We start from the raw sequence: 115,343 nt of genomic DNA, 5'->3' as shown, positions 1-115,343 counted from the left end.
AGGTGTCGCGACTGATCCGCTCCAATTCGTCCACAATCAACTGATGGCGGCTTTCTTCCTGACGGCGGCCCATACGGCCAAAGCGGATGTGAGACAGGTTTTTAACCCATTCAAAATAGCTCACTGTAACGCCGCCCGCGTTGGCATACATATCAGGGATGATCACCGTGCCTTTTTCGCGCAGGATCTCATCCGCGCCTGCGGTGATAGGACCGTTCGCCGCCTCGATGATCAGTGGCGCTTTGATGTCATGGGCGTTGCGCAGATTAATAACCGCCTCAAGTGCTGCGGGGATCAGGATGTCGCACTCTGCTTCCAGCATGCCGGCACCATCTTCGACAAACGTGCCGCCCGCAAATCCTTTGGGCGATCCCTCGGCGGTGATGTGTGCCTTCAGCGCGTCGATGTCGATACCGTTATCGTTCCAGATGGCACCGTTATACTCAATCACACCTACAATCGGAGCACCGTCTTCTTCGCTCAGGAATTTGGCCGCGTGATAGCCCACGTTGCCCAAACCCTGCACGACGATGCGCTTGCCATCCAACGTGCCGCTCATTCCTGCCTTTTTGACACCCTCGCTGTCGCGGAAGAACGCCCTCAGAGCGTATTGTACGCCGCGGCCTGTCGCTTCTGTACGGCCCTGAATACCACCTGCATTGATCGGCTTACCGGTCACACAGGCCGCGCCATTGATGTCAGTTGTGTGCATGCGTTTGTATTGGTCTGCAATCCACGCCATTTCACGCTCGCCCGTACCCATATCAGGGGCGGGCACGTTTTGTGCCGGATTGATCAGATCGCGTTTGATCAGCTCATAGGCAAAACGACGGGTGATCATCTCCAGCTCATGTACCTCATACTCACGAGGATCAATGCACAGCCCGCCTTTGGAGCCGCCAAAAGGCGCTTCGACCAGCGCGCATTTAAACGTCATCAACGCCGCCAGCGCTTCGACCTCATCCTGATTAACGCCCAGAGAGTAACGAATACCGCCTTTAACCGGTTCCATATGTTCAGAGTGAACCGAGCGGTAGCCGGTGAAAGTCTTGATATCGCCCCGCAAGCGCACACCGAAACGCACGGTGTAGGTTGCGTTACACACCCTGATTTTCTCAACAAGCCCCGGCTTGAGGTCCATGAGATCAACCGCGCGGTTGAACATCAAATTTACACTTTCGCGAAAGCTCGGCTCGTTTAGGGATGGGTTCATGACAGAGTGCCTTGTGATAGGAAACAATTACTGACGTGGCTAGGCAGACAAGAGAATCTTGTACGCCCCGATAGCATAGGTATCGCAATTATAAATGCCACTTTTTTAATCGCCTGAAACGCATCGAATTGCGTGCCCCTTTAGAGCAAGAGCGTGAAATAGCTCCGTAAAGTCGATGCGTTAACGAAGTGGAAGAGCGCCAGCTTAACATCAGGTACAGACAAAACGATATGCCGCCTTGGTTAACAAAAACCCACCGATTATCCAGACATAAGAGCCACTGACACTGCCGCGGGCCTTCTTTTAAGATTTCTATTGCGACTCACGTTAACTATTCTGTCATCGGTCACGTAACTAAAATTCAATAGATACCACTTTAACACCCCTACTGTTTACCGACACGAAACACTCTGAAGAATGTGTCATGATTATATCCTAAATACCTTTAAAATATGACTATAATTCATAGTTTCGCCCCAATTCGGACACGTTCACACGCGATAACAACCCTTGAATAACCACAAGTCCCATCATGTCGATTGGGACAGGTATGAGAGGTGAAGATGATGTCAAAACTGTTTTCGACAACAGCCGTCCCGGCATTAGCGGGACGGATTAAATATCCAAACCTGCGCCGGTTCGCGCAAGAAGAAGACGGTGCTGTAACCATCTTCGCAATTGCAATGATCATGATTATGGCGCTGATTGCAGGTATCTCGTTCGACTTGCAACGCAATGAAATGCGCCGCGTCCAGATTCAGAACACCGCTGACCGCGCCGTTTTGGCCGCAGCGGATTTGGGTCAGACACAGGACCCCAAAGACGTGGTAAAAGACTACTTCGCAAAAGCGGGTATCCCTGAGGCTATCAACAAGATCACAGTGGCAACCAACAATGTTGAAGAAGACGGTTTTCTTAACTTCCGAAGCGTCACTGTAGACTCAATAGGCTCCATGCCGACCAACTTCATGCCATTGCTTGGCATCGACGAGTTACCTTTGCGCAGCATCGCAACTGCAGAAGAAAGTGTAACCAGCGTCGAAGTCTCCATGGTTCTCGATATTTCGGGTTCAATGCGTTCGAACAACAAAATCGGCAACTTACGCACTGCGGCCAAAGATTTTGTTGATCTTGTGGTTAACACGGCCACCCAAGACCGCGTTTCAATTTCTTTGATCCCTTACGCCACAACTGTGACGGCGGGTCGCGATGTCTTTGATGCTATGGCCATAAACCGGAACAACCCTTACGGTACATGCGTCGACTTCCTCGATAGCGAGTATGATACCACCGCCATTGATCCAGACGAAGCGCATGAACAAACCCAATTTTTCTACTGGGGTGTTTCGTCATCCAACAGCAAGACTTATCCAAACTGCAACGATGACCCGAGAACCGAAATCTTGGCATTTAGCCAGAACGCAACCGAGCTTAAAGACAAAATCGATAATTTGCCTGCAAACGGTAACACCGCGATCTATCTGGGTATGAAATGGGCTGCTGGACTACTTGATCCCGCATTCCAGCCCGCGAATGAAAGACTCGCCTCATCTGGCGCCATTGATACTGTCTTTTCATCGCGCCCTGCTCCAATGGATGATGTCGACACCCTCAAAACCGTTATCTTGATGACCGACGGCGTAAACACCGCGACCAAACAAATTCCACCAGAAATGTATGCGAACATCTCGCAGGCCGAGCATTGGAAAAACAACAACTTGGATTGGTGGCTACGGCAGAATGTTTCTTATAACGAAGCCTACGGAACTCCGTATCAAAAGTATTGGACCAGCAAAGGCAACACCTTGCTGAACAGCATATGTACTGCAGCAAAAGACAACGGTATCATCATCTGGTCTATCGGTTTCGAAGTGAGCGACTACAGTGCATCCATCATGCAAAACTGTGCTTCCTCTCCCAGCCACTTCTTCCGGGTTGATGGTCTGGAAATTGCGGATGCTTTCAAATCCATTGCACGTCAAATCAACCAACTGAGGCTCACACAATGAATATGCGTATGAAAAACTACCTGCGCCGTTTCCGCAAAGAGGAAAGAGGCTCAGTCTTTGTGATCGAATTTGTAATCTTGGTTCCTGCCCTTTTCATCCCGTTCTTCTTCGGATTTGAGATGAGCATGCATTCCATTCGCCAGATGCAGCTTGATCGCGCCCTTGAAATCACCACCCGCGAAGTTCGTTTATTCACGGGGGCAGAGTACACGCACGACACAATTGTGAAAACGATCTGCGCAAACTCTGGTGGTTTAAACGATTGCGAACAAAACCTGCGTCTCGAAATGGTACAAAAGGACCCGCGCGCTTACACACCACTTGAAACAAGAGCCGACTGTATCAACTCTTCCGAAGAGGTTGCACCAGTACGTGGATGGACCTTGGGCGAAGAGCATGAACTGATGTTCATGCGTGCTTGCTACAGATACGTCCCACTTTGGAACAAAATGGGACTTGGTAAAGAGCTGGACAAAGATGGTGACGGCTACGGTGAAATGGTCTCAATCAGTGCATTCTCTCAGGAGCCAGAATAATGTTTTTTAGCAAACTCAAATCAACCCTCAAGAATGGGTTTCTCAAAGATGAAAAAGGCGCTGTGGCCATCGAAGCGATGATCATGATCCCGGCAATCCTACTGGTACTGGCGTCCATCTTCACCCTGTATGACGCGTTTCGTCAACACACGATGCACCAGAAGGCCGCGTATACAATCGGCGATATGGTCTCTCGCGAGACAATGTCGATTGACAACGACTACATTGATGGCGCGCAAGGTGTGTTTAAAACGCTGACCCGTAGCTCTCAGGAGAGTTCAGTGCGGATTTCAATCTTGTACTATGATGAAGCCACAAAAACATTCAAGCTGGACTGGTCCAAGTCCCGTGGCGACCATCAAGCTCTGACCGACAGTGATGTGACTAACTGGTCTGACAGACTGCCGGTTCTGGTGGATCAAGAACGTATCATTGTCGTCGAAACCTACGCCGATTATGTGCCCCCCTTCAACACAGGTCTGGGTACGCGAGAAATCTCGAACTTCATCTTTACGCGCCCCCGCTATGCGCCACAGGTGACGTGGACAGACAGCTGATCCACCCTAGCAAATCAACAAAACCCCCGAATGGCAAAACCATTCGGGGGTTTTCGTTTGTGCCCTCGGAATTTTGTATTATTGGTGCGACAAGCGATCCCGCTCCGCGACCATCTCGCCAATAATCTCGGCCATACGCTTGGTTTGACTGGCAGGTGTCATGCCACCCACTCCGATGCGCCGCCCCACACGCCACCAAAGACCCGGACGCCAATCTTTCCCAGAGGGCCGTTTGGAACGCACCAAAAACCCGTTTGACGGTTTAAATGCAAACAAGCCGCTGTCCATCTTTTCAATATCCGCAAGGGTAACGATTACAGTGCCATCACTATCGCGCAGCACTGTTCTGGTTAATTCAATCCGCGTACCAGAAGCCCGCCGCATTTTATCCACCATCCATAGTGATCCCGCGCCGAGCAGCACCAGCAACAACCCCCACCCGAATGCAGGGGATTGGAAACTGCCGATGTAGATCAACATCAGACCCAGCATCCCCAAAAGCCCCATCCCCAAATACCGTCGCGGGGCAGCGACGCCCAAGGTAAAAAGAACTTCATCAGGGTTTGTGTCCGGGTTGGTCGCAGGTGCATCAGCGAATGTGGTCATAATTGGCACTCCTTTAGCCGACCCCTAGTTGCAGAAATCCACCCCGACAAGCCTTGGCGCATTTACGCACATCAGGCCTGCGCTCGCTCGCCTTGTTTCGCTGCAAATCCGACCCTAAATTTCAGGCAACAACGTGGAAAGGAATATCGCCATGTCTATCAGACCCACATTAGAAACCCGCGCCGCCAAACTCACCATGGAAGGCGCAGGCGTCAAACTCCACCGCGCTTTCGGGTTCCAAGACCCAAGCGAGCTTGACCCGTTTTTGCTGTTCGATGATTTCCGCAATGAACGCCCCATCGATTTTGAAAAAGGGTTCCCGTGGCACCCGCACCGTGGGATCGAAACCATCACCTATGTGCTTGAAGGCGCGGTTGAGCACTCAGACAGCCTTGGCAACAAGGGCACTTTGGGAGCGGGCGATGTCCAATGGATGACCGCAGGACGGGGAATCATGCATCAGGAAATGCCTCAGGGGAATGCCAGCGGCCAGATGCACGGCTTTCAACTTTGGGGGAACCTGCCTTCAGCGCAGAAAATGACCGCGCCGCGTTATCAGGACATCACTTCTGACGCGATCCCTGAGGTGATCGACGATGACGGCACCCGCGTGCGTGTCATCACCGGAGAATTTTGGGGGAAACGCGGCCCAGTGGATGGCATCGCAGCTGATCCGCAATATCTGGGTGTGACCGTGCCCGCAGGTGTACGTAAAACCTTCAAGATCGATACTTATCGCCGTGCTTTTGCGTATATCTTTCAAGGGGCTGGTGCCTTTGTGGATGCCAGCCATCCTTCTGGAGTTTTGCTGGAAAAAGAGGTCGCAGGCGAAGAGTTAAACATTCGTGACATGTCAGGCGACCGCACGCTGGTACGGTTTGGGTCGGGGGATGAGGTGACAGTTCAGGCTGGGCCAGAAGGACTGCGATTTTTGCTGATCTCGGGCGCACCCATTGATGAACCCGTCGCATGGCACGGACCAATTGTGATGAACACCCGTGAAGAACTACGGCAAGCTGTGAAAGAGCTCAACAACGGGACGTTTATCAAACCCGCCCATTAACCCTCAGGTCACCGCGCGGCGCACCATGTCGCGATACTGCGCGGTGACTTCCTCCAACGACAATCGCCCGCCGGCCCGAAACCACGTATTCACCCCTGTCAGCATGGCGATAATGGCCAGCGTAGCGATTTTGGTATCGCCCACCTTAAACACACCCGCCGCCACCCCATCGCGCAAAATCTGCTCTAGCCCGTCTTCATAGACACGGCGCAGCGCCTCAACACGGGCAAAATTGTCCTCGGTGAGGTTACGCAACTCCATATAAGCAATGAACACGGCATCAGGTCGCGCGTGATGAAAGCGGATGTGGAACCCGACAAACCCATCCAACCGCGCATCAGCAGGTTGCGTCGGATCATCCGCCACCGTCGCCAACAATTCGGTCATGTGGCTTTCCATCAGATCGAACAGAAGCGATTGCTTATCAGGGGTGTAATTATACAGCGCGCCCGCCTGCACACCGACTTCGGCAGCAATCGCGCGCATGGAAACGGCGGCATAGCCCCCCTGCGCAAACAGCCTGAGCGCGGCCTCCCGAACCCGTGGGCCGGTGATGTCTGAATGTGATCCTGCGGTACGTGCCATGGCATCACCTTATCTGAACGCACGTTCAAAAAGTAAACCCTTTCTGCGGCATCAGTAGCAATACACTTGCAAGACGGCCCTGTAGTGGTGCAAACCTTGCATCATGAAACGCGTACACCCTTTTCTTGCCCTTTTGGCGACACTCTCCCTTGTGGGAGCCTGCGCAGAGTTTCCCGCGTTGGAACGCACCATCACCCCCGAACTCACTGCGGCAGACTATCCGGCATTGGTGCCGCTAGGTCCGGTTCTGGCCTCTGCTCAATCTGTCGGTACAGAGCCGGTGCAAGCAACGGCCACAATTGACGGACGGGTTTCCGCGCTCAAAGCACGGGCCGCCCGCTTGCGCGGATCGGTTCTCAGCGGGCGCGAACGTCAGCGCTTGGAAAAAGGGTTGCAATAAGCCCCCCGTCTTACGTTGCACGATGGCTGCGTTAGGGCTACATCGGCCCCAAGTTCAGTTAATGTAAGGATTCAGCGCCATGTCAAAACCTCTTCGTCTCGGAATTGCAGGTTTGGGAACGGTCGGTGTGGGTGTGCTGCACATCCTGCGCAAACAAGCCGCGATGTTGGAGGCCCGCACAGGCCGCCCCGTGGTCATCACAGCCGTTTCAGCGCGCAGCAAAGCCAAAGATCGCGGCGTCAACTTATCCTCCTATGCATGGGAAGATGATCCCGTAGCATTGGCCAAACGCGATGATGTGGATGTGTTCGTAGAATTGATGGGCGGCGAAGACGGCCCCGCCAAAGACGCAACCGAAGCCGCGTTGGCCTTGGGCAAAGACGTTGTGACTGCCAACAAAGCAATGCTGGCCATGCACGGTCAAGCCCTTGCCGAAGCCGCCGAAGCGCGGGGCTGTGTGATCAAATACGAGGCCGCTGTTGCTGGCGGCATTCCCGTCATCAAAGCGTTGGGAGAAGGCCTTGCCGGAAATGAGATCACCCGCGTAATGGGGGTGATGAACGGCTCGTGCAACTATATCCTGACCCGCATGGAAGACGCGGGCCTGCCCTACGCAGATGTTTTTGCCGAAGCCGACGGGCTGGGTTATCTTGAGGCCGATCCACAGTTGGACGTAGGCGGCATCGACGCGGCGCATAAACTGGCGATCCTGTCGTCGCTGGCCTTTGGCACCAAAGTCAACTTCGCAGGAATTGAGTTGGAAGGGATTGAGCGCGTCTCAATCGAAGACATTCGCGCCGCAGCCGACATGGGCTATAAAATCAAACTTCTGGGCGTCGCGCAGATGACGGGCCGCGGGCTGGAACAGCGCATGCAGCCTTGTCTGGTGCCTGACACATCCCCGCTGGGTCAATTGCAAGGCGGCACAAATATGCTGGTCCTTGAAGGCGACGCTGTCGGGCAGATTGTGCTGCGCGGTGCGGGTGCCGGCGCCGGCCCGACAGCCAGCGCAGTTCTGTCAGATATTTGCGACATCGCGCGCGGCTTCCGCATGCCTGTCTTTGGCCAGCCTGCCAACACGCTAGAGGCAGCCACCCCTGCCCTCAGCCAACGCCCTGCGCCGTATTATCTGCGCATGGCCCTCACCGATAAACCCGGGGCTTTGGCCAAAGTCGCCGCCGTGCTGGGCGAGGCAGGTGTCTCCATTGACCGGATGCGCCAATACGGCCACGTCAGCGGCAGCGCCCCCGTGCTCATCGTGACCCATAAAACCACCCGCGCCGACATTGACCACGCGCTTGCGGCCTTTGGGGCCACATCCGTTGTGGTAGATGACCCCGTGGCCCTGCGAATCGAGGAAGTTTGACAGACCAAACCACAACACCCGCCCCTGCCTTTTTAGGCGTCGAAACCTCACTTACAGGACGGCGCTGGGTAGGGCCGGGTATTGAAGCTGTCCGCGCATCAGAAGCGTTGAGCCAGCAGACAAATTTGCCAATGGCCGTTTGTCAGGTTCTGGCGCGGCGCGGGGTTGAAGCCTCCGAGGCAGCAATATTCCTTGCCCCTGCCCTACGCGACCTACTGCCAGACCCGCGCAGCCTGCGCGACATGGAAACCGCCGCAACGCGTTTCCTTCTGGCCGTAAAATCCCGTCAACGTATCGCCGTCTTTGCAGACTATGACGTCGATGGCGGCAGTTCAGCCGCTCTGCTACTTGTATGGCTGCGCCAAATGGGCCGCGATGCCACTCTTTATATCCCCGACCGCATCGACGAAGGTTATGGCCCCAACAATGAGGCCATGGCCGAACTGGCCGCCAACCATGATCTGATCATCTGTGTCGATTGTGGCACGCTGTCCCATGACCCCATCGCCGCCGCCAAAGGCGCGGATGTGATTGTGTTGGATCACCACTTAGGCGGTGAAACCTTGCCTGATTGTCTGGCTGTCGTGAATCCCAACCGCCAAGACGAAGACGGCGCGCTGGCGCATCTGTGTGCGGCGGCAGTGGTGTTCTTGATGCTGGTAGAAGCAGGACGACAGTTGCGCGAAGATCAGGTCAAAGGGCCTGACCTGATGGCGATGCTTGATCTGGTGGCGCTGGCAACGGTGGCCGATGTGGCCCCGCTGATCGGTGTGAACCGTGCGTTTGTCCGCCAAGGCCTAAAAGTCATGGCGCGGCGCGCGCGCGTGGGCATTTCTGCCCTCTCCGATATCGCACGTATGGATACCGCTCCTGCGGCCTATCACCTTGGCTTTATGCTGGGACCGCGCATCAACGCGGGCGGGCGTGTGGGCAAAGCAGATTTGGGCGCACGCCTTCTGGCCACCGATGATCCCCATGAGGCCGCCGCGCTGTCCGAGCGTTTGGACGCCCTGAATACGGAACGCCGCGAGGTCGAAAACGCTGTACGTGCTGCCGCATTGGCGCAGGCCGAAGACCGCGGCACCGATGGCGCATTGGTCTGGGCAGCGGGAAAAGGCTGGCATCCGGGTGTGGTGGGCATTGTCGCCGCCCGCCTAAAAGAAGCAACTGGCCGTCCCGCTGTGGTAATCGGGCTGGATGATGGCATCGGCAAAGGCTCGGGCCGCTCGGTCACGGGCATTGATCTGGGCGCCTGCATCCAAAAGCTCAGCACGCAGGGCGTATTGATCAAAGGCGGCGGCCATAAAATGGCGGCTGGTCTGACAGTGCAAGAAGACAAGCTGGAAGAGGCGATGGCACAGCTTACCGCGCTTTTGGAGAAACAAGGCGCGCATTTGCTGGGGCCGTCTGATTTGCGACTCGACGGGATGCTCATGCCCGGCGCGGCCAGTGTCGAATTGACCGAAGCCGTCGAATCAGCTGGACCGTTTGGGGCGGGCGCCTCTGCTCCAAGGTATGTTTTTGCCGATATGCGAATCTTTTCAGCCCGCCGAGTCGGCGAAACCCACATCAAAGTCAGTTTCGGCGACGGACACAGTCCCCGATTGGACGCGATTTGCTTTGGTGCGTTCGATTCTGCGCTGGGTCCAGCGCTGGAAGCACACGGCGGCGCGCATTTTCATCTGGCGGGCAGACTAGACATCAATACATGGCGGGGGCGCCAAACCGTACAATTACGGCTCGAAGACGCAGCTCGGGCCTAAAAATCAAAAAAAAATGCATTTTGGAATGAATTTATTCTTGCGCCCCCTCAATGGATTGCCTAAAGACGCCCTACAAAGTGTGGCCCGTTCGTCTATCGGTTAGGACGTCAGGTTTTCAACCTGAAAAGAGGGGTTCGACTCCCCTACGGGCTGCCACATTCCCCCAATAAAATATCAATAAAACTCCCCCTGTGGGCACCCATATCCATTTTGGCTTAACCACAAACAGTAAACAGATTGTTTCGAATTTTCCCCCTCAAATGTGTCTAAAATCTGTTATGCATACGTCAAGGATTTGCGCAATGTGTTCGAGATAAGGCACAAGGCGTAGAATCAAAAACTCTATACGACGCGGTTCAGGAACTTTTGCGCCCCTGCATCACACCAAACGACACGCGGAAAGACAGACCACTGCCTGCCCGAAAGATACGATCGGTGCCTTGAATGGATCAAAGCATCTACTTGAACGACGACATGACCCTGGGGGGTTAAGACTATGAAGAAATTTGAAACCGATCAGCCGGGCTACGGCATGGCAACGCTGACACATCCAGGTTGCAATCTGAATGCACATCTAGCGGTGATGCGTGCGGCTACTGCTGTCTTTGACACCAGCACGGAAACGCCCGTAAAAAGCTCGATTTATCGCGCCGGTGGCAAGCGTTTACTTGAAACACTGCTCGTCCTGCTCAGCTTGCCCTTTTTTGTGCCAATCATGGTGCTCTGTGTGATTGCTCTGTGGTTTGAAGGCGGCAACCCGTTTTACCGTCAGGACCGTCTGGGGAAAAACGGCAAGCACTTTTCGATATTGAAGTTGCGTACAATGGTGCGTGATGCAGATGCGGTATTAGAAGACTATCTGGCAAGCGACCCAGAAATGCGTCGCGAATGGGATGAAAAGCAAAAGCTGATCAATGACCCCCGCGTGACACGTGTGGGTGCCCTGCTTCGCTCAACGTCGCTGGATGAACTGCCACAGCTTTGGAATGTTTTATGGGGCGAAATGAGCCTGATCGGCCCACGCCCAATGATGCCCGACCAACTCCAGATGTATGGCGATCCAGCGCATTACTTTGCGCTGCGCCCCGGCATCACAGGCCTGTGGCAAGTCTCGGCACGCAATGAAAACGGATTTTCATTCCGCAACGAAGTTGACGCCACGTATAACAAAGCGATGTCAGTAACTGGTGATATTGCCATCATTTACAAAACTGTCGGCGTTATGTTGCGCCGCACCGGCTGCTAAGGCTCCAAGCCTGCTATTATTATAACTCGACATGCGCTATATTGGGCGCATGTTCAAAACCCGAAAGCCTCCCCTCATGAAGGATACCTTCACATCCGCGACTGCCGAACCTGAGGCAGCACCTGATGACCGCATGGTGCCTTCGCAGGGTAGCTTCACACGCCCGCGCCGTTTTAAAACGGCAACAAGGCCCCCTAATGTCGAGGCAGAGCTCATCGTGGAGCACAGCACAAAAAACGTACCTGCTCCACTTGTGAATGAGCCGTCAGCGCCTGTCGCACCTCCACGCGACCTGTGGGGACTGCTGCATGAACAAGAACCGGGCAAAGACCAGCATATTCTGGAAGGCAGTCAGGCTGCCGAAGATTTCCGCGCAACTGACGTGTCACGGGCCTTTGATTTGCTCCGGACACGCCTGCGCCAAACCGTAAAACAGAACGGTTGGATTAACATCGGGATTGCTTCCCCGACCAAAGGCTGCGGCAGCACATTTACTGCCGCAAATCTGGCAGCCAGCCTGTCACGGGTGCCCTCTTCACGTACCGTGTTGATGGATTTCAACATGCGCGCACCCGGTATGGCCAAAGTGTTGGATATGGACCCCTCCCAATCCGGTAACTTGCGTGACTTTCTGGCTGGAGATGTCGCAATCAGCGATTACATCCAGCGCGTTAGCGACACACTTGCAATTGGCCTCGCGGATACTGCGCTGGAAGATGCAGCCGAAATCCTGCAAGATCCAGCGACAGCCGTCAGCCTCGCAGAAATGCGTGCTGCTTTGAATCCCGATATTGTTCTCTTTGACCTGCCGCCTTTGTTGACCTTTGACGATACCGCCGCCTTCCTACCACAGCTAGACGGTGTTTTACTTGTATCTGACGGCACCCAGACTATGGCAAAGCATCTGGCAGAATGTGAACGCGTACTTGGCAATCAGGTCCCCCTTTTGGGCGTCATCCTCAACCGCGCCCGCGCCTCCAGCATCGAGCGTTTCTAGCTTACAAGTTCCGTGCCTTTTTTTTTGCACAGCATAAATAGGCGTCATATAATGGCCCGAATTTAGCGGTACTGCGTAGAAAAACATGTCACTGACGGTAGGGTACGCCCAGCGTTTAGAGACAATAAATCAGTTCGAGCGAGGCGAAAATGGGCCCAATTTACACGTGGCAGGATTTCCTGGACATGACACGGCGCAGGCTGGTTGTCATATCACTTGTGATCATTCTCGGCAGCATTTCGGGCCTGTATTGGGCGATGAGCTATGTGCACCTGTATCAATCCTCCGAAGTCATTCAGGTCGAGCAGCCTAAAATCAACGATGAATTAGCCCGCTCAACCGTTGAGGGATCATCCGCACGGCGGCTACAGCTGATCCAGCAACAACTTATGGCGCGCGGAAGCCTCGAACTCATCATCGAAAAATATGGCATCTACAGCAATCTTGCAGCACTCAAGCCAAGCGAAAAAGTCCAACTTTTGCGCAATGCCGTGTCCATCAACGGCGTAGCAGCGGCGCGCGAGGGCTTTGCAGATGACGGAACAATCTCTGTTCTGACGATCACTGCCAAAATGGAAGAAGCCCAACTGGCCCGCGACGTCGCCCATGAGTTTGCCCAGCAGACACGCGCCTTGATGACGGCCCAACGCCGCGAACAAACCTCGCAAACATTGGAGTTTTTCCAACGTCAGGAAGTAGTTGTCCTTGAAAGCATCGCCTCACTTGAGGCCGAGCTTGAAACCTTCAGGCAGGAAAACGACCTATCCATCGAGGGTGGTGTCGAATTTCGCATGTCCGAAGTGGCTCAGTTGAACGAATCCATTTTGGACATCGACCGCGAAATCATCACCGCACAATTGGCACGTTCCCAGATTGACCGCTCCGCACGTGCGTCAACCGTTCAGCGCGAAGAACGTGAACTGGATGCACAGATGCAGACTCTGACACAGCAGCGAAGCCTATTGGACGCCCGCCGTACCGCGCTCACTGAAACCATCCAAGGTTCGCCCGAAATCCAGCGGACACTGACAAATTTTGACCGCCGTATGGAACAGCTGCGCGGACAATTGGAAACCATCGCTGCGCGCCGCAACGAAGCACAAGTGTCATTCAACCTCGAAGTTGGTGCACAGGGTGAACGTCTGACCACCATCGAAGAAGCACAAGTCCCAGATTACCCTATCACGATGAGCAAGAAAAAGCGCGCGATCATAGCCGCGATGGGTTCTACCATTTTCGCCTTTATCATCGCGTGGCTACTGGAACTACGCCGCCCCATCATCCGCTCAGCCCGTCAGATGAAGCGTGAGACAGGGGTAATGCCAGTGGTATCTATCCCCGAACTTGCCCCGAAATACCAAAGTTCTAAGTGGCGTGGATCACGTCAAAAGCGCCGCGACTCTGGCAAAGCAGGCCGTGCCGCACGTCTGGCACGGCATTCCTGATCACCCCAGCAGGCTCAGCGCGGCAACCGCATCGCGGTTGATCCAAAGCGCCAAGGCCCCCAAGCTGCCTGCGGCAAGCGCGCAGATCACGTCATGGCGCATGTCCCACGCATCATGTTTACGCGCCAGCCAGATCATCACCGGATGGGTCAGCGTATGCGCCACCCCCATGCCGATGATCGCGCCGATCAAGCCAAAGCTGGTCACACCCACAATCAAAAACGTGATCTGAAACACGGCGCGGCTGGCGGAGACCACAAAGAAGCGGCGTGAATCGCCGGCGGCCAAGGCCGCTTGATCATAACTCATCCCGATAACCTGCGGGATTTGTGCCACCGCCAATAGCGTCACAATCCCCCCTGCCAAAGCGTAACGCGCATCGTAAAGAAACCCGACCAACCATGGCCCAACGAAAGCCATGATCAATAACAGCGTCAGCACCACCCCACTGATGGTGCCCCGCAGCTTGGCAATCTTGCGCACCTCATGTTTGGCATCGCGGTACACAGGGATCATCACCCGCCCTGTTACCGCCGTCCCCAATTGCATCGCAAAACTGGCAAGGAAAAACGCGATATTATAGATACCAAGACTGTCGAGGCTCAGGAATTTGCCCAATACGGCACGGTCACCTTGGCTGGCGAAAAACCAAAATGCTGTGCTCAGAAAAATCCATTTTCCAAAAGTAACCAATTCACGCACCGCAGCAGGTTCCCACCGGAAGCGGTTGGCGGGTCCCGGCAAAAAGGCCCATGTCAGCGCCAGTTTTGCCAAAGGCCCCACAACGCCACCGATCACCAATGCCACAACAGATTGCAGCCACCACGCCAACCCGACCATCACAATCAACCCGATCAGTTGCGATGTCAGATCCAGCAGCGTCAAACGGCCCATCATCAAATGACGATGTGCCGTCTCAATACGCGTGGGGTTAAATCCTGTGATCAACAGCGCCAGCGCCGCGATGGGCAAATACCGCGTCAATTCGGGTGCATCATAAAACTGCGCAAAAGGCCAAGCCAATGCGGTCGCGGTGACCCAAAGGCCAATACCGCGGAGAACTTGGATACTCCACGCTGTGTTCAAAAATTCAGGGTCATCGCCGCGTTTACTCTGGGCGATAGAGGGCGCGATGCCTACATCGGAAAACAGCATCAATCCCACCGTCACCAGCGAGATCAGGGCCATCAGACCAAAAGCTTCGGGGAACAAAAGCCGCGTCAGGATCAGGTTTGACGCCAACCGCAGCCCTTGTGAGCCGCCATATCCCAGTAAAATCCACGATGTGCTGCGAAAGACCCGCGCCATAAGGCGCCCGCCGCGTAATTCCTGTAAAAGACCACCCATTTGCCGCATTCATCTCCGGTTTCACTGTTACCCATTGCTAACGCCCCCGCGCCCCTTGCGCCAGTACCAAGCGGCGGCGTAAAATGACACCGACCTTTGAAGGACACGACCTTGCATATCGCCTATATCCTCAACAGCTATCCGCAACCCAGCCACAGTTTTATCCGCCGCGAAATCCGCGCGTTGGAGGCCCAAGGCCACAAGGTCACGCGGCTGGCGATGCGGGCGGGGGATGCGCCTTTGGTGGACAACCAAGATTTGGAAGAGGCCGCTGCCACGCAATATGTCCTGCGTGCGGGTGCCATGGCCTTACTGGGGGCAACCGCGCTGAACTTCTCGCTGGCGCCCAAACGTTTCGCGCGTGCTCTGGCGCTGGCATGGCGCTGTGGGAAACGCTCAGAAGTGGGCGTTCTCAAACATCTGATTTACCTCGCTGAGGCCGCTTATGCCGCCAAGGTTTGCGAAGCTGCCAAAGCCACCCATGCGCATGCTCACTTTGGCACAAATGCCGCCGCAGTCGCCATGCTATGCCATGCGCTTGGCGGTCCTGAATACAGTTTTACCGTTCACGGCCCCGAAGAGTATGACGCCCCCCGCGCCCTTTCACTGGGCGACAAAATCGCGCAGTCAAAATTCACCGTCGCCATCACCAGCTATGGCCGCAGCCAACTCAGCCGTTGGGCAGGCCCCGCCCATTGGGACAAAATCAAGGTGGTGCATTGCGGCGTCGATACCAGCCATTTCCCTGACCCAACGCCATTGCCAACGGGCGGCCCCCGCTTTGTCGCAATTGGGCGGTTTGTCGAGCAGAAAGGCCAGTTGCTGGCCTTGGATGCCATGACCCAACTGGTAACAACACAGCCCAACGCCCACCTGACCCTGATCGGCGACGGCGAAATGCGTCCCGAGATTGAGGCGAGGATCAAAAATTTGGGCCTGTCCGATCACATCACCCTCACAGGTTGGGTCGATGAAGCACGAATTCTGGCTGAGTTACAAAACGCCCATGCCCTGCTAATGCCCAGCTTTGCCGAAGGTCTACCCATGGTGATCATGGAGGCGATGGCGGCGGGCCGTTTGGTGATTGCCACCTATATCGCGGGCATTCCCGAACTGGTTCAGCCCGGCAAAACAGGCTGGCTTGTCCCTGCTGGTGATGCCGCTGCATTAGCAGATGCCATGGCGGATATGGCCCAGACAACTCCTGAGACACTGGCGCAGATGGCCCAAGCCGGACGCGCTCGCGTGTTAGAGCGCCATGACGTAGAGACCGAGGCCGCCAAATTGGCCGCGTTTATCGCGGGTTAACGCCCCCGCGCCCAGCGTTCTTGTTTTCGGTGGGGCAAACGCACCGCCAAAGCAACTGCACCAAACGCCGCGAAACCCAGCGGATCGCGCAGCGCACGCCGCCAGATTGGGGGCGCATCCGCAGGTATTGGATCATGATTGGCCCAAAGCGCTGGGAATAATTCTTGCACCTCAGCCACGCCGATATCCTGACGGCGGCGCACACGGATCAGCGGCCCTGCCCCTTCGATCATCGGCCAAGTGTAGGTCGCTGGCACACGGTGACGTTCTTGTGGGGTAAAACTCAGCCGGACAAAGGTATCATCCGAGATGATATCAGGAAAATCCCCCCAACGGGTGCGGGCCGCTGCGTTGACAGCGAAAACCCCAAACCCCGGCACGCCATGGGTGACAAAAGGCAGACTGGCCCAGAAACGTGCATAGATGCGTGTAAACGCACTGCCCGACGCCTGTACAATCGGCCCGCCACTGGCATAACGCGGTGTCGAATCATCCAGCACCGCCGCCAGTTGCGCAATTAACGATTGCGAAACGACGACATCCGCATCCACATAAATTCGGGCGCCATGTCGCGCCGCTGCATCACCTGCATTCAGCGCGCCCATCTTGCTGCCCTGCGTCAGGTCAAGCACGGTCAGCGCCCACCCTTTGGCCATGAACCCGTCGGTATATTTGCGCGACACGCCAACCGTGTCATCGCTACAGCCGTTGGCCATCACGATTACTTCTACAGCAGCGCCCGTTGGGTCACTGGCCAGCAATGCCGCCAGACAGGGTTCGATGTAGCCCACTTCATTGTGGGCAGGGATCAGGATGCTACATGCAACGCTCATCTGCCCGCCACCAGTGCATCCCAACGCGGATTGCTGTCATCCAGATGCCGCAACGCGCCCCAACTGCCCCATTTCGTCGGGACATAGACATCGGCATAGGCGTTGAACAACTTGCCCCCTGCGGCCTTCCACCCTTCCAACAACGCGGTATAGAGCCTGCCCATTTCGGGCGTATAGTTGAAATATTGAAAGAAATCCGTCAGCCGCGCATCATCTACCTGTGCGCCGATCCCGACAATATGGCTACCGCCTTCATACATGATCATCTCCAAACCCGCCTTGTTCGCCACCTGCGCATGATAAGGCCACACCCGCGTTTGCAGATCGCTGACCGTGTCTACATTCTGCCCGCTCACCGATCCATCTGTCAGTTCTTGTGCGGCCAATGTAGTCGCATAGTCATATTGCGTGGCATTGATCGCCTCGGCCAGTGCTGCGCCCGTAAGGCCTTGCGCTGTTGCGGTCTCGGTTGCGCGTTTCAGACTTTCATCCAGCCAAGCCGTCACCGCTTCGCCGCGTGCTTCCAAACCCAAAATACCGCCGAAATAACCCGATACGGCATAGGCATCAAATGCCTCCGATGGCTTTGGCGTCCCTTCGGCGACAACCAAAGGCGCGTTGAGGATGTTGTCCTCCAGCCCCAACCAGCCCGTCTGGGTCGAGATCACATTGACCAATTGCGCAGGTGTGTTTTTAAATTCGGCCGACCATATGCGTGCCACTTCGGCAGCGCGCATCGCATAAAATTGCGTGCCCACCTCTGCCTTGTCCCAGCGCGCTTGCGCTTGGGCATCTGCCCAGCGGCTTTGAGCAAATTGGAAATTCCAAACCTCGTTTGAATACTCCACATAGACTTTCAGCGCGGGATCCAGACCATTGCGAACGGCCTTTGCGAACGCCTGCACATAGGCATCATCCGCCAGATGTGGAATATTGATCCAGATATTTTTACCCAGACTATTGGCCAATGCCAGCATCACTTCCAACGGCACCCCGTCATGGGCCCAACTGGCATCAAGGCTAAGAGGCCGATCCGCCCAAAGCGATTGAGTTGAATTATTTGTCTCCATCCAATCCATCATCCGCAATGTGTCAAACGGGGCCAACCGCGCGGTCCAATCAGGGTTGAACACCGCGCCGCTTTCCCACAACGCCAAACGCTCTTCACGTACCACGGTGATGTTGCGGACCGGATTTGATTTATTTGTGCGCTGAATCCGAATTTCGACACTGCCCGGACCAGGGCTATAATCAAACTGCACTTCACCGCGCCCATAGCGGATGTTGGTGGCACGGCCCGCGACCTCAACCACCCCCGCGCCCTCAAAGCGCAACATGTAACGCCCCTCAAGAGACGCCGCTGCGGCTTCGGGCAGGTCTGTCAGGATCATCGTTCCGACAGACCCAGCCGTACGCGGAAGGCTAAGCACCCAGCCTTGCGGATCAATATGGCCTGCTTTGACCATTTCTTCATATTCGATGCCGCCAAATTGACCATTAAGATGCCCCAACCAAGGACGCGCTGTTTTCATCAGATCAAGGAAAGGCTGCTGGGCGGACCAATCGGTCACAGGCGCAAGCCCCACCGCAATCGGGTCTGCGGCAACGGCGGGTGCAGCGTTTTGCACAACGGGCGCGAGTTCGGGCTTTGTCGGTGTTGGCGGATCGGCGGGTTCTGCAAGCTGTTGCGCTGGCTCCGCAACTTCTGCTTCTGCTTCTGCTTCTGCTTTAGAATTCACCTCATCAGCGGATACATCAACCGGGGCCGCCGCAAGACGAACCGGAGCGGCAACAACCTCACCCGCCTGATACCCCTCAACGGCTTCACGGGCCACACTCTGCAAAACTGCGGCTGTTTCTGCGTCCAGACCTTCAAACACCTTACCATAACGATCCTTCACTCGGAAGGGCAATCCCTGTGGGCTGGCCCCGGTCAGAACAGCGTATTGCACCATTGAAACGAAATAATGCCCTACCGTATTCAGGTGGATATCATCATCAAACACCGCGTTGATTGTGTTGATCCCCGGCACCTCGCCAGCGGCAATCGCATCATCCAAACGTGCCAAAGCCTGCCCCGCAGGAATAAGCTGAACACGGTTTTCCGCATCTGGCACGCCCCCGCGCAACATTGCCACGATGTTTTCCCAATCAGACAGATCTTCTTGCAGGCGCACGCGCCATGGTAAATCTGCCTTTTCGTCGAACTCAACCGCCTCACCTGTACCGCTTTTGAGGCTGTGCCACGTCTCTTGCACAAACACCCGCGCATCAGGCATGCCGCTTAATGCCAACCCTGCAAAAGCCTGCGCATAGAGATCGGTTTCGCTCCATTTCAGGTGATTGGCTAGGGGAATTGCCTCGGTCAGGATCAAATCCGTGGTTGTGCCTTGCGGCAACACCATACGCGCATCAATGCCCTCGGCTGTGTCAGAATTCTCCCAATTGTATTTGAGCGGCGCACCATTGATGATCTGCGCGCGCACCTCGACAGATTCGCTGGTGGCGTCCAATGCGGCATCCAGCATGTCCGGCCCCGTTGTGCCGAATAAACTATGCCCAACCATAACGACTGAAAAAACTATGCTGACCAGATCACTCATGCCGCTACTCCGCTAAAGCTTGTGCTTCGGACTACGTCCCAGACAATCTGCTGCATCAATTCGCCCGATTGCGCATCTGGCGCAACCGCCGCTGTGCCATCCGCGCGGTAAAGCGCCAATGGCAAGCCTACAGGACTGCGCTGATAAAGCGTAGCGTAATGCGTTAGCGCAATCAAATAAGCTCCCAGATCGCTCAGGTGGATGGTATCCACAGCACCTTCCGGTGTCCGCGCCATCAAGGCATCGCGCCCTGCCACATTGCCCACACCACCCCGTGCATCAACCGCGCGTACAAAAGCAGCCAATGCTTGCCCCCCTGGGATGACATGTATTGGCACGCCTGTTTGCACCACTGCTGGCATTAAAACACGCTGCACCCACAGTGTATCGTAATCGTCATCTATCCGTGCCAACCACCCTGCAGGATCATCCGTGTTGTGCCATGTTTCATACAAGTACACCCGTACATCTGGCCGTGCATTCCGTGCAAATTGCGCCCATTTCGCAAGATATTTGGCACTATCATGATAGCGAATAGCATCTTTCAGCTCGACCATCTCGGTCAATACCAGCGCATCAAAATCGCCGCTTTGCAGCGCCTCACGGGCGGGGGCGAATTTGGGGTGATCGTTTTCGGTCTCAAACCCGTTCACAGGTACGTCGGGTTCCCAATGGGCAAGCAACGGCGTCCCCCAACCCAGCTGGCTGGCATAATCATGCCCCGCAGGTGCCAATTGGGCCAGCATCGCAGGCATATCCCGCCCAACCAATGAATGACCCAAATGAAAGACGTTCAACGGCGTTTCAGGGGCAACTACAGGCATATCCAGTACTGCCCGCGCCCGAGCCGCATCACGTCTGCGAACCCCGGCGCCCAGCGCCAAGAAACCACCTGCACCAACCAGTGCCGCAGATGCAAGCCGCACCATGCCCCGCCGAGACATCATCCGCTCAACCCCTTTTAACCGTTAACCAAATCCGCCATGGCAGATTGCCTTACAACCACTCCGGTGACAAGCAACCCCGCCGCATGCGCGTAAGAACCGGCAAGAACCGCCCCTTTTACAAATGGTCCCTGCGTAGACTGGAAACAAGCGCTGAAACGGCTGGTATTCCGATCAATTGTAAGCTCTAGCACCTCAAACCCGAAAAGCGCACCAGTTAGCGGATATTGCGCCTTATAAGCTGCTTCTTTTGCGGAAAAAATCAGTTTCGCCATCACGCCCCGCTCTGCGGCAGGTTGCGTACCAAGCCAGATTTGCTCGGCTTTGGTGCAGACTTCGGCGACCAACAGAGGGTCCAGCGGGGTTGCATCCTCCAGATCGACGCCAATGCCCGCCCATGTGCTGCGCGGTCCCACGGCGGCCACACAGGCCGAAGATGTGTGCGAAATGCTCCCCGTTAATCCTTCGGGCCAGATCGGCGCGCGGTCTGCTCCGATAGGAACAGGCCGTGGCGGCAACGAGAGCGATACCATCGCCGCCCGCGCAGCAGCACGGCCCGCGTGAAACTCCGCCAGACGTTTTGGTACAGCCCCCTTCAGGTTGACCGCTTCTTCGGGATCAGCCGCAACAGGCATCTGTCGCGGATCACGCGCCGCAACAGCCAATCCCAAAGGGAGGACCGACTGCGTCAGCGCGGTCACCAGCGCAGGATCGATGTTCACGAGTCAGCCTTGGCCCGCCCTGCCCGCATGGCCCGACGTTTGGAAATGGTTTCAGCTTTGGCTGGGGCCGCTTCGGCAGGTACTTCTGCAACAGCTACCTTGCCCTTATCCAGATGCGCCGCCAGCCCCTCAAGTGTTGGAAAACGGAAGATGTCGGTGATGCCCAATTTATCTACCCCCAATGCCGCTTTGATGTCGCGGTGCGCCTGAACGGCCAACAAAGAATGCCCCCCCAAGCTAAAGAAGTTATCAGAGGGCCTGATATTTGCCACGCCAAGGATCGCCGTCCAGACCTGTGCAATCGCGGCCTGTGTGCCGCCTTGCACGGGGGCGTCTAGCGCTGCTGATGGGGCAACTTTGGCCGTTGGTGCAGGCAGTGCTTTACGATCAATTTTCTTGTTTGGCGTCAGCGGCATGCGCGCCACTTCGACAATCCGCGCTGGCACCATAATATCGGGCAAGGTCGCAGATAGCGCACGGCGCAACGCGTCTTCGTTGATGTTTGATCCGGTGACATAACCCACCAGTTGCGCGCCGCCTCTGGCTTCACGGGCAACCACAACCGCCTGCGTGATACCCGCCTGCGCGGCCAAGGCGCTCTCGATCTCGCCCAGCTCAATCCGGTGACCGCGGATTTTCACCTGATCATCCGCACGTCCCATAAAGCCCAGACTGCCATCGCAGCGCCACATGGCCAGATCGCCTGTGCGGTACATTTTGCCACTGCCAAACGGGTTATCCACAAACCGCTCTGCTGTCATCTCGGGGCGGTCATGATAGCCTAAAGTGACCCCATCCCCAGCGATATACAGCTCACCCGCGACCCCGACAGGGCGCGGCGTCAGCGTCTCATCCAAGACATAGGTTTGGGTATTCGCGATCGGCGTGCCGATGGCTGCTGTGGTCTCGGGCTGCGTGACCATCTGGGTTGTAGACCAGATCGTTGTTTCGGTTGGCCCATACATGTTTTGCACTCGCCCGCCGCAGGCTTGGATCAGCTCTGCTGCCAGCGCCCCTGGCAAGGCTTCGCCACCTACCATCAATTCGCGCAAACCAGACAAGGCAAAACGTGTCTCGTCGTTCATCACCATCATCTGCGCCATCGACGGTGTACATTGCATGTGGCTGACTTTGTGCCGCATCAACTGCGCCGCCAGCGAAAAATCATCCTCTGCCAGAGCTGCGCCTGCATTGGCACGTGATAGCACCTCAGCCAAAGGTATCAGGCTGTCCATCACCGCATCCACATCGATGCCATAGTCGATCAAACAGGCGATTTCATTGACGCCAATGCGTTTCAATTCTTCGGTACGCGCTACGGCATCGTCAACCGTGCCGAACAAACCGCTATCGTTGAAGTAACGTTGAAAGGCGAACTCAAGGATCGCTTCCATTTCCTCATCGTCCAACCCGTCAAGGTTGACCTCAAAGGGGTTGGTTGCCCCTTCGGGACGTTTGAACGCAGGGAAGGCCCATGCATATTGCTTGATCAGCCCCGCCGCCGAACGCAGATACTCTTTCATCGGTTCGCGTGCGACGTCTTCGGCATGGACGCGGCTGTCGGACAGATAAGTGTGCAGCATCAATGTGACTTTGAAATCAGCCGGATCATGCCCTGCCTCACGCAAAGCAGCATGATAGAGTTTAATCTTCTCGCCGACTTCTTCCACCGATTGCCCCAGCAAATGCGTCAAGACGTTAGCCCCGATTGCGCCTGCTTCTTTCCACGTTGCAGGATTGCCCGCCGTGGTCACCCAAACGGGTAGCTCTTTTGACACGGGGCGCGGTTGGGTCACCACCGCAAAGGGCGTGCCGTCTTTGGTGGGGAATTCCACCGCATCGCCCCGCCACAAAGCCCGCAATTGGTCAATGGTGGTGAACATTGCGGGTTTGTTGTTTGGCGGTGTATTTTCAGGACGCAAAACAAAATCATCCGGCTGCCAGCCCGACGCGATGGCAAGCCCCACACGCCCGTTTGTCAGGTTGTCGATCACGGCCCATTCCTCGGCGATGCGCGCAGGATGGTGCAGCGGTGCGACACAAGAGCCCGCCCGTACAGCAAGGTTATTCGTGACCGCAGCCACTGCCGCCCCCGTTACCGAGGGGTTCGGATAAGGTCCGCCAAAGGCGTGGAAATGCCGTTCGGGCGTCCAGACCGCATTGAACCCATGGGTATCGGCAAATTTGGCGCCTTCCAGCAACAGGCGGTATTTTTCAGGGCCAACACCGCCGTCATTGCCCCAATAATACAGGCTAAAGTCGATCTTGGCATCCGACACAGCAATCGGGCCTTTGGACAATTCGGTGCGACTGTCATCGCCTGCCAGCACCAGTTTGAAACCACGTGACAGCGTCCAGAACAGCTCTAGCACGGAAATGTCAAACGACAGGCTGGTAACAGCCAGCCATGCATCACCGTCTTTATGGCTGATCCGATCATCCATACCCGCAAAGAAATTCGCCACATTCCCGTGGCTGACCATGACCCCTTTGGGTGTGCCTGTGGAGCCAGAAGTATAGATCAGATACGCCAGCGTGCTGCCATCCGCGCCCGCGTCAGGATTGGTATCAAGCTGCGCCGCCAATTGGGTATCGATGTCCAGCACCACGAGCGCCGCATCCCCTTTGGGCAGGCTCTCCGCCAACGCCGATTGGGTCACGATCACGGGCGCGCCACTGTCTGCGATGTAATGTTTAATCCGGTCAGCAGGATAAGCGGGATCAAGCGGCACATAAGCCCCGCCTGCCTTCAGGATACCCAGCGCCCCGATGAGCAAATCTGGCCCCCGCGATGTGGAGAGCCCCACAGGCGTTCCCTTGGTCACGCCTTGCGCCACAAGACGGTGCGCCAGCCTGTTTGCAGCCGCATTCAGCGCGGCATAGCTGAGGGTTTGATCCTCAAACACCAGAGCGGTTGCATCAGGTGTCCGCGCAACCTGCGCTTCAAAATCAACATGCACTGGATCAGCCGTGTAAGCGACTTTGGTGGCATTCCAACCATTCAAAAGCTGCGCACGCTCTGATTCAGCCAAGCCAGTGCCGCCCGCCAGAGAATGTGCCAGACGCGCTGCAAGGATATCCATTGCCACGTCGGACAACAGCCCCGTATCCCCATGCAACGTGATCTGACACTCAGCGATTACATATGTCAGTGCGCTGCCTGCAACTGGCGCATCAGCCAACATAGTCGCAGGTGTCTGCGCTGTGATCGCGGGATCGCGGTGCGGCAGATCAGCGGCGAAACCGGCTGTATTGGCGATGCGCGCCAATTGCGCAGCCAGCGGTTCATCGCTGTTCAATGGCACCCACGGCGCGGCAAACCGCACATCAGCAGGCGTTACTGCATGGCCGATATCACCGGCAGGAACACCTGCCCCTGAAACAGCTGCGGCCAGAATGGCCTGCACGGCGGCTTCACGGTCTGTACCTTGCGGCAAGGATACGTGGCGCTGTGTCCACTCCCCTTTGGCTTCACCACTGGTCAGTGGCAGGGGCAATGTTTCCATCCGCGCCAAACGGCCACGCCAATAGGCTTCATCCGCCAGCACCCGTTTTTGAGCCTCGCCCAACGCTGCATCTGACGCGTCCAGAACCGTGCCGATTGCAGGCACCGCGTCACCTGTCGGGCTAGCAAGCCCCGTCAAACGCACAGCACCATCCGTTGTGGCCACCACCAGCGCATCACCAGCAGCCTCCAGAACAGTGCCGCATTCACCTGAACCTGTTGCAAGCGTTGCGCCCGAAACGGTGAATACAGCCCCGCCAGCCGCGACTTTAGCCAGTCCCAGCGGGTTCCAATACCCGCCGAAATCCAGCCCCCGCAGCAGCGCCATAATTTGTGTGGTGGTTTGGGTAAAATCTATCAGGCCCATCACCGTGGGCCGTTGGTCACGGGCAAAATAGCTGCGCTGGCTCAGGTCTTGCGCCGTCCGCTCGGGCGTGCCGCTTTCCAGTTGCGCCATCACGCGGGCAAAGCTTTCCACCCCTGCGGCATAGCATTTTGAATTGAGGCTGAACGCGGTCTCATCTCCCCCGATATCAATCAACTCTTGCGCCAACAGATCGCCTTCGTCTACGCCGCCTTCGATCATGTGCCAGCTCACGCCATGCTGCGTTTCGCCGTTGATGATCGCCCATGCAGGCGTGTTCAGACCCGCGTAGCGCGGCAATGGACCATCGTGAAAGTTCACGGCCCCCTTGGCAGGCAAGGCCAGTACCGGTTCTGGGATGATGCGCAGGTTTGCAATGCTCAACAGCCAGTCAAAGGCAGGTAAATCCACACGGGCCAGATCGGAGGGCCGCGCATAAACAGCCACGCCTTGGCCGTCAGCCCACGCGCGCACATCCGCGTCAGTGGAGACCACAGCCACAACGCGGTGACCGCCGGAAACGATCAAATCCGCGCAGGCGATTGTCAGCGACTCATCGCCAAGAATGACACAGGAAAAAGCAGAGGGATTAAAGGAAGCGGTCATGTGCGGTCCTCCGAGGACTGTCGATAAGGCGTCGTGGCATGGGTAAGCAGATCCCGCAGGAACCAGCTGGGGTCTTGCGGTTTTCGGCCTGCAATTGCGGTACGCAAACGGTGCAAAATGCCACCGGCCAGATGGGCAAAAAGGGCAGCCACAGCATAGGCTCGCCCGTGGTTTTTGATGAAATAGTGACGGCGTGAATCGTACCAATAGGACGGCATGCGGCGTTTAACCTTCATACCCGTCGAGACAGAGCCGATGTGCACAACACGGCTGTCTGGCACATACCAACAAGACCAGCCGGCCCGCGCAGCACGCAAACATAAATCGGTTTCTTCAAAGTACAGAAAGAACACTTCGTCGAATGTCCCGATCTCTTTCAGCATCTCGGCGCGCAACATCATGCTGGCCCCCGCACTCCAATCCACCTGTTGGGTGGTTTCGGGTTGGGGAATTGGCACAGGTGCTTCTGGCAGCATCCGCTCAATAAATCCCAACCGCGCCGCGCCGACAAATTCGCCCGCGATGGTGGGAAAGCGGAAAGCCGTGGTGTGGGTCAGATTATCTTCCCCGCGAATATGAGAGCAAGCGATGCCCGCCTTCGGATGTGCCTCAAGATGGGTCAGCAGCGCGGCGGTGCACCCTGCATCGGGAAAAGCATCGGAGTTCAGGATATAATAATAGTCAGGCGCCTGACCGTCGCTCATCACCATACGCAGGCCGATGTTATTGCCTGCGCCAAAGCCGCCATTCACAGGCGAGGCCACAACCCGCACCAAGCCGCCCTCTCCCCAACCACGCGCTGCAACTTCGCGTGAGATGACCTCATAAGAACCATCACCAGAGGCGTTATCGACAATCACCAATTCACCGCCCAAGGCGTGCAGATCGGCCAAAGCCGCCTCTGCCGCACGCAGGGTCATTTCAGCCGTACGAAAGTTAAGCAATATACATAAAACAGCAGGTCTAGACATGGGGTTACTCCGCTGCCGTGGCTTGGCGAGGCGCATCATCCGCCAAGGCTTCATTGATAATTTCGCGCAACTCGGCGGCCATCACAACCACGTTGGGCGACAGGACCATGCTGTCATGATCCCCCGGCACTTCAATCACTTGCACATGCGGTGCGTATTGCGTCCATTCGTTGTCCGCAAAAACATATTCCCGCGCACTGCTTACCCAATTGCCACCGCTGACCTTATAGGCAAGGTCCAATGCGGGCCGCAGCAGGGTCATCGGGCCGTCCCACCGAGGCGTTTGATACTGTGCAACCGCTCCCAAGAACGCCGCTTCGATCTTGGTGTTATTGAACTGTGTCGCCTGTGTTTGGTCCGTTTGCGTCTGGCGTTTGGACTTTTCCCAAGCGATGCGGTTTTGCGCCCATTCCAACAAATAACCCGGCCCTTTTGCCTTTAGCTCGGCCAGTTTAATCAAGGCTTTGTCAGGCTTGCTCAGGCTGGGGCGCACAGGCAGGGGTGAATCCAATAGCGCCAGCACGGCCACATCTTCGCCTACGGCACGCAATTGACGCGCCATCTCATAGGCGGTGATCCCACCCCCCGAGAACCCCGAGAGCAGATACGGCCCTTTGGCTTGCACCTGACGAAGCTCAGCAATGTAATCAGTTGCCGCCTGCTCAATCGTGTCATGGGGCGCGCTGTCGCCGATCAGACCACGTGCTTGTAGACCATAAACCGTGCGTTCATCCGCAAATTGCATCGCCAAATGGCGCAGGTTCAACACGTTGCCGAACATGCCCGCTACCACAAACAGCGGGGCCGCTTTGCTGGGCTTCACCCCGTTTAGGGGAACCAGATGGACAAAACGAGGCTTGGCGGTTTCGGCTTCGGGCGCATCGCCCTGAGGAGCCTCCCCCGTTTGCTCAGTGATCCGCGCCGCGATATCCGCGATTGTTGGTGCTTCGAACAGGACCGAGATCGGGAATTCCACCCCGAACTCACGTTTCACAGCAGCAAACAGGCGTACCGCAATCAAGGAATGTCCGCCCAGATCAAAGAAACTATCATCCGCCCCTACGGGCGACACCCCCAGCAGCGTGGACCACATGCCTGCCAGCGCAACCTGCACACGGCCTTCAGGCGCAACAAACCCTTCCAGATCAGTCCGCTCAAAGCTCTGCCCTGTTGGCATCTCACGCGGCGGCGTGTCTGCCTGTGCGATCAACCCCTTGAGCGGCAAAGACGAGACATAGACCTGCGGCACATCCAACGCCAATGCACGCGCCAGTGCCTGAGGCCCCTCAGCGGCAGTGATCCCCTGTGCCACAAGATACGCCAGACGCTCCTCTGCTTCGGATTGTTGGCGCTCTTGCGGCTGTGCCTCATCGTCAAACGCGACCTCTGAGGCTGTCAGCGCGGCGGATTGCGCAGCAAACCCCCCTTTGAGGCGCGTCATGGCAAAGTCACGGACCTGCACCAGTACCACGCCTTCGGAGTCACACAGCGTCACATCAAAACGCACGTCATCGGCACCCGAGGCACGCAGTTGAACCCAGCTGTAGATCTCGCTCGGGAGCGGCGCATAAATGCTGATCTCACCGTAAGACATCGGCACCCAAAGGTCCGTACCGTCATAGCCCGTTGCCAGATCAATCGCCCAGCCGGTTGCCAAATCCATCAAACCGGGGTGCAGTATCTGCCCCGCGTCCAGCGGTGTTTCCAGCAGCAAACGTGCCAAACCTTCGCCCTCGCCCAGTTGACGTGCCCGAAGCACCTGCCATTGTGGGCCAAAGCGTAAATGCGCTTCTTGGCGGGTGGGCATATGCGCACCGTTTGCCTCCTCAACCGCGCCCAGACGCGATGAAATTTGCTCAAGATCGATTGCTTTAACGGCAGTGGGAGCGGTGACCACATGCGCCTCAGCGTGCATCTGCCAACCTGCGCGATCACCCAACAGACAATCACTGCGCAAGGCAGCGGAGAAACCGCCTGCCTCAGGGGTCAGGCTGATCCGCATCTTGCGCGACTGGCCTTCTGGCGCATCAAAGGCACGCAAGAAATACAGATCACGTAGGGAAAATGGCATCTCCACGCCCGCCCCTTGCGCGGCTTGGGCCAGCCCCTCAACCATACCAGTGCCGGGCATCACCGCTGTTCCATCTGCCATACGGTGTTGATCCAGCACCCAATCGCTGGCCGCATCCAATGTGGCGGCAAAACGGCTTTCCCCTTCCAGCACTTCGACGCTGTCCAACATCGGCACGGTCAATGTACGCGGCGGCAATGTCTCAATTGGAGCACCGCCGACGGCTTCAGCCGCCATGCCCACATCCGCCCACACGCCCCAATTCACGGCGACAACGCGGGTCTTGCCGCCCGCACGCGCCTGAGCAAAGGCGTTGAGGTAATCATTGGCAGCCACATAATCCACCTGCCCCGCCGCACGTGTTGCGGTAGAGGTCGAGGAAAACAGCACCATCAGATCAACACTGCCATCGGGCAGCAATTGGTCCAGTACCCGCAGTCCTTGGACCTTGGGTGCCAGCACCGCATCCACCTGTGCCTGAGTTTTACCCAGCAAAGGCGCATCATCCAACGTGCCAGCAGCGTGAAACACGCCATCAATTGGTCCGCGTGCGCGTAAACCCTCAATCACTTTGCGCATCTGCGCCACGTTGATCACGTCAGCCGTGGCAACTTCAACAGTCCCACCCAACGCCTCAAGCCGCAGCACCGCACGGATACGGCGGGCAAGGGCATCGCCTGCATGGGTGGTTTGCAAAACACGTGGCCACGCTTCACGCGCAGGCAGCACTGCACGGCTGAGCAACACAGCACGGGCATCATGGGTAGACAGAAGATCAGCTGCAATCGTCTGGCCAATACCGCCAAAACCGCCAGTGATCAGATAGGTGCCGCCGCGTTTAATCGCAGGCGTTTGCGCCTGTGCCAATCGTTGCGAACGGATGCCGCGCAGATACCGCCGCCCCTCCCGCAACGCGATGACCGCGTTAGCAGGGGTCGCCAGAAGTTCTTCCATAATAACATCGGTCATGTCTGACGCGGCCTCAGGTGTGGCGCGTGCAAACAGGCGCTTTGGCGCTGCGGGTTTTGCCATACTCAGGTCAACAGAGGCCACTGTCAGGGCTGCGATCTCGTGGGGCATCACACCTGCGGGGCCGCTGATCATCGCCTTCTCGGGATAAAGCAATGCCTCGGATGCAACACGCGCAGCACCATTAGTGAAAACCGTCACATGGGTTTCAGGCGCATCAGCACGCTCGGCCAAGGACTGGCCAAGCCACAGGAGGCTGTAAAACCCCTGTTCTAGCATACGGTCATAAAAACTGCTGCCCGGGCGGTGGTCTTCGGCATCGGTCACGCCCCAGAAATGCGCAATGCGCGTGGGGGTTTGGCCAGCCTCGGTAAGGGCTGCCATCAGCGCATCATAGCCTTCGCGCCCTTGCTCAGGCGCAAGCGAGTAACGCCCCTGCCCCAGATCGGCAAAACTGTCTGACGATTCGACAACTGACACAGCGGCGCCGGAGGCCCGCAAGCGATCAATTACAGGGGCTGCAACACCGCCCTGATCTGCAAAAATCAGCCACGCCTCATCCGCTGCACCCGCAAGCGCTGCGTTCAAATCTGCATCTACATCCGCGTATTGCGCACGCCAACTGGGAACAGAGCCCCAATCGGCCAGATCATCCAGCCTTGCCAATGCGGGGGCGGTAACAGTGGCCGCCTGCGTACCAGCAGCAATGAAATACGGGCTACGCTGGAACTGATAGGTCGGCAACACCACGCGATTGCGCCGTGCTTCACCCCAAATTTGATCCCAGTCTGCCTCTACACCGCAGGCCCAAAGCCGCCCGATGATGCCCATGAAATACATGTCATCCGCAATCGCCTGATCGGGGTGGCGCAAGGAGCTGAGCACTTGGGCAGGTTTCACATCAGCACACATCTGCGCCAGAGAAGACAGCGCCTTACCCGGCCCAACCTCAAGAAACACACGTCCTTCGGTTGCCGCAAGCGTTTCAATACAATCCGCAAAATTCACCGTATTGCGCAACTGGCCGACCCAGTAATCGGGATCAGTAGCTTGCGCCGTCGTAATCGCCACGCCCGTACGGTTGGACATGAAGGGCAGTGTCGGCGCCCGAAGATCAAGCCCCGCAAGGAAACCGCGATACTCCGCCAAGATCGGCTCTAGCATGCGACTATGGGCGGCGATGTCGATGGCGATGCGTTGGCTTTCAACCTCGTCTTGGGCAAGCCGTTCGGCCAAGGCCTTGAGCGCCCCATCAGGGCCAGAAATGGCCGTCAACTCAGGGCCATTTACCGACGCAATATCAAGGTCATCCTGCAAATAGGGTTTCACCGCCTCCAGCGACAACGGCACGCTGAGCATCCCGCCCGCAGGCACGGTATCAAACAGACGTCCGCGCAGCAGCACCAGATCAATCAGGTTCTCAAAGCTCATCACGCCCGCAAGGCAGGCGGCAACGTTTTCGCCCATAGAGTGCCCGACCAGTGCCGCAGGCTTCACGCCCCAACTGATCCAAAGCTGCGCAAGCGCATATTCGACGATAGCAATCAGCGGCAGTTGCACAGACGGCTTTTTCAACGTCTCTGCGGCGGCAGCGGCATCTGCATCAGGCAACCACAGGGCGCGGATGTCATAGTCTAGCTGCGGGGCGAGGTGGTCCAAACCACGGTCCATGGCTTCGGCAAAAGCGGGCTCTGTCTCATAGAGATCACGTGCCATATCAGGGTATTGCGCCCCGCCACCCGGGAACATGAAGACAACTTCGGGTGCATCACCAAGGCGTTCATGGGTAAAGACACGGCGGGTATCGCCTGCATCCAGCAAATCAGCGGCCTCAACAGCGGTTTCTGCCACAACCACACGGCGGCGTTCAAACCCGCGCCGCCCGTTTTTAAGGGTATGGGCAACATCGGCCAAATCTTGTTCCGGATTTGCACGCAGATGCGCACAAAGCGCGGCGGTATTTGCATCCAAGGCGGCTTTGGAGCGGCCAGAAATGCACAGCACATGAAACGGGAAATCGCTCTCTTCCGAGGGCGCACGCTGGGGCGCGTCGGACAAAATAGCATGGGCATTTGTGCCACCAACGCCCAACGCGTTAATCGCTGCATAACGCGGTGTCGCACGGCGGGGCCAAGGGGTAAGAGCGGCGTTGACCGAAAACGGGCTGCCCTCAAAACCAATGGCCGGATTGGGGGCCTCATAGCCCAAAGAAGGCGGCATCGCACCATGGTGCAACGCCAGTGTGGCCTTGACCAAGCCTGCCACACCTGCAGCCGTATCCAGATGGCCGATGTTGGTTTTCACAGAACCGATGCGCGCATAATCCACTTTGTCAGTGTGTTCGCGGTAGGCTTCGGTCAAAGCGGCGATTTCAATCGGGTCACCCAAATATGTACCCGTACCGTGACATTCGATCAGTTCAATCTGATCCGCAGGCACGCCAGAGGCGTCCAGCGCCAGACCGATCGCAGCCGCCTGCCCGTCCACTGAGGGGGCCAGATAGCCCGCTTTGGCCGCCCCGTCATTGTTGATGGCCGACCCTTTGATAACGGCCCAAATATGATCTCCGTCCGCCTGCGCATCCGACAAGCGTTTCAGCGCGACACAGCCTGCCCCCGAACCAAACACAGTTCCCTGTGCACGGTGGTCAAACGCGTGACACTCACCATCAGGCGATAAGATTTCGTTTTCCTTAAACACATAGCCACGGCCCTGAGGCAGCTCGATTGTCACACCACCTGCCAAGGCCATGTCTACCTCACCTGCACGCAAGGCAGCAGCGGCATAGTGGATTGCCACCAGCGACGTAGAGCAAGCAGTTTGCAAGTTGATCGACGGCCCTTTCAGATCAAACACATGGCTGACGCGGGTCGATAGGAAGTCTTTGTCATTGCCCGTATGGCGCAGCAAAAACATCCCCACATCATCTACCAGATCGGGGTTAGAACAGATGTTGAAATAGAAATAGCTGCCCATGCCGCAGCCCGCATAAACGCCAATTGGGCCGTTCACGGTTTCGGGCACATGGCCTGCCTGCTCCATCGCTTCCCATGCGACCTCAAGAAACTTGCGGTGCTGCGGGTCAAGGATGGCGGCGTCTTTGGGCGAGAAACCGAAAAACTCGGCATCGAATGTCTCAAACCCTTTTAGATCAGCAGCGGCGCGTACGTAATTCCGGCGTGCGATATTTTCAGCCGTTTCGCCTGCGGCCAACAGCTCTTCCTCGCTCAGCCTGCGGATCGAGGACACACCATCGCGCAAATTTTCCCAATAAGCGCCCACAGTCTGAGCACCAGGCACGTTCACGGCCATACCGACAATAGCGATATCCATATCCGCCGACGTGTTGTTCTGGCTGTGCTTAGTCATAAAATCTCACCTTTTGGGCCGCTTATGACGGGGAACCGTCCCCAAGCAATCTTCTTAAAAAACGGACCATATTTTAAGGGCTAACAAAGTACCCAAGGGGCTTAATACGTGCTGAAAGTGTTTATTTCGTGACGAAAAGGAGGCTTTATGCCACTCTGATAAAGGCTCTAGCACATTCAATCACCTCAAAAAAAGGCCATTGAAGCCCAAGCTGCAACAATCAAAGCAATGCTCAGGTAATTTTGGCAGAATTAGGGCAGTAAAGTCAAAAGAGACAACTAGAGTAGTTTACTCGAAATATCCTTGCGTCCAGCTCCCATCACGGGCTTGTTTTGCAGCGCATAACGTGGCTCTTTTTTACGCCATGGGTCCAGTCGCTCAACATAGCCCAAGATTGCGCCCGCCGTGAGCCACGTAAACGGCGTTAATGTTGCGTTCAGCAGCATATCCATCAATGTGGTTCCCAAAATCAACGCAACAGCACCTATATATGGCGAAATCTCTGCATTACGGTTGCGCAGCGCATAGCGTCCCAGCAGCAGCAGCGGTAAAGCCAGCAACCCGAACTCCGCAATGTACCCAAGCCAGCCAAAACTGCCAAATACAATGATCCAGCGGCCATCAGGAATGGTCAAAATCTCTCCGTCTTCGGGGTCACGTACAAGGCTCCTGCCCCAACCGCTCCAACCGAATGCCGCTTTTTCATCGGCCCGCTCCAACAACTGGGTTTCATTATCAAAACGGTATTCAAGCGATTGCGCACGCGCCGGATTATATTCAGCGATCTTGGCGACAATGGCTTGCGTCGGGATTGCCCCAACATTGCGTAGCATCGGATAGGTCACAGCAATCAAAGCGAAAACCATAGAAATCATAATCAGCCAGCGACGCGGTGCAAAATAGATCATCGGCACCAATAACATGCCATACGCAATTGATGCCGCGCTTTTACATGCAAACAAAAAGAGCATCAGATACAGCGTCCACAAGATGGCTTTCCAGCGCCCTAGCCTTGGGGTTTCGCGTGCGAGCGCTGCAGCAGACATGACCGCCGTACAGACAAACAAAGCCAGCCAAAGCCCGTGAGGCATGAACACGATGGGCCGATAGCCCCCCGCACGCATGGTCTGTTCAAAACTATGTTGGAAAAACCCATATACCCAGACGTTCATTTGCGGCGAAAATCTGATTTCTATAAACGAGGGAATTGAATAAAATATCGCCGCCCCCATCAAACCCGTCAGAATTGCCCGCAGGCCGTCTTCTGTGTTCAAAAACTGCCGCGCCACAAGGAAGGGAACAACCGTCAACGCCTGCCCTATCAACACCGATCCAATGTCACGCACTGATTGCCCTGGCAGCGCATCCACCAGAAACAAAATAGGGTCCGCACCGCGCAATACTTCGAATAGGATCGGTTCTGGGTTGGTTAGAACAGTAGGAATTGCGCCAAACACCAACAAAACGACCAGAACACGCGCTACGCGATTCTCGGGTAACAAACGCACTTGGTAAGCGGCACTGAAAACAAGGATCGCCAATACGCTAATGTTCGGGATTGAGACCTTGTCCATTGCAGGCACCAAAGGCAGGTTAAATTCTGCCAGCGGAGGTAACAGCAAATAGCCCCCAAGGATTGACCAAACGATAGCCCGCTCAACTGTCTGGGTGCGAAATAGCACAAGACAAACCGCAGGCCATACCAGCAACATAAGATATGCGATTGCGTTTGGCATTGTGCTCCTTCGTGCGACTTTGCGGTACAGGGGCGCACGGTATTGCAGTCATGCGCCATTAAGGCCTGCAAATACACACTAGGCAGGCTCGTGTCATCTGGCTAGTTTAGGGGGCTGGCGTTACTTTCGCAAAGCAATATTAAACTAACAGATTGTAATGGAACATTAATTTGCCCACACCTCCTTTGAATGCATCCCTTCTATTGTGGCAACCCTGCACAGGTGCGCAATGAAATTCGGGCAAGGTCGTTATGTCGTTGAAGTTAATGTCCCTGACCGCGCCGCATTGTTTCGCAGCATTCGAAAAAAATTCTCGGATGGCGAGGGATTCGCGCTGGCCACGCTGAATCTTGATCATCTCACCAAACTTCCCGTCGATCCCACCTTTGTCGCCGCTTATCAGGCGCAAGATTTGGTTGTGGCGGACGGGCGTCCTGTTGTCTGGCTTTCACAATTGGCAAAACAGCCTGTGGAGTTAATGCCAGGTTCGGATCTGGTGATCCCGCTGACTGAACTGGCTGCTGAAATGCAGATGCCGATTGCGTTGATGGGCAGCTCTGATGAGGCACTTGCTGGTGCAAAAGCGGCTCTCGAAGCCCGCGTTCCCCAGATCAATATCGCTCTTACACATGCCCCCGCCTACGGCTTTGATCCCACAGGCGATGAAGCCAACAAGATATGTGACCTGCTTAACAACTCTGGTGCGCAGCTATGCTTCATTGCCCTCGGCGCGCCTAAACAAGAATTATTCGCCGCATTTGCACGTACTCGTTCACCCCAAGTCGGGTTTGCCTCTATTGGTGCGGGGCTTGACTTTCTCTCTGGTCATCAAGTGCGTGCGCCCAAGATAATGCGCATGCTGGCATTGGAGTGGTTCTGGCGAGCAATGCAAAGCCCCCGTCGGATGATTCCACGCTATGCTAAGTGCTTTGCGATCTTGCCACGGCTCATCCTTGACGCGTGGCGCCAACGGTAATTATTTATATTCAATAAGGCGTTTTTTTCCGCCTGTAAGGCGTCGCCAATAGTACTCCAGCACACCACGTGCTTCGGCAAACTTACCCAAGACACTAAAGAACGCCCAAGCCAGCCCCCCGCGCCGCGCCAACCGCATGACTTGCAGCGGATAGATCAAGCCAGCCAACACCCCCAGAGGCCCAGCGACAAGCGCAAGCACTGCGATCAATAGCGGCAAGGCCAAGCCCCAGATCAGAGCACGGCGTGTTTCAGAAACCCAGTGCCGTTCGGGCGCGGCACCATGCAGCGCAGCCCCTTCAGCAAAGGCATGCCCTGCCCGTTTACTCCGCCGCCACCATTGCCCTAATCGCATGATCTGCGCATCATGGGCCGTCATTTCCGCGTCCAAACGCCAGATACGCCAACCTGCCTGCCGCAAACGTACGCATAGTTCTGGTTCCTCGCCGGCGATCAGATCCTCGCGGTAGCCGCCAACTGGCTGCACCGCATCAACCCGCATTAACGCATCTCCACCGCAGGATTTTGCCTCTCCAATGGGGGTATCCCATTCCCCATCAATAAGGCCGTTGTAAACAGACGCCTCAGGATACATTTCCCGACGCCTTCCACAAACCACGGCCACATCAGGATGCGATGCCAAGAAATCCTGCGCCTGTGCCAACCAGTCAGGTTGAACGACGCAATCGCCATCTAACAGCTGCACTAGCTTTGTGCCCTCCGGCAAAGCCGCCAGCCCCGCATTACGCGCGCGCGCTGCGGTAAACGGGAGAGACATATCAAGGCTTACCACTTGGGCCCCTCTCGCCTGTGCCGCTGCGATCGAACCGTCGGTTGATCCGCTATCCACGTAGACCAGCCGCGTCATTCCCTCCAGCGCATCCAGGCAAGCAATCAGCCGTGCGCCTTCGTTCCGTCCAATAACAATTGCTGCGATGCTCATTCCGCGCTCGCCGCCAAAAACGCGCGGTAGTCATCAGATGCAACTAAGAACCCATCTTCAAACAACGGGTCAATTCCGCCCCACCCCATCGCATCTTCCGAATAAAGCGACAAATCTGCTGCCGCCCCTAACACGTTCAAACGCGCTTGATCCTCTCCATGTGCCAAGTCACCACTGCTGGCACTTGCAGCGTCACGTGCGGCTACATTACCTGCAAATTTATAATGCCTGATTAACGCTGTGAAATCAGAAACCACCACATTTTGCGACAAATGCGGATGCGGGGCCGGCACCACCATCGGCCCATTGAAAATCAACGGGTGTTTTGTCAGACAACAAGCCTCACCGAAAACCTTACCACGCACGCCGCCAAACTTGAATTTCAAGTCTTCCGAGCGCACCACATTATCGCGCAGCAATGCGCTAAAGCCGATTTTATCAGAGTGGTAATCGAAGCAATCTACCAAACTGATATCATAATATGAAAACGCATCCAACGCTTGCCCGAACGTAAAATCCTTTACGGCCGCCAATGGCGCATGCGGAAACATCTCTAGCATTTGCGCCATGAGCGCGGTATCCCCACGCGCCTCCAGATAGCGGATCAAGGCAGGTAGCCCGCCTGTTTCGCGTCCCTCAAAATCAAACTGCTCGTCCATATCGACATATAGGCACCAGCGGTTTTGCCCATAGGTCTGTGCAGGATATCTGCGCATCAGATCTTCATATTTGGCCAATGGCAATACAGCACGATCAATTACACAGCCTTCTTGCGTGCGAATGCGCGCGATGGTGTCGTCAGTCGATCCATTATCGATAAAGGCAAAATGCCTGATACCTAGCTTGCGATAATAGTCGAAAAACTCATCAAGATAATAGGCACCGTCACGCACCAAAACAATTGCCAAAACAGCATCTTGCGGCACAATAAACCCTTCGCCGTGCACATGTTCGACGGCACGATCAAAACAGCGGCGTCTGGCGGCCTGCGAAAGCCGGTTTCGAATACGGCGAAATATGGACTGGCGTTCTCTCATAACATTGTCTTACGCCAACATATCTCTACGGTCTACAGTTGGTCACGAACATGGTGCCCGTTCTAATACGCCCATACATTTACGTATCGCTGCCTCACACAATAAGATAAAAAAGCCTTACCAACACAGGAAATGCTGGACGGTTCGGAGCTATGTGTCCTTATCTTTGCTCAAATGGGGACCCATGGCTATTTTCGCCACGCATTTCATGACTATAGAATGTCTGGCGTGATCGCCCTTTCGACTTTGAAGCATAAAGCGCGATATCCGCATTCTCCATCACCGTCTCACGTGTAAGGCCATCGCTGCCTTGTATCCAAACCGTTCCTATACTTGCTGATATTTGGCAAACACTGCCATTAAATTGGACCGGCATCTTGATCCTATCAATGATGCGACGACCGACTTGTGCTAAAACGTCAATATCTGCGACTTCAGGCAAGATCACTGTGAATTCATCGCCCCCCACACGTGCAACAGTGTCAGTCGCGCGTGTCTCTTCAACCATGGCGGCCGCGGCGACCTTTAAAACATAGTCACCCGCCGCATGACCCAGTGTATCGTTTACCGTTTTAAAGTGATCCAAATCTATATGCATCACCCCAAAACCAATATGTGCGCCCAATAGCTGCTCAATGAGCTGATCCAGCGCCCGACGGTTGCGTAAGCCAGTGAGCATATCTGTGCGAGCCGCCTCTTCGGCCATTTGCTTTGCCCCTTGTAGGCGTAGATTGAGCTTGCGGGACGCTTCCATTGCCGCTGTTTTCGCCTCGACGAGATACAGCATTTCAATAGCAAGATCGGTCACCGCAAAATCCGTATTCGTTAATGTGTAATCCCGCACGCCCTCCATGATCGAAATGCCAAAAGAAAGGTTCACGATCGAGGTTCCATCCCCGCATGAGACCAGCACTCCCTTCAACCGCGCCGGTGGCTTCCCCTTCATTTCTAAATGCAATTTTGTATTACACACTTCCCGAAGCCGTTTCAGATTAGAAATTTCACGTGGCCGCTTTACCTGAAAAACATCTAAAAATAACTGACCAACCAATGGCATGTCCGGCCGCAGCTTTTTCGTTGTTGGGCCGACATGGGCAATCCTCCCCTGTGCATCCAGCGTCAGATGCATCGGGCACAACACATCCATCACGTCACACTGGATCGGCATTCTCATGTCACCTCCGCTGCTAGGTCAAAGGAACGCCCCTGCGCGAAATCACTCTGGATCAATTGGATGTGCACGATCTGTTTGCCATCTGCACCGCTCTCATGCTCAAGCAGTGCCAAAACGCCATAATCATCCGACATCACACGTAATACGCCCATCATCAGGTGGCCGAAGCCTGCAATCGAACTGTAGCAAATCAAGCTATAGGAGCCGCAGGCATGGCCGTGCAGCTCAATCGCAGGAAGGTGAAGCTCTGCCACGGCCATACGCGCGCGATCAGGAAGGTCATCCAGAGAATACAGAAAATCCTCAAAGTTAACGCCCCCAAACCGCAGCAGACGACGCACGGATTCGGTATTCGGGTGAGAGACCAGATATGTGCCAATATCTTCCATCACCTCTACACGTGACCGACGCAAAGACAGCGCCATTGCATCCAACACCGCAGGCGTTATGGCATCATCATATGTTAACATCGGTTCAAACACAGGAGGTGACAAGCCCACCTGCGCGGCCACCTCTAGCCACGCCAAATTGCCAAAGTAATCACACATATATCGTTGAAAACTGTGGTTGATGAGCCCGTGCATAACTGCCTCTTTTTACTGCTGAGCTATTTAATGCAGCACGCGCATTAATATGAGGCTAACAACCGGAAAAACCTCCTAGCGGTTGCAACAGTAGTGGCAGGTTTAGCTTCAAGATGCCTTCTGGACACCCAGCCATGCAGGGATTTCGCCAATATCACGCAAAACGACATCTGCAAAAGGAGCCAGCTCTTCGGTGCCAGCCGGACCTGTGAGTACTCCGATAGTACGCATGCCCGCCGCACGACCAGCGTGTAGATCATGGGTACTGTCCCCCACCATCACAATCTCTGAGGGATGCAGGTTCACGGCCTGTGCAAATGCCAATAGCTGACCCGGTGCAGGTTTGCCCCCGTACCCACTGTCATAGCCCGCGATAAAATCGAATAAATCCACCACCCCAGCCGCCGATAAGTGGGACAGTGCAGGCCCCTCGCTGTCATTGGTCGCCACACCCAGCGCCAGACCTTGCGACCTGAAACCTTCAAGAAGCGGCCTGAGCGGTACAGCCGGTTGTTGCGGAGCATGTGCCGCTTCGTCATTTATCATATTTAATAGCGCATCGCGTGAAAGTCTCGAAACATGCGGTGCCAATACATCTGCCACCTCCCCCGCGGTCCCCGCGATTACCAGACTGTCCTGCGCGAATTTACACGCCGTGAGATCAAATCCAATCAATGCACCAAGCATATGCGCCCGCGCAGGGTCGCCTTCTGTAAGACGCAGTAAAAGCGCCTTGGCCCAAGCCTCCCAAGTCGCTGCAAAATCAAACAAGGTGCCATCTTTATCAAAGCATATGCCTTTGACCGTTACAGTGCCGTTAATCAGGTCCAATGTATGTCTCCTCCACCCGGCAAACTCATTCGCGCTTCTGCGAGCCTCTCGTAGGCCAAACCATTCGCATCACAGCACGCAATCACCCATGCATCGTCCATCATAATAAACTCCAGCACAGAGCCCAAAAACTCGGGATCATGCGCAGCTTTTCGCATGTCTTCTTCCGAAGCGCCTGTTGCGCCTAGAAAGATGGGTAGCAATTCCTCGTTCCCCACAAGCCACCCAAAGGCTTGCAGAGAAATCGTCTCGGCTGCATTCCGCGCAAGGGTCATCCGACGGCTCCATTTGACTGAAAATCTCAACGCTTTGTTAATGAATTCGACGGAAAACAACAGCACAACTTCATGATTGGTAGGTAAGGATCTAAAATGCAGGGAAAAATCCTCATCATTGATGGCATATCGACCAACAGAATTGTGTTAAAAGTCAAACTGATAGCAGCATTCTATCAAGTCATTATGGCCAGCAGCATCGCCGAAGCTTTGCAAACGATCCAAAACGGAATGCCGGACCTGATTATCAGCGCCGTCAACCTCCCTGACGGGACCGCTGCCCAACTGTGCAAAAGGCTACGCAGCACGCCGCAAACATCCAGCTTGCCGGTACTGACCATTGCTTCCAGCCCTGATCAGCAGATCCGCCTTGAAACACTGCGCTCGGGTGCCTTTGACGTGATGAACAAGCCGATCAACGAGACATTTTTACTAAGCCGTGTACGTAATACAATTCGTGCCCATAACGAATTATCGGATTGGGACACTCCCGACGCCCCCAATTGTGCTTTAGGCCTCGCTGAAGCGCCTGCCAAATTTGTTAGACCAGGTAAGGTATGTCTTGTTGGCGCAGACACAGCGCCGCTTCAAAGGTGGTTGCGCGAATTGCTGCCGCATTGGCGTGCACAATACACCGTCACTCAATTAACACATACCTTGGCGCAGGTTCATGTCCGCGGTCCAAATGCCACGGTCCCAGACGCAGTTGTTCTGGAACTCCCCCAGACAAAAGCAAGCGCTGCCAGTTGCCTACGTCTCATTTCTGCACTGAGGGCCAGCCCCAGCACCCGTGACATCGCCTTGATCATCATCCAAAAAACGCCGGACCCACTTTACGCAGCAGAAGCCTTGGATATGGGGGCAGATGATGTGATGTCCGCTGGCTTTGACGCGCCCGAACTTGCCCTGCGGCTAGAGTTTTTGTTACGTCGCAAACAGCAGTTAGCCAAGGTAATGCAGAATGTGCGCTCTGGCCTGCGCGAGGTCCTGCACGATCCGTTGACAGGTCTTTACAACCGTCGCCATGCGATGCCCTTCATCGCGCAAGAAATAGAACGGAGTGCCACAAGCAGCGCCCCATTAGCCCTGATTTTAGCGGATATGGACCATTTCAAGCAGGTCAACGATCTGTTTGGTCACACATCAGGGGATGCTGTCCTAGTGGAAACCGCACGGCGCCTTGAGAGAGTTCTGCGGAGCACTGATGTCCTCGCCCGCATCGGCGGAGAGGAGTTTGTGATTGCAATGCCAGCAACTGATACCTCTACCGCACGCATTGTCGCGCATCGCGTATGCGATGCGATCAGCAACGCGCCCTTCCAAATACCCGGTTCACAAGACCCGATAAACATCACCATCAGTGTTGGCCTCGCCATGGCAGGACAGTCGGTCCGTCCCGAGGCGCGGGAGTTGGAAACAGTCGAATCCCTGCTCACCCGCGCGGATAATGCACTATACGCTGCCAAAGTTCAGGGCAGGAACCGCGTCAATCTCAACCTGCAAGAACCACACCATTTGGTCTAACGGCCTCGATAAATGTCAAATATCGCCGCGCACCCATGACCTTTTATGCTTAGAAGAGAGCGTCGTTGGTCCTTCTTCTGTATATCAACCGCATCCACAATGGTGGCCAAAACGGTAAAAATACCTTTAAACCTCATGCTACCCTCTGTTTTCTCTGTGCTTCAGGCCATGCGCTATCTGCCGATGATTTCAACACGCAGGTCGTATGAAATTCCGCTGAAGAACTACGCATAATTTCGAAATGAGACAAATCGCCACCTTTTACTTCATCCTAACTTTGGCCATGCTAAGGGTCACACCACGTTGCAGGATACCCAGATGTCGGACACAGCCAGCCTAACAAGCGCCGCTACGAATAGTTCTAACAATCACGAAGAACGGTCACGCAAGCTTGCCATGCTACGTGGATGGCGGCGGTGTTGCCCCAATTGTGGGGCAGGCCCATTGTTGCATGGCTATCTAAAGGTGAATGACCACTGCACAGTTTGCGAACAGGAGTTTCACCACCACCGCGCTGATGATGGGCCTGCATATTTGACGATTCTGGTTGTGGGTCACCTGATGGCCCCCCTGCTGCACATCGTGTTTGTACAATTCCGGCCCGAACCAATTACACTGTTCACGATCTTTGCAGTTGGCACGGTAGGATTGTCGCTTTACCTTCTCCCTAGATTGAAGGGAGCAATGATCGGCTTCCAATGGGCCAAAGGAATGGGCGGCTTTGCACGCAGCACATAACCGGCCCCTGAAAGCATGAGGCCTTATGACGATTGATAAAACGGCGATCCGCAACGCAGCCACGGTTATTGTGATCCGCGACCGCATGACAACCCCTTCCATTTTGATGGGGCAGCGCGGCGCAAAAGCGGCATTCATGCCGAATAAATTTGTCTTCCCCGGTGGCGCAGTGGATATTGGTGATGCCGATATCCCCCTTGCATCTGCCCTTACGCCCCAATGCGCGGCGCGTATCGGCGAAGATATTGATCCCGCGCTGGCGCACGCCATCCCCGTCGCCGCCGTGCGCGAGTTGTGGGAAGAAACCGGTTTGATCCTTGGCCAAAAAGGCGAATGGCAGGGCGATGTCCCCCCTGATTGGGAAACCTTTGCAGCCACAGGACACCTGCCCCACGCAGAGCCTTTGCAATTTGTGTTCCGCGCTCTGACCCCTCCGGGCCGCCCCCGCCGCTTTGACGCGCGGTTCTTTTTGGTGGATGTGGATGACATCGCCAGCGACCCCGATAATTTCGATGCCGCCTGTGACGAGCTTTCGCATCTGCAATGGGTGCCCCTGACAAAAGCACGCAGCTTTGACATGCCTTTCATCACCGAAGTTGTCTTGGCCGAAGTCGAAGCACGCGCACGTGATCTCAACGCGCCTGAATCGGTGCCCTATTTTAAAAACAACGATGAAGAGAGCCTGTTTTTGCGCCTGAAAGGCAAGACGCCAACCTATACAGGCGGGGATTAAATCGCGAGGATCAACAGCAGGATCGACGCCACAAGCACGGCCATGCCCGCAGCCTCTCGGGCGCTGATCTTTTCTTTGAAGAACAGCGTCGAGGCGATGACACTTAGGATCAGCTCGACCTGCCCCAAGGCTTTGACATAAGCTGCGTTTTGCAGCGTAAAGGCAATGAACCAACACAGCGATCCGCCCATGGACGTCAGCCCGATCCAGATCGCCACGCGGCGCGCCTGCCAAACGCGGGCCATTTCGCCGCTTTCGCGAAAATACAACCAAACCGCCATGATCAGCGTTTGCATCGTCACCACCGCCATCAGCGTCACCCCTGCCCGCAACAAGGGATCATCCGTGGCCAGCGTCAGGGATGCGCCACGATAGCTGACCGCTGAAAACGCAAACAAAATACCCGACGCAATGCCCAGACCTGCCGCGCGGTTGCGCAGATCCGACAGGTGAAAACCTCGTGCCTCTTTGCCCCCCGAAAGCAACAGCAACCCGACCAAGCCCAATGCAATAGCCGCAAAGCCCCCCCAGCTGACCAGTTCACCCAGCAACACTGCGCCAACCAGAACCGTCTGGATGACTTCGGTCTTCTTGAATGTAATGCCAACGGCGAAATTACGTTCTTTGAACAAGGCAACGACACAGACCGTCGCAAGGATTTGTGTGGTCCCGCCCAACAGGCCAAAGCCCCAGAAACGGGCGTTCATCGCAGGCAAGCTGGCTTGGGTCGCTTGCATATAAGTGACCAGCAGCAGCGCGATAAAAGGCGCTGAGTAAATAAACCGCGAAAATGTCGCCCCCGCAGGGCTAAGCGTTGATCCCGCCAGCACCTTTTGCAGCATAAAGCGCACCGTCTGAAAGGCAGCGGCAAGGAAAGTGACGATGATCCAGAGTTCAGGCATGTTCATGCGCTTCTACTGCACCAATCCCCGCCCCTGTGCCAGAGCAGATGTGCAGCAAGCCGCGATGGGGCGGGCCTTTTGGCACGCCCCAACCCTCACATCATCGTGGCGCGCCAATCGCACGCCCCAGACCCTCAGGTGTAGGTAGCCCTGCATGCCCCTTGGCAAAACGCACCAATGCCGCCTCGATATGCGGCGCGGCGGGGGATGGTTTGCGTGTCTCCAGACTGACGTGCAGTAAGAAATGCTCGCCTGTGGCCAGCAACCGGTCACCGTCATACATCTCATGCCAGAGGTGCATTTTCTTGCCCTCGCCCATGATCACCCGCGTACGGATGGTAATCACCACCCCAGCATGAACCTCGTCCACATGGCGGATATGCGTCTCGGCGGTGAAGTAACTGCCGCCTTTAGAGATATATTCAGCATTACAGCCGATGATCTCCATAAAACGGTCAGTGGCATCGGCAAAGGCATGCAGATAACGCGATTCCGTCATGTGGCCATTATAGTCGGTCCAATCCAGCGGCACAGTACGGTGCGCCGTTTCCACCAATGCATCCGCGGGCAGATCAGCTGCCAAGGCGCCATGCACCGTGCCTTTGCGCATCTCGTGTTCTTGCGCGTTCAACAACGCCCCTGCGCCCCAATTCTGCGCCTTGAGGCCGCGCATCATCACCACAAGATTATTGTCGCGGATACGCTCTAGATCACGGATGCCATGCATGCCCGACTGCGCATCAGACTGCCCCGCGATCAGATCAACCAATTCATCCGTAAATTCAGGCACATCCATCAGCTTGGTCCAAGGCCATTTCAGTGCAGGCCCAAATTGCGCCATGAAATGCTTCATGCCCGCTTCACCACCGGCCACGCGGTAGGTTTCAAACAGGCCCATCTGCGCCCAGCGGATACCAAACCCATAGCGGATGGAATCGTCAATTTCTTCGGTGGTGGCGATGCCGTCTTTGACCAGCCACAAGGCCTCGCGCCACACGGCCTCCAGCAGGCGGTCGGCCACATGGGCGTCGATTTCTTTCTTCAAATGCAGCGGATACATCCCCAGCGAGGTCAGCACAGCCTTGGCTTTGTCGATCAATTCAGGTGCGGCTTCTGGGGCCACCAGCTCAACCAAAGGCAGCAAATACACAGGGTTAAACGGATGCGCGACCATGATCTGTTCAGGACGTGTTGCCCCTTGTTGCAGCTCGGATGGCTTAAACCCCGATGTGGACGAGCCAATCACCGCCTCCGCGTCACAGGCGCTTTGGATATCTGCCAAAGTCGCCTGTTTGATCTTGAGTTGCTCTGGCACGCTTTCTTGTACCCACTGCGCCCCTTGCACAGCCTCGGCAATTGTCGCGTGATAGCTCAGCTTGCCCTCGGGCGGCAGTGCCACATCCGTCAAACCGGGCAATGCGCGGCGGGCGTTGGCGATGACTTCGCCAATCTTGCGTTCCGCCTGTGGGTCTGGGTCAAATACCTGCACATCCCACCCGTTGAGTAAAAACCGCGCCGCCCAGCCTCCGCCAATGACGCCGCCCCCGATAATCGCTGCTGTCTTGCTCATTTTACCACCTTCAGTTGGCTCACATGGTAGCCATTAAAATCCAATATCTCATGTGCGGCGGCGATCCTGTCTGCGCCGCCTTTGGTGCTCCGGTCGACGATCCAGCCGAATTCACCGGTTTTATTGCCCAGCACAGCCGTGCGGAAACCTTCATCCACCCAGAGCACCCAGAAATCGCGGTTGAGGCCGTTAGGCATTTTCACGCGAAACTGGCCTTTACCCAAACGCGTCACAGGCAAATCTTCGGAGTAATCCCCGCAAACGCCCGCCGCATCACAAACAGAGGCCCCCAAACGCATCACATGCCCTTTGGGCGTGTGGATCATCCGGAACGCCATCTTGCCCAGATCGGGGTCAAACCCAGCGCGCACATACCAGACGCCTTCGAACTTCTTTTCGTCAAACCGTGAGGTCACCCCGATCAATGCCGATTGATCGCGGTAGCCGGGCAGTTTCACAGCTGTTGGGGTGGAGGCAGTGCAAGCCCCCAACGCCAACAAGCCAATGGCTAAAATCCCGCGTATCAACGCGGCATCCGCTTTTGCAGGCCCAGTTTTTCGCGTACCGCGTCGGGGCCGATGATCTTGGCGCCCATCGCCTCGATGATCCCGCGTGCGCGGGTCACCAACTGGTGGTTCTCGGCCAGCACACCTTTGTCCAGCCACAGGTTATCCTCCAGCCCCACACGCACGTTGCCGCCCGCCAGCACCGAAGCCGCCACATAGGCCATCTGATTACGTCCAAGTCCAAACCCAGAGAAGTTCCAATCATCTGGCACATTATTGACCATCGCCATAAAGGTGTTCAAATCATCCGGCGCGCCCCATTTGACGCCCATGCACAGCTGCACCAATGCGGGGCCGTCCAGTACGCCCTGTTTGACCAATTCCTTGGCATACCAAAGGTGACCTGTGTCAAAGGCTTCAATCTCGGGCTTTACGCCCAGATCGGTCATCATCTGCCCCATCGCCACCAACATGCCGGGGGTGTTGGTCATGACGTAATCCGCTTCCGCGAAATTCATCGTACCGCAATCAAGCGTGCAAATCTCGGGCAGGCATTCCGCAATATGGGCCATGCGCTCGGTTGCGCCGACCATATCTGTGGCGTCTTGGTTCAGGTTCATCGGGTTTTCCACCCCCCCAAACACAATATCACCGCCCATACCCGCCGTCAGGTTCAGAACAACATCTGTGTCGCTATCACGGATGCGCTCGGTCACCTCACGGTAGAGTTTTAGATCACGACTGGGTGCGCCTGTCTCGGGGTCGCGCACATGGCAATGCACCACTGCGGCCCCTGCTTTGGCGGCAGCAATCGCGCTGTCAGCGATCTGTTCGGGCGAACGTGGTACATGGTGGCTGCGGTCCTGCGTGGCACCCGATCCGGTAACCGCGCAGGTGATAAATACATCTGTGTTCATGGCCAGTGGCATAGATTTCTCTTTCTCAATTTCGTCGAATACTGCGTGAGGGAATGGCATTTGGCCATCCCCTTGTGGCGTTGCAGATCAGTATGGCATCGGATGCGCACGGTGCGCCGTGTCGATATCCGCCATCACCTCATCGCTCAGCACCAGTTCAGCGCCCGCCAAGACCACCTCAAGATGGTCCAAAGTGGTCGCCCCAAAGATCACGCTGGCCATAAACGGGCGGTCACGTACAAAGGCCATCGCCATGTGAACCGGATCAAGACCGTGCTTGTTCGCTACCGCCAGATAAGCATCCACCGCTTCAAAAGCACGCGGTGTTTTGCGTCCACCCAATTCGGGGCTCAGCGACAGGCGCGATCCCGAAGGCACGGCACCGTTCTGGTATTTTCCAGTCAACAATCCTGTAGCCAAAGGCGAATACGACAACATCCCGATGTCCTCATTATGGCAGGCCTCTGCCACATCCGTATCCGCCAAACGACACATCAGAGAATACTCGTTTTGTACGCTGGCAATGCGCGGCCCGCCTGTACGCTCGGCGGCGTTGGCCCATTGTGTCAGGCCCCACGCGCTCTCGTTGCTCATGCCAAAGGCACGAATACGGCCCCGATCCACTTCGGCCTGCAAGGCGCCCAAACAATCCTCCATCGCTTGCAGAGTCTGCGCGCGGTTCTGGGTTGAAGGATCATAGAGCCAGTTTTTGCGGAACATATAGCTACCACGGTTAGGCCAGTGGAATTGATACAGGTCGATGTAATCCGTCTTGAGCCGCGCCAGTGATCCGTCAATCGCCTGCGGAATAGATTCGGCGGTGATCGGGCCACCGTCGCGGACATAGGCAATCCCGTTACCTGAATGTTTGCTGGCCAGCACCACATCCTTGCGCCGCCCAGATTGCGCAAACCATTCGCCAATCACTTCTTCTGTGCGGCCTTGGGTCTCTGCGCTGAGCGGGTTTACGGGATACATCTCGGCGGTATCGACAAAGTTAATGCCAGCGGCCAAAGCGCGGTCAATCTGTGCATGACCCTCGGCAAAGGTGTTTTGCGTGCCCCACGTCATCGACCCAAGACAAAACTTCGAAACTTCAATGCCTGTGCGGCCCAATGTTGTCATTTGCATAGCGCTATTCCTTTGAGGCTGTTTGCGCGCAAACTACGCAGGCCCCTGCCCACTGCAAGCAGCTTTCTTGCACAGAGGCGTCCTCGGCAAAATAAACCTGCGCTATCTCGCGAATATGACTAGCTTTTCAGCCTCCAAAACGCGCACACATTAGAAATGCGTATGATGATCTCTTTTGCGGCGCTGTTTTTGTCAGTCGTCTTGTTGCAACTCTCCTCTGGGGGTGTTGGCCCACTGGATGTGCTGTCAGGCACCGCGCTGGGATTCACGCGGCAGGAAATCGGGATGCTCGGGTCTGCGCATTTCTTTGGGTTTTTCATCGGCTGCTGGTTTGCGCCCCGTCTGCTGGGCAGTGTCGGCCACAGCCGCGCCTTTGCCGCTTTTACCGCCGCAGGTTCCATCGGCCTGATTGCCCATATGATGGTGATCAACCCCTACGCGTGGGCGTTGATGCGGGTGGCCTCGGGCCTTTGTGTTGCGGGCTGTTATACCGTGGTCGAGGCATGGCTACAGGCCAAAGTCACCAATGAAACGCGCGGCCGCGCCATGGGCAGCTACCGTATGGTGGATATGACAGGAAACCTCTTTGCCCAAGGCATCGTTGGTATTCTGGCCCCTGCTGACTACATTTCTTACAATTTGCTAGCGATTTTGTGCTGTGCCGCCCTATTGCCCATTACCCTGACCAAAACCCAGCAACCCGAAACCCCCAAATCCCCCCGCCTACGGCCTGCACTGGCCTATACCCGTTCGCCTCTGGCTGTGGCGGGGGTGATTGTGGCCGCGCTATCCAGTGCGTCTTTTCGTATGGTCGGCCCGATTTATGGCCAAGAAGTCGGACTATCGGCGGGGCAAATCGCATGGTTCTTGCTGGCCTTTGTGGTGGGCGGAGCCTTGGCGCAAATTCCCATCGGTTGGCTGGCTGATAAATATGACCGCCGCAAAGTGCTGATCTGGATGTCAGTTGCCGCCATTGGCAGTTGCGGCGTGACCATGGCCACGGCCACTTGGGGCGTTACAGGCGTGTTCCTATCCGCTGGCTTGTTCGGCTTTACCACATTCCCGATCTACTCTGTTGCCGCCGCCCATGCCCATGACTTTGCCAGCTCGGATGAACGGGTTGAACTCTCGGCGGCCCTGATGTTTTGGTTCGCCATGGGCGCAATCGCCGCCCCCTATGGCACTTCCCTGCTGATCGAATCCTATGGCCCCGAAGCCATGTTCATCATGCTGGCCATTGGCCATGCAGGGCTGATTGTATTTAGCATCGCCCGCATGGCCGCACGCCCGACCAAAGCCGTCAGAACCGCCTATATTAACGCACCACGTACGTCGTTTACCGTCGGCAGGCTGTTTCGCCGCGAACGCGAGAAAACCAAAGACATGCCTTAATATCACCCTCTCCAATTGACATCCATCAGCAAGTTTCGGGTGAAAATTGAGGCAAATGATGCAAATTTTATCGATAATTGCAGGTGGGTTATGTGCGCTTGTCTTGCTCATCCTAGCCTCTAGCATATCCCCCTTGCAAACATCTGCCGCGCAAATTGAGCAACCGCGATCCTCGCAGCCTGCTTTGCCCATTCCGCCTCAATCCGCACCCCCTCAAGAGCCCGAAATCACAGCACCAGATCTAGGCGGGATCCAAGCCGCTTCGCGCAATTTCTATACGCAAATCCATTTTGCACGTACCGCACTTAAAGACCCCACACTCCTCAGCCCTGATCGCAAACATCTCTATTCAAACGTAGGCTACGGCCTTTTGGGCCAGATAATCGAAGGCATCACAGGCCAACCATATGGTGATTATTGCGGTACAACCATTATGGCCCCTGCTGGCGCAACCTCCGCGCAAATTGGCGGGCCAATGTGGGCCACAGGCGGATTCGGTGGCTGGACCATCACCGCCAGCGATTATGCGCGTTTTGTCATGTATTGGTACGCAGCTGATCGCCCTTGGGTGAAAACACCGCAAAACTACCCGCTAGACAGGGATTCAGGCATGGGCCTGAGCGTCCGCAACTTTTACTATGATGGCCGTCATATGTTTTACCACAGCGGCCTATGGCAAAATAACAAACAATCCCGCCAGATTGGAGCGCTCTTTCTGGCTAGCACTACTGGCACCGTCTTTGTCGCGAACTGGCAAGGTAATTTACCCCCAGAAGCCTATAATGACCTGCGCCAAAGCATCACCGCTGTGTTGCACTGATTGATCCTTGCAGCCCCAAGCGTTAAGGGAGGGGAGTATCCGAAGGAACCCCCACATGTCGCGTCATCTCATTACCTCCGCTATTCCGTATATCAACGGCATCAAACACCTCGGCAATCTGGTCGGCAGCCAACTGCCCGCCGATCTCTATGCCCGCTACCTGCGCAGCCGCGGCCACGAAGTGCTGTTCCTCTGCGCCACGGATGAACACGGCACCCCTGCCGAACTGGCCGCCGCCAAAGCAGGCAAACCTGTTGAGGAGTTCTGCGCCGAGATGTACGCCGTACAGGCCGAGATTGCCCAAGGCTTTGGCCTGTCCTTTGACCACTTCGGGCGCTCCTCCTCACAGCAAAATAAAAACCTGACCCAGCATTTTGCAGGCGCATTGGCCGATGAAGGGCTGATCGAGGAAGTCGAGCAAAGCCAGATTTATTCCGAAACCGATGGCCGCTTTTTGCCCGACCGCTATGTTGAAGGCACCTGCCCCAACTGCGGCTTTGAGGATGCACGCGGCGATCAATGCGACAATTGCACCAAACAGTTGGACCCCGAAGACCTGATCAATCCGCGCTCGACCGTATCGGGTGCCACCGATCTGGAAATGCGCGCGACCAAACATCTGTTCCTCAAGCAATCCAAGATGAAGGACCGTCTGGACACATGGATCAATTCCAAAGCAGACTGGCCTGTGTTGACCACATCCATTGCCAAGAAATGGCTGCATGACGGTGACGGCCTCCAAGACCGTGGCATCACCCGTGACCTGAAATGGGGTGTTCCCGTGAAACGCGGCGATGCCGATTGGCCGGGCATGGAGGGCAAAGTGTTCTACGTTTGGTTCGATGCCCCCATCGAATACATCGCCTGCGCGCAAGAATGGGTCGATGCAGGTAAAGGCACCGATTGGGAGCGCTGGTGGCGCACCGACAAAGGCGCAGACGATGTGCAATATACCCAATTCATGGGTAAAGATAACGTGCCCTTCCACACACTGTCTTTCCCAGCCACAATCATGGGCTCAAACGAACCTTGGAAGCTAGTCGATTACATTAAATCCTTTAACTATCTGAACTATGATGGCGGCCAATTCTCCACCTCGCGCGGGCGCGGTGTGTTTATGGACCAAGCACTGGAAATCCTGCCCGCCGATTACTGGCGCTGGTGGTTGCTGTCCCATGCGCCTGAAACCTCTGACGCCGAATTCACGTGGGAGAATTTCCAAACCGCAACAAACAAAGACCTTGCGGATGTTTTGGGCAATTTCGTCAGCCGCATCACAAAATTCTGCCGCTCTAAATTCGGCGAAGCCGTGCCAGAAGCAGGTGAATACACGGAGGCCGAAACAGCCTTGATCGCCGATCTGACCGAGCGCGTCGCGCGTTACGCAGAGCAGATGGATAAAATGGAAGTCCGCAAATCCGCAGCAGAGCTGCGCGCAATCTGGGCCGCTGGCAACGAATACCTGCAAGCCCAAGCACCGTGGACGACCTTTAAAACAGACCCCGACCGCGCCGCAGCCCAAACCCGCCTCGCGCTCAACCTTATCCCGCTGTATGCGACGCTGGCCGCGCCCTTCATCCCTGATGCCGCCGCAAAAATGCTGGCAGGCATGAAGATTGACGACGCAGGCTTCCCCGAAGACGTGGCAGCAGCCGTTGCCCAGCTGCCTGGGGGCCATGTGTTTGAAGTCCCCGAGGTTCTCTTCGCCAAAATCAGCGACGAACAGCGCGAAGAATGGGCAATCCGCTTTGCAGGCACACGCGACTGATCCATCCAGTGTTGTGTGATCCCGCCAAGGGCGCAGTTGTGATTATAGCTTAGGCTATTCACTGCGCCCTTTTGGGGCGGGCGTATAAGCATATCAGCCAAAAAATTTGCTACTCGGGGCCTTTTGTCCCGAGTGACCACAATGCTGTCTCGTCGGCAATTCTGGCGCTATAGGTGTTAAAGAACAAGATCAGGGTAAAAAAGACAACACGGCCCTCCACTTTATACGTATAAACACAGTTGTGCCCGTTTTGGGCCGAATTTGACTTGAATTCCCCTAGCGATATCGTCCACTTTCACCGCCAATGCGGGAGGAGCAATAATGTTGATCAAGGCAATCGATGGCCTGAATGAAGTCGTGGGCCGAGTAGTGTCGGTCGTAGCGATTATTTTTGGTGCGATCATCATCTACGATGTCGTCATGCGGTACGCGTTTAACGACCCGACGCGCTGGGCGTTTGATGTTACCAAACAACTCTACGGATTTTATTTCGTGATGTTAGGCGGTTATGCGCTGCGCCACCAATCGCATGTGCGTGTTGATCTAATCACCGAAACGCTGGGCGATACATCGCGCCGCTGGGTTGAAATTGCAGGGTATCTGATCTTTTTCTTCCCTTTTGCTTGGGTCTTTATGACGCGGTCATGGGATTTCGGCGTGACCTCATGGAACCAAGGCGAAACGACTTACGGGTCGGTCCAGCTTCCCGTCTATCCTCTTAAACTCGCGATGGCCTGTGCCGCTGGCTTGCTGTTCTTGCAAGGCATCGCAGAAGTTTTGAAACTCGCTCTCGGTCACAAGGTTCCGCATCATGACTCCTGAACTTATCGCATTATGTATGTTTGGCCTGCTGTTGTCGGGCCTTTTCATGGGGCACCCACTGGCCTTTGTTCTCGGCGGCACGGCGGTCTTGGGGGCGGTGATCGCTGGCAAACCGATGGTGCTGGGAATCGTCATCAATCGCATCTTTGGCGATGTGCTTGAGAACTTCACCCTGATTGCCATTCCGCTATTTGTCCTCATGGCCCGCTTTCTATCGGATAGCGGGGTAACGGATAGGATGTTCGAAGCCCTGCGCCTGCTGCTGTCCAACGTACGTGGCGGCTTGGCATTGGCGGTTGTGTTTATCTCGATCCTGCTGGCCGCCACCACGGGCATCATCGGTGCATCCATCACGGTGATGGGTGTGATGGCGCTGCGCCCAATGCTGCAATACGGATATTCGGCCACCCTCACGACGGGTGTGATTGCCGCGTCTGGGTGTCTCGGCATCCTGATCCCGCCTTCTATCATGTTGATCCTGATGGCCTCCTATTCGCCACTGACTGTTGGTGAATTGTTTGCCGGTTCGATGATTCCGGGCATTTTGCTGGGTCTGCTTTACGCAGCTTGGGTTGTGGTTGTTGCGATCTTTGATCCCAAATCCGCCCCTGCTGTCGAACCCGACGAAAAAATCGAGCGCAGTGCGTTGTTCAAAATGCTGGCTGCCGAAGCTGTGCCACCATTGGTGTTGATCCTTGGTATCCTCGGATCGCTGCTGGCAGGTATCGCCACAGCAACCGAAGCTTCGGCCATTGGCGCCTTCCTTGCACTGACTATCGTGATCTTGCGCGGCAAATTCGAATGGAAAACCTTCTATTCCGCCTTGTTGGAAACGGGCCGTACCTCGGCGATGATCTTGTTTATCGTTATCGGTGCAACCGCCTTTACCGGCGTTTTCAACATCACAGGCGGCCTGCGTGCAACACAGGCGATCATTCGTGGCCTTGAAATGGAGCCATGGATGCTGCTGACCATGATGCTGTTCATCGTGTTCATCCTTGGCGCATTCCTGGATTGGACCGGCATTGTTTTGCTGTCCTTCCCGATCTTCCTGCCGATCGTGCAGGAAATGAATGTCAGCCTGCTGTGGTTCGTCGTGTTGATGGCACTGGTGCTGCAAACCTCATTCTTGACGCCCCCCTTTGGATACGCCCTGTTCTACCTACGCGCGCTTGCGCCCAAGGAAGTCCGAACTGGCCAGATCATCAAAGGCGTCTTGCCGTTTATCGGGCTCATCGTCGCGATGTGCCTGACCGTCGCAGCCTTTCCGCAGCTTGTTCTTTGGCTGCCGGAAGTTTTGTACACAAAATAACTAAACTAGGGAGAGGACTACCAATGAAACTTAAAAATATCATCGCAACAGCGGCTGTCACAGTCGGCCTATCCAGCGCCGCAATGGCACAAGAAAGCTGGACCATGACAACAACATGGCCCACGTCTCTTGAGCTGATCGAGATCGACAAGCACTTTGTTGATCTGGCCAACAAACTGACAGCGGGCGACCTGAGCATTGAATTCTTTGAAGGTGGCTCCCTTGTGCCTGCTGGCGAAGTTTTCGGCGCAGTAGAATCCGGCACCATCCAAGCAGGCGCTGACTGGCCCGGTTACTGGGCTGGCCGCAACTCGGCTTTCTCGCCACTGGCAACAACAGCATCCCTGTTCAACGCAGTTGACTATGTAAACTGGATCCAGCAGTGGGGCGGCGCAGAGCTGTACAATGAAATCTACGGCAAATTCGGCATGGTCTATCTGCCTTACGGCGTGACCAACAACGAATCCGGTTTCCGCACCAACAAAAAGGTCGAAACACTCGACGACCTGCAAGGCATGCGTCTGCGCCTTTCCGGTCTTGAGCAAGGTCGCCTTCTGGAGAAACTCGGCGGTAGTCAGGTTTCCATGGCAGGTGGCGAAATCTATCAGTCGCTTGAGCGCGGCGTGATTGATGGTGCTGAATTCTCTACACCAAACGTTGATTTCTCCGGAGGTTTCCAACAGGTTACCAAATTCTGGGCAACGCCCGGCTGGCACCAGTCCGCGTCGATCTTTGGTGTGATGATCAACAAAGCCTCATGGGATGCGTTGAAGCCTGAAACACGCGAAGCACTGCAAATCGCAGCCGATGCGAACCTGCTGTGGTCCCTTGGCTACACCGAGAAACGTGCAACCGAAGCCTACCAGCAGTTCAAAGACGCGGGAATCGAGATCACCCGCTATGATGACGAAACGCTGGCAAAAATTCAGGAAATGGCAAACGGTGTCATCGAGACAACCGCCTGCGAAAACCCTGACAGCGCCAAAGTCTATCTCTCCATGATGGAATACCTTGGTGACTACTCCAAATGGCGTGAAGCTTCTGCGCCCTTCAACCTTGGCCGTACACCAAATGGCCCAGACGTTGAAAAACTGCGCGAATGCGCAGCCAAGTAAACCTACCTACAATATGACTGGAAAGGCCCGCTTTTTGCGGGCCTTTCGCGTTATTATAGAAACGGCCTGTATTGTAGGCACTGTCCCTTTATGGCACTAAATATGAACGATTATAAATGGGAGTGAGGAAATGCGCGCACTGGCAACGGTGGTTCGGATGATTAGCGGGTTAAACGCAATCGTCGGAAATATCTTCTCGTGGCTGTCTTTGGGGATTGTCATCATTTGCTTTACCGTTGTGGTACAGCGCTATGTTTTTGCGACCAGCTATGTCTGGATGCAAGACCTCTATATCTGGCTGAACGGTGCGATGTTCACGGCTGTGTCAGGCTTTGCCCTGATGCGTGGTGATCACGTACGTGTCGATATTTTCTATCGCCCCGCTTCTGTGCGCAAAAAAGCGATGGTTGACCTGATCGGCTCGGTCCTGTTCCTCCTGCCCTTCTGTGCGGTGGTCTATAGCTATTCTATGCCTGCCGTTTTACGCGCCTGGAGCTATACCGAAGGCTCCGCCAATGTCGGTGGCATGCCCGGTCTTTATATCCTCAAATCATTCATCATCGTCTTTGTGGTCCTTCTTGCGCTGCAAGGGATTGCGATGATTGCACGCTCTATTCTGGTGTTGGCTGACCGCGAAGACCTCCTCCCCGCGTCCCAGCGTTATGAAACCGAAGACAACGAAGGAACAGCATAATGGATCCAGTCCTATTGGGAGAACTTCTCGCCGGTCTGATGTTCTTCGGGATCATCGGCTTTTTGCTGCTGGGCTTTCCAGTTGCCTTCACACTGGCAGGCGTCTCTTTGATGTTCGGCGCAGTGGGCATGTTCTTTGGCGTGTTCGATCCGTCCAACTTTGGCGCTCTGCCGAACCGCTATATCGGCTTTATGACCAACGAAGTGCTGGTCGCAGTGCCCCTGTTTATCTTTATGGGGGTGATGCTAGAGCGATCTAACATCGCCGAGCAATTGCTGCTGACCATGGGCAAACTGTTTGGCAATATGCGCGGCGGTCTGGGCATGTCGGTGATCATCGTGGGCGCGTTGCTTGCGGCCTCTACAGGGGTTGTCGGGGCCACAGTGGTCACCATGGGCCTGATCTCGCTGCCTGCCATGCTGCGCGCTGGATATGATCCCAAAATGGCAACAGGCGTGATCTGCGCCAGCGGTACATTGGGCCAGATCATCCCCCCCTCCACAGTGCTGATCTTTATGGGTGATATGCTGTCTGGCATCAACTCGCAGGTACAAATGGCCAAAGGCAACTTTGCCCCCACCGCCGTCTCTGTTGGTGATCTATTTGCAGGGGCCATTCTGCCGGGCTTCATGCTGGTCGCCCTCTATATGTCCTACGTCATTTTCAAAGCCATCACCGATCCCGAAAGCTGCCCTGCAACACCCGTCCCTGAGGATGAAAAGAAAGACCTCATGCGCGAAGTTGTGGTGTCGCTCTTGCCCCCTCTCCTGTTGATCCTTTCGGTTCTGGGTTCCATCCTTGGCGGCATCGCCACTCCGACCGAGGCCGCCTCAGTTGGGGCCGTTGGCTCCATGGTTCTTGCCGCGCTGCGCTGGCGTTTATCCTTCAATATCCTGCGCGAAACGGCAATTGCTGCGGCAACCATCACCTCGATGGTGTTCATCATCCTGCTGGGTGCGTCTGTGTTCTCGGTCGTGTTCCGCCTGATGGGCGGTGATAATCTGGTGCATGAATTCCTGTCCAACCTCCCCGGCGGTACGCTGATGGCGGTGGCAGTTGTGATGCTGATCATGTTTGTGCTTGGCTTTATCCTCGATACATTCGAAATCATCTTCATCGTGATCCCGATCACCGCACCAATCTTGCTGGCGCTGGATGTTGATCCGGTTTGGCTGGGTGTGATTGTGGGTGTGAACCTGCAAACCTCGTTCCTGACGCCGCCTTTCGGCTTTGCGCTGTTCTATCTGCGCGGCGTGGCCCCTGCCGACTTGCCTACATCGGCGATCTACAAAGGCGTGTTGCCCTTTGTGATCTTGCAAGTCATCGCCATCGGCCTGCTCTTTGCCTTCCCGGGTATCGTGACATGGCTGCCCAGTGTGATCTCGGGCTAAAGGCCCTAACCATAGATAGATACAAAAAAGGCCCGGCAGTGATGCCGGGCCTTTTCGTTTTCAGCTTTGGAAGCTTATTACTTAAGGTGCTTCTGACGCGCCGCTTGGTAGGGCAAGTCGATCTTTTCTGTACGCTCACGCACAAGCGACAGACCTTCAAGGAAGCTCTCGGTCACTTTTTGCACCAGCGGATCGCTGCTGTCGCGCAGTTCGTCAATCACCTCTTGGGATGCTACAGCACCCGCCGCCATCACATCATCAGGGAAGTTGCGAACCTGTACGCCGTGATCGTTAACCAATGTGCGCAAGGCGCGTGGGTCATTGGCATAGAAATCTGCCGCAACCTGATCGTATTCCGCCTGACAGATGTCTTTTACGATGGCTTGCAGATCTTCTGGCAGCGCTTGGTACTTGGCTTTATCCACCACCAGTTCTGTCGCCAGACCAGATTCAACAAAGCTCGGCATGTAGTAGTTCTTCGCAACCTGATGGAAGCCAAGTGCCAGATCGTTGTACGGACCAACAAATTCTGCCGCATCCAATGTGCCAGACTGCAACGCTTGGAAGATTTCACCAGCAGCCATGTTTGTCACTGTGGCGCCCAGTTTTTCCCACACGCGACCACCAAGGCCAGGTGTACGGAAACGCACGCCTTTCAGGTCTTCTACGCTGTTGATTTCATTCTTGAACCAACCACCCGCTTGCGTGCCTGTGTTCCCCGAAAGGAAACCCTGAACACCAAACTGGTCGTATACTTCGTCCCAGATTTCCTGACCGCCCAGATAGCGCATCCATGCTGTCAGCTCTGGTGTGGTCATACCATAAGGCACGCCTGTGAAGAATGACAAAGCAGGTGATTTGTTCTGCCAGTAATAGGCCGCACCGTGGCTCATCTCGGCAGTGCCATCAATAACAGCGTCCAGCGATTGCAGTGGCGGCACCAGCTCACCAGCGGAATAAACCTGAACTGTCAGGCGGCCACCAGAAGCGGCTGTGATACGGTCACCCAGACGCTGTGCACCGACACCCAGACCCGGGAAATTCTTTGGCCATGTGGTTACCATGCGCCATGTGATGTTACCCTGTGCAAGGGCGGGGCTTGCAAGAGTTGCGGCTGTTGCACCAACACCGGCAACACCTGCACGTTTAATAAAAGAACGACGATCCATTCGTACCTCCCTGAAATAAAAACACCCTGACAGGTTCTCCCACCTGTCAGAGCAGTGACCGTTTCGGCCTACGGGTACAGCTAAATCTTTATTCCCTCGATTGTCCAGAGAATCTGCAAGCAAATTAGCGGGATAACGGTCTGAATATAGGTCTCAAGATCAGAATTGATCGCGCAAGTATTCCATCACTGCCCCGCGTACAGACATGTCACCGCGGTCACGTGCCGCCTCTATCACCTGATAGACTTCATTCAGATCACACCGCCGTAGCAGGCTTTTTACTGGCCCGATTGACGCAGGCCGCATGGAAAGCGTCCGCAACCCGATTGCAGCAAAACAAAGCGCCTCTACAGGACGCCCTGCATCCTCGCCACAAAATGAGATCGGTGTCCCACTGGAATCACACCGTTTCACGATATTCTCAAGGAAAGTCAGAAAGCTGACGTTAAGCGTGTCATAGCGTTTGCGCACGCGCTCGTTCTCTCTGTCAGCGGCGAAAAAGAACTGCTTGAGATCATTGCCCCCGATAGAGATAAAATCAACTTCCTCAAAGAATTTATCAGGCGCATAGGCCAGACTCGGCGTCTCAAGCATCGCTCCCACTTCAATAGAAGACGGCAGTTTATGCCCCAGCTTCGCTTCGCGTGCCAAGGTTTTATTTACCTCTTCGCGTGCTGCACGGTATTCCTCAAACTGCGCGACAAAGGGAAACATCACCGTCAGCGGCCCGCCATTTGCGGCCCGAAACAGCGCTTGTAGCTGCATCCGCATGATACCCGGTTTATCCAGCCCCACGCGAATGGCCCGCCAGCCCAAAGCAGGATTGGGTTCGTCGTTGGGCTTCATATACGGCAGCACTTTGTCCGAGCCGATATCAAGCGTGCGAAACACCACACGTTTGCCCTGAGCGGCATCCAGAACTCGCCGATAAAGCACGCTCAACTCATTGCGGCGCGGCATCTGGTTGCGTACCAAAAATTGCAACTCCGTGCGGAACAGCCCAACACCCTCAGCGCCCGAACTCTCCAGCGACGGCAAATCAGCCATCAGCCCTGCATTCATATGCATCCCGATGACTGCACCGCATCTTGTCTCGGCAGCCACATCGCGGATCGAGGCATAGCGCTCCTGCGCCGCCGCCTGCATGGCGATTTTGTCACGAAAGGCTGTCGCGACCGCGTCTTCAGGGCGCAGATGCACAAGCCCCTGTTCGCCGTCGATCATCACGTGATCGCCGTTCAGGGCTTCGTTGGTGATCCGAGCGGCGTGCACAATCAACGGTATCGCCAGCGCCCGTGCGACAATCGCCGCATGTGACCCCACCGACCCTTGTTCCAAAATGATACCGCGCAGCGAACGCCCGTATTCCAGCAACTCCGCAGGCCCGATGTTACGCGCCACAAGGATCGGATCCGAGGGCATCTCGGCGCCTGTGTCTTTGCCCTGCCCCGTCAGGATGCGCAGCAAGCGGTTGGACAAGTCATCCAGATCGCTCATCCTTTCGCGCATGTAGGTATCCGCAGATTTCCCGATCCGTGACCGCGCCAGAGATTGCTCTTTTTCAACCGCCGCTTCCGCAGACAGGCCCTGCGTGATATCCGCCTGCATCCGTTGCATCCAGCTTTTGGAGTTGGCAAACATGCGATAGGTTTCAATGACTTCCTGCTGGTCTTTATCGCCCAGCGACATTGTCATCATCTGATCCACACTTAACCGCAGCGTATCCACCGCCTCAATCAGGCGCTGTGCCTCACGTTCAGGATCATCTGCAATCAGGTTAGAAACAACCACCCGCGGCTCGTGCAGCCAGATATGGCCTTCCGTCACGCCGTCTTGCGCGATGGTGCCGCGCAACATCACAGGTTGGCTGTGCAGCGCAGACATGGCCGCACCTTCACCAACAAAAACACCCAGCTCGGTCATCTCGGCCAAAACCATGGCGACAACTTCTAGTGCGTAAACCTCATCCGTGTTGAATTCGCGTGCGATTTTGGACTGCACAACCAGCACGCCCAACGTATCGCCCAACCGCTGGATCGGCACCCCGAGGAAACTCGAGAAAAGCTCCTCGCCCGTTTCCTCCATATAACGGAAACCTTTGGCTTGCGGCGCGTCGGGCGTGTTGATCACACGCCGCTGCTTGGCCACACGCCCCACCAGACCTTCACCCATCTTCATGCGTGTCTGGTGTACCGCGTCTTTGTTCAAACCCTCGGTCGCACACAGCTCCAGCGTGTCTTCATCGCGGAACAGATAGATCGAACAAACCTCACACCCCATCGAGGTGGCGATAAGGTGCGTAATCTTGTCTAACCGCGCCTGTCCCGCATCATCCGTCGCCATGGCATCGCGCAACCGCCCAAGCAGCTTGCGACTGTCACTTTCTGTGCGTTCTGGCATTCTGCCCGCCTCCCCGACTTCTTTGAAGTATACTTACACCATCGAATAGGGGGAGCGAAACGTCAGAATGCAATTACCCTCGGTCACACAAGATTTGCGGCAGGTCACTGCCTGAAAAGGCCGCAAAAGCAACCTACCCTGCCCCCTTGCGCCACTACAGTCCGGCCATTCCCTGCCAGTTTATCCGCTTGCTCGGCACGCGCCTGCTCTGCTCACCCACAATCCCAATCAAATTCCACGTTGGTTATTGGAAAACTAGATGAACAAATTCTTAACTCAAAAGACAGTTTAACGCTTTTTTCGCAGAGCGATGAGTTCAAGCTCATGAAAAACAAAGGGCCCCCATTTCAACAATGGGAGCCCCTAAGCGCCACCTCCCCGCAAACCGTGCGGAAGCTGGCTTATCTTCTACAACGGCTGTTTAAGCCACTTTATCCAGACCAAATGCATCATGCAGCGCCTGAACAGCCAGCTCCATGTATTTGCGATCAATCAGAACACTGATTTTGATCTCGGAGGTGGTGATCACCTTGATGTTCACACCTTCATCGGACAGCACTTTGAACATCTTGGCCGCAACGCCTGTATGGCTGCGCATGCCGATACCTACCACAGAAACCTTGGCCACAGCCTCGTCTGCGATCAGCTCGTCATAGTTGATCACACCGTCTTGAGCTGCCTTTTGCATCGCTGCATCAGCACGTTTCACCTGATCCACGGGGCAGGACCATGTCATGTCCGTGCGGCCTTCTTCGGCGATGTTCTGAACGATCATGTCCACATTCACGCCGCCTTCGCTGAGCGCTGTAAAGATGCTTGCCGCGATGCCGGGGCGGTCCGCAACCGATACCAGCGTCATTTTCGCCTCATCGCGGCTGAACGCCACGCCCGCTACCACATTGCTTTCCATGATTTCCTCCTCATCGCAAACGAGCGTACCAGCATCGTCCGATTGTTCTTCAAAACTCGACAAAACGCGCAGCTTGACCTTATAGCGCATCGCCAATTCAACCGACCGCGTCTGCAAAACCTTCGCCCCAAGGGAAGCCAGTTCCAGCATTTCCTCAAACGAGATTTTGTCCAGCTTGCGCGCCTTTGATTCGACACGCGGATCGGTGGTATAAACCCCGTCCACATCCGTGTAGATATCACAGCGCTCAGCACCAAAGGCCGCAGCGAAAGCAACAGCAGTGGTATCCGAACCACCGCGCCCCAGTGTGGTGATACGGCCCTCAGGGCTGACCCCTTGGAAACCCGCAACCACAGCAACCTTCATGCCTTCCGCGAATTTCGCCGTGATGTTTTCTGGTGGAATTTCTTCAATCCGTGCGTTGGCATGGGCATCAGTTGTCTTCACCGGCACTTGCCAGCCCTGCCAACTGCGCGCAGGCACGTTCATTTCCTGCAACGTTAGCGCCATCAGCCCCGCCGTGACGTTCTCACCCGAAGATACAACCGCATCATATTCGCGTGCGTCATACATCGGCGATGTCTCACCGACCCAGCCGACCAACTCGTTTGTTTTGCCCGACATGGCAGAGACAATGACAATCACGTCATAGCCTTTGGCCACTTCCACGCCCACACGCTTAGCCGCGCGACGGATGCGGTCCAGAGTGGCTACAGATGTGCCACCGAATTTCATAACCAATACAGGCATTAGACCCTCGCCTTGATAACTCCGCGCCGCGTTTACGCCAGCGCGGCAGGTTACGCAAGATCAGTAGGCGTGCGGACGACCATCCCATGTCTCGAAACAGCCTGTGGTTTCCAACTTGAGCGCCTTAAACCGCGCGGCCAATCCTGCAACGGACTCCGCCACAGTGATCTCTGCCGTCTCGCCGCCCATGTCGGTTTGGACCCAACCGGGGTGATAAATCCCCACTGCGATCCCTTCGGATTTCAAATCCGCAGCCAGATTCCGCCCCAGATTAAGCGCCGCCGCTTTGGAAGACCGATAGATATAACTCCCCCCCGGCGCGCGCTCAGAAGAGGCCATTTGCGAAGATATAATCGCAATGCGCGGGTTACGGGCACGGCGCAAATGCGGCAGCAGCGCCTCTATCGTTAGAAACACGCCCGTCACATTGGTGGCAAAGCTTTGCGCCCAGATGTCGACACCATAGCCATTGCCGATCTCATCGCCCCTATCCAAATAGACCCCCGCATTGCACACCAGCAACTCCACGGCGCGGTCGCCCAATTGTTCGGCCATTTCTGTATGGCTGGAAGGCCGCGTCACATCCAACGTGATGTCCGCCGTCAGCGAGCGGCCTGTGCCCATCACCGTTTTACCGATCCCACGATAATGCGCCGCCAACCCCGCGCCAATGCCGCGTGTCGCCCCTGTAATCACAACTGTCATGTTTGTTTCCTTGCGCTATTGTAGCTTTTGTTTGGGCTTGAAGGGTAATGGCATCACAGGGATACCGTCTTCGATCAGCGCACGCGCATCTGCCAAATTGGCTTCGCCGTAAATCGACGTTTCAGAGCTAAGACCCTCATGCATGTCACGTGCTTTTTTGGCAAACTCACCGCCCACATAGGTCGCATTTTTTTCGACCTCTTGGCGCATTTTGGCAATCGCCTCGGCTTGCTTGTCTTGCGTTTTCGTTTCAACGCCTTCCGAGACGTGACAGACGGTTGGCGCCATCAAAGCCTTGCTCACATCCGTCTCACCACAAACAGAACATGTCACATGCCCCGCCAACGTTAAACTGTCGAAGGCCGATGCAGATTGGAACCAGCTTTCAAAGACATGGCCCTGACAACATTGCAGCGAATAACGGATCATCTGTTCATTCCCTGAAGTGACGGATTTTAAACAAGATGTCCCATCAAGGCACCTAAGGTCAAGCGGCCAGCGCTTGAACAGGCGGTGTAAACCCGAGAATGAGTTTTTTCAGTTCGATATGATCGACCATTCTGGCGGCTTTTTTGCGCGATACCCATTTGCGGCGGCGCTGTCGCATTTCAGGAAAATCATTTTGCAGGGATTTCACTTGAAGCGGATACAGCATCGCAAGGCACGGCAAACTATCATTGCCCTCCCGCACACGGGCATAGGAATAAACACCGATACACGCGTCGCTGGCGATACCAATCACCCCTGCTTCTTCCCACGCCTCGGTCAGCGCGCATTCCGCAGGTGTTTTACCCTCCATTGGCCAACCTTTGGGCACGATCCACCGTTTGCGTCGCCGGGAGGTGATCAGCAATATCTGGACCTTGCCGCGACGGACACGCCAACATAGCCCAGCGAACTGGGTGCGGGCGCTGCCTTTTGCGCCACCATGCAACGAAATCGGTAACTGCGTAACCATATGTCCTCAGGGATCTCCACCCACATGCAAATTATTGATGCCTACTAGACAGAAAATGTCAAGAAATCCAGCCTGTGTATCCAACCACTTGCAGGCCCGTGCTGCTTCGCGGATAGTCGCCATGATATGCGCCAGTTTTTAACTTTTCTCACCACTCTGATATGCCTTGCCCTGCCCGCTCAGGCGCAGCCCGTGACCGTGTTCGCGGCAGCCTCTCTGCGCGGCGCGTTGACCGAGATCGCCTCACTTTACGACTCAGAGGTTACCATATCGTTTGCAGGCTCCGGCACGCTTGCACGGCAGGTCGCCGCAGGGGCCCCCGCAGATGTCATCATTCTGGCGCACCGCGACTGGGCGAATTGGCTGGCCGCACGTGGCGCCATCCAATCGGACACTCTGCGTGACATCGCCGGTGGCCAGCTTGTTGTGGTTGGCGCCAAAGACGCAGCCCCCCTTGTGCCGCCTTTTGATCAATCCCTGCTGGCTGCCCTGAACGGCGGGCGTCTGGCCATCGGGCAGCGTGATGCGGTCCCCGCAGGGGCCTATGCCAAAGAATGGCTGATCTATGCCAAAGCATGGGAAACGTTGGAACCACATCTGGCCGAAACCGATAATGTCCGCGCCGCACTGGCCCTTGTCGCCCAAGGTGCGGCCCCCTTGGGCGTGGTCTATGCATCCGATGCCCTATCTGAACCACGGGTGAGCATCCTTTACACCATCCCCGCGCAGGCCCACGCCCCGATCCGCTATCCCGCCGCCGCAGTGACGGACCAAGGCCGCGCCTTTCTGGATAGGCTGACCACGCCCGCCTCTGCTGCGATCTTTGCCAAACACGGCTTTGCCCCATGACGCTGGACGCCGTGGCTTGGGATGCCTTGCGCCTGTCGCTATGGGTGGCGCTCTGGGCCACGTTCATCGCTGTGCCGCTTGCCTTATGGATGGCATGGATACTTGCGCGGCGTGATTTTTGGGGCAAATCGCTGCTCAACGCGCTGGTGCATTTACCACTGGTCCTGCCGCCTGTTGTGACGGGGTATATCCTGCTGGTTCTCTTTTCCCCCAATGCACCTGCAGGGGCCGCGCTGGGGGCCATCGGCCTGACACTGGCGTTTAAATGGACAGGCGCGGTGCTGGCCGCGATTGTCATGGGCTTTCCGCTGATGGTCCGCGCCATGCGCCTCGCGATTGAGGCCGTGGACCCCAAGCTGGAGCAAGCAGCAGCCACTTTGGGCGCATCGCGCATCGGTATATTCTTCCGCGTTACCCTGCCCCTAATCACCCCCGGCATCCTTGCAGGCGCGGTCATGGGGTTTGCCAAGGCAATGGGCGAATTCGGGGCAACCATCACTTTTGTCGCCAACATTCCGGGCCAAACCCAAACCCTGCCCATCGCCATTTGGACGGCCCTACAAATCCCGGGCGGTGAAGGCGCTGCGGCAGCGATGGCACTGTTGTCTTGTGCTGTCGCCTTGGGGGCGGTTTTCCTTTCAGAATTCCTTGCCCGCCGCGTCGCGGCACGCATTGCAGGCACCGCATGAAGCTGCGCCTCAAACATAGCTTCGGCGGTTTCACCCTTGATATGGAGATGACAGCAGGCGCTGGCATTACTGCCCTGTTTGGCCGCTCGGGCGCTGGCAAAAGCACCGTGATCAATGCTGTGGCTGGCCTGCTGCGGCCCGACGAAGGGCTGCTGGAGATCGACGGTGAGACCCTGATGGATACCGCACGCGGCATCCACATCCCACCGCATAAACGCCGCTTTGGCGCAGTGTTCCAAGATGCCCGCCTGTTTCCCCATCTCAATGTCGCGCAAAACCTTGATTTTGGCACGCGTTACGCCCCACGCGGCGTGAAAACACCCCGCGCTGATGTGATTGATTTGCTGGGCCTGTCGCCCCTTCTGACCCGCGCCCCCGCGACCCTGTCGGGCGGCGAAAAGCAACGGGTCGCCCTTGGCCGCGCCTTGCTCAGCGCGCCGCGCATGTTGCTGATGGACGAACCACTGGCAAGCCTCGATGGCGCCCGCAAACAGGAAATCCTGCCCTACCTTGAGCATCTGCGCGATGGCCCGCTAGGTCTGCGGATCATCTATGTCAGCCACGCGGTAGATGAAATTACCCGCCTCGCGGATACGCTGGTGCTGCTCAAAGAGGGGCGCATCGCCACCCAAGGCCCGCTGCGCGATGTCATGGCAGACCCTGCCGCCGTGCCGTTGCTGGGTGTGCGCGAGGCAGGCGCGGTGATCGAAGCCGAAGTCATCAGCCACGCCGATGACGGCCTGTCGCAACTGCGCATCAGCGCAGGTATGCTAGAGCTGCCAGGCGTTCAAGCCGCCGTAGGCAGCCGTGTGCGCCTGCGCATCATGGCCCAAGATGTGTTACTGGCCACCCAGCGCCCCGAGGGTCTGAGCGCGCTAAACGTCCTGCCCGTCACAGTACAAAGCATCCGCCAAGGCACCGGCCCGGGTGTTGCCGTAGCCCTACAAGCGGGCACAGATATCCTGCTGGCCCGTATTACCCGCCGCGCCGTGACCACGCTTGGCCTACACGAGGGCGCTCAGGTGTTTGCGGTGTTCCAAGCCACCACCGTGGCCCCCGAAAGCATCGGCCACTAGCGGTTATTCTAGTTTTTCTTTTTGAGATTACAGACTTTGGTCTGTGAGCCGTCTTTATTCTTGCGGATCACACAGCCCGGATTTTTGGGCTCTTTATCGTGGATAATATATTTACCCCGATTGTTCTTATCAAAGGTCTGGTTTGATGCATCATGCCCGCCCACGCGGACATTTTTGCCAAAACGGACTTCGGCACTGGCTGGCAAAGCGGCGACACTCAGGGCAACAAGAAAAACAAACGAACGGATCATAACAAACTCCCTTAATCCGCTCATGATGACCTAGTTGCATCACTCCCGCAAGGTAATCGCCTGCATCTTTTGCGCCAAACGTTTGTTCAACTCTTCTGGTACGATATCCGCATCAATCGCCAGCTTGCGCAGCCCAAAATGCACATGCGCCATGTCTTCATAATAGCTGGTATAGGCGTAATTCGTCGCCGCCCCTGCAACCGCACCCAACACAGGCACCGTTTGCGCAGCCAGTTTTTGGCCCATCACAACCGCCAGCTTGGGCGCAACTTTGTGGACGATCGCCTGCACAGCCTTGCCCGACAACGCCAGCCGTGTTGTCAAAAACGCCAGATCCGATCCATCGTCATCCGCCAAAGGCCCCGCCGCAGAAAACACCCGCACACAGTCAAACTGCACAGATTCCGATTCAGGATCAAACCCGTATTCAACCGCAACACCCTCAATCACCCGTAACAAAAGCGTCGTGGTGATAGGCAATTCAGCCAAAGCTGTGGGCAATCCCCCCGCGCCACCCGCAGCACCCAACGCCGCTGACACAGCCGAGTTCAACCAAGATGCCTGATCGGGTACATGGCCACGGCTTTTATGGGCCGCTGTCAACGCATGGTTCAACGCCCGTTCAGTCGCACTGTCCAGCTGGTTGCGCACCTTGGCAGGCAACTTATCCAACAGGCTTTCTGCATGACCGCCGATCAGGTTCAAAACGCTGATCCCGACACCACTTGCGCCTTTGTAGCGCCGTGCAATCGCTTCCAACTCGGCTTCTACGTCAATCTTAACAGGCAGCTTTTCTTGGGGCATCTAAATCTCCTTCACATTCAATGTGGGACGATGTGATGCCAATTTCAACACACCCGCGTCACCTCTCCGGTAATACCATCCCACGCAGCCTCGCTCAATGCACGGCCCAACACACGGTCGGGGTTGGTGGGAGGCGGCATGATCACATCCTCCAGCCGCGTGAACCCATAGCGACAGTAATACGGCGCATCGCCCACCAACATCACACGGTCCCAGCCCTGCGGCCCTGCTTGCGCCAGCGATGTCTCAATCAACAAACCACCCAGCCCTTCGCCTTGCCGTGTCGGATGCACCGCAACTGGCCCCAACAACAACGCCTGATGCCCGCCCACCAGAACGGGCCAAAACCGGATTGCCCCTGCCAGAATCCCCAATTCATCCCGCGCAACCATGCTCAGCCCCGCGACAGGGGGCACACCTTCGCGCAATCGGTACGAGGACAGCGCCGTGCGTCCGGGGGCGAAACACGTATCATACAGCGCCTCAACCTCCCAAAGGTCCTCAGGCGCCTCAGCGGCTAGGTCGTACACAGGCGCAATACTCCAACGGGTTTTCTACTGGTCAGCGCCCTATCATGGCGCTAGCTCTGTTTTCAATCGCAACAATAAAGGCGCACCACATGTTTTATCGCCCCGCAGATGGCCACGGCCTACCGCATAACCCGTTCAACGCCATCGTCACGCCCCGCCCCATCGGCTGGATTTCCACCCGCGACGCCCAAGGCCGTGACAACATCGCCCCCTATTCCTTCTTTAACGCTGTGGCCTATGTCCCGCCGCAAGTCATGTTTGCCTCAACAGGGGTGAAAGACGATGTGGACGGCACCAAAGATTCCATCGCCAATATCCGCGAAACAGGCGTGTTTTGCGTCAATGTCGTAGAATATGCCGCCGCTGATGCCATGAACAAATCATCCGCCACATTACCCCATGGCACCGACGAATTCGCCCATGCAGGCATTGAAAAAGCCGAATGCGGTGAAATCGCCTGCGCCCGTGTCGGCAATGCCCCTGCCGCGTTTGAGTGCCGCATGACCCAAATCGTGCAAATCGAAGGCGCTGCAAATTTTGTCTGCTTTGGCGAAGTCATCGGCGTACACATCCGCGATGATTGCCTGGCCGAAGGCCGCTATGACGTGACCCGCTATGTCCCGCTCAGCCGTTTGGGATACCGCGACTACACCGCCGTGCGCGACGTGTTCGAGATCATCCGCCCGGACGATTAAGACGCTTTGGCCATCGTGTTTGGAAACCATTCCGCAGCGAAGAAAACAGGTTTTTCGTTGCGGCAATGCCGTTCCACCAATTTGCGCTGTAGCTTGCCACTCGGCATTTCGCGCACCGCACAAGGCAGCGTTTCAACGTCCAACAGCTCTGGAAAAATCGCCTCCATCTCATCGCGCGCCTCTGCGCTTAGGCCAGCAATCGCCATTGGCCCACTATAGAAGCTCTCGGTTGGGGCGTTTTCTGCAAACAGAATTTCATGGCGGTCCATCACCAAATGAAAATAAGTGACATCCTCGACGTTCTTGTCGACATAGATGCCTGACAATGCCGTCAACTTCTTAGCCGCCACCAAGACCTCGGCTTGGTCAAACATCCGCGCAACAATAGGAGAATTGGCGACAAACCGATGCTGCGGTGAAACCTGTAAATCACGCACAGGAAGCCCCATCCCCAACGCCCCTTGGGAAATCAAGACAGGCAGCAAGTTTGGCTTGGCATGCAGTTCCTCCGATGGAATTTGGCGGTGTAAAACCAACCGAAGCGGCTGAAATCCGTGGTCCGCTGTCTCAAGCAGATCCCCTACTCGTAAACATTCAACATTCACCAGACCGCGTTGCGTCGCAATACGTGTCCCTGCTGTAAAACAAGCTACGTAATCGTCGTAGTAATTTTCTTGATTAACCGAAGTTCGTTCGGTGTCGAATGTATATGCTGTGCCGGGCACCAGTTCGACGGTAGATACCAAACCATCAACGGCCCCTTGCTGATACCCGTCCCCGCCAAAATGCAGGCTGGTCACTTTGTGCCCTGTGGTGGTGTTGATCAGATCATAAGCCGTGTGAATGCTTGTTCCAGCAGCTAACGTCACCCCATCAATGTCCACCGCATTGGTCAACTCTTGCGTCGTGTCTAATTCGTCAAACTTGCTGTCATTATCCGTCACCTCAATCAAAGTCGGTACGGCACCGGCCTTCAAGGTTAATGTAAATGTTGGACTGCCGGCAGCACTGGCACCGTATTCGTTGGGCAACCCTGTGACAAAATCACTGGGGCTATAGACATATAGGAAGGCCATTTTTTCTCGCGCTCAATAATTTTTTGTTTTTTTTCTAAGCATTAAGAATAAATACGAATTATGTCAAAATTAAGATTTATAAGTCACAATTGTGATGCATTTCCGACAGCGATCGGAAACACAGCTATATCCGCACGGCAAATCAGCTCATTAGACAGACATGCCGTGCGGTATTTTTGGCGCGCTAGGGTCTAGTGGCTGCCCAGAATGCCCGTCTGAACACTATAGTTCGCGGCAACCTGATATTCTGGGTCATCATCACTATCGACAATCAAATGGCCCGCCTTATTCAATAACGCATGGCAATCACGGCTCAGGTGGCGCAGCTCAATCCGCTTGCCTGTACTGTTATATTTGGCGGCAATCGCCTCAATCGCTTGCAACGCAGATTGATCCGCCACACGGCTGTCCATGAAATCAATGATCACCAAGGCCGGATCATTCGCAACGTCAAACAATTCCGAAAAGCCTTCCGCAGACCCAAAGAACAATGGGCCTTGAATCTCATAGACTTTGGCCCCGTCATCAGTGGTGCTTACCTTGGCATGGATGCGCTTTGCATTGCCCCACGCATAGGCCAATGCGCTCACGATCACGCCGACAACAACGGCAACCGCCAGATCCTCATAAACCGTCACAACCGTCACCAAAAGGATCACAAAGGCATCAATCAAAGGCACTTTGCGCAAGATGGTCAGGCTGTTCCACGCAAAGGTCCCGATCACCACCATGAACATCACACCCACCAATGCGGCCAGCGGGATCAGTTCGATCAACGGGGCTGCAAGCACGATGAACACAAGCAAGAACATCGCCGCCGCGATACCCGCGACACGCGTACGGCCGCCGGATTTCACGTTGATCATCGACTGGCCGATCATCGCACAACCACCCATACCGCCAAAGAACCCCGTGACCGTATTGGCCACGCCCTGCGCGATACATTCCTGCGAAGCACCGCCGCGCTTGCCCGTCATGTCGCCCACAAGGTTCAGCGTCAGCAGACTTTCAATCAGACCAATCGCCGCCAAGATCACTGCATAAGGCGCGATGATGTACAGAGTTTCCAGATTCATCGGCGCCAGCGCTGTGCCATAAATGCCTTCACCTGTACCAAACGGGTTGTGGAAGCTCGGCAAGCCGCCTTGGATAGAGGCCAGATCACCCACACGTGGCACATCCATGCCCGTGAAAATCACCACAGCCGCGACAATACCAATTCCCGCCAGTGGCGCAGGGATCAGCTTGGTCACCCGTGGCATCACCCAAATGATCGCCATCGTCGCCGCCACCAGCGCCAGCATCAGAAACATCGGCGTCCCAGACAGCCATTCACCGCCCGACATGCCGTGGCCCGTATCCACCATGCTCCCGGGTACTTTGAACTGGCCCATTTGCGCCAGAAAAATCACAATCGCCAAACCGTTCACAAAACCCAACATCACAGGATGCGGCACCAAACGGATGAACTTGCCCCATTGCATCACACCTGCAAAAATTTGCAAAATCCCCATCAACACAACCGTGGCGAACAGGTATTCCACCCCGTGCTGGGCGACCAAGGCCACCATCACCACCGCCAAAGCACCCGTCGCGCCCGAAATCATGCCCGGACGGCCCCCGATCAACGCCGTAATCAGCCCCACCAAAAACGCCGCATAAAGCCCCACCAGCGGATGCACCCCCGCGACAAAGGCAAAGGCAACCGCCTCTGGCACCAGCGCCAGCGCCACGGTCAGGCCCGACAGCAATTCAATCCGCATGCGCGAAACAGAAAAACCATCCTCGCCCATCCAACGCAAATCGGTCACGTCTTTCGGGGTCAGGTTTTTGGTAAAATTACGAAATGTAGCACGCACTATAGGCTCTCCTGCGGGGGGATCGGGGGAATATCTTTGCGCTGCACCTAGACCATGTGCACACAGAAAGGAAGCCGCAGAGAAAAAACTGGGGCGCGCGCCCTTGATTTTCGGCAACGTCGCACGTGCTGTACGGGGGGTGTACAGACGGTGTACGCAGGGCACCCTCCCCAAATCGTGTAAATTGTCTGGTTGCATTACCCTTTGCACCGCGCCACCATCCCTCGAAACCGACCAAAGGATACCCCCATGACCTCGACCAAAATCGCCGTAATCGGCGGCTCAGGCATCTATGACATTGACGGGCTTGAGGGCGCGCAATGGACCACCGTAGAAACCCCTTGGGGGGCCCCCTCTGACGCTATTCTCACAGGGTCTTTGGGCGGCGTTGAAATGGCCTTTCTGCCCCGCCACGGACGCGGCCATGTGCACTCTCCGACAACAGTTCCCTACCGCGCCAACATCGACGCGCTCAAGCGTTTGGGCTGCACCGATGTCATCTCGGTTTCCGCCTGTGGTTCGTTCCGCGAGGAAATGGCACCAGGGGATTTTGTGATTGTAGATCAATTCATTGACCGCACTTTCGCCCGCGAAAAATCCTTCTTCGGGACAGGCTGTGTGGCCCATGTAAGTGTCGCCCATCCCACCTGTGAGCGCCTGTCAGACGCCTGTGAAACTGCGGCCCGCGAAACAGGTGTGAACGTGCACCGTGGCGGCACTTATCTCGCGATGGAAGGGCCACAATTTTCCACGCTGGCCGAAAGCAATATGTACCGTAACAGCTGGGGCGCGGATGTGATTGGCATGACCAACATGCCCGAAGCGAAACTCGCCCGCGAAGCCGAGCTGTGTTATGCTTCTGTCGCGATGATCACCGATTATGACAGCTGGCACCCCGATCACGGCGAGGTGGATGTTACTGAAATCATTAAAACATTACAGGGAAATGCCGCCAACGCCCGTGATCTGGTTGCCCGCCTTCCCGCCCTGCTGGGAGCCACCCGCGCGCCCTGCCCGCATGGTTGCGACCGCGCTTTGGAATACGCGATCATGACCAGCCCCGAAGCTCGTGATCCTGCGGTCATGGCCAAACTGGATGCGGTTGCTGGACGGATGCTCTGAAACATCTGACGATCCTACTGGCCTGCGCGGCATTCCCCGCGCAGGCCCAAGACTATGTGGACAGCACTGGTGCATTGGATGACACAGCGTTTTACCGCCTTGTCGCCTGCGCTGCCCCACCAGACGCGCCCTGCGCCAAGCCCTTCTACAGATGGCATAAAACCGACATCACGATTGGTATTGTCCAACGTGCCCCTGCCTTTTTGGGCGGCAAACTAAAGCGCGCTGAAGCAGCTTTAGAGCGTGCTGTGCAGCGCCTCAACGATGTCGGTATGGGCATCACCTTGCACCCTACTGAAGACAAACCAGACATCGCAATTCACTTGCTGGACACCGCCCGCGGAGAAAAGATGCAGGCCCCTCAACCTGCCCTTCTAACAGGAAAGACTATGGCAAACGCCATCACTGCGCTAGATGTTGAAGGCAGTATGATACAAGGTGCAACCATCGGTTTTTCCAACACAATCCCCCTCCGACAATACGAATCCGTGATGCTAGAGGAAATCACCCAAGCCCTTGGCCTGATCACCGACATCCGAAATCCCTATTACCAAAGCCGATCAATCCTGTCCCAAGAGGCCGACAACAGCTTGAAAGCCCTTGGAATACAGGACAGGATGGCTTTGATCCGCCATTATCCCCGCGATTAAAGGAACACCGCTATGCCTTTCGACCTCTGGCTTACCTTCGTCGCCGCCACCATCGCCCTCCTGCTCATCCCTGGCCCGACTGTTCTGCTGGTGCTCAGCTATGCACTCTCCAAAGGCCGCTCTGTCGCCGTGGCCTCGGCTGCGGGTGTGGCGCTGGGGGATCTGGTGGCGATGTCTGCCTCATTGCTAGGTCTGGGCGCGCTGGTGCTGGCCTCTGCCACTTTGTTTAGCCTTCTTAAGTGGGTAGGTGCGGCATATCTGATCTATTTGGGTGTCAAATTGCTGCGCTCTGCCCCGACTGCGGGTCTGGAGCTGCCCGATGCCGACACCATCAGCGCATCGCGGGTCTTTGGACACACTGCCGCTGTCACGGCGCTGAACCCCAAAAGCATCGCATTTTTCATTGCCTTTGTGCCGCAGTTTGTACGCCCCGAGGCGGCCCTGCTGCCGCAGTTCAGCATCTTGATTGTCACATTCGTCACCCTTGCAGCCGCCAATGCCTTCGCCTATGCGCTGGCCGCAAGCCGCCTGCGCCGTGTCATCTCACGGCCGGGCATCATCACATGGATCACACGCGCAGGCGGTGGCGCTCTTGTCGCAATGGGCGTGCTGACCGCAACACTTCGTAGAGGCACCGCATGAAAACAATCGCTGATTATATCCGCACCATCCCCGACTTTCCGCATGAGGGGATCATGTTTCGCGATGTGACAACCCTGTTCGCTGATCCGCGCGGGTTTCGCATGGCGATTGACCAGATGTTGCACCCCTACGCGGGCATGCGCATCGACAAGGTTGTCGGGTTGGAAGCACGCGGGTTCATCATGGGCGGAGCCATCGCTCATCAACTGAGCATCGGTTTTGTGCCGATCCGCAAAAAGGGCAAATTGCCCGGCAAGACGCTGTCACAGGATTACAAACTGGAATACGGCGAGGCGACCATGGAAATCCATGACGACGCCATCAAGCCGGGTGAAAAAGTACTGGTGGTTGATGATCTGCTTGCCACAGGCGGCACCGCAGAAGCAGGTATCAAACTACTGACCCGTCTGGGCGCCGAGATTGTCTCAACCAGCTTTATCATTGATCTGCCTGCCCTTGGGGGCCGCAAAAAACTGGAGGCCATGGGCTTGGACGTGCAGATTTTGTGCGAATTCGACGGGTTATGATCTAACGCCGTAAAACCGCGCCTGGATTCATTATCCCCAATGGGTCCAGCGCGGCTTTGATCGCGCGCATCGCTGACAGCTTCGCAGGATCGCCGTATTTCTCAAGGTCAGCGACCTTCATCCGCCCGATGCCGTGCTCGGCTGAGATAGAGCCGCCCAAAGCATCTGTCAGATCATGCACACAGTTCTTGAGCGCCTCACGCTGGTCTGCGTATTCATCACGGCTATGACCGATGTGCGGGAACACATTATAGTGCAGATTGCCGTCCCCCACGTGGCCAAAACAGTTGATCCTGAAATCCCCTATCAGCGCAATCTGCGCGCCCGCTTTTTCAATAAACTCGGGGATCGCGCTGAGCGGCACAGAAATATCGTGACTACAGATTGAGCCCACACGCCGGTTCCCCTCAGGGATGCTTTCACGGATATTCCAGAAATCGGCGGATTGCGCGCTGGATTGCGCGATCAACCCGTCATGGACCAACCCTGCCTCCGCCGCTTCTTCGAACAAGGCCGCCAGCCCCACCTGAGGGTCCATATCAGCGGCCAGCCCCAACTCGATCAAGACAGACCATTCCGGCGCTAGTGCAAAAGGCTGACGGATTTCGGGCATGGTTTCGGTCAAAAAGTCATAGCCTTGGCGGTGTATCAGCTCAAACGCGCTGACCATCTCGCCGAAATGTTTGCGTGCCATGCTTAGCAGTTTAATCGCCGCAGAGGGGCTATCAACCACCAGCAACGCCGTGCCCGTTTGGGCAGGCCGCGCAAAGAGTTTAAGCGTCGCAGCGGTGATCACACCCAATGTGCCTTCTGCCCCAATCAACAAATGGCGCAGGTCATAGCCTGTGTTGTTTTTGCGCAGGCGCGTCAGCCCGTTCAATATCTGGCCATCAGGTAGAACTGCCTCAAGACCCAGACACAGATCACGCGTATTGCCATAGCGCAGCACCCCTGTGCCGCCTGCATTAGTACCTAGATTGCCCCCGATCCGCGCAGAACCTTGTGCCGCCAGTGACAGCGGGAACAGACGGTCCGCCTCTTCAGCGGCACGTTGCACATCCTCAAGGATCGCTCCGGCTTCAACCACCAAAACATTTTCATCGGGATAGATGGCGCGAATGGCAGTCATCCGCTCCAACGACAAGATAAGCGGTGGCGGCCCATCAGGGTCTACCTGTGCGCCCACCAGCCCCGTACCGCCACCATAAGGGATCACGCCAACACGGGCCTCGGCGGCCATGCGGATCAACGTTGCTACCTCTTGTGTGCTACGCGGTTTTGCCAGCACTGCGGCTTTACCCCTATACACACCGCGTGGTTCTTCGAGATAGCTGGCGGAGGCATCCGACACCGTACCATCAGGCAAGGCAGCACGCAGGGTTTCGGCAAATCTGGCATCAGCGGGATTGAGGGTATGTGTCATACGTCATGATCCATCGCGTCCGCAGCCTATGCAAGCGTAAAGGTGCAAGAACGCGGCATAATCTTGGGGATAACAGAACGAACAAAGCAGTTTATGACAAGCCGCGACAGCGAAAGATTTTGCTCAGCTTGCCAATGTCTTGCCACGCCGATCACCGCGCAAAGACGCATAGAGAACATGGGTACGCCAGCGGCCATCAATTTGCAGATAACTTTGCGCAACGCCTTCATACTTAAACCCCGACCGCTCCAGCAGCCCACGTGAGGGGGCATTTTCGGGCAGGCAGGCGGCCTCTAAACGGCTGAGCTCAAGGTGGTTGAAAGCGTAATGCACAACCGTTTCAATAGCCTCACGCATGTATCCGCGCCGCGCAAATGTCTCGCCGATCCAATACCCCAAAGTGCCAGCCGCCGCAGGACCGCGCCGGATGTTATCCAGCGTAATCGCCCCCAACAGCATTTGATCTTTGCGGCGGATTAAAAACAGCGGCATCGCCGTGCCAGAATTGATTGAGCGGTTGGCCCAATACACACGGTTGGAAAACGCCTTGCGGCTCAGATGATCAGATGACCAGCTTGGTTCCCACGGGGTCAAGAATTCCTGACTGGTGCTGCGCAAAGCAACCCATGGGCGAAAGTCACTATGTATCGGCGCACGCAAGGTCATGCGTTCGGTCTCAAGCTTTAATTTACGCCGCAACGATAGCATTATGCAGCGCGCCTTGCCTCAAGTGCTTCCAACGTTGGAGCATCCTCAACCGGACCATAAAGCGCCAATGCAGCCGGAGCCGTGACAGCCATCCGTTCGGCAAAGTCACGCACGTCGCCTGTCGTGACAGCATCTATCTGCGCAATAGTTTCCTCCAGCGGAGGAATACGATCCCAAATCTGGATCAAACGCGCCAAACGTTCGGCACGGTTGCTGGGGCTTTCCAGACCCATCAACAGGCCCGCCTTCATCTGCGCCCGTGCACGGGCCACTTCGGCAGGTGACATATCACTGGCGGCGCGCTTCATCTCATCAATGGTGATGTTGGCAAGTTCAGGCAACTGTTCGCCTGAGGTGCCTGCATAAACGGTCATCATTCCGGTATCCGCATAGGCCCCTGCCTGCGCAAAAATTGTATAGCACAGGCCACGGTTTTCACGGATTTCTTGGAACAGGCGACTGGACATGCCACCGCCCAATGCAGAGGCATAAATTTGCGCGACATAGATATCATTCGCACGGTAACCAGGAGACTCAAAGCCAAGCGCGAAATGCGCCTGTTCCAGCACTTTGCTCTGCCGATGTTCGCCGCCAGAGAAAACAGCGTTTGGCACGATTACCTGCGGTTTGGGCTTCATGTCACCAAACAGTTTTTCCGCCATCGCAACCAGCGCATCATGATCCACCGCACCTGCGGCAGAGAGAATCATCTGCTCTGGGCCATAGTACTGGTCAATAAATCCAGTCAGGTCCGAGCGGTTAAAGCCCGAGACTCTTTCGGCTGGACCAAGGATGGAGCGGCCAATAGCCTGATCGCGATAGGCTTGTTCTTGCAGCCAGTCAAAGATCACATCGTCGGGCGTATCTAATGCTTGGCCGATCTCTTGCAAGATCACGCCACGCTCTACCTCGATCTCGGATTCTTCCATGATGGGATTGCGCAAGATGTCAGCGATCACCTCTAGGCCCAGCGGCACATCGTTTTCCAACACGCGGACGTAATAGGCCGTCACTTCGCGTGAGGTATAGGCGTTGATGTAGCCCCCGACGTCCTCAATCGCCTCAGCAATTTGCAAGGAGGTGCGGGTTTTGGTGCCTTTAAACGCCATGTGCTCTAGAAAATGGGCGATGCCATTTTGCGCGGGCGTCTCGTTGCGCCCCCCTGCCCCGACCCATACCCCGATAGAGGCAGAGGCAAGGCCCGGCATGGATTCTGTTACGATGCGAAAGCCATTCGAGAGGCGGTGCGTTTGCAGGGTCACTTAGCAATCAGTCCTTTGATTTGGGTCTTTAGCGCGTCGAGATCGTTGGCCACACGGGTCACACGCTCTGGTCGGTCATAAAGGTCTGCCATACGCGGTGGCAAGGGGGGACGAATGCCAGTGGCAGCTTCCACGGCATCTGGGAATTTGGCAGGATGGGCCGTGGCCAGCGTGATCATCGGCGTGGCAGGGTCGCGCATTTCATTTGCAACTTTGACTGCAACCGCTGAATGTGGGCAGAGCAGCTCTGCGCTGCTGGCCAAAGTGGCAGCGATGGTCTGAGTTGTCTCTTCCTCAGAGGCGCGGCCAGAGGTGTAATGCCCAGACAGCACTTGCGCCGCACCTTGGGAGACATCGAAACCGCCCTCACCGAGTTCTTGCATCAATTGCGCCACGGCATTGCCATCGCGGTCATAGGCGTCAAACAACGCACGCTCGAAATTCGAGCTGACCTGAATATCCATCGATGGGCTGATAGAGGGGTGCACAGTGTCTTTGTGATACCCTTGCCCCGACAAGCAGCGATGCAGAATATCATTTTGATTGGTTGCCACGATCAGTTGATCAATAGGCAGGCCCATGCGCTTGGCAATATAGCCCGCAAAGATATCGCCGAAATTGCCTGTTGGCACGGTAAAGCTGACTTTGCGATCCGGCGCGCCGAGGTTCACAGCCGACGTAAAATAATACACAACCTGCGCCAGCACACGGCCCCAGTTGATCGAATTCACACCCGCCAGCTTAACACCGTCACGGAATTCAAAATCGTTGAACATGTCTTTCAGGCGCGCTTGGCAATCGTCAAAATCGCCATCCACAGCCAGCGCATGCACGTTGCTTTCACTGGGCGTAGTCATCTGGCGGCGCTGTACTTCTGACACCCGGCCATGGGGATAAAGAATCACGACATCCACGTTATCCAAGCCACGGAAAGCCTCAATCGCTGCTGATCCTGTGTCACCCGATGTCGCGCCGACAATCGTCACGCGGTCGCCCTTGCGGCCCAATGCCAGCTGGAACATCTGACCGATCAACTGCATGGCAAAGTCTTTGAAGGCCAAGGTCGGACCGTGGAACAGCTCTAGCAAGAAGTGATTGGGGGCCAGTTCTTTTAGCGAAGCGCGAGAAGTATGGCCGAAACCTGCATAGGCTTTGGCGATCAAATCGCGGAATTCTGCGTCGGTGAAAGTGTCCCCAATGAACGGGCGCATCACCGTAAAGGCCACTTCCTCATAGGATTGGCCAGCCATCGCCGCGATATCGGCTTGGCTGAGCTGCGGGATGGTTTCAGGGACATACAGTCCGCCATCACGGGCCAGACCAGTCAGCATTGCCTCTTCAAAGCTAAGAGACGGTGCGGTGCCACGGGTTGAGATATAGCGCATGGGTCAGCTCACAGATTTGGGGGCGCGGCGGGCGCGCAGGATAAAAGCGGCGCTCATCATGATCCAGATCGCAGCAAGCGAGAACCAAGTGATGGCGTATTTCAGGTGGTCGTTTGGAATGGCCGAAGTGTCAACCGGAAGCGGCGCAATCGGCGCATCGTTAAAAGAAGTTTGTTTGGCGACAACAAAGATCGGATCGGTCCCAAGTGCCTGCGCCATTGCGGCAACATCGCGGGCAAACCAGATGTTTTTCTGTGTGTCTGGTTCAGGTGTAAAGCTGTCAATCTCTTGTGGCCATTGAAGATTTCCCTGCACCGTCACCATGCCTTCATGTTCAGGAAGCTGCGTGCGGTCGACAGGAACAAACCCACGGTCCAGCAAGACGCGGCGATTGCCCACATCTAGCGCCGAAATAATCCGGTAACCTGCTCCGATATCTTTCTGGCTGACCAAAACACGCAAATACGCGGGATCAAGTGTGCCCGACACCTCAACTGGCAGATAGGAATCATCCACCGGATCGGGCAAGGCAGGTAAAGCTACAGGTGCGGCAGTGATCCTTGAATCAATATCTGCAATCGCAGCCAGCTTCCACTCCAACCTTTGCATTTGCCAAAAGCCTAGCCAAAGCAGAACCGCAGCTCCCCCCACTCCGATGACGATAAGAAACAGGTTGCGACGCATATGGTTCCCCTAACTCGGCTAGAAATGAAAAAACGCGCAGGGCAATGCCCCGCGCGCGTGTTTTAGCTTGTATCGCTAGAGGTGCAAGCCCGTGCTTAGGACGGGATGCCCCAGATGTAGACTGCGAAAAAGAGGAAGAGCCATACAACGTCAACGAAGTGCCAGTACCAAGCCGCCGCCTCAAAGCCGACATGCTGTTCAGACGTGAAGTGACCCGCACGGGCACGCATCCAGCAAACGAACAAGAAGATCGTACCGATAACAACGTGGAAGCCGTGGAAACCTGTCGCCATAAAGAAGTTAGAGAAGAACTGATCCCCGCCAAATTCCCAGCCTTGCTTGAGCAGGTAGCCATACTCATACCCTTGCAGGGTAGTGAAAAGCAGGCCCAACACAACTGCGATGATCAAGCCATTTTTCAGGTCTGCGCGGTTGTTTCCATGTACCAGCGCGTGGTGTGCCCATGTAACGGCACAACCGGACAGCAGCAGGATCAGCGTGTTGATCAACGGCAGGTGGAACGCGTCTACTTGGTAGATCACCGGCGGTACATATGTAGAACCGACATAATCCTGCATCGGATAAATCGCGTGTTTGAAAAAGCTCCAGAACCATGCGGCAAAGAACATCACTTCTGACATCACGAAAAGGATAAATCCGTAACGCAGGCCAATCTGCACAACGGTGGTATGGTCGCCGATTTTGCTTTCTTCAACAACTTCGGACCACCATGCAAAACTGCAATAAAGTGTACCGACGAAACCGATCAGAAAGACAAATACAGTTACATCATGCATCCACAAAACACCGCCAGCGAGCATAACAAATGCAAACAGCGAGGTGAGCAGCGGCCAGATTGACGGGGCTAGAATATGATAATCGTGGTTCTTTGCGTGGGCCATGGTGCGCGTACCCTTATCCTTGTGTTTAGTTAGATTAGTTCAATGGCTGACTTGCGTCGACGGATGCGTATCCCTCGGGCAAATCTATTTGGTAGAATGTATAAGATAGCGTGATGGTATGTATATACTGTCCTTCACGATCGTCTACAATTTCTGGGTCAACAAAGAAGCTGACCGGCATTTGCACGCGCTCGCCGGGGGCAAGCACCTGTTCTTCAAAACAAAAGCAGTCGATTTTCTCGAAAAACACGCCAGCCTGATACGGCGTCACGTTATACGAGGCCTGACCGGCAATCGGCTTATCCGTTGGATTGTAAGCCTCATAAAAAGCCAACCCTGTTTCACCGACACGCAGTTCCATTTCCCGTACAACAGGTTTGAATTCCCACGCCATGTTTTCGTTCAACGACCCGTCGAAACGAATCGTGATTTTTTCGTCCAGTATTTCGTCAGGCCCAACCGTTGCCACCCCTGTGACACCGCCAAAACCAGTGACTTTGCAGAACCAGTTGTAAAACGGCACGGACGCCCAAGCGAGGCCACCCATCATAACAACAACACCAGCAAGCATTGCGGCCGTTTTTTGTGGACCTGAAACAGCCATTAGTTTGACCCCTCGGTGCTGATCTGTTCGCCGACGCCTTTGCCTACAGAAGCAGGTATCTGAAAGCCTGAGGACGTGATTTTGGCGAATGTCAAAAACATGACCAGCACCACAAAACCGCCCAACATCAAGCCAACGCCGATGTTCAGGCTTTTGCGCCGTGTGTGAATTTCGTGTTCAGGACGTAATGCCATTACCAACCCCCAAGCCCGTAGGGCTTTAATATGGTTTCAATCAAAATCGCGACGAAATGAGCGAACAGATACCACAGCGACAACATGAAGAACCTGCGCTCAACCGCAAAGTTATCGGCCTCGGACATTTCTTCATCGCGCTTCCAGATGCCGTAAGCACCTTTAAGAAACAGTAGGTTAAGAACCAAGGCCGTCGCCAGATAAATCCAACCACCAATCGCGCTAAAGGCCGTACCGACAGCCAAAACAGCCAGTAAAACAGTATAGGCAAGAATATGATTGCGCGTAGAGCGGCGACCGTGTGTCACGGTCAGCATGGGTACTTTGGCGTCATCATAATCGTTGCGCATGAATAACGCCAAGGCCCAGAAGTGGGGCGGTGTCCACATGAAGATCAACGCAAACATCAACCACGGCTCTAGCGCGAAGCTACCTGTGGCGATGACCCAGCCGATCACAGGCGGGAACGCCCCTGCCGCGCCACCGATCACGATGTTCTGCGGTGTCGAGCGTTTGAGCCACATGGTATAAGGCACAACGTAAAAGAAAATTGTAAAGGCCAGCATAAAACCTGCCAGCAAGTTCGCGCTCAGCGACAGCATCATTACCGCAAGGCCGGATAGGGCACAGCCCAGATACATTGCGGATTGGCCCGTTACCTTGCCTGCAGGAATCGGACGGTTGATCGTGCGCTTCATCACCGCATCAATATCAGCGTCCCACCACATGTTCAGCGCACCGGATGCACCTGCACCAATGGCCAAAAACAGGATCGACGCAAAGCCAATCACAGGGTTTACAGACACAGGTGCCGCCAACATCCCAACAACAGCGGTAAAAACAACCAACTGCATCACACGCGGCTTCATCAGGGCGAAATAGTCACCCAACTGCGGCTCTTTTTCAAAGCTCTGTGAATTTGTCGCGTCTGTCATTGTCTGGGCTTCCCATGGCAAGGCCTAGATACAAACACTATAGCGCAGGGTCATTGCGCTATAGTGATAAGAGGTCAGGCAGATGTAGATGTCTGCCTGACAGATGTTTTAGTCTGCCGAAGCAAAAGTGAGATCTTGTGGAATGCCAGCATACTCTGCTTTTGCACGGCCTAACCATGCGGCATATGCTTCCTCGGACACAACTTTTACAGTGATCGGCATATAGGCGTGGGCAATGCCGCATAGTTCGGAGCACTGACCAAAGTAAACGCCTTCTTTTTCAGCTTTGAACCACAGTTCAGCCAAGCGGCCAGGTACACCATCTTGCTTTACGCCAAAGGCTGGGATCGTCCACGAGTGGATCACGTCAGAGCCCGTAACTTGCATCACAACAGTTTTGTTTACAGGGACAACAACGGCTGTGTCAGTCGCCAACAGCCATTCAGCTTCGGAATAACCCGCCGCTTCAAGCTCCGCGATCACTTCAGGTGTCTTCATGTTTTCGCCACCCAGCGCCGGTGCCCCAATCATGTAGCTGTCAAAGCCAAAGTCATCGTCAACATATTCGTATGACCAATACCACTGGTTACCGGTGGCCTTGATGGTCACATCAGCAACGGGAATTTCCTGCTGGCGGAACAAGATCGGCAAAGACCATGCGCCGATGGCGACAAGAATCAGGATCGGTCCGATGGTCCACAGAATTTCGATTGTGCTGTGGTGCGTAAATGTCGCGGGTTTCGGATTGCGTTTGGCATTATAGCGGATGGCGACCCAGATAAGCAGAGCAGTAACAAACAAAGTGATGAGCGTGATGATCACAAGAATCATTCCGTCCAACCACTGCTGGTCTGTCGCGAGCTGCGTCACGCCCGGTTGAAAACCCATCAGGCCGTCAACAGGCTTACCGATAATCTCTAGACCCTGTGGGTCAACGCTTTGCGCCCAAGCGGGCAGACTGGAAAAGGCAGCCAGAAATCCGGCAAGTGTGAGGTGCTTTGTCATCATTTTCGTCCTGATATTCTTGACCCGAGGTGGCAAAACGCACACGGAAGCGCCCGTAGCGTTGTAATCTGGCGCCTTACAATCATATTCTGAAGATGAAAGAAAGTCATTTGCGCAGGCCAATTGGTAGCAAAGCGCCCTTCCCCGCCCGATAGGAGCACCACAAAATGTCCGACACCCCATTTTCGCCGTTCGACGATTCCCTTGACCGTGATACTGCGCTGTCTGTTCTGCGCGATGCCGTGGCAGGTGCAGACGATGGCGAACTTTTCTTTGAGCGCAGCCGTTCAGAAGGGTTGATGTTTGATGACGGACGCCTGAAAACCGCAAGTTACGACGCAGCAACAGGTTTTGGCCTGCGGGCTGTGCGCGGCGAGGTGGCGGGCTACGCCCATTCCACCGAGATTTCCGAAGCCTCACTGCGCCGCGCAGCACAGACGGCCCGCCTTGCTGTGGGCGATGGCGGCGGTATTTGGGCCGATGCACCAGAGGGGACCAATCAAAAACTCTATACAGATTCCGATCCCATAGCAGGGGCAGCTTTTTCCGTAAAAGTAGACACGTTGCGCGAGATTGATGATTTCTGCCGCGCGATGGATGGCCGTGTGGTACAGGTCAGCGCTTCGATCTCGGCCTCCCTTCAGGAAATCGAGATTCTGCGCCCCGAAGGCACATCAGTGCGCGATGTTCGTCCTATGACACGAGTGAATATATCAGTGATCGTGGAACATGAAGGCCGCCGCGAAAGCGGTACAGCAGGCGGCGGCGGACGGATCGCACTGGACGGCATGTTGGAGCCGCAAGATTGGCAAGGCAAAGCCCGCGAAGCGTTGCGCGTGGCCTTGGTGAACCTAAACGCGGTCCCCGCCCCTGCTGGTGTCATGGACGTTGTGCTTGGGCCAGGCTGGCCCGGCATTTTGTTGCATGAAGCGATTGGTCATGGGCTTGAAGGCGATTTCAACCGTAAAGGCGCAAGCGCCTTTGCTGGCCTGATGGGCCAACAAATCGCCGCAAAAGGCGTGACCGTTCTGGACGATGGCACAATTCCGGATCGACGCGGCAGTATTTCTGTGGATGACGAAGGAACGCCAAGCGCGAAAAACGTGTTGATCGAAGACGGCAAACTGGTCGGCTATATGCAAGACCGCCAGAATGCGCGCCTGTCGGGCGTCAAAAGCACAGGCAACGGGCGGCGTCAAAGCTATGCCCATATCCCGATGCCGCGCATGACCAACACCTATATGTTGGGCGGCGACACAGCCCCCGGAGACATTGTGGCTGATCTGAAAGACGGCATTTACGCTGTAGGGTTTGGCGGCGGTCAGGTGGATATCACCAACGGCAAGTTCGTGTTTTCATGCACCGAAGCCTACCGTGTGCAAAACGGTGTTGTCGGCGCGCCCGTCAAAGGCGCAACACTGATCGGAGATGGCGCAACTGCGCTGAAGCAAATCCGCGCCATCGGCAATGACCCCGCACTTGATCCGGGCATGGGCAATTGCGGCAAACAAGGCCAATGGGTGCCTGTGGGGGTTGGTCAGCCTACGCTGATGATCGGCGGGCTCACCGTCGGCGGGTCGGCAACCTGAATTTTGAAAAAGGAATCGGCTACTTAGCTGGAGGGGTCTACTCTCCAGCTGCCTACATACCTGATTTTACTACAGCATCCTGTAATTTAAAAAGCTGCCTGCCTGTCTCAGGGCTGCTCGTGTTGGTTTCCCCAATAATTAAACCAAATCGATTCACCCCGCGTTAACCAGCAAAAGGTTATATCTGATTCCAGCAACAGACGGAGCGACAGGATGACTGACAAGGACCACTTTCCTTCTTCCACTCACCCCCCACTCCCCCCCCCCCACGGAAGATGAACAGTTTGCCTGTCTCCGTCTGTTGCGCTCGCGTCGGGTCGGCATTGCCACATATAGACGGCTGCTGACTGAACACGGCACTGCGCAAAACGCGCTGGCCGCGCTGCCAGAGGTAGCACGCGCTGCGGGCGTATCAGGGTATGAAGTATGCCCAGAGGCCGTAGTTCGCACAGAATTACGCGCCGCTCACAAGCAAGGCGCAAAGCTCTTGCACATATCGCACCCCGAATACCCTCGCGCTTTGGCAGAATTGGATGATGCCCCGCCATTTATCTGGCTGCTGGGTGATCCTGCGATATTGGCACGTCCCATGATTGCCCTTGTCGGCGCACGCAATGCATCTTCCTTGGGCACACGAATGGCGCGCACCCTTGCCCATGAGTTGGGCGAGGCCGGATATGTTGTGGTATCAGGCCTTGCGCGCGGGATTGATGCTGCGGCCCATTTGGCAGCTTTGCCCTTTGGCACAATCGCGGTTCAGGCTGGCGGTGTAGATATTATGTACCCCGCCGAAAACGCCCGCCTCGCCGAAGACATTGCAAAGCAAGGGCTGCGCATTTCAGAACAACCCATGGGTCTGCAACCCACAGCGCGGCATTTTCCGCGGCGCAACCGGATCATTTCAGGCCTGTCTTCTGCAACCGTCATTGTTGAAGCTGCCGCAAAATCGGGCAGCTTGATCACCGCACGCGACGCCTTGGATCAAGGACGCGATGTTTTGGCGGTGCCCGGCCACCCCTTTGACGCACGCGCGGCAGGCTGCAACATGCTGATCCGCGACGGCGCCACTTTGATACGCAGCGCAAGTGATATCATCGATGCCTTGGGCCCAATGCACAGTGACCAGCCCCCATTACCACTGCCTACGGTAGACACGAGCACCCAACACCCAGCACCCAAACCGCGCAGGACCCTTCGTGAGACTGCAAACCTGCATCTTTCGATCCTACAACGCCTCAGTCCATCCCCTATTGCGGAGGATCAACTGATCCGTGATTTGCAAATCCCATCCGCCAAAATCACTCCCGCGCTCGTAGAGTTGGAAATGGACGGAAAAGTCACACGTGGCATTGGCGGGCTTTTGTCGCGGCCCGTATAGAACGACGCCAATTACCAAATCCGCTGCGGCAAAGAGGCACAATAGCAACATATTACGGCCTTTTCCCCCCGCCCAAGCAGTATTCCCTACCCCCACTGCATTGACAAAGCCCCCTTGCATCCCACATGTCAAAGGCCGTAGACGCCGCCCATCATTCCGTCGAAGGACCTTAATTGCATGCCAGTAGTCGTTGTCGAATCTCCCGCCAAGGCCAAGACGATCAACAAATATCTCGGTGATAACTTCACGGTTCTCGCGTCATATGGCCACGTACGTGACCTCCCACCAAAAAATGGTTCGGTGGATACCGACAATGATTTTGAGATGCTTTGGGAAGTCGATAGCGGCTCCAAAAAGCACATGAAGGCCATCGCTGATGCCCTGAAGCTCGACAATGAACTGATTCTCGCGACCGACCCTGACCGCGAAGGCGAGGCAATCAGCTGGCATTTGCAAGAAGCGTTGACGCTGCGCAAATCCATCAAAAAAGATACGCCGGTCAGCCGCGTTGTATTTAACGCGATCACCAAATCCGCGGTGACCGAAGCCATGAAGAACCCCCGTCAGGTGGATATGCCGTTGGTGGAGGCCTATCTGGCCCGCCGCGCGCTGGATTATCTGGTGGGCTTTAACCTATCGCCTGTTCTATGGCGCAAACTACCCGGTGCAAAATCTGCCGGACGTGTGCAATCGGTTACATTGCGCATCATTTGCGAACGCGAAATGGAAATCGAAGCCTTCCGCCCCCGCGAATTCTGGAGCGTTAAGGCCATTGTCACGACACCCTCGGGGCAGGAATTTGAAGTTCGCTTGACCGAACTTGCAGGCAAGAAGCTTGAGAAATTCGATCTGGGCGATGTGACCAAAGCCGAAATGGCTGTTCAAGCAGTATCCAGCCGTGATCTCAAGGTCGCGTCGGTTGAGGCAAAACCAGCCTCGCGCAATCCTTCCGCCCCGTTCATGACATCGACGTTACAACAAGAAGCCAGCCGTAAATTCGGCATGGGTGCGCGTCAAACCATGAGCACAGCACAGCGGTTGTACGAAGCTGGTCACATTACTTATATGCGGACCGATGGCATTGATATGGCCCCCGAGGCCGTTCAAATGGCCCGCGATGCGATTGCCGACCGTTACGGCGACAAATACGTGCCTTCAGCTCCACGTGTTTACAAAAACAAAGCTAAAAACGCTCAAGAAGCCCACGAATGTATCCGCCCGACAGAAATGTCCAAAGATGCAGACGCATTAAAGCTGATGGATGGCGACCAGCGCAAACTCTATGATCTGATCTGGAAACGCACATTAGCCTGCCAGATGGAAAGCGCACGGTTAGAGCGCACGACAGTTGATGTTTCCTCGGCGGATCAGCAGGTTATGCTGCGCGCCACAGGTCAGGTTGTGTTGTTTGACGGCTTCCTTAAGATTTACGAGGAAGGCCGCGATGATGTGGCTGATGATGATGAAAAGCGCCTGCCACAGATTTCCCAAGGCGATGTGCTGAGCAAAGCCTCTGCTGCGCGGTATCAGGCTGATTTCGAGAAAGCCCAAGGTGCCCCCGCTGATGGCGACGTGCTGGACGCAAGCGACAAAGGCACAGAACGCAGCAGCGGCATGCAGCGCAAATCAGGTGCCTTGCTGGCAGAAAATAGTGCCGTCATCGGCGGCCAACACTTCACCCAACCGCCCCCGCGCTATACCGAAGCGACGTTGGTCAAACGTATGGAAGAACTGGGCATCGGCCGCCCTTCAACCTACGCCAGCATTGTTACCACCATTCAAGACCGTGGCTATGTGCGCCGCGAGGGCCAGCGCCTGATCCCAGAGGATAAAGGCCGTCTGGTTACCGCCTTCCTTGAGAATTACTTCAAACGCTACATCGGCTATGATTTTACAGCTGACCTTGAAGATCAGTTGGACAAAGTGTCGGCTGGTGAGGCGGAATATAAGAAAGTTCTGGATCGGTTTTGGCGCGATTTTTCGGCGGCTATTGCCGAAACATCCGAATTGCGCATCACCGAGGTGCTGGAAAAGATCAACGACGTCCTAGCGCCGCATCTGTTCCCCGCCACCGAAGATGGCAGTGATCCGCGCCTATGCCCCAACTGTGGCGTTGGGCGTCTGAGCATGCGGACCGCCCGTTCGGGTGGTGCCTTTATCGGCTGTTCCAGCTATCCTGAGTGCCGCTATACACGCCCTTTTGGCCCCCCAAACCCAGAGGCCGAAGCATCCGCAATCCCGCCCGAAGGCAAGCTGTTGGGCGAAGACAACGGCGACGAAATCCGTGTATTCAAAGGCCGTTTTGGCCCCTATGCACAACGCGGCGAAGTGACGGAAGAAAACAAAAAACCGCCACGTCAATCTGTCCCCAAAGAGTGGCCGCCAGAAGAACTGGATTTGGAACGCGCGTTGATGCTGTTGTCATTGCCGCGTGAAATCGGGCCGCACCCCGAAGACGGTATCATGGTTTGGGCTAACATCGGGCGTTATGGCCCCTATCTGAAACACGCGCCCAGCACCTCTGATCGCGGTGGCACAAATGCCAATCTTGAGGGGCTGGACGAGGTTTTCACCGTGGGCATGAACCGCGCAGTGCAGTTGTTGGCGGAAAAAGTAGCATCACGTGGCAAACGTGGTGTGGCTGCGGCACCGCTGCGCGAATTGGGTGAACACCCTGATGCGGGCGGCCCTGTGAATGTAATGAAGGGGAAATACGGCCCCTACGTGAAATGGGATAAGATCAATGCGACTATTCCTGACACGATAGAGCCGGAAGAAATCACGCTGTCGCAGGCCGTTGTGTTGATTGAGGAGCGGGCCGAGAAATCGGGTAAAAAGAAACCTGCACCCAAGAAGAAGCCTGCCGCCAAGAAGCCAGCGGCGAAAAAACCGGCTGCCAAGAAGGCGACGACTGCGAAAAAGCCGGCAGCTAAAAAGGCAACGCCAGCGAAAAAACCCGCTGCGCCAAAAGAAGCATGATCAAGCGCAGCCTTTCACGCAGGTGACAGGCTGCCTGCTTACTCCAACGCAGATCACTCCTAGTAACATTGTCGTCAGGCGATGAGGTATTACTTGGAAAAATGTCCCCTATCCGCTAATTTTCGCTAAATAGCACAGGAAAGAGTAAACAATGTCAGGTTCAAAATTTTCCCGCCGCGCAATGATCGCCACTACAGGTGCGGCTCTTGCCACGCCCTCACTCATTCTCGCGCAGCAGGCTGGCCCTGTGGCTACGGCTTCGCCTCGTAACATCATGAGCTTTACCCCTCAGCGGTGGGAAGACCACTTTGAGACGTTGGGCAAAGGCGCAATTGTTGCTGATATTACGTCACGCGCGCTGCATTTCTGGAGTGGCGATGGCAAAATCTATAACATTTATCCAACCTCGGTGCCCCGCACAGACGAGTTGACCAAACGCGGCTACACAAAAGTGGTACGCAAACGCATTGGTCCCGACTGGACCCCTACCCCGTCAATGGTACAGCGCAACCCCGAACTGAAATACATGCCTCCTGGCCCAGACAACCCTCTTGGGACGCATGCGATGTATCTGTCGTGGCAGTATTACCTGATCCACGGAACCCAAGACACACGTAAAATCGGTCGCCGTTCATCGGACGGGTGTATTGGCCTCTATAACGAAAAGATTGCCGAGCTTTACGCCATGACACCAATTGGTACACAAGTTCGCTTGTTCTAAAAACGACACCAAGCGCTGCGGCACAGCATCTTGCCGCAGCGCAGCGTCTCATTGACAGCCCCCTTCCCCCGCGTCAAAACTGCGCTGACCACTTCACGGATCAGGGGAGCACCATTTCATGAATAAAATTTACGCAAACGCAGCCGAAGCGTTAGACGGCGTTCTAACGGACGGTATGTTGATTGCCTCCGGCGGGTTTGGCCTATGCGGCATTCCCGAACTTCTGTTGCAGGCAATCAAAGAAAACGGCGCCAAAGAACTGACATTCGCTTCAAACAATGCAGGCGTTGATGATTTTGGCATCGGGATTTTACTCCAGACCAAACAGGTCAAGAAAATGATCTCGTCCTATGTGGGTGAAAACGCAGAATTCATGCGTCAGTACCTGTCAGGCGAGCTTGAACTGGAATTCACCCCCCAAGGCACATTGGCCGAGCGTATGCGCGCAGGCGGTGCAGGCATCCCCGGTTTCTATACCAAAACCGGCGTGGGCACTGTGATTGCCGAAGGCAAAGACGTGAAAAACTGGAACGGGCAGGATTACATCCTTGAAGAAGGTATTTTTGCTGATCTGGCAATTGTGAAGGCATGGAAAGCCGATGCGACGGGCAACCTGATCTTCCGTAAAACCGCACGTAACTTTAACCCGCCTGCCGCGATGTGCGGCAAAGTCTGTATTGTCGAGGTCGAAGAAATTGTCCCTACAGGCAGCCTTGATCCCGACAACATCCACCTGCCGGGCATTTATGTGCACCGCATTATTCAGGGTACACACGAAAAACGCATCGAACAGCGTACTGTTCGTACACGCGAGGGAGCATAATCATGTGGGATCGTAACCAAATGGCGGCACGCGCCGCACAAGAACTTGAAGACGGCATGTATGTGAACCTTGGCATCGGCATCCCAACGCTGGTTGCCAACTATGTCGGCGACAAGGATATTACCCTACAATCCGAAAACGGCATGCTGGGCATGGGGCCCTTCCCTTTTGAAGGTGATGAAGACCCAGACCTGATCAACGCAGGCAAACAAACGATCACCGAGATGGACCGCACAGCCTATTTCGACAGCGCGACATCCTTTGCGATGATCCGTGGCGGCAAGATCGCAGCCGCTATCCTGGGCGCGATGGAAGTCTCTGAAACCGGTGATCTGGCAAACTGGATGATTCCGGGCAAGCTGATCAAAGGTATGGGCGGCGCGATGGATCTGGTTGCGGGTGTTGGCCGCGTGATCGTCGTGATGGACCACGCAAACAAACACGGCGAAAGCAAAGTCCTAAAAGCCTGCACTCTACCTCTGACAGGCAAAGGCGTTGTAGACCGCATCATCACCAATCTTGGTGTTCTTGACGTGGTTGAAGGCGGCTTGCGCATTGTTGAATGCGCCGAGGGCGTTACAGAAGAAGAACTGCGCGCGGCAACTCAGGCAACATTGGTCTGAACGCTCGTTACTTCATAACATTGAACACACAGCCGTCCGAGATCAACTCGGGCGGCGTTTTACATAGGCCCTTTGCCACCTGAAACGCAGCCAGCACTTTTGGCACATAATCACGCGTTTCCGCAAATGGCGGGACCCCTTCGTATTTGCGCACCGATCCCTCCCCTGCATTGTATCCAGCCAGTACCAAAATCGGATCGCTGTCGAACTCCCCCATCAACCAATCCAGATATTTAATCCCACCAGAGATATTCTGCTTGGCGATTGTGCTGTCTGTTACACCAAAGCGGCTGGCGGTATCGGGCATAAGCTGCATCAATCCCTGCGCGCCTGCGCTACTGACAGCATCACTTCGGCCCGAAGATTCAACTGCGATAACCGCAAGCGCAAGTGCGGGGGATACTTTTGTACCCACTGAAGACATCAAAATATCCACCCCATGTACCTTGGCAAGGTCCTGCATATGCTGAAGACGTGGCGCAGGCACACGGTTGTTAGATCCAGAGAGCGCGTTCATCGCCATTTCCAGCCGCCCCGGACCCGATTGGGCCCCTGCGGGGGAGATGACACTCCAGAACCAATCATATTGTCCCGCTTTGGGGCGCGCTATTGCACCCGATGGTTCAGCGACGACGTCTGGAGCGACAGGTGTAATGTTTTGCGCAGGACGGTTGATCTTCACAGTTGAACGTTTTCGAGCCCCCGCTTTGGGTGGCGACACGAATTTTGGTTGGAAATCGGGGAAAGGTTTCGGCGAATCCGCCTGCAAACCAGTCGCAATAGGCGAAAATGCCAGTGTGGCGCCGATTATCCACGACAAAAAATCACGTTTCATACTGCCCACTCTCGTAAATTGACTAGTTTTTCGACCAACATCACTCAAAAACATCCCAAAATCCAGCAATTGAGGCAGCCAAAAGTGGCGGTTTCGCCGTAATTAGGGTGTTCGGATATCAATTAATGAAAGATTAACACCTAAAATTGTACTTCAATTCACTTCATATCAATGACTTATGGGAATTAATGAAAATTCGGCACCATAAATCTAAAATGCCCCATTTGCCGCCAAATTCATGCCCCATTCATACAGCTATATAGCGTCATACCAAGTCGAGCGGGCCTGAATGAGAGTGGGCCGGAACGCAAAGCTAGGTACGAAACTTTAAATCTTATAAATCCTTTGGAGGGATACTAACATGATGACTTTCGTAAAAAACTTCCGCAATGACGAAGACGGCGCAGTAACAGTTGACTGGGTTGTTCTGACAGCTGCGGTTGTTGGCCTGGCAATTGCTGCATACGGTTCCATCCGTGACGGTGCTGCAGACATGACAGCAAACACTGGTTCCTTCTTGCTTGGCCAAACTGTTGGCGCCGATAACTTCGGTGAACAAGCAGTAACTCAAGACGGCGCAGGAAACTAATCGTCGCCCGAACTATTAGATACCTATAAAGTATCTTAAAAATTTGAGGGGCCGCGTTCTACTTTGGGATGTGGCTCCTCTTTTCCTTCAAGCGTCCCAATATCACCAAATAGGATCGCAACATGACCAAATGGCTTATCTCTTTTCACAAAGAAGAAAAAGGCGCAGTCACTGTAGACTGGGTCGTTTTAACTGCAGCCATGGTAGGAATCTCAATTGTTGCTTTTACAACCATTCAGGGTGGTAGCGACACCATGGGTGAAGAGGTTGGGAGCTACCTCTCCGAAAAAGACCTAGACGAATTGCGCAACCCGACGGACTAACAACCTTGTCTTCCTTGCGTCACACAACTGGCAAACCAATGCCAAAAAAACAAGATTATGTAACGGCGATCATCTCGGTCGGACGTGATTTTACCATCCGATCTAACGGAAAGAGGAACACAAAATGCGTATGATTTTTGCACTCGTGCTACTGGTCGGCGTCGCGCTAGCCGGAGGCGCTGTATTTCTCGCAAAAGACCAAATCGGAAAATACCAAACGGCAATTGCCATTGCACGCAACGAAGCAGCAAAAGCGCAGGCCATTGAAACAAAAGAAATCTTTGTCGCAAACCGTGCGTTAAAATATGGCGCAAAACTTTCCAAAGATGACGTAAGAAAAGTAGCCTTTCCTGTAGCTGCCCTTCCCAAAGGGCATTACGATGACAGCGGCGTTCTCTTCCCAGAAAACACAGACCTTCCGCGTATTGTTTTGCGCCCCATCGAAAAAGACGAAGCCTTATTGGCCGTCAAAATCACCAAACCAGGTGAAGAAGCGGGTATTACATCACGGCTTGAACCCGGCATGCGCGCCTTCGCGATTAAGGTTGACGTTACTTCAGGTGTTTCTGGTTTTCTACGCCCCGGTGACCGAGTAGACATTTATTGGACGGGCTCCGTCAGCGGTGGCGGAAAAGGCGGGATAACCAAGCTCATCGAAACAACCATCCCTCTGATCGCTATTGACCAAAGCTCGGGAGAGGTTGAAGGAACCCAAATTGCACGCACAGTCACTGTAGCTGTTAGTCCAAATCAAGTTGCATCACTTGCCCAAGCTCAGTCAACTGGCCGCTTATCCCTTTCACTTGTCGGTGCAAGTGATGATACCAAAGTTGTGAAGAACATTGAAGTAGACCAACGCGCCCTTCTTGGGATTGTAGAAACAGCGGCAGCACCTGAAGAAGTAGAAGAAAAGGTTTGCACGATCCGTACACGCCGCGGTGCAGAAGTAGTAAACTTGCCAATTCCCTGCACAAATTAAAAACTCAAGGTCCGCTTACAAAAATAGCGAATACCACAGTTGTGCGCCGCTCCCTTCTGGAGCGGCGTTTCTCATTTGACGGGCTGTTGCCAATACCCCACATAGCAGCCTTCGTGTTAAGTATTGTTTCTTGCAATAAATTTCAATTTACCTCACAGTCCTCCAAACGACGGGCACAAAGACCCTATATTGAGGCGTGATCAAAAAGGCGGGTCACATGAAAATTGACAGATTTATAAGAACAGCTCTTCTGGGGCTAACCATTGGCGTATCCGGACTTGCAGCGACGGCCCCTACGGCGGTTCTTGCAGAAACCCTGCGCTTGGTGAAAAGTGGTAAAAGCAGCAAGCTGCAAGTGCCCCTAAACCGCGCAATTGTGGTTGAAAGCGATACACCTTTTGCAGAGTTGAGCGTCGCAAATGCTGGTATCGCGGATTTATCATCAATGTCAGACCGCACCATTTATATATTGGGCAAAGCCCCTGGCACAACAACAGTTACGCTGTTTGACGCATCAGGCCGTCTGATCACCAATGTGGAAATTCAAGTTACCCCTGACCTTTCCGAATTCAAAGAACGTCTACGGCAAATCCTGCCCGGTGAAAAAATTGAGGTGCGTTCCGCCAATGACGGGATTGTCCTGTCCGGTGTTGTCACATCAGCGCAAAAGCTGTCGCGAGCTTTAGAGCTTGCAGAGCGATATGCACCGGAACGCGTTTCCAACTTGATGAGCGTTGGCGGCATCCAGCAAGTCATGCTCAAAGTCCGCTTTGCCGAAATGCAGCGCTCTGTTTCAAAATCCCTCAGTTCGTCTTTGTCGCTCAGCGGTGGCATCGGTAGTAATCTAGGTATGAATGCCGGCAGTGGCGGTCTGGTCAATCAGACGACTGGCACGGCTGCACTTGCGGGTACCCGCCCCAATGCGGGTACAAACTCGGGTGCGATCCTCTTTGGCTTCAACGCGGGTTCTACCCAAGTTGGTATTTTGCTAGAAGCACTGGAGCAAAAAGGCGTCGTACGCTTTCTGGCCGAACCGAACCTCGTGGCACTCTCTGGTCAACAAGCACGTTTCCTTGCAGGTGGTGAATACCCTGTTCCAGTCGCAAGCGAAGATGGCACCACATCTATTGAATTCAAACCCTTCGGCGTTGAAATGCAGTTCACACCCCGTGTTGTGGATAAAGACCTGATCAACCTGGAACTGGTCGCTGCCGTTTCGGCAATTGATACGGCAAACGGCATCAGCGTTAACGGCCTTACGGTTGCAGCCTTCTCGCGCCGCGAAACGGCCACCACAGTAGAATTGCGCGACGGCGAGAGCTTTGCCATTGCGGGCTTGCTGCAAGATGATTTCACCGACAGCTCTTCACAGCTGCCTTGGATTGGCGATGTGCCCGTACTGGGTGCCTTGTTCCGCTCGGCAAACTATCAGCGTAGCCAGACAGAACTGGTGATCATCATCAGCGCCCATCTGGTTACACCGACACGCGGCGAAGCGCTGGCCTTGCCAACGGATCGTATCAAGCCCCCTACGGAAAAAGACCTGTTTCTTTACGGCAGAACCGCCGCAGGGACACGTACGCCACAAAAAGGTGCTGCTGGCGAGGTTGCTAAACAGGACTTTACTGGGTCATATGGCTATGTACTGGATTAAAGCGATGCAAAGCATGACAAATCGGCACATACTTAGCGGCAGCTTGCTGTCGGCAGCCCTTGCGCTGACAGCCTGCGCCCCCAGCACAGACATGGTTTACACCCAATTTTACAGCGAAGCTGGATCTTTAGTTGATACTGGTGGCTTCGGCGAAGCAACACTTAACAACCGCCTGATTATGACCGGGGAGCGTCAGTATACATTCGACTTGGCCAAACGCTTCTCGACTGAAGTAGACAGCACGGTTAATTTCGAATTTGGCTCCTCTCAACTGGACGGCACAGCACAGGCAATTTTGCGCACCCAAGCAGGTTGGATTCGTCAGTTCCCTGAAATTCGCTTCCGCGTCTACGGGCATACAGATGCTGTCGGCTCCAACCGGTCAAACAAGTCACTAGGACAACGTCGTGCAAACGCAGTTGTACAGTATCTTTCGACACAAGGAATCAGCCGCAACCGCCTTGAAGCCATTGTTTCATATGGAGAAACTCAGCCACTGGTCGTGACGGATGGCCGTGAACGCCGCAATCGCCGGACAGTGACAGAGGTAAGCGGATTCGTGAAACGCCATCCAACCGTACTGGATGGAAAATACGCGCAAATCATTTACCGCGACTATGTTGCAAGCGCGGCACAAGGAGGCGGCGGTGGGGCCGCAGCTTCCGAGTAAGCCACCACAACAGCTTATTAACCACGTAAACACTAAGAAACTGCCTGTAACGGGCAGTTTTTTTGTGCCTGCCCGAAAATATGTCACGGGCTAATCTACCGCGAAAACCTATGATCGTTTCAAACAATCCAACAATCGCAGCTTTTCGGCCCCAATCTCGCCCCAGTTCAGAGCGATAAACCCTTCAATGAGAAAACTCTGCCCGAGTGAAATCTTGGGGTGGGGCACGCACGGAAAAGTGTCACAGGTTCGTGGCGTCTTGCCTGATGACGGGGCCCTTTGACAAAAGGAATGAAGGCTATGAGCAGCGGAATGCCACAACCAGAGCAGGAACCAATTCTTGCATGCACAGTCAGCCGTGATGTGCAAGATTTCGACCTGTTGATCGAAGACATGGAAAGTGCTCTGGGAGAAAGTTGGGGTGAACTTAACTTCACAGAGGCCCTGGTGTTTTTCGATCAGCCAGAAGCCAGTGACATGGAGTTCATTGCTCTGGCTTTGAACGACGCTGACGAAGACGATTTGCCCATGATGGTCGAAATCATCGGCAATGCAAAAAGGAACGGCATCAAAGTGATTTTGGTAGCCGAGGACCTTAGCACTTCTGCGCTCCACTCCTTACTACGTCAGGGTGCCGACGAATTCATCCCCTACCCTCTTCCCGAAGGCGAGCTGGCCCAAGCCATTGAGCGCCTTCGCACACCTGAACCCGTTGCGGCCCCTGCCCCTGCTGCGCAAACCGGCCCGCTACGGGTAGGTGCGCGAAAAGATGGTGCCGTGATAGTGGTTCATGGGCTGGCCGGAGGCACGGGTGCGACAACCTTGGCTGTCAATCTAGCATGGGAGTTGGCGAACGTGTCGAAAACAGATGCCCCCTCTGTATGTTTGCTAGACCTCGATTTGCAATACGGCTCGGTGTCCACGTTCCTCGATCTCCCCCGTCGTGACGTCGTTTATGAAATGCTGTCAGATACTGAATCCATGGACGAAGAAATGTTCGGCCAGGCTTTGGTCTCTTTTGAAGACAAAATGCAGGTTCTTACGGCGCCACCAGAAATGCTCCCCCTGGATTTAGTCGCATCCGAAGACATCAACCGCATTTTACAAATCGCGCGTAATCAGTTTGATTATGTTGTCATTGATATGCCATCTACCTTGGTTCAATGGTCAGAGGCCGTGCTGAGCGCCGCCCATGTCTATTTTGCAACCTTCGAACTGGATATGCGCTCGGCGCAAAACACATTGCGCTTCAAACGCGCCCTCCAATCCGAAGATCTGCCCGTTGAAAAACTGCGCTACGTGCTTAACCGTGCGCCAAAGTTCACTGACATCAACGGCAAAAGTCGGGTCAAACGAATGGGCGAAAGCCTCGACATTAACATTGAGTTGATGCTTCCCGATGGTGGCAAAGCCATCACGCAAGCCAATGATCACGGCATACCATTGGCAGCTTCCGCGCCCAAAAGCCCGCTTCGTAAAGAGATTGTCAAACTGGCTAACTCTATCCACGCCCTGCGCGACAATGATGCCGCCGCAGCCTGAGATCCGAGTAAAGAAAGCACAACGCAATGTTCTCCAAATATAAAAAATCGGACTCCGCCCCGGCAAAAAAGGCATCTGTGACCCCGATTGCGCCTGTAAAAGAGCCCGCAGCCTCCACATCAATGCGGCGTGCAGCGGCACCTGCTGCTATTGCTCCCATTGATAAAGAGCTCAAGCGCAAGCAACGGATGGGGGACATCAAGCTTGAATTGCACCGTGTCCTTTTGGACAACCTCAATCTTGCCGCGCTGGAACATGCGTCTGAAAACGATTTACGTCAGGAAATCAATGCGATCACAGCAGAGTTCTTGAATGACAACTCCATCGCACTGGGCCGCGAAGACCGGATGACGCTCAACTCCGAGCTATATGACGAGGTGACAGGCCTTGGTCCGCTGGAAACATTGCTAAAAGACGAAACCGTAAACGATATTCTCGTAAATGGCCCACAGCAAATCTTTGTGGAACGCTCGGGCAAGCTGGAATTGACGGACGTTACATTCAAGGATGAACGCCACCTGCTGCGTATCATCGACAAAATCGTAAGCGCCGTTGGCCGCCGTGTCGATGAATCAAACCCTTACGTCGATGCGCGCTTGAAAGACGGGTCGCGTTTTAACGCCATGGTCCCTCCAGTCGCAGTGGACGGTAGCCTTGTTTCCATTCGTAAGTTCAAAAAAGACAAACTAGGCATCGACGATCTTGTGCAATTTGGCGCTTTCACTGAAGAGATGGCCGCTTATTTACAAGCCGCTGTGGCGACGCGCCTCAACATCATCGTTTCTGGTGGTACAGGTTCTGGTAAAACAACCACACTTAACGCGCTGTCATCGTTTATTGATAACGCCGAACGCATTCTGACCATCGAGGATACAGCCGAACTCCAGCTGCAACAGACACACGTTGGCCGGATGGAAAGCCGTCCGCCAAACGTCGAAGGTAAAGGCGAAGTAAGCCCGCGCGATTGTTTGAAAAATGCCCTACGTATGCGGCCTGACCGTATCATCGTGGGGGAAACACGTGGCGAAGAAGTTATCGATATGCTTCAAGCCATGAACACCGGCCATGACGGCTCCATGACGACGATCCACGCGAACTCTGCTCGGGACGGTGTATCACGTCTTGAAAACATGATCGCCATGGCCGGTATTGAAATGCCCCTCAAGGCGGTGCGCAGCCAGATTTCCTCGGCTGTGAACCTCATCGTGCAGGCATCGCGTCTGCAAGATGGTAGCCGCCGTATGACCTCCATCACCGAAATCACCGGGATGGAAGGAGATGTTATCTCGATGCAGGAAATTTTCCGCTACCAGCGCGTGGGCCTGACGCCAGACAATAAGATCATCGGTCACTTCACGGCCACAGGTGTGCGGAGCCACTATTCCGAGCGCTTCCGCATGTGGGGCTATGACCTGCCATCATCCATCTATGAACCAATCGCGGCCCAATAAAACGGCAGCGTTTCAGACTTTGCGACGCCCGAACGGGCACCAATTTGGAAATGCCCGAGAGGGCGATAAGGACCAAAACCATGAGTGCAGAACCAATTATCTACGGCCTCATATTTATCGGCGTACTGGTACTCGTTGAGGGTCTGTACCTAGTGGTGTTCGGTAAATCCATTTCGCTAAACAGCCGCGTGAATCGCCGCTTGGAGATGCTGGATAAAGGCCATAACCGCGAAGAAGTCTTCGACAAGTTGCGCAAAGAAATGCAACAGCATTTGAATGCACGGTCTATTCCGCTCTATTCGCTTCTCGCCGAAAAGGCACAAAAGGCCGCTCTCGCATTCAGTCCCAAGCAACTTATTATGATTATGGGAGCGGTCTCCGTTTTCATTTTCCTAGGGCTGACCATTGGGACGACTGCAGCCGCTCCGGTACGCATTCTGATGTCTATCGGCATGGGCATTGGTGGTGTGTTTATGTGGATTTCCATGAAAGCCAACAAACGTATGTCTATGATCGAAGAACAACTGCCCGACGCAGTTGAACTGATGGTCCGCTCGCTGCGCGTAGGGCATCCGTTTGTGAACGCCATCTCGATTGTTGCAAAAGAAATTCAGGACCCCCTTGCCTCTGAATTTGGCGTCATCTCCGATGAGGCCGCCTATGGTCGTGATATCGGTGAAGCCCTCAAAGACATGGCCGAACGGTTGGACATGCAAGATATGCGCTTCCTTGCTGTTGCCGTGACCATCCAGCAGCAATCAGGGGGCAACCTCGCTGAAATCCTGGAGGGTCTCGCAAAGGTGATCCGCGCCCGTTTCCGTTTGTTCCGGAAGGTAAAAGCGATCACCGCCGAGGCCAAATGGTCCGGTAAATTTCTGTCGGGGTTTCCGGTCGGCGCATTGATTGTGATCAACGTTACCAAACCCGGGTATTATGACGAAGTCAAAGAAACACCCTACTTCATCCCCGCCTGTTTCTTCGTCGCAATTTTCCTCGGCATTAACCTTATTGTGATGCGCGTGCTCACAGACATCAAAGTGTAAAGGGGCAGTCATGTTCGGTAGTATCAACACAGCGATCGGCAATGTGATGGGTCCCTTCGGCCTCATCATTGTGCTGGGTGCGCTGGGTCTCATTCTTGTTATGGCAACTGTAGTCATGATGATGAACCAACCCGAAGACCCCCTGGAAAGAATCAAACGCGAAAGGTTGGCTCCACGTGCTGGAACAACCGATTTCCAAACGACCCTGCGTCAGAAGGAAGGTAATGCCCAACTTCAAAAGTTTGCGACATTCCTCGAACCTTCTGACACTAAGGAACTGAGCCAAAAGCAACTTGAACTCCGGCAGGCCGGTTATCAATCGCGAGATGCTGTACGCATTTTCTATTTCGCCCAGATGGCGCTTGGCCTCATCGGCTTGCTGATTGGCGTAATCTATACAAACGTAATCGTCGAAGTTGCGATGACCACCCAGAAAACCATCATGTGGACACTCGGGCCGGGTGCCATTGGGTATTGGTTGCCCAAATACTGGGTCACCCGCCGTGTTACGATGCGGAAAGAAGAAATCGAAAGCGGATTTCCAGATGCGCTCGATATGATGCTCGTTTGCGTCGAGGCGGGGCAATCTCTGGACCAAAGTATCGTCCGCATTGCAAGGGAACTCAAAGCATCCTACCCCGCGCTTGCTGACGAATTCGAAGTTGTGGCGCATGAAATGAAGGCCGGTAAAGACAAAATCAACGTACTTCAAGATATGGGTACACGTTGCGGCGTGCAGGATGTTTCATCATTTGTGACCGTATTGGTCCAATCTGCAGCTTTCGGTACTTCGATTTCGGATGCCTTACGTGTTTACGCATCCGAAATGCGTGACAAACGCGTAATGAAAGCAGAAGAGGCCGCAAACAAGTTGCCAACCAAGATGACACTTGCCACTATGATGTTCACGGTGCCTCCCCTGCTGGTCATCCTTGTTGGACCTTCCGTTATGGGCATCTCAAAGATGAGCGATATGGGCGGTCCTGGAGGCTAATAATGATACCAACGCTAGGGCGTTTAATAACAATTTCACTCTTTTCGCTTTCTTTAGCCGCCTGTTCTTCAGGCGGCTTTGGCGATTCTTTGTTTGGCCCGAAAAGCCCTGAACCGTTAGACGCACCTGGCGTAGACTTGCGTGTACAAGGTGCTGATAATCTGGAGACTGGCCACCGACTAATGGCTTCTGGGCAATATGAGCTTGCCATAAGGTCCTTCAATCGCGCTGCCATTGATCGCGGATCAGTTGATGCCGAAATTTTATCGGGAATTGGCACAGCCAATCTGGGATTAGGCCGACTGGGACAAGCCGAAGTCATACTGCGCCGCGCCGTAGAGCGAGATGGGAGCCAGCCCGAGATCTGGAACAATCTCGGAGTTGTGCTTATGGAACGTGGTAAATATGCCGACGCAACACAGGTTCTACGTAAGGCTTTTGCGCTGGATAATGGCGAAAGTGTCTCAATCCGTGATAATTTACGTCTTGCGATCAAAAAAACCGAGAGTTTTGGCGCATCTTCGGGTAGCACTGATGAATATAAATTGGTGCGCCGTGGATCAGGAGACTATCTGATCCGTTCGGGGCTGTGACCTAAAAATAGGCACGGCATTCAACAACCCGCGCAGGACACCTTATGAGGCAAAAGCAGTAAAGGACGCAAACATGCGCCACATCTCCGTTTTGAGCGCCCTTCTAATGGGTGTTTCCATCATCAGCGCCTGCACCGAGAAATCCGGCGAAGAAACCGTTGAACGGGCTTTTCAGGATGTGAATGTAATTGATGATGCAAATCTCAATGATGTCATGCTCACGGTTGGTGACCCCAACGAGGCAGCGACCTATTTTCAACGTATCGTCACAGAGCAGCCGCAAAATCTCGAATACAATCGTGGTTTGTCACAATCCCTGATCCGTGCCAAACGCAATGATGAGGGCGCAGCAGCGTGGCGGCGTACCGTAGCCTTGCCAGATGCCACAAATGATGACCGTGTGGAGCTTGCTGATGCCCTGATCCGCTCGGGTGATTGGGCCGCAGCCGAAAAAACACTGACCGCGATCCCGCCAACGCATGAAACCTTCAAGCGCTACCGTTTGGAGGCCATTGTGGCTGACAGCAAGCAACAGTGGAAAAAGGCAGATAGTTTCTACGAAATTGCAGTGGGCCTCACAACAGAACCCGCGCCTGTACTGAACAACTGGGGGTATTCCAAACTGACGCGTGGCGACTACAAAGACGCCGAGCGGCTCTTCAACAGCGCAGTGACCCAAGATAGCACATTGTTTACAGCCAAGAACAACCTTGTTCTCGCACGCGGCGCACAGCGCAATTACAATCTACCCGTAGTCCCTATGGATCAATCCGAGCGGGCCCAACTGCTACATACAATGGCCCTTTCGGCAATCAAACAAGGTGATGTAGAGACAGGCAAGGGTTTGCTCCGCGAGGCCATCGACACACATCCACAGCATTTTGAGGCCGCAGCACGTTCTCTGGCAGCGCTTGAGGCCTGAGCAATGTTCTTAACGTCATATGCCGCAACCTGGTTCCTGCCCTTCGTACTGCCCGTTTGCCTGTATGTAATGTATACAGACCTGTCGCGCATGAAGATCACCAATAATGCCAACATGGCGCTGTTGGGCATCTTCATTGTGATTGGCCTTATCGCCCTGCCCCTCAACATCTATATGTGGCAGTTGGTCAATGTGGTTGTCGTGTTGATCATAGGCATGGTGTTAAATGCGGTTGGGGCCTTGGGGGCTGGTGACAGCAAGTTCATCGCCGCAGCGGCACCGTTCATTGCCGTTGGCGACTTAGTTATGCTTATGTGGGTCTTCGCAGGAACCTTTATTGCCGCTTTGGTGACCCATAAAGTAGCCAAAAACACATCACTGCATAATTTAGCCCCCACTTGGGCCAGCTGGCATCAAGGCAAGAGATTCCCCATGGGCTTTGCGCTTGGGGCCACACTTATTCTTTATTTAGCCCTTGGCATTCTACAAGGTGCCTGAATAACGCCATATTTTTCCTGCATATTTTGTGGAAAATCTGAGCAGAACCAAAGGGACACCGCAGTATGAATGCCTCGGTACAAGCCGTCACAGCACCACCCGCACCCAAAACATTGGGCGAGATGCGTCTCCCTATTGTGATGATGCGGGACATCCTGCTTAAAACCATATTTCGTAAAAACCTTGATCTGGTCAGCGAACTCTCCAGCGCAGTGTGCCTGCCCATTCCTGTTGTGCAGGAATTGGTGGACATGTGCCGCACACAGCGGCTAATCGAGGCCACCGGTACGTTGAACGCTCAAAACGGCAATGAAATGGGCTATCAGCTCACCGATAATGGCAAATCGCGCGCATTAGATGCTTTGGCGCAATCTGAATACTTCGGCCCAATGCCAGTGCCGCTGGCGGTTTACAGCGAACAGGTCAAACGCCAATCTGTGCGCAACATGCAAATCACCCGCGCTCAACTAATGGATGCAATGGGTCATCTGATTCTCCCCGACAGCTTGATTGACCACCTCGGCCCCGCTGTCTCTGCTGGGCGGTCAGTCCTCATGTATGGCCCTCCGGGAAACGGTAAATCCTCTATCTCCAACGGCATCCGCGATGCCTTGGGCGATCACGTCTATGTCCCCCACGCCATCGAATATGCCTCTCAGGTCATTACGGTCTTCGATCCAATTGTTCACAATGTAATCGAAGAAGCAGCCCAAGACCCCACTTCCCTGCGTCGCGTCACCCGCTTTGATGCGCGTTATGTTTGCTGTGAACGCCCTTCCGTGATCACGGGCGGGGAACTGACGATAGACATGCTTGATCTGGTCTATAACCCTACAGCAAAGACCTATCAGGCGCCTTTGCAACTAAAATCTACAGGTGGCATTTTCATCGTCGATGACCTTGGCCGCCAGAAAGAACCACCACAAAGCATTGTAAACCGCTGGATTGTGCCGCTTGAAGAGAGCAAAGACATCCTTGCGCTACAATCGGGTGAAAAATTTGAAGTGCCTTTTGATACGTTGGTCATCTTCTCCACCAACTTCCACCCGAATGAGATTTTTGACACGGCTGCCCTGCGCCGTATTTTCTTCAAAATCAAAATCGATGGGCCGAACCAAGCGAACTTTCTTAAAATCTTTGCAATGATGGCAAAGAAACGGAAAATGCCGCTGGATGAAGCGACACTGATCCATTTGCTTAAAAACAAGTATTCGACAATCGATAACCTTTACGCCAATTATCAGCCCATTTTCCTGATCGACCAGATGATCGCAATCTGTGAGTTTGAAGGAATTCCCTACCAAATGTCCCCCGCACTGATAGACCGCGCATGGGCTAATATGTTCGTCAAAGATGAACATATCGTCAAATAATGCAGCCGTCCCCAGTGAGAACGCAGCGCGAAACAGGCTTCTCAAGACACAAACAACTCCGCCCAAGTAAGGGCCACAGGACTGGCCGCTTACGGCTCCTGCCGTTGTGCTCCAAAATTGCACCATGAACGGATATGACTTTTCACTTTCTGGCGCTCAGCTCAAAGCCTTATGGTCAGGCGCACTCTGGTGGCCCGAGCAAAGCCTGATGATCGTGAGCGACCTGCATCTTGGCAAATCCGAGCGGGTTGCGCGCCAAAATGGCGATCCCCTGCCCCCATATGACACACGAGATACACTCAACCGACTGGCGGCTGACCTCGCGCTATCCCATGCCCGCACCGTGATCTGCCTTGGTAACAGCTTTGCTGACATTACACCCCAAGACTCGCTCCCCGAAGAAGAACGCCAGTGGCTTTACCGCATGCAAGAAGGCCGCCGCTGGGTCTGGATCGACGGGCCGCAAACAGCTGATCCAATTGAATTTGGCGGCGCCCACCTCACAGAACTGCCCCTCCCCCCGCTTACCTTCCGTTACATTGCCCAATCCGGCACCAGCGGTGAAATCTCGGGCTATTATCACCCCACCGCTACACGGGAAACGGACGGTCGTGTCCTTACGCGGCCCGCCTTTTTGATAGATAGCAACCGTGTGATCCTGCCTGCCTATGGCACCCATACCGGGGGGCCAGAGGTGCGGATCACCGTGCCCGATCAATTGCTACGCCCTGAAGCTGTTGCGATCCTAACCGGATCACCTTCAACTCCCATTCCAATGCTGAGGTAATTCATGGACCAAGCTGTAATCGACCGCATCACCGACAGTTTTGCGGCACAAACCATGATGGAGACCCTCGGCGCGCGCCTGTCCGACATCACACCGGGATTGGTCCGCATTACCTGCCCCATTTTACCAGGGACACGCCAACAACAAGGGTATGGCCATGCTGGCTTGACCTTTTCTATCGGCGATACAGCGGCTGGATATGCCGCCCTGACCCTGATCCCAACAGGTTTTGAAGTGGTCACCGCAGAAATCAAGATCAACCTGCTGGCCCCTGCACGCGGCACCCGTTTAATCGCAACAGGCCGCGTCATCAAACCGGGAAAACGCCTGAGCATTGTCACAGCAGAGGTTCATGCCGAAGAAAACGGTGTGCAAACCTTGATCGCAATTCTCCAAGGCACGATGGTCCCTGTTCCGCGTTAATGCGGCATTACGACGTCAGGTGAGTGCCACCCACCCCATTTTCGCTGATCACCATCCGTATGAAAAGGCCGCGTTGATAATTGGAAATGTCGCTATTTATGTCCAATTCCATCGCTGACTTTGATATGGCTTGTGTATAGGTACGCGGCACAGGCCCAAAGGGGGATACCATGGTTTTCAAGACAGATATTCAAATCGCACGAGAAGCAGATAAGAAACCAATTCAGGAAATTGGTGCGAAGCTGGGAATCTCTAGCGAGAATCTGGTCCCTTACGGACATGACAAAGCCAAGGTCAGCCAAAGCTTCATCAACTCCGTGCAAGACCGCAAGGATGGTAAACTGATCCTCGTCACCGCGATCAACCCCACCCCTGCTGGCGAAGGCAAAACCACAACAACTGTCGGGTTAGGCGATGGTCTGAACCGCATCGGTAAAAACGCGGCCATCTGCATCCGAGAAGCATCGCTTGGGCCAAACTTTGGTATGAAAGGCGGGGCCGCTGGTGGTGGCTATGCCCAGATTATACCAATGGAAGACATGAACCTGCATTTCACAGGTGACTTCCATGCGATCACATCGGCGCATAACTTGCTCTCAGCGATGATTGATAACCATATCTATTGGGGCAACGATCTGGAAATCGACACGCGCCGCGTTGTCTGGCGCCGCGTTGTTGATATGAACGACCGCGCCCTGCGCCAGATCACAGCCAGCCTTGGCGGTGTCTCTAACGGCTTCCCGCGCGAAGCAGGTTTCGACATCACCGTCGCTTCCGAAGTCATGGCGATCTTGTGTCTGGCTAAAAACCTTGAGGATTTGCAAGAGCGTTTGGGCGCTATGATTGTCGCATACCGCCGCGACCGCACCCCCGTCTATTGCCGTGACATAAAAGCAGATGGGGCCATGACCGTTCTTTTGAAAGACGCAATGCAGCCGAACCTCGTACAAACGCTTGAAAACAATCCGGCATTTGTACACGGCGGACCATTTGCGAATATCGCACATGGCTGCAACTCGGTCATCGCCACCACAACCGCTCTAAAGTTGGCTGATTATGTCGTGACCGAAGCTGGCTTTGGCGCTGATCTGGGAGCCGAGAAGTTCCTGAACATCAAATGCCGCAAAGCGGGTCTCTCGCCTAGTGTGGTTGTGGTGGTCGCCACTGTGCGCGCAATGAAGATGAACGGCGGCGTGGCCAAGGCGGATTTAGGCGTAGAAGATGTGCAAGCGGTACAGAACGGCTGCGCCAACCTTGGACGGCACGTGGAAAACCTGAAATCCTTTGGCGTGCCTGTGATCGTGGCAATCAACCATTTTGTCACGGATACAGAAGCCGAAGTGCAAGCGATCAAGGATTATGTCGCGGCGCAGGGCGCAGAAGCGATCCTGTCCCGCCATTGGGAATTGGGCTCGGAAGGCTCAGCCGATTTGGCTACGCGAGTAGCTGAAATTGCCGATTCGGATGAAGCAAATTTTGCACCAATCTATCCTGATGCGATGCCCTTGTTTGAAAAGGTCAAAGTTGTTGCACAGAAGATTTACCGTGCCGATGCCGTGCTGGCGGATCAGAAAATCCTAAACCAGTTGAAAGATTGGGAAGATCAGGGGTATGGGCATTTGCCCGTCTGTATGGCCAAAACCCAATATAGCTTCAGCACAGACCCAGAACTGCGCGGAGCACCAACAGGCTTCAATGTGCCCGTGCGCGAGGTACGATTGTCTGCGGGCGCAGGATTTATTGTGGTGATCTGCGGTGAAATAATGACCATGCCAGGTCTGCCACGCGTGCCATCAGCCGAGAACATCAAGCTGAATGCTGATGGCGACATTGAAGGGTTGTTCTAAACGTCTGAACGACTAGAAACACGGCATAAAGGGATGGCCCTTTATGCCGCTTTGACCTTGCGGCCAAGAGTTTAAAGCAAACGACAGAAAAGGCGTGTGGGCGTATGACAGCGACAGTGATCGACGGTAAGGAATTTGCGGCGAAGGTACGCGCACAAGTGGCGACGCATGTGACGCGTTTGAAAACGGATCACGGTATTACGCCCGGTTTGGCAGTGGTTCTGGTCGGCGAAGATCCTGCCTCTCAGGTCTATGTACGATCAAAGGGCAAGATGACCGTCGAAGTCGGCATGAAGTCGGTTGAGCATAAATTGGATGTGCAAACGTCAGAAAGTGACCTGTTGGCGCTGATTGACCAGTTGAACAAGGACCCCGAAATCCATGGGATATTGGTGCAGCTGCCTTTACCCAAACACTTGAACGAAGAATTAGTCGTTAACTCCGTCGATCCCGCCAAGGATGTCGACGGATTTCATATTTCTAATGTGGGATTGCTGGGTACTGGGCAAAAAAGCATGGTGCCCTGCACGCCGCTGGGGTGCCTGATGATGCTCCGCGATCACCATGGCTCAATCTCGGGGATGAACGCGGTGGTGATTGGAAGATCAAACATCGTTGGAAAACCCATGGCACAACTGCTGCTGAACGACAGCGCAACGGTAACCATTGCCCATAGCCGGACCAAGGATTTGGCCGATGTGGTGCGCCGTGCAGATATCGTTGTGGCGGCGGTGGGCCGTCCCGAGATGGTGCTTGGCGATTGGATCAAACCGGGGGCGACTGTAATTGATGTAGGCATCAACCGTCTGGATGCCCCCGAAAAAGGCGAGGGTAAAACCAAGCTCGTCGGTGATGCGCATTATGAAAGCTGTGCTGCCGTTGCAGGGGCGATCACGCCTGTGCCGGGCGGCGTCGGTCCAATGACCATCGCCTGCCTGTTGGCCAACACAGTAACTGCGTGCTGCCGTGCCAACGGGTTGGTAGAGCCAGAAGGCTTAACAGCCTGAGGTGAAGCTATATCCCCCAGCGCATAGCTGGGGGATCAATTTGTAAGGGTCAGGGCGCCCACGCCCGCTGGTTTGGCACATGCAAGCGCAGCGTATCCCCCAGTTGCAGCATCCCTTCACGCTCTATCCAGCCCGTCACACCACGTTTGCCACGTGCAGCTAGCTTGAATGCCTTACCGTGGCCTGCAGCCTCGTTTTCGATCTCTCGGGCAGGAAAATTACAGGGGCCGTTTTCCACATCCACCACGATGGTCGTGCCATCCGCGCTCTGTAAACGTGATCCGGGCGGTACAAAAGTGAAATCAGGAATACCTTCAATCACCAAAGACGCCCCGAGCAAGGCAGGGTCCAGCGCGTCCAGCCCGATAGCCTGTGCAATCTGAGCCATTTCTTCGGCGGATAGAATAGATAGCTGCCGCGTGTTGCGAATTTCTGTTCCTTGTGGATGCTGCGCCTTGACCCGAACACAAGACGCACGAGTCAGCCCCCCGTGATAGTCATCCTCAAACCCCGCATAGGTGGCCTGTGCAGACGTGACCGCCTCAGCGCGGATATTCGGACGGTTCAGGGGCACTTTGCCAAGCCATGTGATGGTGGCTGTATACTCTGTCGGGCGTAACTCTGGCATGGGAACCTCCTGCATCAATCAAAATACCCTAAAGCCGAAATCCGCCAAAAGAAAAGGCCCCGCATATAGCGAGGCCCATGATCTTTTGTTTCATCTGTTTCACCAACGGTGATCACGCAGACGGTTCAGGCTCCATCCTGCCAGAGGCTGGCGGCGTCTTTTTGCCTTTAGCCTTTGGAATGGCAGTTATGCTGGGCGCAGAACCACTGTCAGGCGTGTCGTCTTCGTCGGGTTCTGTCGGGGGCTTACCCGCCATCACACGCTTCAATTCTTCGCCAGTCAGTGTCTCGTATTCCAACAAGCCTTGCGCCAGACGCTCAAACTCATCAGCGTGGTCTTCGATCAGTTTATAGGCAAGGTCATAGCCTTCATCGATGATCCGCTTCACTTCGGATTCGATCAATTCCTTTGTCGCAGCAGAGACGCTAAAGCCGCCTGCCCCGCCGTTAGCCTGATAGCCCGCAGCCGCTTCTTGGTAATCCACGTTACCGACCTTGTCAGACATGCCGTAGCGCATCACCATCGCACGTGCCAATTGGCTGGCCTGCATGATATCTCCCACAGGCCCCGAAGAGACACTATCGGCACCATATTTCCAGATTTCAGCCGCTTTGCCTGCCATCGTCATAGCAATCCGCTCTTCAGCTTCATCTTTGAACATTTGCAGCTTGTCCATCTCAGGCAAGCTCATCACCATACCCAAGGCACCGCCGCGTGGGATGATCGTGGCCTTATACACCGGATCGCATTTGGGCAGTTTGATACCTACAATCGCATGGCCTGCTTCATGGTATGCGGTTTTTTCCTTCTGATCCTGCGTCAACACCATTGAACGACGCTCGGCGCCCATCATGATCTTGTCTTTGGCAGATTCGAAATCCAACATTGCCACAAAGCGACGCCCCAAACGGGCCGCTGTAAGGGCAGCTTCGTTCACAAGGTTGGCCAGGTCCGCACCCGAGAAACCAGGAGTACCACGTGCGATGATGCGCAAATCAACGTCAGGACCAAGTGGCGTTTTGCGTGCGTGTACACCCAAAATCTTTTCGCGGCCTTTGATATCGGGGTTGCCCACCGTCACCTGACGGTCAAAACGGCCCGGACGCAGCAATGCAGGGTCCAACACGTCTTTACGGTTGGTCGCCGCGATGATGATTACACCCTCATTTGCCTCAAAACCGTCCATCTCAACCAAAAGCTGGTTCAACGTTTGCTCGCGTTCGTCGTTACCGCCTCCATGGCCTGCACCACGGTGGCGGCCAACGGCATCAATTTCATCGATAAAGACAATACAAGGCGCGTTCTTTTTGGCCTGCTCGAACATGTCGCGCACACGTGATGCACCGACACCGACAAACATTTCAACAAAATCGGACCCCGAGATGGTGAAAAAGGGCACCCCTGCTTCGCCCGCAATTGCGCGCGCCAGCAGTGTTTTACCTGTACCGGGAGGGCCCTCAAGCAATGCACCTTTGGGAATCTTGCCACCAAGACGCGAGAATTTCTGCGGGTTACGCAAGAATTCAACAATCTCTTCCAGCTCTTCTTTGGCTTCATCAATGCCCGCGACGTCATCAAAGGTCACACGCCCATGCTTTTCTGTCAGCATCTTGGCTTTGGACTTACCAAAACCCATCGCCCCGCCTTTGCCGCCGCCTTGCATCCGGTTCATAAAGTAGATCCAGACACCGATCAGCAACAGAATTGGAAGCAGTGAGATCAAAAAGGTCTGCAAACCGCTTTCCTGCTGGCTTTCGGCACGGAACGGAACGTCGTTATCAGTAAGGAGCTGTGTCACTTCTGCGTCGTAGGGCAAAATCGCCAGATAGTCGCCGCCATCTGACTGACGGAAACGCGCCTGTTCGCCGTCGAGTGTTACATTGCTGACATTACCGTTTTCAACGGCTGTTACGAAATCGGAATAGCTGACCTCGCGATTCTGCATGCCGCCTGATCCTGTGCCGCCGTTGAACAAATTGAACAACGAAAATACGAGAACCAGCAACACAGCCCAGAATGCAAGATTGCGAAAATTGCCCAAGGAAACTCTCCTGAATACATCTCAGCCAGAGGCTCCTCCTCCGGCTACTCTACTAAGATAGAGACTGTGGCGATTTGTTCAATGCGAAAGCAGGAATGAGGTGAAATCTGCGACGATCTGCGCAGTCCAATCTACATTATATTTCGCCAAAGGTGCCGCAACGAGGGTTTTACCCCGCCAAACCGCTGGCGAAGCCATTAATGTCGGCCTTGGAAGGCCCGTTGCCCGCCAATCAGGCAGCTCGGACACGGCCTCTCCCAAGGCGCGCACCTCTAGATCAGGCGCATGGGGCCCATGCAACCGCCAACGTGTATCCCACACGGCATCGGTCGGGCCTGCTAAATCCTTCACCGCGTTATATTCGCGGGTAATGTGGAAAAACCCTTTTCGCAGCGCGACGAGGCAGCCTGCAACCGTCAACCGCTGCTGTTGTGACAGCGTAAACTCCAGCGTGGTCGCGAATTCCTTACGCGGGGGGTATGGATTTGATCCGACCCATTGCACAGCAGCAACAAGTAACCGCCGCTCAATATCGCTGGGAATGTGCGGCACAATGACCTGAGGGATCAGGATATCACCTGCCACTTCCTTCACATGGGTCTCGGCCTCTTTGACAGTATAATGTTGCAGCGCCGATTGCGCCATTCGCAGCGCGGATGCTGATTGTTGGATGCTCTGTGCATCCACCCCCAGCTCTTTTAACTGAGGAAGGAGCCGCCGAGCCTTTGTCCGCAGGTAACGCGGGTCATCATTACTAGGATCTTCTGCCCATGATACATCCTGCCGTAGCAAGTAGTCGCGTAATGCCCCGCGATGAAACTGCCAAAGCGGCCTTGCCCAACACAGACCATAACGCTCAAACAGCGGCACCATCTGGGCCAGACCGTCGATACCTGCCGCACGGCCCAAGCGCATTATAAAATTCTCGGCACCGTCATCAATCGTGTGGCCCACCGCGATACCGCCGATGTCATGCGCCTTAGCCCAATCCGCCATCAGGGCATAGCGCCCGTCACGGGCAGCAGCAGGCAGATTACCCGCCCCTTCAGGCCGCTCCCATGTCAGAATATCGTGTGAAACGCCCAGTTTTTGGCACAGCGCGGCTACGCCTTCCGCCTCGGCGCGGCTCTCAGGGCGCAGGCCGTGATCTACAGTAACGGCAGCAATGGGGTGATTACATTGGGCAGACCAGCGCGCAAACAAATGCAGCAACGCGACACTATCCCCCCCGCCCGACACAGCGATTCCGATACGTTTAGGAGGTTCGGCACCAAAACCAACATCGACAGCGTGCAGCAGCGGCGCATCTTCGCCCTGCTGCATCGCCCATTCAACGTCTAGCTGCATCCGAGCTTGGACCGCTCCGTCTGGGCATTCCCAGAATAAGGGCTTGTGGGGAACCGTGCTGTAACCTCGGCCAATGTCACACAAGCTTCGGATGTTTGCCCCAATGTGCCCAAGGCAGCACCCAATTTAAACAACGACTCTGGTGCGCTTGGCCCCGTCGGGGCTGTGCCAAAGCTGGCCAAATAAGCGCGCGCGGATTCGCGTGTGTCGCCCAACCCTTCCAAAGCATCCCCGCGCAGCAGGTCAACTTCGGCAGCTATTGGCGAACCCGGGTAGGTCTGATTGAAGGTCTCAAGCTGCGTTGCGGCGGTGCGAAAGTCACCGGTTGCGAGCGCCTCCTGCGCCCGCTTGAAGTCGTCTTGCTCGCCGACAGCGAGCTGGCTGGTGTTTGTTTTAGGTGCAGGTGCGGCGGAAGCAGGCGCGCTAGCCTGATCCGCTCCGCCAAGCGTTGTTGTGTTGCCCAGCTGCGAAATATCGCCGCCTTCCAACTCAACCAAACGGAACTCAAGATCGGCAATCCGCCGCGTCCCGTCATCGACGATGCGGTTGATCCGGTACTCAAGCTCTTCTGCTTTGGACGTCACACGCGACAGTTCGCTTTCCATCGCGTTCACACGTTCCAAGGCGGAGGC

Annotated in this window: 103 protein-coding genes and 1 tRNA gene (2 of these 104 only partly in view); 55 read left to right on the top strand and 49 right to left on the bottom strand. The window is 55.2% G+C overall.

The window, feature by feature from the left end; genetic code table 11:
* A protein-coding gene (locus tag GGR95_RS02850) for a Glu/Leu/Phe/Val family dehydrogenase (protein ID WP_184562526.1) crosses the window boundary here: on the bottom strand, positions 1-1,213 show its 5' portion. The gene continues 221 nt to the left of window position 1, outside the view; 1,213 of the gene's 1,434 nt are visible here — the first part of the coding sequence; it begins with the start codon at positions 1,211-1,213; its stop codon lies off the left edge, out of view.
* A gap of 566 nt (positions 1,214-1,779) precedes the next feature.
* On the opposite strand from GGR95_RS02850, the gene GGR95_RS02845 reads away from it, so the two are divergent.
* From GGR95_RS02845 to GGR95_RS02835, 3 genes are read left to right on the top strand one after another with little or no spacing between them, the layout of a single operon-like run.
* Positions 1,780-3,222 carry a TadE/TadG family type IV pilus assembly protein gene (locus GGR95_RS02845; protein ID WP_184562524.1) on the top strand — a complete coding sequence of 481 codons (1,443 nt, stop codon included), beginning with the start codon at positions 1,780-1,782 and terminating at the stop codon, positions 3,220-3,222.
* 8 nt (positions 3,223-3,230) lie between these two features.
* The gene (locus tag GGR95_RS02840; RefSeq protein ID WP_184562522.1) at positions 3,231-3,758 is read left to right on the top strand and encodes a TadE/TadG family type IV pilus assembly protein; all 528 of its coding nucleotides are present in this window, start codon (positions 3,231-3,233) and stop codon (positions 3,756-3,758) included.
* Positions 3,758-4,315: a TadE/TadG family type IV pilus assembly protein gene (locus GGR95_RS02835; RefSeq protein WP_184562520.1), complete on the top strand. Its 558-nt coding sequence runs from the start codon at positions 3,758-3,760 to the stop codon at positions 4,313-4,315. The genes GGR95_RS02840 and GGR95_RS02835 overlap by 1 nt, the downstream gene beginning before the upstream one ends.
* A 78-nt stretch (positions 4,316-4,393) precedes the next feature.
* On the opposite strand, the gene GGR95_RS02830 is transcribed toward GGR95_RS02835, so the two are convergent.
* Entirely contained in the window at positions 4,394-4,921 is a 528-nt protein-coding gene (locus tag GGR95_RS02830) for a hypothetical protein (protein ID WP_184562518.1), read from the bottom strand.
* A 151-nt stretch (positions 4,922-5,072) separates the two neighbouring features.
* Here GGR95_RS02830 and GGR95_RS02825 point away from each other — a divergent pair, with 151 nt between their 5' ends.
* Positions 5,073-5,984 (top strand): pirin family protein, encoded by a 912-nt coding sequence (locus GGR95_RS02825; RefSeq protein ID WP_184562516.1) that lies wholly within the window; start codon positions 5,073-5,075, stop codon positions 5,982-5,984.
* 3 nt (positions 5,985-5,987) lie between these two features.
* On the opposite strand, the gene GGR95_RS02820 is transcribed toward GGR95_RS02825, so the two are convergent.
* Positions 5,988-6,569: a TetR/AcrR family transcriptional regulator gene (locus tag GGR95_RS02820; protein ID WP_184562514.1), complete on the bottom strand. Its 582-nt coding sequence runs from the start codon at positions 6,567-6,569 to the stop codon at positions 5,988-5,990.
* A 103-nt stretch (positions 6,570-6,672) separates the two neighbouring features.
* On the opposite strand from GGR95_RS02820, the gene GGR95_RS02815 reads away from it, so the two are divergent.
* The 7 genes from GGR95_RS02815 to GGR95_RS02785 all read left to right on the top strand — a co-directional run bounded on the left by GGR95_RS02815 (position 6,673) and on the right by GGR95_RS02785 (position 13,786).
* Positions 6,673-6,969 carry a hypothetical protein gene (locus GGR95_RS02815; RefSeq protein WP_184562512.1) on the top strand — a complete coding sequence of 99 codons (297 nt, stop codon included), beginning with the start codon at positions 6,673-6,675 and terminating at the stop codon, positions 6,967-6,969.
* Between the two features lie 79 nt (positions 6,970-7,048).
* Entirely contained in the window at positions 7,049-8,335 is a 1,287-nt protein-coding gene (locus tag GGR95_RS02810) for a homoserine dehydrogenase (protein ID WP_184562510.1), read from the top strand.
* A complete protein-coding gene (gene recJ / locus GGR95_RS02805; RefSeq protein ID WP_184562508.1) occupies positions 8,332-10,098 on the top strand; it encodes a single-stranded-DNA-specific exonuclease RecJ in 1,767 nt (588 codons plus the stop codon). Before GGR95_RS02810 ends, recJ begins: the two co-directional genes overlap by 4 nt.
* Before the next feature lie 81 nt (positions 10,099-10,179).
* Positions 10,180-10,254 (top strand) — tRNA-Glu (locus GGR95_RS02800).
* Between the two features lie 340 nt (positions 10,255-10,594).
* Positions 10,595-11,344, top strand: coding sequence for a sugar transferase (locus tag GGR95_RS02795; RefSeq protein WP_246423261.1), 750 nt, complete (start codon positions 10,595-10,597; stop codon positions 11,342-11,344).
* 76 nt (positions 11,345-11,420) lie between these two features.
* Positions 11,421-12,341 carry a CpsD/CapB family tyrosine-protein kinase gene (locus tag GGR95_RS02790; protein WP_184562506.1) on the top strand — a complete coding sequence of 307 codons (921 nt, stop codon included), beginning with the start codon at positions 11,421-11,423 and terminating at the stop codon, positions 12,339-12,341.
* A gap of 185 nt (positions 12,342-12,526) precedes the next feature.
* Positions 12,527-13,786: a GumC domain-containing protein gene (locus GGR95_RS02785; RefSeq protein ID WP_246423260.1), complete on the top strand. Its 1,260-nt coding sequence runs from the start codon at positions 12,527-12,529 to the stop codon at positions 13,784-13,786.
* Here the strand turns inward: GGR95_RS02785 and GGR95_RS02780 are convergent, their stop codons facing one another.
* Entirely contained in the window at positions 13,787-15,133 is a 1,347-nt protein-coding gene (locus GGR95_RS02780) for an oligosaccharide flippase family protein (RefSeq protein ID WP_246423259.1), read from the bottom strand.
* A 111-nt stretch (positions 15,134-15,244) separates the two neighbouring features.
* On the opposite strand from GGR95_RS02780, the gene GGR95_RS02775 reads away from it, so the two are divergent.
* Complete coding sequence (locus GGR95_RS02775) at positions 15,245-16,441, top strand: glycosyltransferase family 4 protein (protein ID WP_184562790.1); 1,197 nt, start codon at positions 15,245-15,247, stop codon at positions 16,439-16,441.
* On the opposite strand, the gene GGR95_RS02770 is transcribed toward GGR95_RS02775, so the two are convergent.
* The 8 genes from GGR95_RS02770 to GGR95_RS02735 form a co-directional block, all read right to left on the bottom strand.
* Complete coding sequence (locus GGR95_RS02770) at positions 16,438-17,274, bottom strand: glycosyltransferase family 2 protein (protein ID WP_184562503.1); 837 nt, start codon at positions 17,272-17,274, stop codon at positions 16,438-16,440. The genes GGR95_RS02775 and GGR95_RS02770 overlap by 4 nt on opposite strands.
* Complete coding sequence (locus tag GGR95_RS02765; RefSeq protein ID WP_184562501.1) at positions 17,271-19,877, bottom strand: ribosomal eL19 family protein; 2,607 nt, start codon at positions 19,875-19,877, stop codon at positions 17,271-17,273. Before GGR95_RS02765 ends, GGR95_RS02770 begins: the two co-directional genes overlap by 4 nt.
* Entirely contained in the window at positions 19,874-20,824 is a 951-nt protein-coding gene (locus tag GGR95_RS02760) for a hypothetical protein (RefSeq protein WP_246423258.1), read from the bottom strand. Before GGR95_RS02760 ends, GGR95_RS02765 begins: the two co-directional genes overlap by 4 nt.
* Before the next feature lie 14 nt (positions 20,825-20,838).
* Entirely contained in the window at positions 20,839-21,543 is a 705-nt protein-coding gene (locus GGR95_RS02755) for a 4'-phosphopantetheinyl transferase family protein (RefSeq protein ID WP_343042033.1), read from the bottom strand.
* A complete protein-coding gene (locus tag GGR95_RS02750; protein WP_184562499.1) occupies positions 21,540-26,018 on the bottom strand; it encodes a MupA/Atu3671 family FMN-dependent luciferase-like monooxygenase in 4,479 nt (1,492 codons plus the stop codon). The genes GGR95_RS02755 and GGR95_RS02750 overlap by 4 nt, the downstream gene beginning before the upstream one ends.
* Complete coding sequence (locus GGR95_RS02745) at positions 26,015-26,989, bottom strand: glycosyltransferase family 2 protein (protein WP_184562497.1); 975 nt, start codon at positions 26,987-26,989, stop codon at positions 26,015-26,017. Before GGR95_RS02745 ends, GGR95_RS02750 begins: the two co-directional genes overlap by 4 nt.
* A 4-nt stretch (positions 26,990-26,993) precedes the next feature.
* Entirely contained in the window at positions 26,994-33,398 is a 6,405-nt protein-coding gene (locus GGR95_RS02740) for a type I polyketide synthase (RefSeq protein WP_184562495.1), read from the bottom strand.
* Positions 33,399-33,676: 278 nt separating this feature from the next.
* Entirely contained in the window at positions 33,677-35,134 is a 1,458-nt protein-coding gene (locus tag GGR95_RS02735; protein ID WP_184562493.1) for a hypothetical protein, read from the bottom strand.
* A gap of 229 nt (positions 35,135-35,363) precedes the next feature.
* Here GGR95_RS02735 and GGR95_RS02730 point away from each other — a divergent pair, with 229 nt between their 5' ends.
* Positions 35,364-36,110, top strand: a complete 747-nt coding sequence (locus GGR95_RS02730) for a WecB/TagA/CpsF family glycosyltransferase (RefSeq protein WP_184562491.1) — start codon at positions 35,364-35,366, stop codon at positions 36,108-36,110.
* Here the strand turns inward: GGR95_RS02730 and GGR95_RS02725 are convergent, their stop codons facing one another.
* From GGR95_RS02725 to GGR95_RS02700, 6 genes are all read right to left on the bottom strand, one after another.
* Positions 36,111-37,052 (bottom strand): glycosyltransferase family 2 protein, encoded by a 942-nt coding sequence (locus GGR95_RS02725; protein WP_184562489.1) that lies wholly within the window; start codon positions 37,050-37,052, stop codon positions 36,111-36,113.
* On the bottom strand, positions 37,049-38,089 hold the full coding sequence (locus GGR95_RS02720) for a glycosyltransferase family 2 protein (protein WP_184562487.1): 1,041 nt from the start codon (positions 38,087-38,089) through the stop codon (positions 37,049-37,051). Before GGR95_RS02720 ends, GGR95_RS02725 begins: the two co-directional genes overlap by 4 nt.
* Before the next feature lie 160 nt (positions 38,090-38,249).
* A complete protein-coding gene (locus GGR95_RS02715) occupies positions 38,250-39,218 on the bottom strand; it encodes a GGDEF domain-containing protein (RefSeq protein WP_246423257.1) in 969 nt (322 codons plus the stop codon).
* A gap of 41 nt (positions 39,219-39,259) precedes the next feature.
* The gene (locus tag GGR95_RS02710; RefSeq protein ID WP_184562483.1) at positions 39,260-39,847 is read right to left on the bottom strand and encodes a heme NO-binding domain-containing protein; all 588 of its coding nucleotides are present in this window, start codon (positions 39,845-39,847) and stop codon (positions 39,260-39,262) included.
* Between the two features lie 108 nt (positions 39,848-39,955).
* A complete protein-coding gene (locus GGR95_RS02705; protein WP_246423256.1) occupies positions 39,956-40,678 on the bottom strand; it encodes an HAD family hydrolase in 723 nt (240 codons plus the stop codon).
* On the bottom strand, positions 40,669-40,953 hold the full coding sequence (locus GGR95_RS02700; protein ID WP_184562481.1) for a DUF3572 domain-containing protein: 285 nt from the start codon (positions 40,951-40,953) through the stop codon (positions 40,669-40,671). Before GGR95_RS02700 ends, GGR95_RS02705 begins: the two co-directional genes overlap by 10 nt.
* A 96-nt stretch (positions 40,954-41,049) precedes the next feature.
* On the opposite strand from GGR95_RS02700, the gene GGR95_RS02695 reads away from it, so the two are divergent.
* The 3 genes from GGR95_RS02695 to GGR95_RS02685 all read left to right on the top strand — a co-directional run bounded on the left by GGR95_RS02695 (position 41,050) and on the right by GGR95_RS02685 (position 43,948).
* The gene (locus tag GGR95_RS02695; RefSeq protein WP_184562479.1) at positions 41,050-42,477 is read left to right on the top strand and encodes a diguanylate cyclase; all 1,428 of its coding nucleotides are present in this window, start codon (positions 41,050-41,052) and stop codon (positions 42,475-42,477) included.
* A 318-nt stretch (positions 42,478-42,795) separates the two neighbouring features.
* On the top strand, positions 42,796-43,215 hold the full coding sequence (locus GGR95_RS02690) for a DUF983 domain-containing protein (protein ID WP_184562477.1): 420 nt from the start codon (positions 42,796-42,798) through the stop codon (positions 43,213-43,215).
* A 25-nt stretch (positions 43,216-43,240) separates the two neighbouring features.
* The gene (locus GGR95_RS02685) at positions 43,241-43,948 is read left to right on the top strand and encodes an NUDIX hydrolase (RefSeq protein ID WP_184562475.1); all 708 of its coding nucleotides are present in this window, start codon (positions 43,241-43,243) and stop codon (positions 43,946-43,948) included.
* Here the strand turns inward: GGR95_RS02685 and GGR95_RS02680 are convergent.
* The 5 genes from GGR95_RS02680 to GGR95_RS02660 form a co-directional block, all read right to left on the bottom strand.
* Complete coding sequence (locus GGR95_RS02680) at positions 43,945-44,850, bottom strand: DMT family transporter (protein ID WP_184562782.1); 906 nt, start codon at positions 44,848-44,850, stop codon at positions 43,945-43,947. The genes GGR95_RS02685 and GGR95_RS02680 overlap by 4 nt on opposite strands.
* A 100-nt stretch (positions 44,851-44,950) precedes the next feature.
* The gene (locus tag GGR95_RS02675) at positions 44,951-46,420 is read right to left on the bottom strand and encodes a carnitine 3-dehydrogenase (RefSeq protein WP_184562473.1); all 1,470 of its coding nucleotides are present in this window, start codon (positions 46,418-46,420) and stop codon (positions 44,951-44,953) included.
* Positions 46,417-46,947 carry a lipocalin family protein gene (locus GGR95_RS02670; RefSeq protein WP_184562471.1) on the bottom strand — a complete coding sequence of 177 codons (531 nt, stop codon included), beginning with the start codon at positions 46,945-46,947 and terminating at the stop codon, positions 46,417-46,419. Before GGR95_RS02670 ends, GGR95_RS02675 begins: the two co-directional genes overlap by 4 nt.
* The gene (bcoG, locus tag GGR95_RS02665) at positions 46,944-47,855 is read right to left on the bottom strand and encodes a 3-dehydrocarnitine:acetyl-CoA trimethylamine transferase BcoG (RefSeq protein WP_184562780.1); all 912 of its coding nucleotides are present in this window, start codon (positions 47,853-47,855) and stop codon (positions 46,944-46,946) included. The genes GGR95_RS02670 and bcoG overlap by 4 nt, the downstream gene beginning before the upstream one ends.
* A gap of 75 nt (positions 47,856-47,930) precedes the next feature.
* Positions 47,931-48,974, bottom strand: coding sequence for an aldo/keto reductase (locus GGR95_RS02660; RefSeq protein WP_184562469.1), 1,044 nt, complete (start codon positions 48,972-48,974; stop codon positions 47,931-47,933).
* Positions 48,975-49,130: 156 nt separating this feature from the next.
* Between GGR95_RS02660 and GGR95_RS02655 the strand changes: the two genes are divergently transcribed.
* From GGR95_RS02655 to GGR95_RS02620, 8 genes are all read left to right on the top strand, one after another.
* Positions 49,131-50,366, top strand: a complete 1,236-nt coding sequence (locus GGR95_RS02655; protein WP_184562467.1) for an MFS transporter — start codon at positions 49,131-49,133, stop codon at positions 50,364-50,366.
* Between the two features lie 55 nt (positions 50,367-50,421).
* A complete protein-coding gene (locus tag GGR95_RS02650; RefSeq protein WP_184562465.1) occupies positions 50,422-51,186 on the top strand; it encodes a serine hydrolase domain-containing protein in 765 nt (254 codons plus the stop codon).
* 55 nt (positions 51,187-51,241) lie between these two features.
* Positions 51,242-52,954, top strand: coding sequence for a methionine--tRNA ligase (gene metG, locus GGR95_RS02645; RefSeq protein ID WP_184562463.1), 1,713 nt, complete (start codon positions 51,242-51,244; stop codon positions 52,952-52,954).
* Positions 52,955-53,275: 321 nt separating this feature from the next.
* Entirely contained in the window at positions 53,276-53,776 is a 501-nt protein-coding gene (locus GGR95_RS02640; RefSeq protein WP_184562461.1) for a TRAP transporter small permease subunit, read from the top strand.
* Positions 53,766-55,088 carry a TRAP transporter large permease gene (locus GGR95_RS02635; protein WP_184562459.1) on the top strand — a complete coding sequence of 441 codons (1,323 nt, stop codon included), beginning with the start codon at positions 53,766-53,768 and terminating at the stop codon, positions 55,086-55,088. Before GGR95_RS02640 ends, GGR95_RS02635 begins: the two co-directional genes overlap by 11 nt.
* A 23-nt stretch (positions 55,089-55,111) precedes the next feature.
* Positions 55,112-56,203 (top strand): TRAP transporter substrate-binding protein DctP, encoded by a 1,092-nt coding sequence (gene dctP / locus GGR95_RS02630; protein WP_184562457.1) that lies wholly within the window; start codon positions 55,112-55,114, stop codon positions 56,201-56,203.
* A gap of 130 nt (positions 56,204-56,333) precedes the next feature.
* Complete coding sequence (locus GGR95_RS02625) at positions 56,334-56,897, top strand: TRAP transporter small permease subunit (RefSeq protein WP_184562455.1); 564 nt, start codon at positions 56,334-56,336, stop codon at positions 56,895-56,897.
* A complete protein-coding gene (locus tag GGR95_RS02620; RefSeq protein ID WP_184562453.1) occupies positions 56,897-58,288 on the top strand; it encodes a TRAP transporter large permease in 1,392 nt (463 codons plus the stop codon). Before GGR95_RS02625 ends, GGR95_RS02620 begins: the two co-directional genes overlap by 1 nt.
* 77 nt (positions 58,289-58,365) lie before the next feature.
* Here the strand turns inward: GGR95_RS02620 and GGR95_RS02615 are convergent, their stop codons facing one another.
* From GGR95_RS02615 to GGR95_RS02590, 6 genes are all read right to left on the bottom strand, one after another.
* Entirely contained in the window at positions 58,366-59,457 is a 1,092-nt protein-coding gene (locus GGR95_RS02615; RefSeq protein WP_184562451.1) for a TRAP transporter substrate-binding protein, read from the bottom strand.
* Between the two features lie 159 nt (positions 59,458-59,616).
* A complete protein-coding gene (gene ptsP, locus GGR95_RS02610; RefSeq protein ID WP_184562449.1) occupies positions 59,617-61,857 on the bottom strand; it encodes a phosphoenolpyruvate--protein phosphotransferase in 2,241 nt (746 codons plus the stop codon).
* A gap of 421 nt (positions 61,858-62,278) precedes the next feature.
* Positions 62,279-63,517: an aspartate kinase gene (locus tag GGR95_RS02605; RefSeq protein WP_184562447.1), complete on the bottom strand. Its 1,239-nt coding sequence runs from the start codon at positions 63,515-63,517 to the stop codon at positions 62,279-62,281.
* A gap of 60 nt (positions 63,518-63,577) precedes the next feature.
* Complete coding sequence (locus tag GGR95_RS02600) at positions 63,578-64,222, bottom strand: SDR family NAD(P)-dependent oxidoreductase (RefSeq protein ID WP_184562445.1); 645 nt, start codon at positions 64,220-64,222, stop codon at positions 63,578-63,580.
* A gap of 15 nt (positions 64,223-64,237) precedes the next feature.
* A complete protein-coding gene (locus GGR95_RS02595; RefSeq protein WP_184562443.1) occupies positions 64,238-64,651 on the bottom strand; it encodes a DUF1178 family protein in 414 nt (137 codons plus the stop codon).
* A 58-nt stretch (positions 64,652-64,709) separates the two neighbouring features.
* The gene (locus tag GGR95_RS02590; protein ID WP_184562441.1) at positions 64,710-65,180 is read right to left on the bottom strand and encodes an NUDIX hydrolase; all 471 of its coding nucleotides are present in this window, start codon (positions 65,178-65,180) and stop codon (positions 64,710-64,712) included.
* 192 nt (positions 65,181-65,372) lie between these two features.
* Between GGR95_RS02590 and modA the strand changes: the two genes are divergently transcribed.
* The 3 genes from modA to modC are packed head-to-tail and all read left to right on the top strand — an operon-like array spanning position 65,373 to position 67,794.
* Positions 65,373-66,029, top strand: coding sequence for a molybdate ABC transporter substrate-binding protein (modA, locus tag GGR95_RS02585; RefSeq protein ID WP_343042031.1), 657 nt, complete (start codon positions 65,373-65,375; stop codon positions 66,027-66,029).
* Positions 66,026-66,718, top strand: a complete 693-nt coding sequence (modB, locus tag GGR95_RS02580; protein WP_184562437.1) for a molybdate ABC transporter permease subunit — start codon at positions 66,026-66,028, stop codon at positions 66,716-66,718. Before modA ends, modB begins: the two co-directional genes overlap by 4 nt.
* A complete protein-coding gene (modC, locus tag GGR95_RS02575; RefSeq protein WP_184562435.1) occupies positions 66,715-67,794 on the top strand; it encodes a molybdenum ABC transporter ATP-binding protein in 1,080 nt (359 codons plus the stop codon). Before modB ends, modC begins: the two co-directional genes overlap by 4 nt.
* Positions 67,795-67,802: 8 nt before the next feature.
* Here the strand turns inward: modC and GGR95_RS02570 are convergent, their stop codons facing one another.
* From GGR95_RS02570 to GGR95_RS02560, 3 genes are read right to left on the bottom strand one after another with little or no spacing between them, the layout of a single operon-like run.
* On the bottom strand, positions 67,803-68,045 hold the full coding sequence (locus GGR95_RS02570) for a hypothetical protein (RefSeq protein WP_184562433.1): 243 nt from the start codon (positions 68,043-68,045) through the stop codon (positions 67,803-67,805).
* Positions 68,046-68,084: 39 nt separating this feature from the next.
* A complete protein-coding gene (locus GGR95_RS02565) occupies positions 68,085-68,849 on the bottom strand; it encodes an EcsC family protein (protein WP_184562431.1) in 765 nt (254 codons plus the stop codon).
* A 44-nt stretch (positions 68,850-68,893) separates the two neighbouring features.
* A complete protein-coding gene (locus GGR95_RS02560; protein ID WP_184562429.1) occupies positions 68,894-69,379 on the bottom strand; it encodes a GNAT family N-acetyltransferase in 486 nt (161 codons plus the stop codon).
* Between the two features lie 89 nt (positions 69,380-69,468).
* Here GGR95_RS02560 and GGR95_RS02555 point away from each other — a divergent pair, with 89 nt between their 5' ends.
* Positions 69,469-70,074, top strand: coding sequence for a flavin reductase family protein (locus tag GGR95_RS02555; RefSeq protein ID WP_184562427.1), 606 nt, complete (start codon positions 69,469-69,471; stop codon positions 70,072-70,074).
* On the opposite strand, the gene GGR95_RS02550 is transcribed toward GGR95_RS02555, so the two are convergent.
* Both GGR95_RS02550 and GGR95_RS02545 read right to left on the bottom strand, forming a co-directional pair.
* Positions 70,071-71,150, bottom strand: a complete 1,080-nt coding sequence (locus GGR95_RS02550) for a Hint domain-containing protein (RefSeq protein WP_184562425.1) — start codon at positions 71,148-71,150, stop codon at positions 70,071-70,073. The two genes, GGR95_RS02555 and GGR95_RS02550, sit on opposite strands and share 4 nt — an antisense overlap.
* A gap of 191 nt (positions 71,151-71,341) precedes the next feature.
* Complete coding sequence (locus GGR95_RS02545) at positions 71,342-73,012, bottom strand: SulP family inorganic anion transporter (protein WP_184562777.1); 1,671 nt, start codon at positions 73,010-73,012, stop codon at positions 71,342-71,344.
* Between the two features lie 246 nt (positions 73,013-73,258).
* Between GGR95_RS02545 and GGR95_RS02540 the strand changes: the two genes are divergently transcribed.
* Genes GGR95_RS02540 through GGR95_RS02525 form a run of 4 tightly spaced genes read left to right on the top strand, consistent with a single transcriptional unit; the run spans position 73,259 to position 75,950 of the window.
* Complete coding sequence (locus tag GGR95_RS02540) at positions 73,259-74,131, top strand: S-methyl-5'-thioadenosine phosphorylase (protein ID WP_184562423.1); 873 nt, start codon at positions 73,259-73,261, stop codon at positions 74,129-74,131.
* Positions 74,132-74,187: 56 nt separating this feature from the next.
* Positions 74,188-74,781, top strand: a complete 594-nt coding sequence (locus GGR95_RS02535) for a DUF2927 domain-containing protein (RefSeq protein WP_184562421.1) — start codon at positions 74,188-74,190, stop codon at positions 74,779-74,781.
* Positions 74,782-74,793: 12 nt separating this feature from the next.
* Positions 74,794-75,423, top strand: coding sequence for a LysE family translocator (locus GGR95_RS02530; protein WP_184562419.1), 630 nt, complete (start codon positions 74,794-74,796; stop codon positions 75,421-75,423).
* Positions 75,420-75,950 (top strand): adenine phosphoribosyltransferase, encoded by a 531-nt coding sequence (locus GGR95_RS02525; RefSeq protein WP_184562417.1) that lies wholly within the window; start codon positions 75,420-75,422, stop codon positions 75,948-75,950. The genes GGR95_RS02530 and GGR95_RS02525 overlap by 4 nt, the downstream gene beginning before the upstream one ends.
* 1 nt (position 75,951) lies before the next feature.
* Here the strand turns inward: GGR95_RS02525 and GGR95_RS02520 are convergent, their stop codons facing one another.
* The 10 genes from GGR95_RS02520 to coxB all read right to left on the bottom strand — a co-directional run bounded on the left by GGR95_RS02520 (position 75,952) and on the right by coxB (position 85,052).
* Positions 75,952-77,373 carry an FAD-binding oxidoreductase gene (locus tag GGR95_RS02520; protein ID WP_184562415.1) on the bottom strand — a complete coding sequence of 474 codons (1,422 nt, stop codon included), beginning with the start codon at positions 77,371-77,373 and terminating at the stop codon, positions 75,952-75,954.
* A gap of 123 nt (positions 77,374-77,496) precedes the next feature.
* Positions 77,497-78,081 (bottom strand): GNAT family N-acetyltransferase, encoded by a 585-nt coding sequence (locus GGR95_RS02515; RefSeq protein WP_184562413.1) that lies wholly within the window; start codon positions 78,079-78,081, stop codon positions 77,497-77,499.
* Positions 78,081-79,343: an insulinase family protein gene (locus GGR95_RS02510; protein WP_184562411.1), complete on the bottom strand. Its 1,263-nt coding sequence runs from the start codon at positions 79,341-79,343 to the stop codon at positions 78,081-78,083. The genes GGR95_RS02515 and GGR95_RS02510 overlap by 1 nt, the downstream gene beginning before the upstream one ends.
* Positions 79,340-80,728, bottom strand: coding sequence for a threonine synthase (gene thrC / locus GGR95_RS02505; protein WP_184562409.1), 1,389 nt, complete (start codon positions 80,726-80,728; stop codon positions 79,340-79,342). The genes GGR95_RS02510 and thrC overlap by 4 nt, the downstream gene beginning before the upstream one ends.
* 3 nt (positions 80,729-80,731) lie before the next feature.
* Positions 80,732-81,412 (bottom strand): SURF1 family protein, encoded by a 681-nt coding sequence (locus GGR95_RS02500; RefSeq protein WP_184562407.1) that lies wholly within the window; start codon positions 81,410-81,412, stop codon positions 80,732-80,734.
* Between the two features lie 95 nt (positions 81,413-81,507).
* Positions 81,508-82,314, bottom strand: coding sequence for a cytochrome c oxidase subunit 3 (locus GGR95_RS02495; protein ID WP_184562405.1), 807 nt, complete (start codon positions 82,312-82,314; stop codon positions 81,508-81,510).
* Positions 82,315-82,348: 34 nt separating this feature from the next.
* On the bottom strand, positions 82,349-82,918 hold the full coding sequence (locus GGR95_RS02490; RefSeq protein ID WP_184562403.1) for a cytochrome c oxidase assembly protein: 570 nt from the start codon (positions 82,916-82,918) through the stop codon (positions 82,349-82,351).
* Complete coding sequence (locus GGR95_RS02485; RefSeq protein ID WP_184562401.1) at positions 82,918-83,112, bottom strand: cytochrome C oxidase assembly protein; 195 nt, start codon at positions 83,110-83,112, stop codon at positions 82,918-82,920. The genes GGR95_RS02490 and GGR95_RS02485 overlap by 1 nt, the downstream gene beginning before the upstream one ends.
* The gene (cyoE, locus tag GGR95_RS02480; RefSeq protein ID WP_184562399.1) at positions 83,112-84,047 is read right to left on the bottom strand and encodes a heme o synthase; all 936 of its coding nucleotides are present in this window, start codon (positions 84,045-84,047) and stop codon (positions 83,112-83,114) included. Before cyoE ends, GGR95_RS02485 begins: the two co-directional genes overlap by 1 nt.
* Before the next feature lie 108 nt (positions 84,048-84,155).
* A complete protein-coding gene (gene coxB / locus GGR95_RS02475) occupies positions 84,156-85,052 on the bottom strand; it encodes a cytochrome c oxidase subunit II (RefSeq protein ID WP_184562397.1) in 897 nt (298 codons plus the stop codon).
* Positions 85,053-85,219: 167 nt separating this feature from the next.
* Between coxB and tldD the strand changes: the two genes are divergently transcribed.
* The 6 genes from tldD to GGR95_RS02445 all read left to right on the top strand — a co-directional run bounded on the left by tldD (position 85,220) and on the right by GGR95_RS02445 (position 93,165).
* Complete coding sequence (gene tldD, locus GGR95_RS02470) at positions 85,220-86,641, top strand: metalloprotease TldD (RefSeq protein ID WP_184562395.1); 1,422 nt, start codon at positions 85,220-85,222, stop codon at positions 86,639-86,641.
* 301 nt (positions 86,642-86,942) lie between these two features.
* Positions 86,943-88,019, top strand: a complete 1,077-nt coding sequence (gene dprA / locus GGR95_RS02465) for a DNA-processing protein DprA (protein WP_343042030.1) — start codon at positions 86,943-86,945, stop codon at positions 88,017-88,019.
* A 177-nt stretch (positions 88,020-88,196) separates the two neighbouring features.
* Positions 88,197-90,998: a type I DNA topoisomerase gene (gene topA / locus GGR95_RS02460; protein ID WP_184562393.1), complete on the top strand. Its 2,802-nt coding sequence runs from the start codon at positions 88,197-88,199 to the stop codon at positions 90,996-90,998.
* Positions 90,999-91,149: 151 nt separating this feature from the next.
* Positions 91,150-91,719, top strand: coding sequence for a L,D-transpeptidase (locus GGR95_RS02455; RefSeq protein ID WP_184562391.1), 570 nt, complete (start codon positions 91,150-91,152; stop codon positions 91,717-91,719).
* A gap of 118 nt (positions 91,720-91,837) precedes the next feature.
* Complete coding sequence (locus GGR95_RS02450) at positions 91,838-92,542, top strand: CoA transferase subunit A (RefSeq protein ID WP_184562389.1); 705 nt, start codon at positions 91,838-91,840, stop codon at positions 92,540-92,542.
* Complete coding sequence (locus GGR95_RS02445; RefSeq protein WP_184562772.1) at positions 92,542-93,165, top strand: 3-oxoacid CoA-transferase subunit B; 624 nt, start codon at positions 92,542-92,544, stop codon at positions 93,163-93,165. Before GGR95_RS02450 ends, GGR95_RS02445 begins: the two co-directional genes overlap by 1 nt.
* Before the next feature lie 7 nt (positions 93,166-93,172).
* On the opposite strand, the gene GGR95_RS02440 is transcribed toward GGR95_RS02445, so the two are convergent.
* Positions 93,173-94,000, bottom strand: a complete 828-nt coding sequence (locus tag GGR95_RS02440; protein ID WP_184562387.1) for a lytic transglycosylase domain-containing protein — start codon at positions 93,998-94,000, stop codon at positions 93,173-93,175.
* A 361-nt stretch (positions 94,001-94,361) separates the two neighbouring features.
* On the opposite strand from GGR95_RS02440, the gene GGR95_RS02435 reads away from it, so the two are divergent.
* The 17 genes from GGR95_RS02435 to folD all read left to right on the top strand — a co-directional run bounded on the left by GGR95_RS02435 (position 94,362) and on the right by folD (position 110,695).
* Positions 94,362-94,589 carry a Flp family type IVb pilin gene (locus tag GGR95_RS02435; RefSeq protein WP_184562385.1) on the top strand — a complete coding sequence of 76 codons (228 nt, stop codon included), beginning with the start codon at positions 94,362-94,364 and terminating at the stop codon, positions 94,587-94,589.
* Positions 94,590-94,711: 122 nt separating this feature from the next.
* A complete protein-coding gene (locus GGR95_RS02430) occupies positions 94,712-94,912 on the top strand; it encodes a Flp family type IVb pilin (protein WP_184562383.1) in 201 nt (66 codons plus the stop codon).
* A gap of 124 nt (positions 94,913-95,036) precedes the next feature.
* A complete protein-coding gene (gene cpaB, locus GGR95_RS02425) occupies positions 95,037-95,891 on the top strand; it encodes a Flp pilus assembly protein CpaB (RefSeq protein WP_184562381.1) in 855 nt (284 codons plus the stop codon).
* A 217-nt stretch (positions 95,892-96,108) separates the two neighbouring features.
* A complete protein-coding gene (locus GGR95_RS02420; protein ID WP_184562379.1) occupies positions 96,109-97,545 on the top strand; it encodes a type II and III secretion system protein family protein in 1,437 nt (478 codons plus the stop codon).
* 13 nt (positions 97,546-97,558) lie between these two features.
* Entirely contained in the window at positions 97,559-98,215 is a 657-nt protein-coding gene (locus GGR95_RS02415) for an OmpA family protein (RefSeq protein ID WP_425506364.1), read from the top strand.
* A gap of 300 nt (positions 98,216-98,515) precedes the next feature.
* Positions 98,516-99,757 (top strand): CpaE/TadZ family protein, encoded by a 1,242-nt coding sequence (locus GGR95_RS02410; RefSeq protein ID WP_184562375.1) that lies wholly within the window; start codon positions 98,516-98,518, stop codon positions 99,755-99,757.
* A gap of 26 nt (positions 99,758-99,783) precedes the next feature.
* Complete coding sequence (locus GGR95_RS02405; protein ID WP_184562374.1) at positions 99,784-101,208, top strand: TadA family conjugal transfer-associated ATPase; 1,425 nt, start codon at positions 99,784-99,786, stop codon at positions 101,206-101,208.
* An 80-nt stretch (positions 101,209-101,288) separates the two neighbouring features.
* Entirely contained in the window at positions 101,289-102,251 is a 963-nt protein-coding gene (locus GGR95_RS02400; RefSeq protein WP_184562372.1) for a type II secretion system F family protein, read from the top strand.
* Between the two features lie 10 nt (positions 102,252-102,261).
* Positions 102,262-103,245, top strand: a complete 984-nt coding sequence (locus GGR95_RS02395; RefSeq protein WP_184562370.1) for a type II secretion system F family protein — start codon at positions 102,262-102,264, stop codon at positions 103,243-103,245.
* Positions 103,246-103,247: 2 nt separating this feature from the next.
* A complete protein-coding gene (locus GGR95_RS02390) occupies positions 103,248-103,838 on the top strand; it encodes a tetratricopeptide repeat protein (protein ID WP_184562368.1) in 591 nt (196 codons plus the stop codon).
* A 73-nt stretch (positions 103,839-103,911) separates the two neighbouring features.
* Positions 103,912-104,760 carry a tetratricopeptide repeat protein gene (locus GGR95_RS02385; RefSeq protein ID WP_184562366.1) on the top strand — a complete coding sequence of 283 codons (849 nt, stop codon included), beginning with the start codon at positions 103,912-103,914 and terminating at the stop codon, positions 104,758-104,760.
* A gap of 3 nt (positions 104,761-104,763) precedes the next feature.
* On the top strand, positions 104,764-105,258 hold the full coding sequence (locus tag GGR95_RS02380) for a prepilin peptidase (RefSeq protein ID WP_184562364.1): 495 nt from the start codon (positions 104,764-104,766) through the stop codon (positions 105,256-105,258).
* A gap of 65 nt (positions 105,259-105,323) precedes the next feature.
* The gene (locus GGR95_RS02375; RefSeq protein ID WP_184562362.1) at positions 105,324-106,631 is read left to right on the top strand and encodes a P-loop NTPase family protein; all 1,308 of its coding nucleotides are present in this window, start codon (positions 105,324-105,326) and stop codon (positions 106,629-106,631) included.
* Positions 106,632-106,755: 124 nt separating this feature from the next.
* A complete protein-coding gene (gene pdeM, locus GGR95_RS02370; protein WP_184562360.1) occupies positions 106,756-107,418 on the top strand; it encodes a ligase-associated DNA damage response endonuclease PdeM in 663 nt (220 codons plus the stop codon).
* A 3-nt stretch (positions 107,419-107,421) separates the two neighbouring features.
* Complete coding sequence (locus tag GGR95_RS02365; RefSeq protein ID WP_184562358.1) at positions 107,422-107,841, top strand: PaaI family thioesterase; 420 nt, start codon at positions 107,422-107,424, stop codon at positions 107,839-107,841.
* Positions 107,842-108,011: 170 nt separating this feature from the next.
* Entirely contained in the window at positions 108,012-109,688 is a 1,677-nt protein-coding gene (locus GGR95_RS02360) for a formate--tetrahydrofolate ligase (RefSeq protein ID WP_184562356.1), read from the top strand.
* Positions 109,689-109,792: 104 nt separating this feature from the next.
* A complete protein-coding gene (folD, locus tag GGR95_RS02355; protein WP_184562354.1) occupies positions 109,793-110,695 on the top strand; it encodes a bifunctional methylenetetrahydrofolate dehydrogenase/methenyltetrahydrofolate cyclohydrolase FolD in 903 nt (300 codons plus the stop codon).
* A 49-nt stretch (positions 110,696-110,744) separates the two neighbouring features.
* Here the strand turns inward: folD and GGR95_RS02350 are convergent, their stop codons facing one another.
* The 4 genes from GGR95_RS02350 to GGR95_RS02335 all read right to left on the bottom strand — a co-directional run.
* Complete coding sequence (locus tag GGR95_RS02350; RefSeq protein WP_184562352.1) at positions 110,745-111,323, bottom strand: MOSC domain-containing protein; 579 nt, start codon at positions 111,321-111,323, stop codon at positions 110,745-110,747.
* A 112-nt stretch (positions 111,324-111,435) separates the two neighbouring features.
* The gene (gene ftsH / locus GGR95_RS02345; RefSeq protein ID WP_184562350.1) at positions 111,436-113,364 is read right to left on the bottom strand and encodes an ATP-dependent zinc metalloprotease FtsH; all 1,929 of its coding nucleotides are present in this window, start codon (positions 113,362-113,364) and stop codon (positions 111,436-111,438) included.
* Between the two features lie 78 nt (positions 113,365-113,442).
* On the bottom strand, positions 113,443-114,711 hold the full coding sequence (gene tilS, locus GGR95_RS02340; protein WP_184562348.1) for a tRNA lysidine(34) synthetase TilS: 1,269 nt from the start codon (positions 114,709-114,711) through the stop codon (positions 113,443-113,445).
* Positions 114,702-115,343 carry the 3' portion of a tetratricopeptide repeat protein gene (locus GGR95_RS02335; protein WP_184562346.1) on the bottom strand. The gene runs 177 nt beyond the window's last position, so 642 of the gene's 819 nt are visible here — the last part of the coding sequence; its start codon lies off the right edge, out of view; its stop codon occupies positions 114,702-114,704. The genes tilS and GGR95_RS02335 overlap by 10 nt, the downstream gene beginning before the upstream one ends.

It is taken from the genome of Sulfitobacter undariae, assembly GCF_014196805.1.
Classification (GTDB): Bacteria; Pseudomonadota; Alphaproteobacteria; order Rhodobacterales; family Rhodobacteraceae; genus Sulfitobacter; species Sulfitobacter undariae.
This window is presented reverse-complemented; position numbering and strand designations above follow the sequence as displayed.

Coding starts and splice junctions, on each gene's coding strand:
- modC (WP_184562435.1), top strand. CDS start 66,715: ATGAAGCTGCGCCTCAAACATAGCTTCGGCGGTTTCACCCTTGATATG.
- GGR95_RS02635 (WP_184562459.1), top strand. CDS start 53,766: ATGACTCCTGAACTTATCGCATTATGTATGTTTGGCCTGCTGTTGTCG.
- folD (WP_184562354.1), top strand. CDS start 109,793: ATGACAGCGACAGTGATCGACGGTAAGGAATTTGCGGCGAAGGTACGC.
- GGR95_RS02605 (WP_184562447.1), bottom strand. CDS start 63,517: ATGCCTGTATTGGTTATGAAATTCGGTGGCACATCTGTAGCCACTCTG.
- dctP (WP_184562457.1), top strand. CDS start 55,112: ATGAAACTTAAAAATATCATCGCAACAGCGGCTGTCACAGTCGGCCTA.
- GGR95_RS02790 (WP_184562506.1), top strand. CDS start 11,421: ATGAAGGATACCTTCACATCCGCGACTGCCGAACCTGAGGCAGCACCT.
- cyoE (WP_184562399.1), bottom strand. CDS start 84,047: ATGACAGACGCGACAAATTCACAGAGCTTTGAAAAAGAGCCGCAGTTG.
- GGR95_RS02420 (WP_184562379.1), top strand. CDS start 96,109: ATGAAAATTGACAGATTTATAAGAACAGCTCTTCTGGGGCTAACCATT.
- GGR95_RS02455 (WP_184562391.1), top strand. CDS start 91,150: ATGTCAGGTTCAAAATTTTCCCGCCGCGCAATGATCGCCACTACAGGT.
- GGR95_RS02780 (WP_246423259.1), bottom strand. CDS start 15,133: ATGGGTGGTCTTTTACAGGAATTACGCGGCGGGCGCCTTATGGCGCGG.
- GGR95_RS02515 (WP_184562413.1), bottom strand. CDS start 78,081: ATGCTATCGTTGCGGCGTAAATTAAAGCTTGAGACCGAACGCATGACC.
- GGR95_RS02565 (WP_184562431.1), bottom strand. CDS start 68,849: ATGCCCCAAGAAAAGCTGCCTGTTAAGATTGACGTAGAAGCCGAGTTG.
- GGR95_RS02360 (WP_184562356.1), top strand. CDS start 108,012: ATGGTTTTCAAGACAGATATTCAAATCGCACGAGAAGCAGATAAGAAA.
- thrC (WP_184562409.1), bottom strand. CDS start 80,728: ATGCGCTATATCTCAACCCGTGGCACCGCACCGTCTCTTAGCTTTGAA.
- GGR95_RS02810 (WP_184562510.1), top strand. CDS start 7,049: ATGTCAAAACCTCTTCGTCTCGGAATTGCAGGTTTGGGAACGGTCGGT.
- GGR95_RS02725 (WP_184562489.1), bottom strand. CDS start 37,052: ATGAGCATCGCAGCAATTGTTATTGGACGGAACGAAGGCGCACGGCTG.
- GGR95_RS02835 (WP_184562520.1), top strand. CDS start 3,758: ATGTTTTTTAGCAAACTCAAATCAACCCTCAAGAATGGGTTTCTCAAA.
- GGR95_RS02825 (WP_184562516.1), top strand. CDS start 5,073: ATGTCTATCAGACCCACATTAGAAACCCGCGCCGCCAAACTCACCATG.
- GGR95_RS02365 (WP_184562358.1), top strand. CDS start 107,422: ATGGACCAAGCTGTAATCGACCGCATCACCGACAGTTTTGCGGCACAA.
- GGR95_RS02495 (WP_184562405.1), bottom strand. CDS start 82,314: ATGGCCCACGCAAAGAACCACGATTATCATATTCTAGCCCCGTCAATC.
- GGR95_RS02730 (WP_184562491.1), top strand. CDS start 35,364: ATGAAATTCGGGCAAGGTCGTTATGTCGTTGAAGTTAATGTCCCTGAC.
- bcoG (WP_184562780.1), bottom strand. CDS start 47,855: ATGCCACTGGCCATGAACACAGATGTATTTATCACCTGCGCGGTTACC.
- GGR95_RS02695 (WP_184562479.1), top strand. CDS start 41,050: ATGCAGGGAAAAATCCTCATCATTGATGGCATATCGACCAACAGAATT.
- GGR95_RS02500 (WP_184562407.1), bottom strand. CDS start 81,412: ATGCGTCGCAACCTGTTTCTTATCGTCATCGGAGTGGGGGGAGCTGCG.
- tilS (WP_184562348.1), bottom strand. CDS start 114,711: ATGCAGCTAGACGTTGAATGGGCGATGCAGCAGGGCGAAGATGCGCCG.
- pdeM (WP_184562360.1), top strand. CDS start 106,756: ATGAACGGATATGACTTTTCACTTTCTGGCGCTCAGCTCAAAGCCTTA.
- GGR95_RS02655 (WP_184562467.1), top strand. CDS start 49,131: ATGCGTATGATGATCTCTTTTGCGGCGCTGTTTTTGTCAGTCGTCTTG.
- GGR95_RS02640 (WP_184562461.1), top strand. CDS start 53,276: ATGTTGATCAAGGCAATCGATGGCCTGAATGAAGTCGTGGGCCGAGTA.
- topA (WP_184562393.1), top strand. CDS start 88,197: ATGCCAGTAGTCGTTGTCGAATCTCCCGCCAAGGCCAAGACGATCAAC.
- GGR95_RS02430 (WP_184562383.1), top strand. CDS start 94,712: ATGACCAAATGGCTTATCTCTTTTCACAAAGAAGAAAAAGGCGCAGTC.
- GGR95_RS02395 (WP_184562370.1), top strand. CDS start 102,262: ATGTTCGGTAGTATCAACACAGCGATCGGCAATGTGATGGGTCCCTTC.
- GGR95_RS02440 (WP_184562387.1), bottom strand. CDS start 94,000: ATGAAACGTGATTTTTTGTCGTGGATAATCGGCGCCACACTGGCATTT.
- GGR95_RS02380 (WP_184562364.1), top strand. CDS start 104,764: ATGTTCTTAACGTCATATGCCGCAACCTGGTTCCTGCCCTTCGTACTG.
- GGR95_RS02735 (WP_184562493.1), bottom strand. CDS start 35,134: ATGCCAAACGCAATCGCATATCTTATGTTGCTGGTATGGCCTGCGGTT.
- GGR95_RS02815 (WP_184562512.1), top strand. CDS start 6,673: ATGAAACGCGTACACCCTTTTCTTGCCCTTTTGGCGACACTCTCCCTT.
- GGR95_RS02845 (WP_184562524.1), top strand. CDS start 1,780: ATGTCAAAACTGTTTTCGACAACAGCCGTCCCGGCATTAGCGGGACGG.
- GGR95_RS02520 (WP_184562415.1), bottom strand. CDS start 77,373: ATGACACATACCCTCAATCCCGCTGATGCCAGATTTGCCGAAACCCTG.
- GGR95_RS02675 (WP_184562473.1), bottom strand. CDS start 46,420: ATGAGCAAGACAGCAGCGATTATCGGGGGCGGCGTCATTGGCGGAGGC.
- GGR95_RS02570 (WP_184562433.1), bottom strand. CDS start 68,045: ATGATCCGTTCGTTTGTTTTTCTTGTTGCCCTGAGTGTCGCCGCTTTG.
- GGR95_RS02620 (WP_184562453.1), top strand. CDS start 56,897: ATGGATCCAGTCCTATTGGGAGAACTTCTCGCCGGTCTGATGTTCTTC.
- GGR95_RS02840 (WP_184562522.1), top strand. CDS start 3,231: ATGAAAAACTACCTGCGCCGTTTCCGCAAAGAGGAAAGAGGCTCAGTC.
- GGR95_RS02720 (WP_184562487.1), bottom strand. CDS start 38,089: ATGAGAGAACGCCAGTCCATATTTCGCCGTATTCGAAACCGGCTTTCG.
- GGR95_RS02350 (WP_184562352.1), bottom strand. CDS start 111,323: ATGCCAGAGTTACGCCCGACAGAGTATACAGCCACCATCACATGGCTT.
- GGR95_RS02385 (WP_184562366.1), top strand. CDS start 103,912: ATGCGCCACATCTCCGTTTTGAGCGCCCTTCTAATGGGTGTTTCCATC.
- GGR95_RS02660 (WP_184562469.1), bottom strand. CDS start 48,974: ATGCAAATGACAACATTGGGCCGCACAGGCATTGAAGTTTCGAAGTTT.
- GGR95_RS02795 (WP_246423261.1), top strand. CDS start 10,595: ATGAAGAAATTTGAAACCGATCAGCCGGGCTACGGCATGGCAACGCTG.
- GGR95_RS02410 (WP_184562375.1), top strand. CDS start 98,516: ATGAGCAGCGGAATGCCACAACCAGAGCAGGAACCAATTCTTGCATGC.
- GGR95_RS02450 (WP_184562389.1), top strand. CDS start 91,838: ATGAATAAAATTTACGCAAACGCAGCCGAAGCGTTAGACGGCGTTCTA.
- GGR95_RS02680 (WP_184562782.1), bottom strand. CDS start 44,850: ATGCCTGAACTCTGGATCATCGTCACTTTCCTTGCCGCTGCCTTTCAG.
- GGR95_RS02540 (WP_184562423.1), top strand. CDS start 73,259: ATGACCTCGACCAAAATCGCCGTAATCGGCGGCTCAGGCATCTATGAC.
- GGR95_RS02400 (WP_184562372.1), top strand. CDS start 101,289: ATGAGTGCAGAACCAATTATCTACGGCCTCATATTTATCGGCGTACTG.
- GGR95_RS02485 (WP_184562401.1), bottom strand. CDS start 83,112: ATGGCATTACGTCCTGAACACGAAATTCACACACGGCGCAAAAGCCTG.
- GGR95_RS02740 (WP_184562495.1), bottom strand. CDS start 33,398: ATGACTAAGCACAGCCAGAACAACACGTCGGCGGATATGGATATCGCT.
- ptsP (WP_184562449.1), bottom strand. CDS start 61,857: ATGCCAGAACGCACAGAAAGTGACAGTCGCAAGCTGCTTGGGCGGTTG.
- GGR95_RS02770 (WP_184562503.1), bottom strand. CDS start 17,274: ATGAGCGTTGCATGTAGCATCCTGATCCCTGCCCACAATGAAGTGGGC.
- GGR95_RS02690 (WP_184562477.1), top strand. CDS start 42,796: ATGTCGGACACAGCCAGCCTAACAAGCGCCGCTACGAATAGTTCTAAC.
- tldD (WP_184562395.1), top strand. CDS start 85,220: ATGTCCGACACCCCATTTTCGCCGTTCGACGATTCCCTTGACCGTGAT.
- coxB (WP_184562397.1), bottom strand. CDS start 85,052: ATGACAAAGCACCTCACACTTGCCGGATTTCTGGCTGCCTTTTCCAGT.
- GGR95_RS02550 (WP_184562425.1), bottom strand. CDS start 71,150: ATGGCCTTCCTATATGTCTATAGCCCCAGTGATTTTGTCACAGGGTTG.
- GGR95_RS02525 (WP_184562417.1), top strand. CDS start 75,420: ATGAAAACAATCGCTGATTATATCCGCACCATCCCCGACTTTCCGCAT.
- GGR95_RS02745 (WP_184562497.1), bottom strand. CDS start 26,989: ATGTCTAGACCTGCTGTTTTATGTATATTGCTTAACTTTCGTACGGCT.
- GGR95_RS02830 (WP_184562518.1), bottom strand. CDS start 4,921: ATGACCACATTCGCTGATGCACCTGCGACCAACCCGGACACAAACCCT.
- GGR95_RS02700 (WP_184562481.1), bottom strand. CDS start 40,953: ATGACCCTTGCGCGGAATGCAGCCGAGACGATTTCTCTGCAAGCCTTT.
- GGR95_RS02600 (WP_184562445.1), bottom strand. CDS start 64,222: ATGACAGTTGTGATTACAGGGGCGACACGCGGCATTGGCGCGGGGTTG.
- GGR95_RS02785 (WP_246423260.1), top strand. CDS start 12,527: ATGACACGGCGCAGGCTGGTTGTCATATCACTTGTGATCATTCTCGGC.
- GGR95_RS02710 (WP_184562483.1), bottom strand. CDS start 39,847: ATGCACGGGCTCATCAACCACAGTTTTCAACGATATATGTGTGATTAC.
- GGR95_RS02490 (WP_184562403.1), bottom strand. CDS start 82,918: ATGGCTGTTTCAGGTCCACAAAAAACGGCCGCAATGCTTGCTGGTGTT.
- GGR95_RS02760 (WP_246423258.1), bottom strand. CDS start 20,824: ATGATGTCTCGGCGGGGCATGGTGCGGCTTGCATCTGCGGCACTGGTT.
- GGR95_RS02405 (WP_184562374.1), top strand. CDS start 99,784: ATGTTCTCCAAATATAAAAAATCGGACTCCGCCCCGGCAAAAAAGGCA.
- GGR95_RS02615 (WP_184562451.1), bottom strand. CDS start 59,457: ATGGATCGTCGTTCTTTTATTAAACGTGCAGGTGTTGCCGGTGTTGGT.
- GGR95_RS02650 (WP_184562465.1), top strand. CDS start 50,422: ATGATGCAAATTTTATCGATAATTGCAGGTGGGTTATGTGCGCTTGTC.
- GGR95_RS02530 (WP_184562419.1), top strand. CDS start 74,794: ATGCCTTTCGACCTCTGGCTTACCTTCGTCGCCGCCACCATCGCCCTC.
- GGR95_RS02715 (WP_246423257.1), bottom strand. CDS start 39,218: ATGCATCTGACGCTGGATGCACAGGGGAGGATTGCCCATGTCGGCCCA.
- metG (WP_184562463.1), top strand. CDS start 51,242: ATGTCGCGTCATCTCATTACCTCCGCTATTCCGTATATCAACGGCATC.
- GGR95_RS02590 (WP_184562441.1), bottom strand. CDS start 65,180: ATGGTTACGCAGTTACCGATTTCGTTGCATGGTGGCGCAAAAGGCAGC.
- GGR95_RS02375 (WP_184562362.1), top strand. CDS start 105,324: ATGAATGCCTCGGTACAAGCCGTCACAGCACCACCCGCACCCAAAACA.
- GGR95_RS02595 (WP_184562443.1), bottom strand. CDS start 64,651: ATGATCCGTTATTCGCTGCAATGTTGTCAGGGCCATGTCTTTGAAAGC.
- GGR95_RS02415 (WP_425506364.1), top strand. CDS start 97,559: ATGACAAATCGGCACATACTTAGCGGCAGCTTGCTGTCGGCAGCCCTT.
- GGR95_RS02820 (WP_184562514.1), bottom strand. CDS start 6,569: ATGGCACGTACCGCAGGATCACATTCAGACATCACCGGCCCACGGGTT.
- GGR95_RS02685 (WP_184562475.1), top strand. CDS start 43,241: ATGACGATTGATAAAACGGCGATCCGCAACGCAGCCACGGTTATTGTG.
- GGR95_RS02750 (WP_184562499.1), bottom strand. CDS start 26,018: ATGACCGCTTCCTTTAATCCCTCTGCTTTTTCCTGTGTCATTCTTGGC.
- GGR95_RS02555 (WP_184562427.1), top strand. CDS start 69,469: ATGTTTTATCGCCCCGCAGATGGCCACGGCCTACCGCATAACCCGTTC.
- GGR95_RS02390 (WP_184562368.1), top strand. CDS start 103,248: ATGATACCAACGCTAGGGCGTTTAATAACAATTTCACTCTTTTCGCTT.
- modB (WP_184562437.1), top strand. CDS start 66,026: ATGACGCTGGACGCCGTGGCTTGGGATGCCTTGCGCCTGTCGCTATGG.
- GGR95_RS02435 (WP_184562385.1), top strand. CDS start 94,362: ATGATGACTTTCGTAAAAAACTTCCGCAATGACGAAGACGGCGCAGTA.
- GGR95_RS02765 (WP_184562501.1), bottom strand. CDS start 19,877: ATGAGTGATCTGGTCAGCATAGTTTTTTCAGTCGTTATGGTTGGGCAT.
- GGR95_RS02625 (WP_184562455.1), top strand. CDS start 56,334: ATGCGCGCACTGGCAACGGTGGTTCGGATGATTAGCGGGTTAAACGCA.
- cpaB (WP_184562381.1), top strand. CDS start 95,037: ATGCGTATGATTTTTGCACTCGTGCTACTGGTCGGCGTCGCGCTAGCC.